Genomic DNA, 115343 nt, shown 5'->3' with positions numbered 1-115343 from the left:
TGTGATGAAAACGGCCATATTTATGGCTGTATGCATGATGGCACTTGGCGAATGGGGTGCACCTGAAGCGCAATTACACGCCAAAGAAATGCGTAACCAAGCAATACATGGCGGCGATGTATTTAACACACAAAAAGGTGTATGGGCTAAAGACGGCAGCAATTTTATTAATATTGAAGATGTTGACGAAAACGGCAGGCTCAATGGGGTACACATGTACCACTTTGACAAATCGTTAGAGCTTACCCAAATCACTAAAGCAAAAGATGCACTGAGCCGAAAAGAAGGCTGGCTACTTCGTGATGTAAATAAGGTTATTATTACGAGCGAAAAAACCACAACAGAGCAACTACCAGAAGAGTTTTACCCTTCACAATTGACTGCTGAAAAGTTAGGGGTTGTTTCGGTAAAACCAGAGTCACTTTCATTTACTGGGCTTTGGTCGTATTTAACTTATTTAGAGCAAAACGAACAAGACACCAGTACCTACGAGCTTGCTCTGTGGCGTAAGCTTATGCAGCCTGTATCTGTAGCGGTAATGCTGCTGGTGGCGCTCTCGTTTATATTTGGCCCACTGCGTACCGTTACTATGGGCGCACGTATTATTATGGGTGTTGTAACGGGGATCGTGTTTCACTTAACTAATGAAATATTTGGCCCTGTAGTTATGGTTTACCAAATACCTGCCATTATAGGGGCGGTATTACCCAGTATTATATTTATAGGCTTTGCGACATATTTGATGAATAAACGGGTATAGAGTACCTATTCAAAGCATTAAAAAGGGTGACCACTGGTCTAATGCCGATCATTTAAGAATTAGTTAATAGCACTTGAACGATCTTCTAGGTATGTAAGAATCCGAATTCTTTTGTAGAATTCGGATTTTTTTATGCAACTTTCTAATGCTCTCGATATTATTAACAACATCAAACCTAATGACGTTGAAACACTCGCAGACTTACTCCCTTTATCTCTTATCGAAGAAGCCTATGCACTGACCGAAACCGTTACACTACGAAAAAGAAAACTAACCCTAGAATCGATGGCTTGGTTGTTGATCGGGATGGTTATTTATAATGACAAATCGGTGGCCGATGTCGTTAATATGCTCGACATTGTTGACCGCGATGGTAAGCCATTTGTTGCGCCAAGTGCTTTAACTCAGCGTCGTAAAAACCTAGGTGAAGCCGCCATGAAAGCCTTATTTGAATGCACCCAAAGGCATTGGAATAATGACGCTAATCATCCTCATTGGAATGGGCTTACCTTGCTTGGTGTCGATGGTGTCGTTTGGCGTACGGATGACTCACCCCAAAACAATGAAGCCTTTACAAAACCGACTAATACACAATACCCACAGGTCAGAATGGTGTGTCAAATGGAGCTAAGCAGCCACCTAATCACGGGGAGTGCTTTTGATGATTACAAGGTCAATGAAATGGTGCTGGCTGAAAAGCTTATAGAAACCACACCCGATAACAGTCTCACTTTATTCGACAAAGGTTTCTATTCTTTAGGGCTTTTACATAAATGGCAAACAACTGGCAGTGAACGCCATTGGCTAATCCCCCTGAAAAAAAATGTGCAATATGAAGTTATTCAAACATTAGGGCGTAATGATAAATTAGTCCAACTTAGCAGCAACCCAAGAGCAAGAAAGATGTGGCCAACGCTGCCTAACACCTTAATCGCGAGGTTAGTGACTCGAAAAATAAAGGGGAAATCATATAGTGTGATGACATCTATGACAGATCCGATGCGATATCTATCAGCCGATATAGGTGATTTGTACAGTCACCGCTGGGAGATAGAGCTTGGTTATCGGGAACAAAAGCAATATATGCTGGGCAATCGATTAACATTAAGAAGTCGCTTACCAGCGCTTGTAAAGCAAGAGCTGTGGGGAGTGTTGCTTACTTATAATATGGTGCGATATCAGATGGTAAAAATGTGCCACACATTAAAAGGTGATTATTTACCGTACCAACTGAGTTTCAATGGTAGTTTAGCTCAAATAATGAGGTTGCTTGTTGGATTACCTTATTCAACACCTGGAGCCATACCACGTCAATTAAAATACTTTTATGCGATGGCAGAAAGCCTAATTCTAGAGCCTCGAAGGGATCGAGGTTTTCCTCGTGCAGTCAAGCCAAGACCACAGCGGTACGCTAGAAATAAAAAAGCCGCTCACCTTAAGTGAACGGCATTATGACCACTGGTCACCCTTTTTGCTTTTTAATTACCAGTTTTGGAAAGCTGGTATTAATCAAGCTCACTATAAATACGCCTGTTCTCTTCTTTAGTAAGTGTAATAACTTCTGTTTTAGAGATGTAATCTTGTAGTGCCTTTTTGTTTTTAAAATCGACTAACACCACCAAATTACCTAAACCGAGTAAAGCGCTAACGCTGCGGATAATTGATTGCGGCCAGCTAATTAAATTACCTTCAAGAGTTTGTACTTTTAAACGCCATGCACGCATGCCAATGGTTTGCCCGCTTTTAGTCCAAAAGTAGCCAAAAAATACTAAGCTAACAATAATTAAAAGAGCGGTACGAATACCCGAAAGAAGATTTGAATTTTGAATAAAGGCAGATACATCCTCTGCGCCATTTAAACTAATTACATCGAGAGAAATAAGCCCTTGTACTGCAAATAAATACAGCACTACAGTTAACATCGCAAACGCAATAATGGCTAACGTATCGTAGACCAACGACGCAAAACGGCGCCAAAAACCAGCACGTGGAAACTCACCCGACATAAATACACTCTCACTATTAATATGCGAGCTAGTTTAACAAAAAAGCTTACAAATACTAAGACATGTTAATGTTTAGAGAGAATTGATTTTATTGCTGTAAATTACTACCTACGGAGGGGAATGAAAAAGACCCTACTATTTACAGTAAGGCCTTTTAATTTATAGCGAGTTTAACCTAGCTTAATGGCAAGGTATTTTATGTCGTCACCACTTATTTGCGGTAAAAAATAAATATCGCCGTATTTAAAATACTGCTGCGAGTTAATTATTACGGCCTGTGCAGCCTGAGGCAGTGAGTCGTAAGTTTGGCCCAAGCTATAGTCATTCACATTACCCACTTTTACTGCCTGATTAAGGCGAGTTGATGGCTCATCAACAACCGTATAACCATCATTATCCGCAATGTAGTACACATTTTGATAAGTGTAGTAAGTCGTATTATGGTGTTTAAAATGCCTGTAATTTCTTGGTAGCGTATTTATACGCAGGCCTCTAGGTGGTTTAACAACATGGTAGCCTCTTTTAGCTTTACGGTAATAAAGGCCGTCGTTAAACGTAAACGAAATACCATTAAATCTGATTGATGCGCTATTGCGTGGTAAATGGTTTATAAATCGATTTTGTCTGTAAGCGACTGAATTGTGATGGCTTGTTAAGTCGTTATATTTTCGCTGGTTGTAGCGGTGTAGTTCACGCTTTTCCTGTTTGTACTTAGCAAGTTTACGTTTTTCTTGCTTACGGTCTTCTCGTTTTTCTTTTTTATGTTCAATACGCTGCTTTTTTTCATGGCGGCGTTCATCGCGTTTATATTCAACACGTTTTTCGTGGTCACGTTTAAAGCTTTTATCATTCTCTCGCTCGTTTTGTGCTCCAAGCGCAGAGCCTGATACTGTGCCAATGGCGAGCAGGGCAGGTAGTAAAAAAGTAAGTTTCATAGTATTGCCTCGTTTATGTTTTTACATAACTGGGTTCAATACTAGCGGCTCAAACTGAATGTTAACTGACATACAACAGCAAACGGAGTTATGCTTACAGCTTTTTACATTTTACTGACGGTTCTTGACATAATCTCTAGTTTTTGACGATTTTAGGAACGTTTTAATATATCAAAATGATTAGTCGTGTCACAAAAAATGGATATGAAATTAGTAATTAAGCCTTCCTTGGCTTTGCAGGTTAATTACTTTTGATAAAAAGGATAATCGCTATAACCTACTTCGGTGCCGCCATACATAGTGGCTGCATCGGCCTCGTTAAACGTCCAATTATTTGCTATACGCTCTGGTAAATCAGGGTTAGCTATAAATGGGCGACCAAATGCAAATAAATCACCGTAACCTTCACCTAAAATACGTACAGCTTTTTCTACTGTGTATTTACCTGCATAAATAATGCGACCTGAAAATTCAGCTCGTACTGCTTTATAAAATTCTAGTGGTAAATCGGGAGCGTTATCCCAATCAGCTTCAGCAATCGATAAGTAAGCAATACCCGCTTGCTCAAGTAATTTAACGGCTTGGATATAAGTGTGATGAGGGTTTGATTCAACAAGCCCTAAATACACTCGTGTTTCATCTGTGCTTTCAAATAAAGGAGCAAAGCGAACACCTAAACGGTTTGCGCCTACAACGTCACTTACCGCTTCAACTATTTCTTTTAAAAATCGCAGGCGATTACTAAGCGTTCCACCGTATTGATCGTCACGGTTATTAGTATGCTCAGAAATAAACTGATTAACTAAATACCCGTTAGCACAATGAAGCTCCACACCATCAAAGCCAGCTTCTAGAGCATTGCGTGCAGCTTGCGCATACATGTTTACTAGCTCGCCAACCTCAGTAGTACTTAATGCTCGGGGCTCACTTGGGTCAGCCAATACGCCTTCACCAGGTGCGGTTTCAATAAATACTTTTACGTTTTCAGCAATAATATCTGAAGGGCCAACCGGTTTACCTGAATTTGGTTGTAGCGTGGTGTGCGATACGCGCCCTACATGCCAAAGCTGAGCAAAAATAACACCGCCTTTAGCGTGTACTGCTTGTGTTACTTTTTTCCAGCCTTCAATTTGTGCTTGCGAGTGAATACCTGGGGTCCAAGCGTAACCTTGCCCACGAGGCTCTATTTGTGTGCCTTCGGTAACCATAAAACCAGCCGATGCACGCTGCGAGTAATACTCAGCCATTAATTTATTAGGAATATTGCCAGGCTGAGTGCTGCGAGAGCGAGTAAGAGGAGGCATCACAATACGGTTTTTAAGTGTAAAAGGGCCAAGCTCAATTGATGAGAATAAAGGAGCGGTATTAACTAATTCTGATTTCATTTTAAATTCTCTTATAAAGCAAACAAAGGCTTAAATAGTGGTTAAGCAACATTGGCAGCATAGAGATTTAAAGATACAATTTGAAACAATACTTTTTTGTGCAGCATACAATTATGAATGGTATCAGTCGGCTCGATATAAAACAGTTAAGAGTACTCAGTAGCTTATTAGAACTGCAAAATCTTTCACAAGTAGCCAAAAAAATGGGGTTAACGCAACAAGCTATTAGTGAGCAACTACGAAAACTACGAGACTTATTTGACGATCGCTTGTTTATTCGCCAAGGCAATAACATGGTTGCTACTCCTAAAGCGCAAGGGCTCAAGGCACCTATTAATAATATTTTAAAGCAATTAGAGTCGTTACTAGAGCCCGAGCAGTTTAGCCCGCAAACTTATAAAGGTGTGTTTACCATAAGCGCAACCGACTACGCCACGCAGGCCTTATTGCCGCAATTATTTAATATTACTCGCCGCGAAGCGCCAGGTTTAAAGCTGATTGTGCGCGACTTTGCATCAGATAACGTTAATCAACTTATAACGGCAGGCGAGCTTGATTTGCTGATAAGCTTTCCAGAATTTATACCCGACAACCTTTCTTATATCACTTTGTTTGAAGAACAGCATTTGTGTATTACCGGTATAGGTAACACTACTTACACTGAACCTTTGAGTTTGGCGCAATTTGCAAAGCATCCACAGCTAGTGGTGTCGCCATCTCGTGCAAATTTGCGCGGATCGCACGATCAGTGGTTTGAAAGCCAAGGGCTAAAACGTAATATTGTTATGTCGGTACCAAGTTTTTCTGCGGTGCCCGACATTTTACATACAACCGATATGCTCGCGTTTTACCCATCAAGATTATTACCAAACAGCAAAGTTAAACAGCTAAAAATAGAAGCTCTGCCTCCTACATTTAAAGTAATAGCCGCATGGCACCCGCGTACTAATAAAAGCCCTATTCATAAATGGTTGATAGAGCAATTACAAAACTTATAAAATCCGTAAAAATGCAACAAGATCTAAACGCTCTTGCTTGGTGAGTTTTAATGGTTTTAACAGTTTCGTCGTTTTAGGAAAGTGTGGATCGTTTAATTGGCTTTTCCTAGGCTTAGGTCTTGCTCCACCATGGTTGTACATGTTTACTATGCCTAGTAGGTCATCAAAAAGCCCATTGTGCATCCAAGGAAATGTTTCAGTTAAACCAAGTAGAGAAGGGGTTCTAAATAACCCTATATCACTTGGATTATTTGTAAAATTAAACCGGCCTTTATCTTCAAAACTACGGCCGTAGTAATGAAGGCCAGTGCCATGAAATTGGTTGTCACTTAATAGTGCGCCATTGTGGCAAGTCATACATTTTGCTTTGGTTCTAAATAAATGTAATCCGTTTAATTCATTATCGGATAAACGTCTCAGCGCTTTTTTTGGATTACTCTGAACCTCATTAATAAATGATTTAAAGCGAGTATTAGGTGCAATGAGTGTTCGCTCAAATGCAACGAGGGCTTCTGCCATTTGTGCCATAGAGAGCGTATTTGAATTAAAAGCACTTTTATTAAATGCCGTATAGCTTTTATCTTTATTGACCCGCATTAAAGCTTTTTGTGGATCTAAGTCCATTTCAATTGGGTTGCTAATGGGCATAAGTGCTTGTTGCTCAGCTGTTTTAGCGCGACCATCCCAAAAAAAACTTTGCCACTGATCTATACCAAAAATTGCAGGGGTATTGCGTGTGCCTATTTTCCCATCAATACCCACTGCGGTTGTGCGGCCATCATGAAAGCCTTTGTCGCGCTCATGGCAGGTTGCGCAGCTAACGGTATTATTACGCGAGAGCTGCACATCATGAAAGAGCTTGTCACCTAAAGCAACATGCTCAGGTTTTGGCGAGGCTACAGGCAAAAGCGACATGGGCTCAACGCTTCTGCCATCACTGGTTTGAATAGCAGGCCAGTGTGCTTGGCCTTTGCTATACAGTGAGCGTAAATCGTGGCTACTTGTTGGTGTGGCGTTTAAGCTAAATGAGCACAGAAAAAAAATGCTTAATAACCTAATCATAGTTATAGCTAACTCCTAGCCAAAACATACGCCCAGGCTCAATACCAGATGCGCCTTCGTTTACTGTGTAAGTACGTGCATTCAACAAGTTAGAAATATCTGCTCTTATTTCAACTGACTGGGTTTTTGTTAGGTTGTGGCTATAGCGCAGGCTAAGGCCTAGCATGGTTCTGGCACGAATTTCTTGTTCTTCGTATACATCAACAAGTGTTGATTCTGCAGGACAATTTGCACAGCTCTGTTCAAGGCCTATGCTTTCGCTTGCGCCGGTACTCACTGCGCTGGTGTAGCTATCACTGAAGGTTACGTTAAGCCCTGTGCTTAATGAATTGCTCCAATCAACATTCCAACCTAGCGCACCGGTAATCGGAGTGCCAAAGTTTGTACGAATTTGATCAAGTTGTCCAAGCGATACAAGCTCGCCGCTGCCACTTGCATTTTCGTAGTAAACGAGTTCGTCAAGGGGGGTATTTTCAGCAGTGGCATTGTAGTCGTCGTTAGAGACTTTGTTTTCAGCGTATGAGGCGTTAGCCCATAATGAATGGCTACCAAACTGCGCGCTCCACGAAATAGAATAGCGCTCTGAGCTACCATCACCTTCGTTGGTCATACGAATATATTTATAGCCATCGCTACCTGCTTCTTCATCGGTAACCTGAGAAAATTGCTGATGCTTTTTACGTTTGACATATTTAAGCGATACATTACCTGCTTTTTCAAATGAATGTGCAATACCTAATGCGAGTTCGTCATCGTACGGGGTGTTTACATCATCAAAGTGGTACTTAAACGCGCCAGTATAGTTAGAAGGTAGCCACCCTTGCAGGTAACCGTTTTCAATTGGGCGGTATTCTCGATATGAAAAACGCTGCTGTTCTTTGACTTTATAACCAATAATGGCAGAGTCGTAATAGCGGTTAACGCCTGCACTAATAATAGTGCGGTTGTCGTTAAATACGTCGTAACCCAGCGATATACGTGGCGCGATATTATGATTTGCTAAAAAGTCATCATATTCGTAGCGCATACCTAAGTTTAGGTTTAGCTGCCCTAATGTGATGCTATCGGTTACATAAAACGAGGCACGATTAAGTGTTACGTTAATGTATTCGGCAGGGGTGACTAAACGGCCATTAAAATACTGCGCTGTAGCGGTTACATTATTTGTATAGGCAGTAATGTGCGATTGATTATTAAAATCAATTTCGCCACCAAGTTGTGCTGCTAACTCATCAATAGAAATAGTGGTTTGAAGTGCTTGGCAATCAAGTGTGTAACCGCTGCAATTAAGTGGCGTACTCGCGCTAGACCATATAATAGGGGAGTCGTAGCTGTAGCTATTTTGTATGCGTTCGCGTTTTACTTCTTGGCGAATAAGTTCAATACCGGCTTTAATACGGTGCTCAGTGCCTGCAAACTCCAGCGTTTTAAAATCAAGGGTGTTTTTCCAGCTGGTGGTGTATTGGGTATTATCTAGGGCGCCATATCCCCCTTGGCGAGAGTAACGAGTTTGCGCATCGCCTTGGTCGGCGTATTGCCCCCAATCTTTCCCTTTGGCTTGTAGCCAGCTATAAAAGTGAGCTGGGCCTTCTCGGCTGCTGTCACTCATACTAAAATTAAGATTACTGTGCCACGATGCAAAGTCAAAATGCTCGGTTAATGCCGCAACGGCGCCAATAGCACCGCCTTCTAAATGAAAGTTACTGTCTTTGGCATCCGTTATAAAGTTATCAACTTCGTAGGGGGAATACATTAGTGTTAAATCTAGTGCATCTACCCAGCCATTTCGGTAGCCATACTTCACAATCGCATTTATGTTTGTTCTGCTTTGGGTTTTTACTTCCCCTAGCGATAAATCGCTGATGTCGCTGGTTAAGTAATTAACGCTCATCATTAATCCATGGCGCTCATTAATTTGTTTATTAGCACGCAGGTTATAGCTAATTTTTTCGTATTTAGGCTCTTCAAGAGTACTTTGGTCAACATTTTGCTGTGAACTGTCTTGATCAGCCTCAATAAAATGATAACTCCCCCAGCTACTTTGATTCCCCCGCAGGCCAAAACTAAAGCTGTTGTTTGCAAATACGCTTTTGGTTTTACTATCAACAATACCACCCGAAAAACCACCAAATTCAGCCGGTATGTTATGGTCGTAAACTGTGATTGATTCAACTATATCGGAGTTCACGTTCATACTTTGTACGCCACCCGACACATCGTCTGATGAAGAGCTTAATCGGCTGCTGCTTGCTGGGTCTATGCGGTTATTGTAATTTAACCCATCTAACGAAAACCCTGTTTGCCAAGGCTGCGCCCCTGAGATTGATATTTCTGGCGCGCTGATCTCAGCTAAGCTACCAATAGAGTACGCTTCGTTACTTAGCTGCACGCCAGGGAGCAATGCAATTAGCTCATTTATATCGCCATTGCCTTTAGGTGTGGCGTTTATAAAATCACGGTTTAAATAAGAACGCCCAATAACTTCGGGTACTTCTATGCCTATGTACTGGCCTTTTACTTCAATATGCTCAAGTGCTTCACAGCGCTCTTTTTGCTCATCTTTAAGTTCGTTACATGGCTGTGGCTTTGGTTCGGTCTGCTGTTGCTGCTCTGCGGCGTATACACCCTGAGAAAGCAAAAGCAGACACGCGAGGGTAGTCGGTGTCTGCATTTATTACGGCTCTTATTTAAATACCTAGTGGGGTAGTGTCTTCGCTATCAATGACGCCATCGTTATCGGCATCTTGGTCGGCAATTAATCCTGCTAAGGCTATGTCTTCATCGCTGGTGTTAGGTAAAAAGAAGTTAGGTAAGCCGTCGTGGTCGGTATCTACGCTTGCTATCGCTATGCCTCTAAAGTCATCGCGAGAGGCGACTAAGTTGGTCATGCCTATGTAAAGCTCAAGCTGATCGGCTTCGCCATTAACCCCGTTACTAATTAAGCTTTGTGCTTTGCTAATGTTGTTAATTAACGTAAAACTGTTAACTAAGTCTGCCATGTTGTCGGCAATAATTGTACCGGCAAAGCCCAAAATAAGAGGCTCAAGCGTATTTAAAAGCATGCTAGCTTGTGTTTTTGCATTACTATAATTTGCTGAAAAGTCGCTAATGTTCGCTGCGTTTGAACCCATACTTGAAAGCATAGAATAACGTAAAAATTCACCTGTTTGAGCTTCTTCTAAACCAATTACTTCGGCTTTAACAGCGGCTAAAATAGTTTCTAGCTGATCGCTTGTTAACTCATTTAACGCAGGTGTTATTTCTGTAATTGCATCATTTAAAGTGGTGCTTGCAAGCGATGTTTGGTTTGCATTAACTAAGTAACCTAAGGTTTCTAGGCGGGCTTCAAATCTGTCTTCGGTATCTTCATCTAGTGCAATATAGCTAAGTAGTTGATTGTGTACACCGGCTACTTGCTCCGCTAAGCCGCCTTCAATTAGCGATACTATTACTTGATTATGCGCCGTAATTGATGAGCTATTACTTAGCGTGCGTATGTCGCCATCGTTAAGCGTATTAAGTATGGTTAAACATTTATTAGCCGCACTTGCTGTATCACCACCAACTCGCGCTGTTAAGCTTACTAATGACTTACAGCCTTTAAAACCCGTTAAAAACGTGGTTGATGACTCTTTGCTAATGTATTCATCAGAGGCTAAAAAGTCGCCCGCATAGGTAAATACTTGCTGTGCTAAGTCGTTTCTGCCGGCCTCACTTAAAATTAGGCCTGTGCCTGGGACGTTATCAAGTTCGGTAAGTGCTCTAAAAAATTCGTTGTAATCGCCATTTTCAGTAAAAAAGCTGCGAGCTTGTGCTGCGGCACTTGTTATATCTTCACCGGCAAGTAGGCGGTTAGCTATATTAAAGCCATATACTTGCTCTTGCGCGTTGTTTATATCGGTTTCGCTGTCTGACAGCGTTATTGCTGGGTTTTCGTCGCTTTGGTATAAGCCTTCAATTAAGCCCGCTAAAAATTGAATAGGGTAAGTGTAGTTATCTAATGTAGCGGCGCTGTATGGCGACGCTGAGTAGGCGTAGTTACTATCAAAACCGGTAGAGTCATACATAGCAAGGACTTGGTTAGTGTAATCTTTTGCTGTTTCAAATTCGCCAGCTCTATAAAGGTATTGCGCAGCCCAAGCCCCGTGCAACGTTTTGTATTGCTCGTATGGTTGGCCTTCGTATTCGCCGCTACGTACAAGTCTGTAACCCGTTTTTACCGCAAGTTGCGCGTAGTTATTGGCAAGTAATTTGGCTTGAGTTAAATCACTTTCATCTAGGCTTTGTGTATAGCTTTGTAGGGCATCATCTATTGATAAGCGTACGCTATTTAAAAAGTAGCCATAGCTTGATGTGTATTCGTCTTCGCGTACTTGCTCAGCGTATAACGAAATTGTATTCAACAAATTACTTGCTTGCGAGACTTGATCGGCGTCTAGGTAGCTTTTTACTAAAGAGTAAAGTGCTGATGCGTCTGATGAGGCAATGTTATCGAAACCTTTATCAGCTAAGTATTGGTTGTAGGCCGCTACCGCTTGGACGCGGTAATCGTTTGCTTGCTCTGTTTGGCCTATTTCATCAAGTGCTTGCGCCACATCTTTTAGTGCCGAAGAACGCGCCGTTTGCTCGTTTATAAGTGCTAAATAGTCGTTAGCAGTATCTAAAAATCCTGCACGCGCATAGGCCGCAGCTTGGGTTGCGTATATATCGTAACGAGACAGTTCGTCAGCAATATTTGCGCTTAGTTCATCTGCTTGTTTTAGGTGAGATAGGCTTGAACTGTAGTAATAATTAAGTTTGTCTTCGTTAGTTACATAAGAAGGGCTTAACGAAATAATTGCAGTTAATGGCTCGCTAATTAGGCCATCTGTGTAACTAATTTCAAATTGCTCATCAATGCTGCTTAGAGTTTGTGCCTCATAGGTAAATTCACCCGTGGTGCTATTTATGCTCATTACGCCATTACTAGGTGGTGTAATTAAGCTAATAGTTACGGTGTCACCATCTAAATCTTGCGTAGTAATAATCCCTTGTGTGGTGGTTGAAGAGGTAACAAACACGTTAGTGGTTAGTAACTGTGGTGCATCATTAACATTTTCTACGCTAAAACGTACTACAACATTTGCTGTTAAGTTGCCATCGCTTGCGCTAATGGTCGCGGTATCTTCGCCATAATAATTACTAAAAGGCGTATACGTAAATTGACCATTTGCTTCTACTGCTATAGTGCCGTTACTTGGTGCATTAGCAAGTGTGTAGCTAAGGGTATCGTCGTCGGTGGCTGTTACTTGAGCAGTAAATGGAGCGTCTTCGTTTACAGTAAAGCTTAAATTAGGTTGTGCAAACTGCGGGGCTGTGTTGCCAGAGCCACCACCACAGCCAGTTAAAGCAAGGGCGCATAATATTGGGGTAAACTTAATTAGCTTGTTCATTATTGTTAATATAAAAAGTTAATGATGTTGCGAATGATAACTGATATCAATTAGATTTAAAAGTTTAATCTGTATTTGTATTATAAATAGTGAGTATTCAATTGAAGTTGAAAATGTCCCTAAAAAGCAAAACCCTGCGCTTAACAGGGTTTATATTGCAAATAAGAGAGTGTTACTAAATGGAGGGGAACCAATTAATTATTTAAGATCGTTAATAATAAGAAGGGGGAAGTTTTTAGCTGAGCGAGGTTGCCAATTATTATAGCTAATATTGCTAATTCCAAAATAGTTAAGCACTTTAGGTGAATACGTCCAGCCACGGGCACGTTGCTTTATAGCTGCGCTGCGTAAATTGGGTTTTAACCCTACAGTGAGTAAATCATGATTTACGTTTAATTTTTTGTATAGGGCTTTTTCGCGCAGGCTTGCTTTATTAATTACCTCATCGTAATGAGCACGTAATTCTTCCCACTTTTGGCTTTTTTGCGGCTCTTCTAAATGCTTTACCATGGCATCAATATCACTGTCTAACCATTTTGCTGAGGCTGCATCGCCATGCCAACCGATAATTGCATTAGGTTCTATTGTAGTAGGGTGCCCAGCAAGCAACACATAATTAGCACACGATGAAAAACAAAACTGCTTTATATTTACGGTTAATTTATGCGCCAAAATTAGCTCGGCTAAATCCATTCCTAAAGCTATGTTTCCGCCGCCGCTGGTAATAGTAAAGGTATTAATTGTGGGATTGTTTTTTAACAGCTCAGCTGCTGTATTGTTATTTTGTTTGTTGATTTGACCACTATAAATAAGCGTTTTATCGCTTAAAGTGACTTGAGCCTGCAATAACCTAGGGAGTATTAAAAAAAGGGTAAAAATTAATTTATGCATGTGGGTTTTGAATGAGTATTTTTGCCAAAGGCTACGTAATTTGGCTAAGCGAGGCAAATACTAATTTGTCTAAAGTAAGTTAACTCCTTTTAACCCACTCTTAACCCTTGCCCTAATAAGCTATGTGTAATAGTACGAATTAGGCATAGTTAAATGGTTTATTTTAAAAAGCACTCAACCAGTTTGTTATTTGCACTTAGTTGTACGCTTGCTGCATGTAGTAGTCAGCCAAGCTATCAAGGTAATAGTACTGAGCAGTCGCTAAAACAACATACAAACTGGCAGTACACGCAAAATAACGCACAGCAAGTAAATTACATTACCGATTTGGTGGATATTGAAGGGCTTGATTCGCTTATTGAGCAAGCTGTTACTAATAACCCATCGTTTAATCAAGTGCATGTTGCATTAAAATTAGCTTATGCGCAGCGTGATGTAACTGCTGCAAGTCAGTGGTTTAGTGTAGATGCGGGATTTGACGCGCAGCGCAGTGAAACCGAAGGCACGCAATATAGCTCATCAGTAGGTATAAGCTGGGAAGCCGATATATGGCAAAAAATTGCTGACAATGTAGCCGCGCAAGATATGACTATTGCCAGTAACCAAGCTACCTATCAAGGCGCTAAAGACACATTAGTAGCGAGTGTTATTCGTACTTATTTAAATATTATTTGCAGCAAAATTTGCTCGATATAGAGAAGCAACGTTTAGTTGTTTTACAAAATAATGAGCAAAGTATTGTAGAGCGCTACCAATATGGGTTAGGTGATTTAGAAGCGCTTGATACCGCCCGTACTAGCACGGCATCTACTCGCGCAACCATTGCCGACTATCAAGAGCAAATAGCAAAAGCAAAGCGTGCTTTAATGCTAATTGTAGGCACTGATAAACTTCAAAACCTGCCAAATACATTAACACTACCAAACGTTATTGAGCCATTAAGTACATTACCAGAGCAAGATTTAGCGCGCCGACCTGACTTACAAAGTGCCTATTACAACATTCAGGCAAAGCATTACTTGGTTGATGTATCGTACAAAGAGCTACTACCTAGTATTTCGCTTTCGGCATCACTGAGTGATTTAGCAAGCACGCCAAGCCAAGCATTATTAACCAGCCCAATGTGGAGTTTATTAGGCAGTTTAAGTGCCCCTTTATTTGAAGGTGGAGCATTGCGTGCGCAAGTTGATATTGCAAAATTAAATGCCGAGCAAGCGTTTTGGCAGTACCAAGATACGCTGCTAAGTGCGGTAAACGAAGTTGAAAATGCACTCGGGCAGGAGCAATCATTAACCGAGCAGCAACTGCAAATTAACAATGCACTTGCTAGCGCTAAACGCAGCTTTAGTAACTATCAAAGTAAGTATCAACAAGGTTTGGTTGATATTTTAGATTTGCTAACAGTGCAACAAAAAGTATACGACCTGCAAGCCCAGCTTAGCCAAATAAACTACACCCTTTTAACTAACCGCATAGATTTAGGCCTCGCTTTGGGCCTTGGAGTATCGTCATGAAAATTTCGCCAACACCGGTTGTTGTAACGCTTGTTGCTATTGTTTGTATAGGGCTTGCTATTATGTATAACGGTCAAAAAATGGCTGAACAAGCAAACAGCCCACAACCTGCCGCTATTAAAGCTATTGCCCCAAATGTATCGGTAATTAATGCAGCTCCGAGTACTTATCAGGCTTATGTTAGCGGCCACGGTGAAGCTAAAGCGCATTGGTCACTTAGCTTAAAAGCACAAGTTAAAGGCGAAGTAACCAGTATGAGCGAGCAATTTGCGACCGGTAACTTAATAACTAAAGGGCAGGTGTTTGCACAAATTGATGACACCGAATACTTACAAGCTCTAGCTAGCGCAAAAGCAACATTGGCTGATGCAAAACTAGCACTGCAAGAAGAACAAGATTTAGGTAATCAAGCAAAACGTGAATGGGATCGCTCAGGCGTTACGCAAGCGCCAAGCTCGCCGCTTGTATTTAGAACGCTGCAGTTAGAAGCCGCGCAAGCTACGCTCGATAAAGCACAATATGCACTTAAAACCGCACAGCGTGATGTAAATAACACCCAGTTAAGTGCACCATTTGACGCTGTTATTTTATCGCGCGATATAGATTTAGGTACTTATGTGAGTATTGGCGATACGCTTGCCACGCTAAACAGCACTGACAAAGTAGAAATAACGGTGCCGCTTTCATTAAGTCAGTGGCAAAACCTAGCAAATAATAAATCAGGCGATGTTATTTTAAGTGATGTAACCACTAATACTAAATGGAACGGTTATATTGCACGTTTTGAGCAACACCTTGATGACAGCTCGCGCCAACGCAGCGTAATTGTTGCCTTAGATAAACCGTTTGAGCAAACAACGCCGTTACTGCCTGGTACATTTTTAGCGGTAGAAATTGCCGGTAAGCAGTTAACTAACGTAATAAAACTGCCTGCTTCGGCGGTATCTCAAGATGGCTTAATTTGGTACGTAAATGATCAAAATAGCTTAGTAAGCACACACGCTAATAAAGTATTTGAGCGTGGGGATTACGTATATATTACGCCAGTCGATGGTGCTAAAAATCTAAAAGTGGTGGCGCGCCCACTTGTTAGTTACTTAAACGACATGAAAGTAAATCCAATAGTTGAGGAGATACAATAATGAGCCCTCATCAACCACCTCAAATACCCAGTAATAATAACCCGCTGCACGGTATTATTAATTGGTTTGCAAATAACTCTGTTGCCGCTAACTTATTGTTAGTTAGTGTGATTGTAATGGGTATTATGTCGCTTACGACTTTACGTAAAGAGGCATTTCCGAGTTTAGAGCCAGATACTATTTCGGTATCGGTGGTTTACGACAGTGGCGATGCATTGCAAGCCGAAGAAGGAATAGCGTTAAAAATTGAAGAAGCGCTCGAAACCGTATCAGGTATTAAACGTATTACCTCTACATCCGATGCTAGCGGCAGCCATGTAAGCATTGAAAAAAGTACTGATTACTCACTCGATGAGTTACTTGTTGACGTTAAAAACCAAGTTGACGCTATTAATAACTTTCCCGCAGATGCTGAGCAACCTGTTATTGATAAAGCCCGTAGGCAAGATCATGCATTAACGCTGCAACTTTTTGGGGATGCCGATCGCCATACATTACAAAACCTGGGTGAAAAACTTAAAGCCGATTTATTAGCGCAATCAGGCATTAGCGACGTAGCGCAATCGGGTGTGCTCGACCCGATGATGTCCATAGAAATCGACGAAGGTAAATTACAAGCGTATGGCTTAACTATTAGTGATGTAAGTGAGGTCATTAACAATGAGTCATCAAGCCCGCTTTCGACTAGTTTGCGCGATAGCAGTAAAATTATACGCTTAAAAGCCGCCGACCAAGCTTACTGGCAGCGCGACTTTGCCAATATTGTATTGTTGAGCACTGCATCAGGCACGCAAATTAAGTTAGGCGATGTAGCAACCGTTACCGACTCATTTGCCGAAGACAGCAACTCATTAAGCCGTTATAACCAACAAAATGCCGTAGGCGTTGAAATTTTAATGGGCGATAACAGCGATATAACTACCATTGTTGAACAAGCTAATAGCGTAATAGATAAATGGCACGAAAGCGGTTTATTACCTCAAAACGTAGAGCTTGAAAGCTGGCACGACAAAAGCACCATGATCACCGAGCGTTTATCGCTACTTACTAAAAATGCCGTGACCGGTATTATTATGGTGTTTGTAATACTTGCCATATTTTTAAACGTACGCGTAGCGCTATGGGTGGCTGGTGGCTTGCCGTTTGTATTTTTTGGCACGCTTTATTTTATGACCGATGGCTACACCGCACTGACCATAAACGAAATGACCACCTTTGGCTTTATTATGGCGCTGGGCATAGTGGTAGACGATGCCGTTGTTGTAGGCGAGAGTATTTACACCACACGTAAAAAACATGGCGATACATTAAATAATACAGTTTTAGGCACCATGAAGGTTGCTGTGCCAACAATATTTGGGGTGTTAACCACGGTGGCTGCGTTTGTAGCGCTTTCGAATGTGTCGGGCAACTTAGGTAAAATTTACTCTCAATTCGCCACTGTAGTGACCATTTGTTTACTGCTTTCAGTTGTTGAATCAAAACTTATTTTACCCTCGCATTTAGCCCACATTAGTACTAAACGCCAAGTTAAAAAAGGCTTAGCAGGTCTGTGGTCAAAAATACAACATGGTGCTGATAGCGGCTTAAGCTGGTTTAGTAAAAACATTTACTGCAAGGTTATTGAATTTTCACTGCGCTTTAGATACGCCGTAGTGGCTGCGTTTATCGCTTTTTTTATATTAGTTATTGGCATGCCGATGACAGGCACAGTTAAAGTTGGTTTTTTCCCAAGTATTGCAGGCGATACCGTAACAGCCGATTTGGTTATGCAAAACGACGCCGCTTATGGGCAAACAAACACAAACTTACTAACGCTTGAGCAAAGTGCATTACAAGCTGAGCAAAACTTAATGACCAAGTTGAGCTCTGACAAAAGCGAAATAACCAGCCTACAAGTCATTAGTAGCAGCGACACCAGCGGTGAAGTAAGCGTTGAGCTATTAAACGAAGGCGCTTTTACAGCAAGCGAATTTGCTCAAGAGTGGCAGCGCGTAGCAGGTAGCCTTGAGGGCAGTAAAAAATTACAAATATTAGCCACGCGTAAAATGGTCGATAACTTTAAAGTTGAACTTAAAGCGTGGGACGACGAAACCGTAATGGCGGCGGGCGCACTATTTAAGGAGCGCTTACAAAATACCGCAGGCGTTAACGGAATAGACGACAACTTAAACCCAGGTCAGCCACAGCTTAAATTTACCCTAAATGCACAAGGGCGCGCGCTTGGCATGGATACAGCCAGTTTATCAAAGCAAGTACTGCAAGCTTTTGGTGGTGCAGTTGTACAGCGCTACCAACGTAATAAAGACGAAGTTAAAGTACGTGTACGCTATCCAGAAGATGCTCGTAAAACACCTGCCGATATAATGCAGTCGCGTATTCGCCTGCCTGATGGCACCGTTGTCCCTTTAGTTAACGTAGCCACAGTAAGCAGTGAATATCAGCAAGATGAAATAACCCGCATTGATGGACTTCGTGCAATTTATTTAAGCGCCCAAGTAGATAAAAACGTGATTGCTCCAAACGAGTTAGTTGCTAACTTAAAGCGCGACTTAATTCCAGAGTTAACACAGCAATTTCCTAACTTAAGTGTGTATTTTGCAGGAGAGGCAGAGCAACAAAGCGAAACCACCAGCTCAATGAGCACTATGTTTGTAGCGGCTTTATTAGTTATTTACGTGTTGCTGGCTATTCCGCTTAAATCGTACATTCAACCTATGTTGATTATGGTAGCAATTCCGTTTGGCATTGTGGGCGCTATTTTAGGACATTGGTGGAACGACTTAACCATTAGTATATTGTCGTTAAATGGTATTTTGGCGCTCAGTGGGGTAGTTGTAAACGACAGCTTATTACTTGTTTCACGCTTTAACGAACTAGTAAAAGAAGAGAGCATGAGCACGCACGATGCCATAGTTGAGTCGTGTACGAGCCGATTACGTGCGGTATTACTTACCTCAATTACGACGTACGCAGGCTTAGTGCCGCTACTTAGCGAAACCTCAATGCAGGCACAGTTTTTAATCCCTGCTGCAGCATCACTTGGCTACGGTATTTTGTTTGCCACGGTTATTACCTTAATACTTATACCGGCATTATTGATGATTCAAACCGATGCTAAACGCGGTATTGATGCTGTGCTAATATCGCTAGGTGCTAAAAATAAAACGCAGGAAGCAGCCTCTTAATGATAAACGTACTACTGGTTGAAGACGACATAGATTTGGCAACCACCATTGTTGATTATCTCGAAATTGAGTCAATAGAGTGTGACCATGCAAGCAATGGCGTAATGGGTTTAAATTTAATAGAACGTAATCAATATCAAATGATTATATTAGATGTAAACATGCCCAAAATGGACGGTTTAACCATGTGTAAATCATTGCGTGAGCAAGGCATTGATATACCTGTATTAATGCTGACAGCGCGCGATAGCCTGGACAATAAGCTTGAGGGGTTTGCAGCCGGTAGTGACGACTATTTAGTAAAACCATTTGCGATGAAAGAGCTAGTAGCGCGGGTTCAAGTATTAGCAAAGCGTAAAAGTGGAGAGGTTAAGCGACTTACATTTGCTAATTTAACACTTAATTTAACCGCGCATACAGCAACAGTGGCAGAGCACAGTTTAAAGTTATCACCCATTACTTTTAAGTTATTAGAAGTGCTTGTACGAGAGCAGCAAAAACCGGTAACCCGACAGGTAATTATGCAAGCAATATGGGGAGGCGATCAGCCAGACAGCAATAGCTTAAAAGTGCATATTCATCATTTGCGTAAACAGCTAGAGCAAGCGCATTGCCAAGCCGTACTAGAAACAATACCTAGTGTAGGGTTTGCGCTAAAATTAAAAAATGAGACACAAGCATGAAAATTAGACCCAGCCTGAGGTTGTATTTTTTTGCCACCATGGTGCTTTTAAGTTCATTAATGGCAATTGGTTTTTCGTTTTTAAGTGTTAATTATTTTATTGATGGCTTAGACCGAGGGTTAAACGGAGTTATGTTTGAGCTTTCGCAAACCACTGAAGTTGAAGACGGTCAGCCAAAAAATATTGTTGGATTTAATGTGGCAAGCCGTTGGGAAGACATGCCAGAAATAATACAGCAAAAATTTGAAGTTATGCCAAATGAAGCAGGCGTACTACAAAAAATGAAAGATGACACCTCATTGTTTGCTATGCCCGCAGACTTGTTTTTTGTTGTTTACTATCAAAACCCAAATGGTGAGGCGCGTTATATATCGCGCATTATGCTTGAAAAAGATCGCCCTAAAAGAATGGGGACTGTAAAACCAATACACCGTATGACATTGATAGCCATAACAGGTTTTGCAGCCATTGCCTTATTTACCTTCTTTTTGTTTATGGTAATGAAAAAAATAGCTAAGCCAGTTGAATCGCTACGTGGTTGGGCTAAGTCGTTAAATCAAAATAATTTACAAAACACGCCGCCCGACTTTACCTATAACGAATTAAATACCTTAGCAACGTTAATACGCAGTAGCTTGCTTTCAGCTCACGACAGCCTTGAGCGAGAACAGCGCTTTTTAAGTTATGCGAGCCACGAGTTACGTACACCAATTTCGGTTATTCGCAGCAACGTTGAATTACTTAACCGCTTAAGCGAAAAAGCACCTTTAAGCGACAAACAGCAACTTACACTGCAGCGAATAGAGCGCGCCGGTTTAACCATGAGCGATTTAACCGAGACGTTATTGTGGCTTAGCAGAAATGACGACCAGCAAAGTTCCCCAGAGCCTGTAAACCTAGCTGTTAAAATAACGACCTTGGGTAACGAACTCGATTATTTACTCAATTCAAAACAAGTTGATGTACTTATAAATACCGATAACCAAAGTACAACTATTAATACCGAAACCACCGCATGCCACATTGTGCTTACTAACTTAATACGTAATGCGTATCAGCATACGCAACAAGGGCAAGTGCGTATTACTCAACAAGGTAGCCGCGTAATTATAGTAAATAGCAGCGCACAAACAGATATGCCACACACTGCTAATAACACAAACAAGCCCGCCAATATTGGCTACGGTTTAGGATTAGAGTTAAGCGAAAAAATAATAAAACGACACGGTTGGGTATACAAAGTAAACGACATGCCTGGGCGTTATGAAGTGGTGGTCGATTTTAGTTAATAGACTTTTTTATACTTAGGTTGTTACATTCAAAAATATTTAATTTAACGCTGAGAATATAAAAACTTAGTGATAGTAATGTGTTAAGTAATTTGTTAAAACTATGAATAGTAAAGAATATTAACGATAGACTTACATGGAGTGTTAATTCATATGTTCAAATTCATAATTATTTTAATCTCAATTATTTCTTTCAATTACTTCTTTCAATGCCTTGGCTGCAGAGGAGGTTAAACTTGGAGTTGTGGGGAACGTTGGCGCTGATGGTTTTTTTAGCCCGACGGTAACATCATTTGTTATTGAAAAAGTAGAGCCTAATTCACCCGCCGAAAAAGCAGGGATTATTGCAGGACAGGAAATCATTTCTATAGAAAATTGTAAAATTCCAGGCTGTCCTGCCAGTGAAGCAAAAGAATTAATGCGCAAGGAGTCTGGAGAGATTTTACAATTACTTTTAGAGAATGAAGATGGTAGCCAAGTACCTTTAAAAATACCTATGAATGCTTGGTAAGCCTAATCAATTAAATATCCCCAGCCTATAAAGCATGGTTATTCCCAAAGCGTGGGTTTGTGTAAACGAACTAGGCGCAGTAAATGTTGGCAACGTTAGCGAGCTTTTGGAGTACTACTTACTCGGTTTATATGTAGGTTACTGATTAAAGTGATTGGGATAGATTAAAAAGGTTTGATCAGTAATAACCTTATTTAATTAATGAATACATTGGTATTGCGTTAAATATGGCAATACCAATGATTATTAGACTAAAGCTTATAGATCGCTGCGCCAGCCCATACCAGATTCTTCCATTAAACGCTCGTACACGCCTTCTATGTTAAGTGGTAACCATGCATCAAACTGTTTAAGGTCACTAAATTGATCTAACTTTATATTTTTCTTTATTTCATCAAGGCTTTGCCCTGCAAGTGCGCCTGCGGTTACTTGGCTGTAAAGTTGCTCCATATAACTTAAGTAACGTGTTACGTCAGCTTTGTTGCCAATGTCGGCATGTCCGCCAACAAAAGTATCAAAATCATATTTGAGTACCGCTTGGGTTGAGTTAATCATGCCCTGAATATCGTAACTCCAGAGTTTTTGCCACGGCATTCTGCCAATAACAATCCAATCAACTACAAACAACGTTTTTTGCTTTTCGAATAATATACTAACCGAACCTCGCCCATCGTTTGGACCATGGTAATTTAGCTTTACCGTTGAACCACCTAAATTAAGAGTCAGCTCATCATCAAAGGTAAGGGTGGGCATGACCGTTTTCATTTGTGTGTTTTTAATATCTTGCGCGGTAAGTTTATGTGCTACAAAAGTGGTGTGCTGGCTTTTAAATACCTCGGCGCCGTAAATATGATCGCTGTGATTATGGCTATAAATTACGTATTTTACCGGTACGTTAAAGCGAGTTTTAATTTGCTCGTTTAACCAGGTGGCTGCTTTTTTATTAAGCGGGTCGGTAACAACTGCGCCCTCAGGAGTGATTAAAAATACTGAGCGATGTCTGTCATCTATAAAGCGGTGGAGGCCGTCGCCTAAGTCTTCAATTTCGTAACTTTGAGCCATAAAACCAATAAGTAATAGGCTGGTAGCGATTAGTGTTTGTAATAAGCGAGACATGCACATTCCTGTTTAACGTTTTTTATAGGTTAGTTAAGTAAGAAAGTGCCAATAAGTAAAAAATTTCAATTTTTATAGGAAAGATTACGGGTTAAGAATAACTTAACCCGTTAATGGTTTTAACGAACTAGCTGATCGAGTAAATGTATTACTTGCTCACTGGCTGATTCCATTAAGTGTATATGTTTAACTGCTTCTACTTTTTTACCTTGCTTAATTAGTTGTAGCGCTTGTACACCGTTTTTATGTACTTCGCTATGCGGTTTATCTATTTGTTTGAATGCATTTAACGATTTGTATTCATTAGAGTCATCAGACTTATACCACTTACCTAAGCGGCACATAGTGTGATTGGTGAAATCGTCTACCGATTTATTGCTTTTGCCATTAGCAACCGCATAAACTTCACCTTTCCATACAATATGATCTAACTTAACAGTTTGAATAAATGAGCGAATAGAAGCCTGCGATATAGTGTTCTTCATGTTTGTGCAAAAACTAATAATGGATGCGTAATCGCTATTTAGTGATTCAAAATTACTTGAAAGCTGTGCATTGTTTTTTTGTATATCGTCGGCTGAATTAACGGTTACATCTGTTTTTTCTATTATTTCTTTAACAAGATCTGCAACCTCTTGAGCTGATTTATTGGTGTTAGTTGCCAGTACTCTTACTTCATCAGCTACCACGCTAAAGCCTCTACCAGCTTCGCCTGCTCGAGCGGCCTCAATGGCTGCATTTAATGCTAATAAATTTGTTTGATCAGATATTTTTGAAATGGTCGATACAAAGGTGTTTATACTACCTGCAAGGCTTGAAAGGCCAGATATATTTTCACTCATGCTACCCATTTTATGGGTCATAAGTTCCATCTCGCTGGCTATATGCATTAATGATTCGTTTGAGTTATTTAAAAGGTCATTTATTTTATAGCTAACTTGGCTTTCTTGCTCAATGGTTGAGTAAGACTCAAGCACAGTTTGGCGAACACCTTCAATTTGGCTTATGCAATCTATAGAACTTGAAAGTAAGTTTTCGGTAAATTGTTCATCATTTTCGGTTTGAGTAAAGCTTAATTGTTGTTCTAAGTGTTTGTTTTCTTGTGCTAGGAATTCGTTATGCGCAGTTAATTCTGCAATTTTTTTTGCAAGTTCTTCGTTATCATTTTTAGCCGATAGATACTTTTTACTTAAAACAAACATTCATAGTTCCTAAAATGTTATGGGTATATTTTTATTATAGTTGCTATTAATACTTTACTTTAAATATTTGTAATTATCTTATTTTTATACAAAAAAAAGCCATTTTTAAAAATGGCTTTATGAGAGCTTGTTGGATCAACGTAGTGAAATTTGTTGGTTTATTTCTTCAAAAATACCTGCATCGTCTATGGTTGAAGGAATTTGCAGTTTGTCGCCATCAATTAGTTGGCGTAAATTTTTACGCAGTATTTTACCTGAGCGTGTTTTGGGTAATCGCTCTACGCTAATAATGGTTTTAAGGCACGCTATAGCGCCTATTTGGTTTCTTACGGTTTGTATAAGTTCTTGCTCTACATCGGTACTTGAGCCCATAAAGTCATTTTTAAGCACGATCATTGCCATTGGTAGTTGGCCTTTTAGTGTGTCGGTTATCCCAAACACGGCGCACTCAGCAACAGCAGGGTGCGCGGCTACTATTTCTTCCATTTCACCGGTAGAAAGTCTATGGCCTGCTACGTTAATTACATCATCGGTGCGTCCCATAATAAATAAGTACCCATCTTCATCTATGTAGCCGCCGTCGCCTGAAAGATAATAGCCAGGGTACTGCGTTAAATAGCCTGCTTTAAATCGCGGGGTATTTTGCCAAACGGTTGGCATGCACCCTGGCGGCAGTGGGAGTTTTATTACTACAGCACCTTGCTCGTTTGGTGCACATTGCTCGCCATGCATATTTAGTATTTGCACATCAAAGCCAGGTGTTGGGACTGTTGAGCTGCCTGGTTTTGTTACTAATTCTTCAATGCCTACGGGGTTGCAGGCGATGGCCCAGCCGGTTTCGGTTTGCCACCAGTGATCGAGTATTGGCAGGTTAGTTTTTTCTTTAAGCCACTCATAAGTGGGAGGGTCTAGCCGCTCGCCTGCTAAAAATAAACGTTTTAAACTGGAGGTATCGTATTGGGTAAAACCATCAGCATTTGGATCTTCTTTTTTTATTGCTCTAAAGGCGGTGGGGGCACTAAATAATGCATTTACTTTATATTCTTCAACCACGCGCCAAAATGCACTGGCATCGGGCGTTTTAACGGGTTTACCTTCATATAATACAGTTGCGCAGCGATACATTAGCGGCGCATAAACTATATAAGAGTGCCCAACTACCCAGCCAATGTCAGACGCTGCCCAAAATACGTCGCCGGGCTTCATACCATAAACGGTTTCCATGCTGTATTGCATTGCCACTGCGTGACCGCCATTTTCGCGCACTACGCCTTTGGGTGTGCCTGTAGTGCCTGAGGTATATAAAATATAAAGCGGATCGTCACCATTTACAGGCACCGGATCTGCGCTTGCAGCCGTTTGCATTGCCTGAGTCCAATCTATGTCTCGTTTAGGCTCAAGAGTGGCCCTGACTTGTGGACGCTGATAAATAACGCAGTGCTCTACTTTGTGCGCAGCAAGCTCTATTGCGTTATCAATAAGTGGCTTGTATTCAATAACGCTGCTTACTTCAACACCGCATGAGGCACTCAGTATAAGTTTGGGCTTGGCATCATCAATGCGTACAGCCAATTCGTGTGCAGCAAACCCACCAAATACCACAGAATGAATAGCACCAAGGCGAGCGCATGCCAACATACCAATAACAGCTTGTGGGATCATTGGCATATAAATAACAACGCAGTCGCCTTTTGTAACGCCTAACGATTGTATTACGCCTGCAAATTTAGCAACTTCTTGTTGTAGTTGTGAGTAGCTATAAGTTTGCTTTGTATTAGTGACTGGGGAATCGTAAATCAGTGCAGTTTGCTCGCCAAATCCGGCAATAACGTGCTGATCTAGCGCTAAAAAACTGGTGTTTAATTGCCCGTCGCTAAACCAATGATAAAGCCCATCGTCGTCTTGTGTGTATGCTTTTGTGGGAGTTTTATACCATGGAGCATTTTTACTTTGTTCGAGCCAAAATTGGGCTGGGTTTTGTTTAAATGCATTATATTGCTGTTGATATTCGCCTGACATATAAGGCTCCTAGGCTAGTGTGTGTGAGAGACCTTACAAAATGTAGGCTTTTTTTAGTAAGCAAGCTATTCGACCTTGGTCGGCTAAAAGTTAATCAATATACTGGTTTTAAAAATACCAAATTGACAATACAAAGCGTGTGGTTCAGCATGGCGGGCAGTAAAAATAAGAGAAAAGACGATATGAGTAATGCAGTAAGAGTAGGGGTTGCGGTTATTATAAAGCATCAAAACACAATTTTACTAGGTGAGCGCATTGGCGCGCACGGTGCTAATACATGGGCAACACCTGGTGGACATTTAGAGTTTGGTGAAAGTGTTGAGCAATGTGCAATACGTGAAGTGTTTGAAGAAACAGGTTTAAAGGTAAGTAAAATTACTAAGCTTGATTTTACCAATGATATTTTTACGGCAGAGAACAAACACTATATTACGTTGTATGTAAAAGCTGATTTTGAGGGCGGAGAGCCTGAGCTTAAAGAGCCTAATAAATGTTTAAAGTGGCGCTGGTGCGATATTAATAATCTACCAACGCCACTTTTTACATCACTAAAAAATTACTTATCTGAGGTTGTACTAGCCTAGTTATTTTGTTGGCGGTGTCGCAGGGCTCAACTCTAGTTTACTAAAGCTTACTTGAGCGTAATCGCCATTTTGTTTATCTTTAGTCCAATCGCCAGTACCTAAACAACCAGGGTACCAAATACCTTTCGCGCTTTTAGTACTACATTGGTTATAAGCGCCGGCTTTAAAGTAATGCCAATCTGCAGCGTAACCATGTGGATGGTCTTTTTCATCTACTTTGCCATAAGCATCTACGTTATTACCTAAATTAATAGAGTAGTTAACGTCTTCTTTGCCTTGTGCGCTAAATGTAAGGTGCATAACATTTTTATACACATTTACCATGTAGCTAAATTCTTCACCTAGTGCAATACCGGCGCTGCCTGGCTCGTTAGGGTTTTCCCATGTATTACCCCAAACAGGGTAAGTAATGTCTGTACGGTCAGGATTTGTTTTAGCTAAGTTACGTTCGTAGTTCCAAAAAACTGAGCCTGTTTTATGTCCTGGCCATTTTTTGTAATATATTTTAAGTGGTTCATTGCCCCAGCCATAACCAAGCTTGGTATCAATAAGTGCCTGATCTTTACCTGCGTGAATTTGCCCTACAACAACCGAGTAAGCCGCTTATTTATCAGGATCAGTCGCACGAAGTGCAACGTGATCTACTTTTAACGTTGCTTCCATTTTTCCACCAACAGAACCAAATCGGTCAGATAGCGGGTGAACAGCTAAAGCAAAGTTGTTTTTAGAGTGTTTAGTTTTAATTTTAGTATTTGATCCACGGATCATTTGTCTAAGTTCACTACGGGTATTAGTAGAATTGGCACTTGTAAGCGCTTTATTAGGGGAGGTAAATACCATGTAGCCTTTATCATCAAGATAGAAAAAATCAGGGTGTGCGTAAGTCTGAATTTCTTCTACATCTATTTCATCAATTTTACCGTCGTTGTTTAAATCAACTGGTACATTTATTTTCCAGTGAGATAAATCAAACTTTGTTGCAGGTACAGGCGCATCGCTTTGCTGATTAGTGCTTTGGGTACTTGAACAAGCGGTAAAAAGTAAAGGGGTGATAACGGCTAAAGCCGTAAGTTTAAATGTGGATGTATTTTTTATCATTATTGTCTCTGTGTGATGAAGTAAAAATTGTGCGGTACAGGCATCGTTTAATCTCAATCTAGCATACCAATTTGACAATTAAAACTTACCAATTAGTAAAATTAAATATTTTTTAAATGATTTTTTGTTATACCAATTTGGTTGAGGTGTTTTTTAACGGCTTTTATGGAGGTGTTTGCGGTATGTATTTTTTATGTGCTTGGCTATTCTCTTAGTGATGTTTAACGTGGCCTTTGGCGCTAAAGTGTAGTTTTTTGGGGGGTATTAATTTTGTAGTTCGCTTTGCAGCGTTTAGCAAATAACTAAATAACCACTGCCAATAACTGATGTCGGGCTTTAACCATGGTTAGTGCTGCAAGTTAGTCGTGTTTGGTAATAAAAGTTGCCACTTGTTTAAAATGGCACGGTATTTACCATTTTCTTTAATATTATTTAATGCGTCAGAGAGTGCTTTAGCTGTTTTAGGATTAAGTTGCTTACTTGCTGCAAAATTAAGTGAAGAGGGCAGATCGCTTAAATGAATTCGTTTTGTTATTAGGCTAGGATCGAGTTCTAGGCTTTTTAACTCGTTATCAAGTGTAAGTGTATTAGTTACTACAAAGTCGATTCGGTTTTTATAAAGCATTTGCCAAAGTTGGTTATAGTAGCTGACCAGTATCAAGTTTTTGTTTTCGGTAAAGCCTTTTTGCTTTAAGTAGGCCTCACTCAGGTAGCCTCGAATGGTTGCTACTTTATACTCTTTAGCAAAATTTAAGTGAACGACTTCATCTACATGGTTTTTTAAACTAATTAAATAGGCATCTGCGAAGTACACTTCGCCTAACCACGTATATTTATTAATCCGCTCTGGGGTTTTTAACAAAGACAACATTATGGCGTTGGTACTTGTTTGATGCTCCTTAAAAACGCGGGCCATAGGCATTATTTCAAAATTAGCGGTTAAGTTTGTTTGCTTCACAACTGCTTTGGCAATGTCGACTAAAGCGCCGCTTACTTCACCTTGCTGATTTTTAAAGTGATAAGGAGGAAGGTCTTCAGCTATAAATGTGACGGGGTCTGCGTTACATATGGCGCTATAAAACATAAATACACAGGCACTAAATACAACACGCACTAACATAAACAAATCTTTTTAAATAATATTATCGCTAGTGTAAAGAGTGCTGCTTAAAAGGTATACATTTTATGTTTATTTAATGTAAATAAACAGCATTAGCACCTTACTTTGATTTAGCGTTTTTTGTAAATTTTAATGGCGAGCACTTATGCCAGCGTAAAAATGCGCGATTAAAAGAGCTTTGATCTTTAAATCCTAAAATATTAGATAAATCAGCAAGTGGCATGCTGGCTATTAATGTATCTGTACGTTTTTTACGTTCTTTTTCAAGTAACTGAGCAAAGGTTAAGTTTTGTTCTTTTAAGCGTCGTTGTAGCGTTCGGGGTGTTAAATTGAGTGCATCAGCTATGCCTATTAGGTTGCAGTTTTGCAAGGTGGTTTTAGCTGTAAGTAACTGATTTACTTTATCGTCAATACGCTGCTGGCTTTTAAAATTAGAGAGTTGCTGCTCTGACAATTGCTTAAAAGTAGAATTAATAATGGCGTTATCGGTTTTAAAGGGCAGCGTTAAATAATGGCTCGGAAAGTTAATTTGATTATATTCAGCACTGCTTTTTACAGGGCATTTAAACCATGATTCAAGAGCGCGTCTTTGCAATGGCAACCAATTATAAGTGAAACTAATACTACTTGGCGAAAGCGTTAAGTTTATTAACTGGCGAATTACACTTACCCACGCGGTCATGTTTCGTAAAACTACATGCTCATTACAACTTTGATGAGCAATCCAACGAATAGTTGCTGTATCAGTATTTAGTTCAAACTTGGCCTTACCAATATCAGCCACCAAGCTGTCGTAGCTTAACAATGCTTTAATGGCACTGCTTAAGTTATCGCTTGATTCAATTAAGTAACCTAAAACGCCGTAGTCAGCAGTGCGAATTTGCTGACCTAAGGTAAAACCAAAAAGAGGGTCGTTAAGTGTTTTCTTGCCATAAACTAATAAAGCATTGTAACTATTTAAACTAATACGCGGCGCTAATTGATGGGTATGCTGATTACTAAATTCGTCAAAGCTAATAGCGTGCAAAGCCGTTTTAGTATTAATGCCTTGCGCTTGTAAGTAATCAAGAATACTTGAAAAGTAATGATCAGCTAATGTGTGCATTTGTCATCTAAAGCTAAAAAATAGTCGTGTATTAGCAAGTTTGCCACGTTAAATTTTTATATGCTAGTTGAATGCCTAATAACCTCTTGCTGTAAAAATGATACTTATAACAATAAATCAAACGCTTAATGCGCAGCCAAAGCAAATAATAAGCACACTATTGGATCATCAACAGTTGCATCGATTTTTTAATGCCAAATTTAAGCTGCTACAAGCACAAAACGAAGGGCAAATAGAAGGCGGGAAAGGATCTGTTAGGCAAGTAAAAATAGGTAAAATAACGTTTTCAGAGCAAATAATCAGTGCCGATCAAAATCATATCAGTTACCAAATAGTAGGCGATAAACCAGTAGCTAATCATCGAGGCGATATATACCTCATTGCAAATAAAGACATCAATACTTTAGTTACCGAACTTAACTATTGCATAAGCTGCTCAGCTCCGTGGTGGATGCCAAATGTATTACTTAAATATGTTATTACAAAAGATATAACCCAAGCGTTAAACAATTTAAATAATTATTTTTTGGTGGGTAAAGCATGAACTCAGAAATTATTTTACTCGCTCTGAGTCCATTATTTTTGATATTTGTTTGCTCTGAGTTTATTAAGTTTAAGCGCTATTACGACATAAAAGATAGCCTAGCAAATACAGTGTTAGCGCTATTGCACCAAGGCGCCGATGCTATTGCGTTACTGCTATTAATGCCTTTATTTAATTGGTTGTATGACTATAGATTGTTTGATATTGAAGTGAGTATATTAAGTATTGCATTTGCATTTTTACTGCAAGATTTTTTGTATTATTGGTTTCATAAAGCATCGCATCATATTCATTGGTTGTGGGCTGCACATGTGGTGCACCATAGCTCAACTAAAATGAATTTCACCACCGCATTTAGGCAAAGCTTAATGTACCCCGTAGCCGGTATGTGGATGTTTTGGCTACCTATGATTTTAATTGGATTTGAACCGCTAACAGTATTTAGCGTGGTTGCATTAAATTTGGCGTATCAATTTTTTGTACATACTCAAATCGTGGGTAAGCTAGGCTGGTTTGAAAAAGTATTTAATACGCCTTCGCATCATCGAGTTCATCACGCAATAAATGCAGGTTACCTTGATAAAAATTTTGCAGGTGTACTTATTATTTGGGATAAGTTATTTGGCACCTTTGTAGAAGAAGATAAATCAAAGCCTTGTAAATACGGCATTATAGGGCAGCTTAATAGCAATAACCCAGTCGTTATTACGTTTCATCAGTGGGAGCACTTACTTAAAGGTGTTTATAAGGCATCAGGAATAAAAGCTAAATGTAGAGTGCTATTTGGCTACCCTACAAGTAGCATTAAACATAAATAATGTTGAATAAGTTAAAAGTAAAACTGCATAGCTAAACTCATTGATGAATTATGGCTATGCCATTGAGCATGCTGTAATTTGCTGCGCAGCGATACATTGCGAGAAACAGCGTAATTCCATGTTATAGCTATTTCGCTGTGCTTACTTGCTGCGTTATCAGTTAGCCATAATATATTGCCAGTTAAAGCGAGTTTATGGTTATTGTTTATTTGCCAAATTACACCGGCTTCGCTGCCTATTCCTGTACTAAGTCGGTCGGTTATATCGCCTGTATTTAGCTCAAATTGACCAAGAATATAGCCGTGTACATTATTAGGATCGCCATAAGATTTACCATAACCTCCTTTTGTAAAAAAGCGGCCTAAACGTTTACTGTTACTTGGTTGTCGGTCAAAGCCCATTTTAAAGTTCCACGACCAGCTATCAAATACGCGGTTATCGGGTGCAAGCGACATAGCATCTAATAAGTAAAAATGTTCAATATCTGCATTTCCTTCGTCAGTAATAGCGGCTTCCAAATCAAAAAAACTAATTTGTGCACCCGCTATAAAACCTTCAGGCCTATCTAGTAAGTCATGATACGCAAGCCTATAACCAAAATTTGTAAGGTTTGCTTGGTTATTATTTTGTACCCTACCTAGCGATACTTTAGAAGAACCATGACCTTGCTCTGGAGAAGCAATAGGGCGGCTTGGCTTAGTAAATGGCGAGGCTACTTTATATTTGCTGCGCATTAGGAGTAGCTTAGTTAGTCGCGGGGCAATTTCTTCACGATTTAATGCTTTATCGTAAAATTCAAAATTTAGCCATTCATACGCCATTTCTAATATAGCGACTAATTGCGACTGTGAGTAATTACGAGTATTGAGAGAGCCACCTTGCATTAACTCTCTTGCATCATCAAGTTGTTCGTCAGTCATCTGAGTAGAGTAATGGTTTAGCTTAGTACCAAAAGCAGGGCGGTAATTAGGTGTTTGTAATAAGTTGTTATTTCTTAGTACTGCAACGGTATCTGATGGAATAGCTTGCATATTAAATGACGATGTTAAATCAAGGTCCTCTTGCGCAAGTTGTAATAATGCAAGTAATTGGTAAGAGCAGTTTTCATCAATAAAAAAGTAATCGAATGTAGCTAATTGTAGTTCCCACAAGTGCAATAAAATGAGCTCTACCTGTGGCTCTGATAAATTAAGTTTATATTCCCAAATATCACGAGATTCTAAGTCATTATATTCGCGTACTTTTTTATAGTACGGCATAAGTGAAAACTTACCTGGGTAGCTGCCAATCAAGCCTTTTAGTGCATACATAGCTGCGTTATCTGAGCCGTCTGGTTCTGCTGCAAAATTAACTGCGAATGCGAGCAACTCTTTATGGCGAGTCTGATCTTTTGCGTCAATACGAAGTAAAGTGTGGCCAAACATTGATGATGGGCTATTCATAAATGCAGTTGGAAAAACTAACGTAACCCCTTTAGGGTTTATTATTTTTTGCCACGCCTGTAGCTCTGGGCAATTAAGTTCGGGCCAGTTATTTTTAATTTTTGTTTTTAGCCATTTATAACGTGCAGGAAACTGACAACGATATTGTGTTGTTTTTGGGTCAGTATTTTTACCACTAAATGTGGCTATAGTTGCTTTAAGTTCGTCATATGGACTTGTTTTACCTGTAGGAGATAAAAAAAACTCAGCACTGTCTACTTCACTTTTCCAATCACCTAATGTGGCCCCGCGGTAGTGACCTAATTTAAGCCAGTAAGGGTGTGTTGCTAATGTATTTGTTTCAATACTTTGAGCGTTTGAGTAAGTACTAAAAAGTGCGAGCAGTAAACCAAATAATATTTTTTTCATAATCACTAAATTACAAAAGCCGCTAGAGAAATACTCCAGCGGCTTTATTTATACGTATAAAACCGGCTAATTTAGCTGATTAAGAAAGAGTATAAGAAGCAAGTTGTCCGTTACTTGCAAGAACAGTGTTTAGGTTTTCTAAAACTGTTTGTGAAGTCACGTTTTCAGAAGTAAATACTGAAGAAAACTGTGCTTGAGCAAGCTTATTGAACGCTGCTTTATCTTGATCTGCAACACCCCAAGCTTCAGCTAGAGTAGCTAAAGTTTCGCCTTCACCTTTTGACATATCACGAGCAAGTTGCTCCATGTTACCGTCAATGAATAAAGCGATTTTTTCTGAAGAAGTTACTGTACCAGTACCATCACAACCAAGAGTACCAAAAGTGATACCAAAAGTTTGGTTACCAGATGTACCGTTTGTTGTAGCGCCTAAAATTTTAACGCCTTTACCTTGCTGACCAGCAAATAACATAGAACCAAGACCACAACCAATATCTTGGTCAGCCATTGCGTTTGAAAAAGGAAGTAAAGATAGTGCAGCTACTGCGATTAGTTTTTTCATTTTCATAAATCCATATATGATTGTCTTTATTTAGGGTAAATAAAGTTCGCGAAAGATTCTAACAGACTTGCAGAGAAAAAGAACAGCTTAAAACATGAATATTTTACACTCTAATTTCTCTACTATATTAAAGCGAATGCTGGGAGAAACTAGACCAGCTCAATAATTTTTTATTGAACTGGTGGCGGCTTTTTACTTCTTGGGGCACCTAACAAAATACAAGTATGGCAAATACATACAGATAAAAATGCACTAATGCCCAATGCACCACCGTAACCGTCAAGTTTTGGTACAAGGAACTCAAATAATATTGAAAACAAAATAGATGAGCTTGCTACGGTATAAATACCAAATCGATGTGGGGCGCTCATACCTATGAATGTGCCGCCAAAAAATACAATTGCGTATAAATCGGGGTTTAAATTTAAAGCGCTAAAAATTAAATAAGCAATAATAGAAAGTGAAGACGACGCTCTAACCCCATCAAAGCGGCTATGTTTAGCCAAGTAAAATGTTAAAAAGGCACCAAGCAGTACAAGTAACGGGTATTCAATACTCATAATACAATTCCTTTAGCTAATACAAAAAGTGCCACGCTTGCAAAAGCTACACTGCCAAGCTTGCCACCAAAACCCGTAAACATATTCATAGTAAGCACATACAAACTTGAGCCAATAAGCGAAATAATAGCAATTTCCCAGTAACTGGTAATTAAATGGGTTGAACACATACCGGCAAAGCTACCAGCATAAATTGCAGCATAAGGATGATTTTTATAACGCGCAGGAAAGGGAATAAACGAGCCAATAAGCCCCGTTAGCGCAGCAGAAATTACTAAAGGCAGTGCAAAAGTAGTGTGCATAGCAAAGCAAGCTACAAAGCCTAAAAAGAAAGTAATGAATTTTAAAAGTAAGAATTTAATCATAGCGGCGCATTTTAAACTAATCCTTTTGCGCTTTCTAATACTCTCTAACAAATAAATGTTATAAGTAATTACACATTTAAAAAGCATGTTTTTTAAACGACTTTTAGGTATTAAATATGCTTAATAGCGTTGCTGTTAATGTTCTATAAATCACAAATTATGTATAATGGCGATAATTTAATGTATTAAAGTGTTAACCAAGGGTTATTTATGTCTAACTGTTTGCATCTGGCTATTCCGGCTGGCGATTTAAAAGTGGCTAAAGCGTTTTATTGTGACGTACTAGGCTGTAAAACCGGTAACAGTGAAGAAGGTCGCTGGGTAGATATAGACTTTTGGGGTAATGAACTTACCTTGCACCAAAGTGTTGAGCGCTTACCAACAGTTCGCCATGATGTTGATATGGGAGCTGTAGCAGTACCTCACTTTGGGATTCACTTATCTGAAGATGAATTTAATGGATTAAAAAAACGTATTGAAGATGCGGGTATTGAATACCTAGATAAACCATACCGCCGTTTTATTGGTGATGAGTTTGAGCAAGAAACGTTTTTTATTGAAGATCCAAATGGCAATGTGCTTGAAATGAAAACCATGGTAAACCCAGAGGTTTTATTTAAAAAAGTATAAATGCTGTTGTTTAAGTTAAGCTAAAAAACCACTTTAATAAGTGGTTTTCTTATAACTATTAATCAGTGTTTTGATAAATTACTTAATATTTACAGGTGAAAAAAATTACACTACATGCATGATTTTTATTCACTCTACAATGTAGGTATAGACACGTAGACTTAATTTCAACTCTCATACTTTATTGTTATTTATGCTGCTTAAACTCATAATTGCACCTTTGCTTATTTTACTAATAACATTCGCCCAAAAACGCTTTGGTAGTTTTGTTAGCGGCATAATTCCTGGCTTGCCTATTACCTCTGGGCCTATTTCTTATTTTATAGCATTAGAGCAAGGTAAATTATTTGCAGCTAACTCTGCGGTGGCTTCTCTTTATGGTATGAGCGGTATAGGCTTGTTTTGTTTTAGTTACTTGGTTGTATCACGAAGGTTTGGAATGCTTAAATCGCTTTTTACAGCGTTAAGTATTTGGTGTGTATTTAGCGTTATTACTTTATTTTTACCAGTGAATATTATTGTGGCGAGTGTGGTTTCGCTTTGTATTTTACTCGGTTTAACTATTATCTCTACAAAGCTAAATATACCAGCTGATGCAAAACCATTAAATGCCCGCTGGGAGCTTCCGGTAAAAATGATATTAGTGACGAGCTTTATCGTGCTTGTTACGTTTATATCACAGCATATAGGGTCTGCGTGGAGCGGGTTAATCTCTACCTTTCCGGTTATTTTGGCGGTAATGGGCAGTGTTGCCCACTTTAGTGACAAACAAGCCTCAACGTTTAAAATTCTTAATGGCGGTATTATTGGTTCATTAGGTGGGTGTGTATTTTTTGCGGTGATTGCGTTTATGTTAAAACATAATTTTATGATTTGGCAGGTGTACGCAACAGCTGCCATTTGCTCAACGTTATTTACTATTATTTTTAGCCAACTTATTAATCGCCAATTTACTAAGCAAGCTTTGCTAAACACCAAAAAAGTAGTGCTTAAGATTAACTCGCTCGGTTAATTTACATCTCTAAGACCATTATCTTTAGCTATGTAGTTGAGTTAACATTTCACTAGGTGTTTTATTAAAGTGGCGTTTAAATTCGCGGCTAAATTGCGATGGGCTCGTATAGCCAACCTTTAATGCAGCTTCGTTGGCTTTACTTCCACTAGTGGTTATAAGCTCTTTAGCCTTAGCTAAGCGTACTTTTTTTAAATACTGCAAAGGTGACTCAAACGTTACTTGCCTAAAAGCACGATGGAACGACGATACGCTCATGTTTACATCTTCAGCTAATCCTTCAACTGTAATTTGATTGGCATAACTACTGTGCATAGTTGAGAGCGTACGGGCGATACGCGCATAATGCCCATCATGCATAGCAAGCCCTATTAAAGTATGTCCTTGTGGACCACAAAGTACGCGATATACCAATTCTTTTACTATATCTTCGCCAAAAACGTCAGCCTCAATGGGGTTATTAAGTACGCTAAGTAAACGGTGGGTTACTTGCTCCATTGCACCATCTATTTTAGCCGATTGAACGCCACTCATTTGCCCAGTGGTGAATGGCTTATGTGTACCAATTTGGTTTACTAATTTATGTAACATTACCGGGTTTATATCTATAACAATACCCATAACAGGTAGGTTGTTATCGGTAAAAGCTTCGCATTCAAGTGGCACAGGCACACCTAAAACAAGGTAGTCGCCTTCACCATACTTTATTTGATGATCAGGAAAATGAATTATCTTATGTCCTTGCCCAACAATAATAATACCTGAGTTATATATAAGTGGCTGGCGCGGCGAGCTTTTACTTGCACGATGAAAATACACACCTGGAATAATGGTTTCCATGTTGCCTTCAAAGTTAAGTAAATTATTGTGCTCTGCAAATTTTTGCATCATGTTGGCTATTGAGGACATTAAAGCATCTACTATCGTACGAATTTTGCTTAAAATATCAATACTGACAGTTTTAGGCAAGCTTTTGCGAGTTATTGGGCTTTTTTTATGTTTGTTTTGCCACTAATATGCACTCATTGAAGTTTAGCTTAGTGAGTAACTAAGCATTATATTTAGTATTTAACCGTCACCTAGGAGCAAAATAATGAAATTTAGCTACGTAAACCCAACACTTATCCAGTTCGGCCAAGAACAAATTGCCTCACTAACTGATTTGATCGCAAAGGATCAAAAAGTACTTGTAGTGTACGGCGGCGGTTCAATTAAAAAGAACGGCGTGTACGACCAAGTTGCAGCAGCACTTGAAGGCTTTGACTGGGTTGAATTTTCGGGTGTAGGCGCTAACCCAACAATTGAAGTGTTAGATCAAGCAGTAAAAATTTGTAAAGAACAAGGCATCGACTTTGTACTAGGTGTAGGCGGCGGTTCAGTAATCGACGGCGTTAAATACATTGCAGCATCTGCAGTTTATGATGGAGAAGGTTGGGATATTCCTACTGGTAAGCACACTATTACTAGTGCATTACCAATTGGCGCAATATTAACATTGCCAGCAACGGGTTCAGAGTCTAACCAAAACTCAGTTGTGAGCAAAGAAGCAACGAAGCAAAAACTACCGTTTGCATCACCAGAAGTACTTCCTAAATTTGCGATTATGGACCCTGATGTAATGAAAACATTACCACAGCGCCAACTTGTGAATGGATTAGTAGATGCATGGGTTCATACCTGTGAGCAGTACCTAACATTCCCTGAAACAGCATTGGTTCAAGAAGGTTACGCAGAGGCACTATTAAGAACGCTTAAAACACTGGGCGATAACTTTGAAAACCAAGACGATGCATGGCGTGCAAACCTTATGTGGGCAGCTAACCAAGCACTTAATGGTTTAATTGGTTCTGGTGTATCGCAAGATTGGGCAACACACATGATTGGCCACGAACTTACAGCTGCTTACGGTGTTGATCATGCTCGTTCACTTGCTATTGTTCAGCCTTCTTTACTACGCAACCAATTTGCAGTTAAAAAAGCAAAGCTTGAGCAAATGGGTAAAAACGTATTTGGTCTTGAGCAATCTGACGACTTAGCTGAGAAAACAATTGAAGCAATTGAAGCGTTTTACCACAGCCTTGACGTAGCAACTGTTCTTACTGAACATGGCGATTACAAAGCCGCTGCTATTGACAATATTATTGGTAAACTTGAAACTCACGGCATGGTTGCTCTTGGCGAAAACCAAGCTATTACGCTAAAAGAAAGCCGCGAAATTTTAGAGCAAGCGGTTGCTTAAATATACTAAGTAATACGTTAATAAAAAACCGTCAACCTTTGGGTTGGCGGTTTTTTTATGGATTATTATAAATACTGCGTTGCTAATTAACCAATAAATTTCGTATTAATGTTTTTAATGATGATAGTAAACTGTGCTCAACGGTTAGGAAAAACCTAACGATTAAATAAATTTAAACAGGACTAAAACTCATGAAATTACTAAACACATTACTTAGCTCAAAAGCAGGCGTAGCAGCATTAATTTTACGAGTACCAGTTGGCCTTATTTTAGCGGCGCATGGTGCACAAAAATTATTTGCTTGGTTTGGCGGTTATGGCCTTGAAGGTACAGGTCAATGGATGGCGAGTATTGGTTTAGAGCCAGGTTACTGGTTAGCAATGATGGCCGGTAGTGCAGAGTTTTTTGGTGGTATTGCCTTGGTTATTGGTTTATTAACACGCCCAGCAGCGGTTGTTGCTGGCTTTACTATGCTAATTGCTATTTTTAGCGTGCATATTAGTAATGGTTTGTTTATGGCAAACAATGGCTACGAATATGCGTTAACGTTACTTGTTGTAATGGCTGCACTTGCCATTCAAGGAGCGGGAAGTTTTTCGCTTGATAACGTATTAGCTAAAAAACTAGCTAATAAATAACGTTTATAAATTTAAAAAACAGCGGCCAATTTGGCCGCTATTTTTGTTTAAATTATTTAGCAGATAATGTTAAAGAATAGCTGTACTGTTTTTGTTCGAGTAAATATTCTTTATGTGTACTTGGGCTCCATGAATCATCGCCACCAACCCCCATATGTTGATGATCAATATGTACATGTACGCAATCATCAGCAATTAGTTCGTTAGTGTGTTTCGCCTGAGTTAACATGCTTTGAGAATACTCGCTAGCTGCAAACAAAAACGCGCCAGTCACGGTTAAGTTATTAATACTCAGTAATTGGCAATCGCTACGCAGACCATTATCAGTTGGGAATATATACGGTGTATGTAGCTCATTTAAGCTCAAGCTGTAATAACCTAAACGTGCTGCGGCTTTGCGATCTGGGTAGTTTTCGAAAGGCCCTAAACCTAGCCAGTTTATTTTTGTATCGCTTTGCTTATTAAGCGTTGTACTTAGCCCTATACGCGGCATTGGCGGCAGGATATCGTTTAAGTGCACGTTAATATTTAGGCTAATATTACCGGTATTATTTAGTGTATATAGCCACTGTGTTTGAGCCTGTAGCACGCCGTTAAACTCGTAATTAAATACACAAGTAATACGTACATCAACACTTGATTGCACTGCGTGAATTGAGCTACATGTGCGCTGCCATTGCCCTATACCTGCACGCAACCAACGAGCCTCCCACGCATTAGGATCTAGGTTATCTACTTCGCTTACACCAATGTCGTTATCAAGTGGCGCACGATAAAAGTTATCAACCAGTGGGCTACTAATAACCTGAGTATCGTTTTGTAACCACTGCTCTATAAGCCCTGATTGCTTGCTAAAAACAAGTTTAAACTTATCGTTTTCAATACTTAGGTGAGAATCGGTTTCGCTAATATTTATAGCGCTTTGCTTAGAGGCTGGTGTAAATGATTTATCGTTTAAATTATTACTGTTCATTAGCTTAAACTGCTCGGTATCCATAATATGTTGAGCGTTTGCAAAGTGTGAGTCGTTAATTAGCGCTACATCTAAATTAAGGTAATATTGCGCACCTTGCTCAAACGCTGTTTTAGTTTTAATCGTTAACGTGTGCGTACTTTGCGGCGCTATATTAAGTACTTGCTCGCCTTGCTCAACACACACGCCATTTTGCATTAATTGCCAAACGAGCTTTTCGTTATCGGTGTGCCTAAATACGTAATCGCTAAATACCTCAATGGTGTATTGGTTTTGATTTTGCTCACGCAATGTAAATTGTAAATGCTGTTGGCTGTATTTAGCTTCAAACAGGCTAGGGTGTGGTGTTCGGTCTGGGAACAATAACCCGTTTATACAAAACTGTCGGTCATTTAGTTCATCACCAAAGTCGCCACCGTAAGCCCAGTAATGCTCACCGTTTTCGTCAGTTTTAGATAAACCTTGGTCTACCCAATCCCAAATAAAGCCGCCTTGCAAACGCGGGTATTCTCTAAATACTTGCCAGTAATCGTCAAAGCTACCTAGGCTGTTACCCATTGCATGGGCGTATTCGCATAAAATAAGCGGGCGAGTTTCACCTGGTAGGCTTAACCATTTTTTAATTGAAAACTTAGGTACCGCATCGTCTTTAATATCGGTATCTACACGGGCGTACATAGGGCAAATAATATCGGTAGCCGTTGTATTTGCGCCGCCACCTTCGTATTGCACTGGGCGAGAAGGGTCAAAGCTTTTTGACCAGCCATACATAGCATCGTGATTTGCACCGTGTCCGCATTCGTTTCCTAGTGACCAAATAATAATTGAGGCGTGGTTTTTGTCGCGCTCAACCATTTGCGTATAGCGCGACATAAATGCACCGGCCCACTGCGGATCGCTCGCTAAACGCCCCATAGGAAACATGCCGTGGGTTTCTATATTGGCTTCGTCCACTACGTATAAACCTAGTTCGTCACATAACTCGTAAAAGCGTGGATGGTTAGGGTAGTGAGCAGTACGCACGGCGTTAAAGTTATTTTGCTTCATCAGCTTAATATCTTCAATCATATCGGCGGTAGTAACTGCATGACCGTTTTCTGGGTGGTGCTCGTGGCGGTTAACGCCGCGAATAAGTAGCGGCTTGCCGTTTAGACAAAGCTGCCCGTTAAGCATTTCTACTTTTCTAAAGCCAATGTTGTAGGCTTCTACATCTACAGTGTTGCCTTGCTCATCTAACAGGCTTACAACACAGCTGTATAAGTAAGGGGTTTCGGCGGTCCATTTGTTAGGGCTTTGTATATCAATTGTTTGAAATACAACATCGCTCCAGCCACCTTTTTCATCAACACGTTTATTGTTAGTGCTTTGAATCTGTGGCTCACATAGCGCCTGTTCCCCATCAAAAACTTGCACTGCTACTTGATAGTTATTTGGCGCATTAATCGCGGTTTTTATATGTAGCGTTGCATCACGGTAGCAAGCGTCTAAATCGGGGGTTATAAACACATCACGTATTTGGTTTTGCGGTTTTGTAAGTAAGTTAACATCGCGAAAAATACCGCTTAGCCACCACATGTCCTGATCTTCTAAGTAACTGCCATCGCTCCAGCGAATAACCATAATGGCAATACGGTTGGTGCCTGCAATTAACAGTTCGCTTAAATCAAACTCGCTTGGCAAGCGGCTATCTTGTGAATAACCCACCCATTGCCCATTACACCAAAGGTGAAACGCCGAGTTAACGCCTTCAAAAATAATATGATTACGCTGAGCTAATTGATCCGCCGTAATCGTAAATTCAGTGCGGTAACAGCCTGTAGGGTTATCGCTTGGTACAAAAGGCGGGTTAACTGCAAACGGGTATTTAACATTACAGTAAATAGGTTTATCAAAACCGTGTAATTGCCAGTTAGAAGGCACAGTAATGCTTTGCCAGTCGCTGTTTAGTGTTTTACTTAGCAACGACTCATCGACCGCTTCGGGTTTATCAAATAATTTAAAATCCCAGTGACCGTTTAAACTTTGCTTTTGCGATTGTGTGTTAGTACGGGCATGTTCAACGCTTTTAAAACCATTGAGTGGGCTGTGCGCTTTTACTTGATTAACTTGTACTGAAATTGGGTTTTCCCAATCGCGGCGATTAATTATGTGCTGTAAAGAGGTCATGTTTATCCTATTGCATAAGCGGGCAATTATAATGCGCTAAATATAGCTAAAAATAATCGCAGGGGTTATGCTTAAAGCTCTCCTTTGCTTATCCAAAACTATCATTGTAATTATGCGCTATAACATTAAAGACATACTCGATATTGGTCCGCGTTGTATAGAACGCTTTATTGATTCACAAACGCTCGCGCAAATGCCAAACCTTGAAATAGCACTTGCGGGTTGCTCAAACCTATCGGGTCGTTATTGCGTAGCACGTACAGCGCCATTAGAACATACACTTTTTTATACGCTCGCGGGGCAGGGTAAATTAACCACACAAAATGAGCAGTACACGCTCAATGCCAATACACTTATTGTGCTACCCGCTAAGCAAAGCTTTGAAGTTAAAATTGATGCTGAACATTGGGATATTATTTGGTTAAACCTTGCAAACACTAAACGTTGGCAACATTTAAACTTAGCGCAAGCATTGGTGTTAACCGATCAAAAGCTTGAGCCGTTACACCTGGCTATGGAGCTTTTATATAGCGAGCCTAATGCTAATTTACGCGAAAGCGTCATGCCTATTTTAAGTCATTACTTAAATGCTACGCTGCAAAATAACTCACAGGGTGCGGCGCATAACCGTTTAATTAGTTTGTTTGAAGAGGTAGACAAGCGCTTGCAGTTCAATTGGACAATAGAGGTAATGTGCGAACATGTGCATTACTCATCGCCGCATTTGCATCGTTTATGCCAAGCGCAATTTGGTAAAAGCCCAATACAACAACTTATTTATTTACGCATTGAACGGGCTAAAAACTTATTGTTAAACACGGCTTGGCCAATTTCTCATGTGGCAAGTTATGTGGGGTATTCTAATATTTTTATTTTTTCCAAACGTTTTAAGAAGTCGGTGGGTATGTCGCCATCAATGTATAGAAAGTAGCTCGTTACTTTTTGAAGTGTTTAATGTATTGTGCGTGCGTTGTTAATTGTATTTTTGGATTTTATAGGTCGCAATGCGCTCAAACTACTTTTTAGTCGTGATACTCCTAGTGCTTGTACACAGCTTTATTAGCTGTGACGCGGCCGTGTATCATTTACAAGAAGAAGTCGATCACGTTACCCATATTCATTCTCAAACAAGTTTAGAAGATGAAGACGCTCAATCACCTACTGAAATTCATGCCCATCAACATTGCCACTGTGGTTACTACAGTACGCTAAATCATCCAATAAGTCCTGAGCAAAGCCAAGCAACGCAGCCTGCTTGTTACAAAGGCTTAAATTATCCGCCAGATGTTCCGCCACCTAATTCACTTAGCTAGTTTAATTATTTTTTAGATAATTTCAGTGCATTTTATTGCCTGCGCTTATATGCGTTAAAGGTACTATTTTGCCTATTTAGGGTGCTTACGATTTGTAAAACACCCACTGTTTGTTAAAAACGGACACGCTATATGAATAAAAAACCAATAATGCTGGTGGCACTAATGTGCGTATTGCCTGTATTTAGCGCATTTGCTAACAGCGAAAATCAAAAAGTATTAACCCTTAAGCAAGCGCTTACAAATACTGAGCAGCAAAATTTACAGCTTAAACGCTACCCTTATCATCAAAAAATATTGAGTGCGCTTAAAACCCAGGCTGCGCTTGCACCTAATCCAGAGATGAGTTTTGAAGCTGAAAATTTTTTAGGGACCCACGGCTCCCATGCATTTTCGGGGGCGCAGTACACACTTGCACTGAGTCAATTAATAGAGCTTGGCGATAAGCGTCAAAATCGCGTTAATTACGCGACTACAAACATAAAAGCGCAAACAATTGAGTATAAAAATACGCGCTTAGCGCTTTTTGCTACTACTACTGAGCGTTATTACCAAGTACTTAAGTTTCAGGCGTTAATAGCTTTAAATAGTGAGCGTAAAAGTACTGTTAAGCAGGCGCTTAAGGCAATAGAAAAACGCGCTGAAGCGGGCGCAGTTTCACAAGCTGATGTAACACGTATGCGCTACGCATTAAGCCAAGTAGATCTAAACACCGTAATGCTACAAAGTGAATTTGAGCGCTCGCGCTTAGCACTAAATGAGCTTTGGCAAGAGCAATTACTCAGTGATTATTATGCTGGGGATTTATCTACAGTTACAGAGCTTAAAAGTGAGCAAGCATTACTTGATGCGGTAAATACAGCACCAGACTTTGCTTTGTTACAGCAGCAATATATGCAGCAAACGGCTAACTTATCGCTACAAAAATCAAACGGGGAAAGTGATTTAACACTTAGCGGCGGCGTACGTTATAACCAACAAACAGATGCTAGCTCGTTTGTATTTTCGTTTTCTATGCCACTGCAACTGAGTAATTCTAACAGTGGTAATATTGAAGCGGCTCAAAGCCAGCTTGCACTGCTGAATGAGCAGCAAGGGCAGTTACGTATTCAACTTCGCCTACAAGTACGTACGCTTTATGCTTATTACAAAGGCAAAATTGCACAAGCACAGCTGTTAACACAGCAGGTAATTCCACAGGCGCAAACGCTTATAAAGCAAAGCTTAAAAAGTTATCAGCAAGGGCAAATTTCGGTATTGCAATTACTCGACGCTCAACAAGCTTTATTTGATTCTAAACGCGCACTTATCATCACTCATAGCGAGCTTTATCAAGTGCTACTTACCCTAGAGCGTTTAACTGGCCAATCTTTAATTGAGACTGAACAATTATGAACAAAACACTTATTGCATTATTAATTACGCAGCTGTTTGCATTCCCGCTATTTAGTAGCACGGCTATAGCATCTGACGACAATCACAAAGAAGGTCATGAAGAAGGTCATAAAGATGAACACGCAGAAAAAGGTCCTCACGGCGGATTTTTACTAACCAATAACAAACTTGATTTAGAGCTTAAATTAACGCAATTTGCAGGCAATACCGAGCTGCGAATATATGGTTTTGATAACAATAAAGCCGTTGATATAAACCAGTTAAGCGTAACTATTAATGTGCAGCGTTTAAGTGAAAAACCAGAGCTTGTTCGCTTTAAAGCTGAAGAGAGCTATTTAGTAAGCACAGTGAGCGTAAACGAACCGCATTCTTTTAAGCTTGATGTTATGGCTAAGTATAAAGGGGCTAAAATAAATTATCATTATGAGCAAGAAGAAGGGCGCACCACATTAAGCGAGCAAGCAATTGAGCGCGCAGGTATTAAAACCCAACTTGCTCAGTCAGGCACAGTTGAGCTCACCGATACTTTATTTGGTGTAATAGCGCCAACAGCGCACGGCACTGTTGAAGTAATGGCGCCTTACACCGGTTTAGTTAACGATATATTTGTCAGCATTGGTCAAAACGTTAAAAAAGGCGACAAGCTTGCAAGCGTAACTAACCGTGAAACCCTACAAAATTACATCATAAAAAGCCCCATAACCGGTGTTATTACCGATCAATATTTAAAGCGCGGCGAACTTGCCAGTAGTGCGCTAATGCAAATAGTGAATCTAAAAACGGTATGGGTAGAATTATCTGCATTTCCTGAAAACATTGAAAAGCTAGCCATAGGGCAAAACGCAAAAGTGTACGACTTACACCATCATTTAAACGCACAAGGCGAGGTGTTTTTTATCGCGCCCATGATGAGCGGCGGGCATATTGCGCGCGCTCGGGTTGAGCTTAAAAATCCAGACGGACATTGGCGACCGGGCATGCACGTTAATAGTGACATTAGCACTGCAAATATAAATGCGGCCGTGCGTGTAAAAGCCACTGCTGTTCAAGAGTTTAATGGTAAGCCCAGTGTGTTTATTAAAAGCGGTAATGTTTTTGAAGTACGCCCTGTAAAGCTCGGTGCTAAAAATAGTGAATGGGTTGAAGTGTTAGAAGGACTTTCTGTTAATAGTGAGTACGTAACTGAGAATAGTTATGTAATAAAAGCAGATATTTTAAAAAGCGGCGCAAGCCACTCACACTAGGAGGCAGCATGATTAACTGGATAGTTTCTTTTGCGGTTAAACGCCGCATGATGGTGCTTGCGCTCACGCTTTTATTTGCAGGGTTTGGCGTATACAACACGCAAAACTTAGCGGTTGATGCCGTACCCGATATTACTAACGTGCAAGTGCAAATAAATACCAAAGCGCCTGGTTTTACTCCGCTTGAGAGCGAGCAGCGCATTACCTATTTAATCGAAACTGCGATGGCGGGCATACCAAAGCTTGATTATACTCGTTCGATTTCGCGTTATGGGCTCTCGCAAGTAACCGTTATTTTTAACGAAGGCACCGATATTTATTGGGCGCGCCAGCAAATTAGTGAGCGTATTCAAAGTATTCGCTCAGACTTACCTGCCAATATTGAGCCAAACTTAGGGCCAATTGCCAGTGGTCTAGGGGAGATTTTTACTTACTCGGTGCATGCAAATAAAGGCGCATTAAAAGACGATGGAACCCTATTTAGCGCTGAAGACTTACGTACTTTGCAAGATTGGGTTATTCGCCCGCAGCTTTTAAAAGTGAAAGGCGTTACCGAAATAAACAGCCAAGGTGGCTTTGAGCGCCAGTACCAAGTAGCGCCAATGCCCGAAAAACTACTCGCTTACAAGCTCACGCTAAGCGATGTTATTACTGCTCTTAAATTAAATAACAGCAATCAAGGTGCGGGGTTTATAGAGCGCTTTGATGGGCAATATTTAGTGCGCTCACCAGGGCAATTAAAAAGCATTGATGATATAGCCAACACGGTTGTTGCTAAGCGAGATGATGCACCCGTTCGCATAAAGGATGTGGCTAACGTGCGTTTAGGAAAAGAGCTCAGAACAGGCGCAGCCACTTATAACGGTGAAGAAACCGTACTCGGTACTGCCATGATGCTAATTGGCGAAAACAGCCGCGTAGTTGCAAAAGCCATGGCAGATAAACTCAAAGACGTACAGCTAAGCTTGCCTGAAGGTGTTGTGGTTGAGGCTGTTTATGACCGTACAACCCTTGTTGATAAAACCATAGAAACTGTAAAAACTAATCTGTTCGAAGGTGCTGTATTAGTGGTTGTTATTTTACTGCTACTACTGGGTAACGTAACTGGCGCATTGATTACGGCAATGGTTATTCCGCTTAGTATGTTATTTGCCATTACAGGCATGGTGGGTAATCGGGTATCGGGTAATTTAATGAGTCTAGGCGCAATCGACTTTGGTTTAATTGTTGATGGCGCTGTTATTGTGGTTGAAAACTGCCTGCGTCAACTCGGTATGGCTCAGCATAAACATGGCAGGTTGCTTACATTAAACGAGCGTTTAAATGTGGTAACCGCCGCCACTAAAGAAGTGTTCAGCCCTGCAGTATTTGGCATTTTAATTATTATGCTGGTGTATTTACCGTTATTTGCACTGAGCGGGGTTGAGGGCAAAATGTTTCAGCCAATGGCATTTACCGTTGTTGCAGCACTAGTTGGCGCACTTATTTTTGCCGTTACCTTTGTACCTGCCGCTATTGCGGTATTCGTACGTGGCAAGGTGAGTGAAAGCGAAAATGCAGTTATGCGTGGTATTAAAAAAGGCTATAAACCGCTACTTGGTCTATCGCTTAAGTTACCGTGGGTGATGGTATGTATTGCGGGTATTTTAGTGATTGCACTTGGCTTTAAAGTTAAAAATATGGGCGCTGAGTTTTTACCGCAGCTAGATGAAGGCGATATAGCCATGCATGCACTGCGTATTACCGGTACCGGTATTGAGCAATCGGTAAAAATGCAAAAAGAGCTAGAGCAAGCCATTTTAGCCATACCTGAAGTTGAAAAAGTATTTTCAAAAATTGGTACGCCCGATGTAGCAAACGATCCGATGCCACCTAACGTTGCCGACACTTTTTTAATGTTAAAACCGCGCGATCAATGGCCAAATCCTACTTTATCTAAAGAAGAGCTCGTTAAGCAAATTCGCCATTTAGTAAATGAAGTGCCAGGTAATAACTATGAATTTACGCAGCCGATAGAAATGCGCTTTAACGAGTTAATAGCCGGTGTACGCGCCGATGTTGCAGTGCGTATTTATGGCGATGACTTATCAACATTAAAACAGTACGGCGAAAAAGCCACAGCCTTGGTGCAAAACATAACCGGTGCAACCGATGTACGCCTTGAACAAATGGAAGGTTTGCCAACGCTTTCTGTAACGCCGCTTCGCGATCATATGGCGCTACTAGGTTTAACCGTAACCGATATACAGCAAAGTGTGAGCGCTGCGGTAGGCGGTGTGCAAACAGGGCTTATTTTTGAGGGCGATAAACGCTTTTCGTTATTAGTGCGTTTGGATGAACGTTGGTCGAGCGATATAACACAGCTTGCGCGTTTGCCGGTGGCAGTGCCAAAAAGTGCTAACCCAGATCTTGCATTTGTACCGCTTGGCGAAGTGGCGACAATCAGCATTGAAAAAGGGCCTAATCAAATAAACCGTGAAAGCGGCAAACGTAACGTAGTGGTAACTGCAAATGTAGAGGGGCGCGATTTAGCAAGCTTTGTAAGTGATGCGCAGGCGGCTTTAAATTCAGATCTTAATTTACCAAGTGGTTATTGGATTGAATATGGCGGCACGTTTGAACAGTTAGAATCAGCAAGTAAGCGGCTATCGCTGGTGGTGCCAGTTACTTTATTGCTTATATTTGGACTGCTTTACAGCGCGTTTAATTCACTTCGTGATTCGTTAATTATATTTAGCGGCGTACCACTTGCGCTTACCGGTGGCGTGCTTGCGTTATTGCTACGCGATATGCCGTTATCAATATCGGCAGGCGTTGGCTTTATCGCGCTAAGTGGTGTTGCCGTATTAAACGGTGTGGTTATGCTGTCGTTTATTAAACAATTAAGAGCCGATGGACTTAGTTTAATTGATGCGATACAAACTGGTGCACTTTCGCGCTTGCGTCCAGTATTAATGACCGCTTTAGTGGCAAGCTTAGGGTTTATTCCTATGGCGCTAAATACTGGTACAGGCGCTGAGCTACAAAGACCACTGGCTACGGTTGTAGTTGGCGGTATTATTTCATCAACTCTACTTACGCTATTAATATTGCCTGCACTTTATAAATTAGTGCATTCTAAATTTACTAAAAAAGCAGAAGCTGAATTAGCTTAAGTATTAGCTATTAATAATGTAATCAAAAAAGCAGCTGTACTTACAGCTGCTTTTTATTTGGGTAATTATTTAGCAAAAATACTACATTAATTATATTGAAACAGGTTATCCCAACGTTCATCTAAAATAGCTTTTGCATGGTCTAAACTTAGCGCGCTATACACTTCATTACCTTCTATTTCGTTACTACACGTTACTAAACGCATGCGAACGAGCTTTTCAAGTGCGTCGCTAATTTCAAAATCAAGATCGCACTGGTATTTGCTTTTAAACCAATGCTCTATTTGTTCATCAAGCGTTTGTGCGGTTAAGCCGCTTTCTGATTTTAATAAAAAGGTATACGCAAGCAGGGCTTCTTTTATGTCTTCTTCCTCGGCAGCATCAATAAGCGTGTGAAAAACACCCGCGTTGTTATCGAGGTTTTTAAAGTAGAGATTATCGCTAAGCGCTTTCATAAATTTAATTTTACGGTTTTTAAACTTACTCCATTCTTTAAAAATAAAGCTGCCAAATACTCCCATGCCAATAGCAAAGGTAATAAAATGTTGTTGGGTCATTTCTACAGCTTCACTTCTAAAGCCACCCCAAAAAGCAAACAGAGCAAGCAATAATACAATTGATGCACCAAGTTTGGTAATAAGTACCACTGCACCGCCAACTAAAGCCGATGAGCCAATAATTGCTTTATCGATAGGGCGCATGCGTACTTCACTATTAGGAAATAGCATTTCGAGATCGGCCTTTGGTACATTTTGAAACAGCTTTACTATGGTTGAACTTGGCTCAAATCCCATTGGCGTTTTATTTTTAGCTTTAAAATAAGCGCTATCTTTAAAGCGAATAAACACAGCAACACGGTCGTAATTAGTAAAGTGCAGCGGCTTTTTACGAAGGCCCCAAAAGCTGGTAATCGTTTCAGTAAGTTGCGACTCGCCACGGCGATAAAATACGACTTCTTCAAAGTCGTCAAATTCAACTTCAAGGCGCACCTTAAATAGCGACTCTTCATTTAATGCATCTTGTAAGTCTTCATTGGTGATCACTTCAAAATTAGCGGCATTAAGCACCTTGGCAAAATCTTTAGCAAACTCACGTTGGCACTGCGCTTTTTGATCAGCCGATACTGGCGCTAACGATCGCGTGTCACTGTTGGGATCAAAAGGGGCGTAGTTGTTTTTAAGTGATTCAAGTGTTGCGTGGTAATCGTAATGAATAAGGCTTGCTAGTAAATCGCAAAATTGTTTAAACGATGTTTGTTGTGTGTTGTTATTGAGCTCTTGGCTACACATATCAACAATATCTTGCTTTCTAAAGGGAATAAAACGCGCACTTTGCATAAATTAATAACTACTGTGATAGGGAATCTAACTACATGCGCACATAATAAAATATTATTATAGATATTACTAATTTGTTAATGCAATAGAACCTGATAAATTTAGTACACTGTTTTCAGCGTGTATTAACCTAAATATGTAATTATTAGCTCATTGAATACTCTTGTTCTTATTTATAAGTGAAAAGGATTTACTATGGCCATTCAAAAAAAGCTAAAAGAAAAAACACGTAATTTTATTGATTCTAAGCATATGCTTAGCGGTATTACAGTGGCGTCGTTTTTAGAGTCAACCATAGTTCCTATTCCACTTGAGGCTGTATTAGTACCGCTAATGCAAGCTCGTAGAGAGAAGCTATGGCTTATCGCGTTAATGGCGACTTTAGGTTGCATAGTGGGTGCATTGTTTGGTTATGCGTTGGGTTATTATTTATTTGATGCGGTTGGTGATTGGATTATTAATACGTTTTCGAGCCCTGAGCAATTTGAAAACGTTAAGCAGCAAATGCAAGACCAAGGTTTTTGGTTTGTTATAACGCTTGGCATTGTGCCAATTCCGTTTCAAATAGCGATGCTTGCAGCAGGCGCGACTAAGTACTCTATTTGGCTATTTTTATTGGCTTCGGGTATCGCGCGTTCTATTCGTTACTTTGGCTTGGCCATTATTGTTTATTATGCAGGTAATGAAGCAGAGCGAATCATTAGCAAACATAAAACTAAGGCTATGATTGGCATTACTATTTTAGTGTTGGGATTGTGGGGACTTAGTACCGTAGTTTAAGTATAAATTTGGGGGTTATTGTGGGTTTTATCTTCGCGAGGGTTTTTATTATTGTGCTATAGTTTTTAAATGAAGTACTGAAAAACCTAGCAATTAATATGATTGAAACTGTAAAACTTACCGTTAAACTTTCTAATTTTTATAAAATGCCTTTGATCAATAAAGTTTTAAGTTTAGCTTTATTGATCTATATTGCTATTTTTTCAGCCTACTCCCTAACTAACTTCCCTCCCTTGCAAGTTCAAAATAATGTTTACGGTTTTACCACCGATTTTATTAATTTAATTGTACTTGTATTTTTATTTTGGATGGTCCAATGCTCTGAACTATCTAAGCAGGCATATATTTTTTCTAGTTTAGGTTTATTACTTTGGAGTATTGGAGCTACTGCTGATGTACTAGATGAGTTAGTTGTGCAGCCTTACTGGGTAAGTATTTATTTTGAAGACTTATGCAGAACCAGCGGCATGCTTTTAACTTCCTATGGTTTATTTAAAACGATGCGCTTTGTACAAAGTATCAATAACCGATTAGCGCGTGAGCTAATCATTGACGATTTAACTAAGGTGCATAACAGACGTTATTTTTATCAGCATGCTAAAGATGCTCAGCTCTCACCTTTCGTTATTTTAATTATCGATATAGACCACTTTAAAGCAATTAATGATGAATTTGGTCATGATGTAGGTGATGTAGTGCTTAAAGAACTAGCAACTAAATACGACAATGCTTTTACGTATAAAAACAAATTTGCTCGCCTCGGCGGTGAAGAGTTTGGCGGCTACTTGCCTACAAATAATATGATGCAAGCGTGTGATTTTTCAAAACAATTAATTACCATTGCGCACACCATAAATGTTCAAAATTCTCGCCACTTAACAGTAAGCATAGGTGTTGCAATGCAAACGCCTAATGAGCCTTTAGATAAAGTAATGAAACGCGCTGACCAAGCTTTATATTTAGCTAAAAAGAATGGTCGAGATCGTTTTGAAGTTGCCCCGTAAGCGTTTTTAATTATATAAAAACACGTCCTTATTGTTTGCACATTTACTACACTTTTTAACGTTTTCGTAAGGAAATGTCAGTGAGGGTAATGCTTTGTAAATCATGAAATTAAAATAGAATGTTTGGGTCATAATGGAGATATTAATAATAAGGAATAACCTTAATGACCAACTCCCTTTTAAAAGCTGCATTACCCTTAAGTCTAATTACTATTTTGTCGGGCTGTGGCTCTGATGATAGCTCAAGCTCTACAGGTTACATCCAATTGTATAACGGCTCTTACAATAGCCCATACACGCGTTTGTTTGTTGAAGAAACAGAGCGTTCAGGCGCTGATTTTGCCGATGTAACTACTCGCCATAACTACAGTACAGGTACTTATGATGTGAGTTTTGAATACCTAGATGCTAACGACAGCTATATAACAATTAGCGACCAAGAAATTTCTATTAAAGGTGACAAAACACAGTTAGTAGTAATGAGCGGCAACTTCGATGAACCTACATTTACAGAGCTTAGCGTACCTATCACAAGCGATACGGGTGAGTTTAACTTAGGGTTTTATAATATTGCAGGGGAAGACACTAACTACGATATTTACTTAGCAACTGATGATGGCGTATTTGAAAGCGCGACACTTTTTTCATCGGCTCAATATTTAAGTGAGTTAGACCTGCAAAGCATTGATGAAGGTTATTACACTATTTATATAACTCAAGCGGGCAGCAGTGATGTTGTGTACGAGTCGTCATCTGTCTATTTATACGACGAAGCAAGCTATGTAGCAATGATCCGCCCAAGTTATGCAACAGAAGAAGGCGGTATTACGCTTGATGTAGTAACCGATAATAATTACGTTACTGAGCTTAAGCACCAATCTGCGTTGGGACAATTACGTTTTATAAATACGATTGATGACTACTCGCCAGTTAGCTTTTCGGCTACACGTGGCACAACTGTAAATACAACAAATACAGTCGCTAGTGATTCGTATACAGACTATGTTGAACTTTCGCCTAATAGTTACAGCGTAGCGATGTACGACGAAGAAGGCACAAAGCTTGCCGATAACTTTTTAATGACGCTAGAGCGTGAGCAAAGTGCGGTGGGTATTTTTTATAACGACGTTGATAACGGTCTACGTATGATGAGCGTTGAAGAAAACCTAACGCCAAGTAGTTACAGCCATACGGTATCGGTTGTAAACCTAATTGAAAGCTATGCAGGACAATCGGTTTCAGATGTTGATGTGTACTTTACACTTAACGGCGAAACGGTAGATGACACCAGTAACGTAGTTGATGGTTTAGATAGATACGATCAAGAAGAGCAGGTTGTAGATAACGAAGTTTACACTGTTTATGCTGTATATGAAGACAACGGTCAGCAAATTGTGCTTATTCAACAAAGCGATATGGACTTTACACAAGAGGGTAATTACATATTGATTTTAGAGCATGATGAAACAACAAGCTCAGGTTATAAAATGACCCTAGAGCGCACTATCACCGATAGTGTTGAATAACCCTAAATATATTAAGTAGCGTAAAGCCTAAGTACTTTAAGTGCTTAGGCTTTTTTATCGAACAAAATTTACCTACTTATTAATAATTAGGTACACTCAGGGCATAATAATTAATAAGAGTGTGCCATGGATGATTTAGTTGGGTTAGCCGTTATAGTAATACTGGTTGTAGTTGCCGGTGCTATTTGCGGCTTAATAGCGCTAGTGCAGTTAAATGGATTAAAACAAGAAGTTGCTGTTTTAAGGGCCAAAGTAACACACTTACAAACACATAAACCGATATCGCAAAGTGAACCTCAAAGCGAAGCATCTACTGCTCAGGCAGCGCTTTCAAGATCAGAGCCAATTGCTCATAAAGCACAGCCAAACTTAACGTCCCAAAACGCGTCGCCACCTGTAATAAATCAGCCATCAGCGCCTCCTAAAAAAGCCAAACCAGTTGAAGCATCAGCCATAGAATTACTATTTAATAAATTACGCGCAGGGTTTGAAGAGAACTGGATGACCTGGATAGGCGCAATAGCGCTTGCGTTTGGGGGCATATTTTTAGCTAAATACAGCCTAGAAGCGGGATTACTATCACCTGTAATGAGGCTGAGTTTAGGTGGATTATTTGGGCTTAGCTTAATTGCAGCCGCAGCTTATTTACACCATAAACGCATTGTATTTGAAGGCTTTAATAATTACATACCCGCAGCGCTTGCAAGTGGCGGGTTTATTACTTGTTTTGCTTTAACGCTTTTAGCTTACAGCAGTTACGACATGCTGAGCCCTACCGTGGCATTTTTTGCGTTAGCTATTATAGCAATTAGTGCAAGCGCGATGGCGCTTAGGTTAGGCCCGCTATTGGCCGTGCTTGGTATTATTGGCGCTTACAGCGTACCAATATGGGTTAATACAGGCAGCGGTAACTTGTTTACGTTATTTATGTATGTTGGTTTTGTAAGTTTGTCGGCTGCGTTAGTTGCACATAAAGTGCAGCGAGCTTGGTTGTGGTATTTATTATGGGCAGGGCACATTGGCTGGTATTTAGTTGGTTTTACGCTACTTAAAGTTAATACCGTTTGGTTAATGGGGGCATTTGCTTTACTTAGTATTGTAGGGTTAATTGCTATACCGCGCTTAGGTCTAAAACTGAATGTTATTGAACATCGCCCGCACAGTTTAAAACGCTTAATTAAAGTGCTTCCAGATCATGCATTATTACTCGCTTTTATAGCGCCCTTAATATTTACTATGTTGATCAGTCACTTTGATATGCAGTGGCAAGCAATCGGCGTGTTAAGTATTGTATTGGTGTTGTTTTTAGTCCTTAAAAATAGCCGTTGGGATATTTGGCAGGGTGTAGCGTTAGTTATTTCAACGCTATTGGTGATAGGCGCTGAACGCACGCATCTTTCGCCAAACCTATTTGATGACGCACTCTTTATATTCAAAAATGAGTATGGTTTGGGTTTATTACTCGGATTGTTACTTACCGCTTTTGGGCTTTATTACGGTAAAAAACAGATTAAGCGTTTAGCGTTTCATATTACGGGGGCATTTAGTGTATATGTAATGATAGCGACTTTATATACGCTTATTCCTAATTTTGCGTTAAGTACTGCATATCCACTTTGGGCCGTTGTATTGTTTGTAGTCGCCGCTATTTTAATAAAGCTCGCGCAGCATAATACAACGCTATTTCAGCGTTTTACTTATTGGGTAGGCGCTAATGCCAATATTACGTTAGCAATTACCATGCTACTAAGTGACAGCGGCCTAACCATTGCACTTGCTGTACAAGTATTACTTATAAGCGTACTTATTAAACGCTATAGCGTGCCTATGCCACATTGGCCTATAAAAGCCTTGGTTGCTGCGTTATTACTGCGCCTTACGCTTTCACCTTGGACGCCAAGTTACGATGGACTCACGGTATTTGGTTTGCATTGGAGCATAGTGGTTTACCCGTTATGTATTGCGTTATTTTTTGCCGCAGCTAAGTGCTTTGACTCATCAAAACTGAAAATATGGCTCGAAGGTGCAGCGCTTCATTGTTTAGCACTTTTTATTACCACCGAAACAAGTTATCAGTTAGTAGGGCATTATCCGCAATTTGATTCACTTAACTTTTACGAACAAATACTCCTTACCTGTAACTGGCTGGCATTAGGGTGTGTGTATTTACACAGAGCAAAACTTGCCGGTACTTTAGCTAAGTTATACCAAGTGGCGGGCTTTGCACTTGTAGGGTTAGCAGAGCTTTTTGCTATTAAAACACTGCTTGACGACAACCCATTATTTGAATCACTTTACATAGGTGAGCTGCCAATATTTAACTGGTTATTACTATTGTGGTTAGTACCTGCAGGATTAACGCTTTGGCTGGCCAAGCTTGTAAAACCAATAAACGCTAAAGCTACGCCATTTATATTGGCCGTTGCGGGTGGGTTTATATTATTGGCAATAAACAGCTTTATTCGCCAATACTGGCAAGGGCCTTATATTTACTTATCAAAAGGCGCAAGTAATGCAGAGCTTTATAGTTACTCTGTTATTTGGTTAGTATTGGGGGCGGGTACTGTTATTTTTGGGCATTTAAAAAATCAATTATTAATACAAAAAGTAGGCCTGGGCATACTCGCTGCCGTTATTGTTAAAGTGTTTTTAATTGATATGGCTAACTTGGAGGGCTTACTTAAAGCGCTTTCGTTTATTGGATTAGGGCTTTCATTGGTGGGGTTAAGTTGGTTGTTCCAAAAGCTTAGAAGCCAAGTAAATCCAGTTTAATTTTATGAACACTTTATAAAGCAAAGCCCAGTGAAGATACTGGGCTTTTTGTTTTACGCTATTACTTGATAGCTTTTAACTAGAATACTTTTAACTAGAATACTTTTAACTAGATCACTTTTTACTCGCTTATTATGTACTGTGATTAAGCAGTGCCTTTAGTTTGCCCGGTTTAATTGGTTTACTTAAATAATGAATATTAGCGGCTTTGGTTTCTTGTTTAAGCTCGGTGTCGCGCACTGCGGTAATTAAAATAGCGGGCACTTGGCTTTGCCAAATTTCGCGCAGGGTTTTAATTAGCGTTATGCCATCGCAGTCATTGCCTAATTGGTAGTCCATTAAAATAACATCGGGTGCACCGTTTTCTTTAGCGTGCGCCAGTACATTATTTACATTATCAAATAGCGTGTAATTAGCTTGCCACTTTTTAAGTAAGCTTGCCATTGCTGCTAAATTTTCAGGGTCGTCGTCTACGGCAACAATATTAATTGCGGCACGGTTTTCTATTAAGCTGTTTGTAGTACTTTTTTGTTGTACAAACTGCTCGTCACCATAAGGTACCTCAATGCTAAAACGGCTACCTTTATTTGGCTCAGAATGCACATCAAGCGGCAAACTTAATAAGTCAGCCATACGTTTTACAACACCTAAGCCTAAGCCTACGCCTTTGTTATCGCCCGACTCAACACGGTAAAAGTCGTTAAATATTTTAGCTTGCTCTACTTCGCTAATACCAGGGCCTGTATCCCATACTTCTATTCGTAAATTGTGCTTTCGGTTCCTACAGGCAATTAATACACGGCCATTATCGGTGTATTTAACTGCATTAGAGACCAAGTTTTGAATAATCCGGCGAAGATAGGTTATATCGCTGTGCACAATTTGCTGGTTTGAACGCACACTAAGCTTAAGGCCTTTATCACTTGATAAAATAGCGTATTCACTTTGTAGTGGGGCTAAAATATCTTCAATATAAAAGTGGCGAGGGGTAGGGGTCATAGCGCCTTGCTCAAGCTTAGCTATTTCAAGCAATGCCGACATTAAATGCACGGTTGAATCGAGACTATCGCCTAGTTTTTCAAAGCTGTTTTGGTTAGTGCTGTCGAGCTGTTTTTCGTCAATGGCGGCAAGGTATAAACGTGCTGCATTTAACGGCTGTAAAATGTCGTGGCTCGCCAGTGCTAAAAAGCGCGTTTTACTGTCGTTGGCTTGCTCTGCTTCTCGTTTAGCTAAAGTAAGTGCCTGCTCAGTTTGTACACGGCTATCTATTTGAGCTTGTAAGTCTTTATTAATAGTTTGCACTTCTTGAGTACGTGCTTCTATGCGGTTTTCAAGATCCATGTTTACTTCTTCAAGCGCATTTTGCGTACTTATGTGGTTTGTAATATCTGAAAAGCTGGTAACAAATCCGCCATCGGGCAGCGGATTACCAATCATTTCGTATACTTGGCCATTACGACGGTGGCGAATAAAATGATGCGAGCTGCCATATTTTAAATGCTGTACACGTTTTTCTACTTGGCGTTCTATTTCACCAGGGCCACATTCACCACGGTTAGCGTTGTATCTAATAATGTCTTCTATGGGTTGGCCTACTTCTAAAAAGCCTTCAGGGTAGCCAAACATTTCATTGTAGCGTTTGTTCCATGCAACGAGTTTTAAATCTTTATCAACAACTGAAATACCGTGGCTTAAATTTTCGAGTGAGGTAAATAACAGATTTTGATTAAATTGCAACGCTTGTGTGGTTTCGTCAAAAAAGTTTACTACTTCCTCAAACGCCATACGTTTACCCGACGATACCGTATGTATTAACGCTTGTGCCGACGATGCACCAAGCACGCCCGTTAATGCGCGTTCGCAGTAAGCTATAAATTCAGGCTCTGGGTGTGCGTTGTTATCACTTAAATGATGGGCGAGCGCGTAATGGGCCAGTACTTGTTGGCTGCGCTGAATACCTAGAAATGTTTGCAGTAGTATTTTAAAGTCGTAAACGGTGGCTTTTACGTCTTTATTTAAGCGCCTTGATAAAATAGCCTGATCTTTAGGGTTAACAAAAGCAGCGGCCTGAATTTTATCAATTAAGCGCTCCTCAGCCCCAAGTGAAAAACTAATATAACAACCAATATTGGCAAACAAAGCTATCAAGGTTCCACGCGTTATAAGCGTTTGTTGCAGCTCGCTATCAAGGGTTGTGCCGGCATCGAGTATTGGCAGCATTAAAAATAGTATCCAGCAAATAAAGCCTGCTACCAAACCCGCATACACCCCATAAGCATGACCTTTTCGCCAATATAAACCACCCACAATAGAGGGTAGCAATTGGGTAACAAGTGAAAATGCGACCAAGCCCATACTGGCCAGTGCGCTACTATGGCCAAACCATTGCTGATAGAAATAGGCCAAAATTAATATGCCTGCAATAGCAAAGCGCCTTACAAGTAATATACGAGACTTATAACTGCTGGTAATTAAGTTACGTTTAAACTTTCTACGCAGCATTAACGGCAATACCACATCGTTTGAAATCATCGTGCTTAATGTAAGCGTTGCTACCACTATCATTGCGGTGGCGGCAGATAGTCCACCTATAAATACAAAAGTGGTTAAGAATGCATTGTCGTTAATTAGCGGTAGGGCAAGTACAAAGCTGTCGGGTGAATAACCGCTGCCAATTTCAGGATGAATGGCCGCAGTCGCAATAGGTAAAATCATTGCGGCTGTTAGTAGTAAATACAGCGGAAAAGCCCAGCGAGCGGTAAGTAAGTGGCGTTTGTTTTGGTTGTCGACCACGGTTACATGAAACTGGCGAGGCAAACATATAATAGCCGCTGCAGCCATTAAAGACTGGCCAATAAAGTTAAAGCTAAAAAAGTTAAAATCGCTCCAGTGACCCCAAATAGACTCAGTTACTTTGTTCGTGGTGGCTTCGGGTAAATTAAAAAGTGTAAATACTGCAAGCCCCGCAACGGCAATAAGAGCAATAAGTTTGATCATAGATTCAAATGCAACAGCGAGCATTAAGCCAGAGCGATATTCAGTTACATCAACTTTGCGAGTACCAAAAAATATAGCAAATAAAGCCATAATTAGTGTGGCAGAAAGCGCGAGCATATCGCCGGATATTTTATTACTGTTTTGCAAAAGTAAAAAGCTTGTACTAAGCGCTTTTAATTGCAGTGCAATGTAGGGAATGGTTGCCAGTAATGCGATTACAGTAACCATTATTGCTGTAGTTTGACGTTTGCCGTAACGAGCTGAAATAAAGTCAGCAATAGTCGTTATATTTTGTTTTTTACTTACCAGTACCAGCTTACGTAAAAATCCTTGGCCGAATAAAAACAGCAACGCAGGGCCTAATAATATTGGCAAGTAACTCCAACTGCTGGTGGCGGCTGTTCCTACCGAACCGTAATAAGTCCAAGAGGTACAGTAAATCCCGAGTGAGAGTGAATACACAAATGGGTGATGGCTAATACGCTTTGCTAAAGGGGTTGTTTTATCGCCCCAATTGGCAAGCCAAAACAGCACACCTATATAACTTAAAGCAACAATAATGAGTACGGCAGTCATGTTGTTATTAAACCTTATTATTTTAAATAATCCCTCATCCCTATGAGGGATTAACACAATACCAGAACTGAGGTTAAGTGTGAGGGTTGAATTTAAAATAAAACTTTTATTTTATTTATATCTTACTGAATATTAACAGTAAAAATAAAACACCCTTGAGCATTAGACTAATGTCGCATTAATGACCAACTTATCAATTTAATCATAAAGCCAGCTTGCAAAAACAGCCTAAGCAATTGAAATAATATAAAAATATATAAAACACGCTTGAATGATAAATGCAGCTTACGTAAACGTTAACAAGCTGTTACGACTATGGTCTCAATTCAATATGTAACCAGCGTTGCTAAATTGGTAAGCGAAGATAAAAAACCACTCATCGCGATATTGCGGTGCTTAAAGGGGAAAACAAAAATGGCTTTTAAAGATGAAGAACAAGCAAAAGCTTATTGGGCAGAAAACATTTCGCTGTTATTTAAACTGTTAGCAGTGTGGTTTGTCGTGTCTTTTGGCTTTGGCATATTACTGGTTGATGTACTTAATGAAGTACGTTTTTTTGGGTTTAAACTTGGCTTCTGGTTCGCCCAGCAAGGCGCGATTTATACCTTTGTTGCTTTGATTTTTGTGTACGTTTTCAAAATGAATACGTTAGATAAAAAATACGGCGTAGACGAATAGGAGCTAAGCAATGGATGTTCAAACACTCACGTTTTTAATTGTTGGTTTAAGCTTTGCGCTTTATATCGGCATAGCAATATGGGCCCGAGCGGGTTCAACCAAAGAGTTTTATGTAGCGGGCGGCGGCGTACCTCCTCTTGCTAATGGTATGGCAACAGCTGCCGATTGGATGAGCGCCGCGTCGTTTATTTCAATGGCGGGTATTATTTCGTTTGCAGGTTACGATGGCAGTGTTTACTTAATGGGGTGGACAGGTGGTTATGTACTATTAGCCATGTGTTTAGCGCCTTACTTACGTAAATTCGGCAAGTTTACTGTGCCAGACTTTATTGGCGACCGTTACTATTCACGTACCGCGCGTTTAGTTGCTATTTTTTGTGCCATATTCATTTGTTTCACTTATATAGCAGGGCAAATGCGTGGCGTAGGCGTGGTATTTTCACGCTTTTTAGAAGTAGAAATTGAAACCGGTGTTTACATTGGTATGGTGATTGTATTCTTTTATGCGGTACTTGGCGGCATGAAAGGCATTACCTACACACAAGTAGCGCAGTATTGTGTACTTGTATTTGCCTACCTTGTACCAGCCATTTTTATCTCGATGATGATGACGGGTCACTTCTTCCCACAAACCGGTTTTGGTGCCACATTAATTGGCAGCGACGGCGTATACGTACTTGATAAACTAGATGGCTTAAGCGCTGAACTTGGTTTTGCGCAATATACCGAAGGCTCTAAGAGCATGATTGACGTATTTGCTATTACTGGTGCGTTAATGGTAGGTACTGCTGGTTTACCACATGTAATTGTACGCTTTTTCACTGTACCTCGCGTAAAAGACACACGTATTTCTGCTGCATGGACTCTTGTGTTCATCGCGATTGTTTATACTACAGCACCTGCGGTTGCAGCCTTTGCTCGCGTAAACATGGTTGATACTATTAATGGTAAAGACGGTAGCGGTACAGCTTACGCAGAAGCACCAGGATGGATTAAAAACTGGGAACGCACAGGTTTAATTACATTTGATGATAAAAACGGCGATGGCAAAATGTTCTACACGGCGGGTAAAATCACCGATCCGAACAGTGCTAACGAAGTAAATGTAGACCGCGACATTATGGTATTAGCAAATCCAGAAATTGCTAATTTACCAGCATGGGTAATCGCACTTGTAGCTGCCGGTGGTATTGCCGCTGCATTGTCTACAACAGCAGGTTTACTACTGGTTATTTCGACCTCCGTTTCGCACGATTTACTCAAGCGAACCCTCAAGCCCGATATTACCGACAAGCAAGAGTTACTTGCAGCGAGGTTGGCAGCCATGGTCGCTATTGTTATCTCCGCATACTTTGGTATTAACCCGCCTGGATTTGTGGCATCGGTAGTGGCATTTGCATTCGGCTTGGCGGCAGCGAGTTTCTTCCCAGCAATTATTATGGGTATATTCTCTAAAACAATGAACCGAGAGGGCGCAATTGCAGGCATGGTAACGGGTATTGGCTTTACCGCTGCGTATATCATCTTCTTCAAGTTTGTAAGCCCTGAGCTTAATAATCCTGAACATTGGTTTTTAGGTATTTCGCCTGAAGGTATTGGCTTAATTGGTATGATTATTAACTTTGTAGTAGCTGCAGTTGTTCTTAAATTTACTCAAGCTACACCTATTGAAATTCAAGAAATGGTAGAAGGTATTCGTAACCCTAAAGGGTCAGCTGAAGCGCACGATCACTAGGCAACATTTATAGATATAGTAAAAAAATATAAAGCACCCAAAGCCCGACTTTAGTCGGGCTTTTTATTTGTTTAATAAATAAGTACATTAGATTGGTACATCACCATTTAAAGAGCGAATACAATGAGTGTAGAACAACAAGAAATAGCCCAATACGTTTGTTTGCAAGCGCCTTTTACTATGCTTGATAGCAGCGCATGCGAATACTTTGTAAATCATCTTGATATTATTTACCTTACCCGCGAAAACCAAACTCAGTGGTTACAAAGTGAAAACCCTAAACTATTTTTAATTCGCTCTGGTTTGTACGACCTCGTTGATGGCAAGGGCGATGTTGTTACGCGCTTAGCGCAAGGTGACTATTTTGGTTTTCCGTCGCTATTAACCGGTGAGGCAATTCAAAATAGGTTAGAAGTACAAAAAGAGGGGATAGTGTATATGCTCTCTCAAACGCACTTTGATTTTTTACGCAGAGAATATAAATCGTTTGAGCAATACTTTGTACGCGCTCATGCTAACCGGTTGTTGTCATCGCATTATAAAAGTAAGAACGATAGCTGGTCGGAACGTAAAATATCAGAGCTGATGACGCGCACAGCAATTACGCTTACGCCCGATGCAAGTATTAGGCAAAGCGCTAAAAAAATGAAAGAGCATGGCGTATCGTCAATAATGATAACGCAGCACGCGCACTTAGTAGGGGTTGTGACCGACCGCGATTTACGCAACCGAGTACTTGCCGACGAGGTAGATCCACAAGACGCAGTAAGCAGTATTATGACCGCAAAACCTAAGTTTATATTTGAAAATAACCGGGTGTTTTCGGCGCTGCACTTAATGCTTAAATACAATATTCACCATTTGCCCGTGCTTGACGAAAACCATAACCCGATAGGGATGATAACCAGCACCGATTTACTGCGCCAACAAAAAAGTGACCCCGTACAGCTTATTGGGCGCATATATAAAGCGCACACTGTTACTGATTTAAAACGCTACGCTAAAGAAATTCCCGAACTTTTGCGTAGTTTTTCGTACAACATTGACGACATATCGCTAATTGGTAAATTACTCAGTGGTTTAACCGATGCGCTTACATCGCGCCTGATTCACTTATTTCAAGAAGAGCATGGCGCAGCGCCAACCAGCTTTAGTTTTATTTGCTTTGGCTCGCAAGCACGCGAAGAACAAACCCTGCATTCAGATCAAGATAACGGCTTATTACTCCCTAACGACTTAACCACCGAGCAACACGCTTACTTTAAAAGTATGGGCGAGTTTGTATGCGAGAATTTAGTTGAGTGCGGCATTAGGCGTTGCCCAGGTAATATTATGGCAAGCAGTGATGAGTGCCGTATGAGCGTCAACGACTGGAGCGAGCGCTTTTTTAAATGGATAAAAAGCCCCACACCCAATGCAATGCTTAACTGTAAGATATTTTTTGACCTGCGATTTATTGAAGGTTCAAATGCTTTATACACGGCTTTTTGCGAGCAACTAATTCGTATATCGCGTAACGACTTATTCTATGCCGCAATGGCAACCGACATAAGCAGCAACAGCGTGCCAATTGGTTTATTTAATAAATTTAAAACCGAAAAAACAGATCAAAATAATAAATACATAGATTTAAAAAAACGCGGTGTTGTAATTATAAATGACATAGTGCGGTTATACGCTTTAAAAGCGGGTATTAGGCGCGCCAACACGCAAGAGCGGTTGGACGCACTACTAAAACATAAACTGATCAGCAAAGAAGATATATACAACCTAAAAGACTGCTGGCGGTTCTTAACGCAGCAGCGCTTGAGTACACAAATAAACGAAGAGGGCTTACCGAGTAATTGCATTAACCCTAATAAATTAAACTCACTAGAGCGCCATCAACTAAAAGAAGCGTTTTACCTTGTTAAACAAGCGCAGCAAGCCGCCGCGTTTAAGTTTGCTCGCGGCAGTTTATAATGATGGATTACTAACATGGTAAAAAAGCTGCTCACTCGGTATTTAAAGCGCCGTAAATTACTAGGCAAAAATGCCTTACAACAACGTTATTTGGTGATTGATTTAGAGCTAACTGGCCTTGATGCAAAACAGCACGAAATTGTATCGGTAGCGTGGGTGATAATAGATAACCAATGTATAAAAATGAGCGAGTCGCAGCACCTTATAAATAAAAACGTAAAAAGCCTTGAGCAAAGCCCTGTTTTTCATGGAATTAGCGATGATGCTATAGCAAAGGGGCTAAGCCTAAACAGTATATTAACGCAACTAAGCAGCCACTTTAGCGACTGTATTTTAGTGTTTCATAATGCCATGCTCGATTGGGGTTTTTTAAAAATAGCGCTTAAAAATGCCAATATAACTATACGTCCTAAACTCATAATCGACACACTGCATATTGAGCAAAAGCGCTTACTCCATCATTCAACTGAAATAAAACAAGATGATTTAACCCTTAATGCTTGCCGCACACGTTATGAGTTACCAAGCTATCATTGCCATCACGCATTGACCGATGCACAAGCCACTGCCGAGTTACTGCTAGCCCAGTGTCATCAAATAAGCCGTGGCAAAGAGTTAAAAGTAGGCGAGTTGATGTAGGTTGGCTGAAGGCGGGGCTTTATGCCGCGCGAGATAAACTCCCGCCTACAATAAAGAGCAGTTTACTTTTATTGTTATCCGTATAACTTATAGGTACAGTTACGTAATCATTATCTAACTAATCACTTCAAGGACGATCATGAAACTCATCACTGCCATTTTCTTAACCTTATTCCCACTCATCACTTTTGCTAATTCAGGCTTACCTACAAGCCGTCAAATTTCGGTTCAAGGGACTGCAGAGGTGCTTGCCGTTCCTGATATAGCTAAAATACTATTTCAAATTATAAGTATTAAAAACGAACCTTTAGCAGCTAAGAACGATCTTGATAATAAAGTTAATTTACTAATTGACGGACTAAGTCAATTTGAAATAACTGCCGATGATGTAGTCGCCTCAAGTGTTAAAGTTGAAAAAACGGGTATGGATTACATTGAAACAGGGCATCAGGCTCCCGCTGAATACGCAGCTATAAGGATTTTTGAAGTAACACTAAAAAATATTGAAAGAGTGAATGATTTAAGTGATTTTTTATTGAATTTAAAAGTAAATGCGATTCAAAGTACTGAGTTTTTATCTTCAAAAGCTGAGCTGTTACAAGCACAAGCTACACAACAAGCACTTAATAACGCAAAAGAAAAAGCAAATATGCTTGCTAACTCCTTTGATACAAAAGTGGGTGAAGTACGCACTATTAGCTCAACTCAAAAAAGTGTTTACAGTGGTTTTGGTGCAGCGGTTAAAAAAATAGATAGAGTAAATCCAATAAGCGATTCTTTTCCTAAAGCTCGCAAAAATTATCTACAACAAACGGTAAGCTTTAAATCATCAATAAACGTGGTGTTTGATTTAGAAGTAAATGATTAAGTTAAAATTTTCATTTCAAATACATTTTCATAATGTAAGCTGGCTTTACGTTTTTGATTAATTTGAAGGTAGCGATACTATGAGCGATGAAAGCAACACATTAAAAGTACAAACCGAGGCAAAAATAGCAGAAGGGCGAAAAGGTAATCCTGATTTTATGAAAGGTGTTGATGAAACGATTGCACAAGCAAAAGCGTTTCAACAAGGTGCTAATGCACTTGATTTAAACCAAATCGCACCAAGTTTTGAGTTACCAAATCAGCATGGTCAATCGGTGCAGTTAACTGAGTTACTTGCTAAAGGGCCTGTAGTTGTTACTTTTTATCGTGGAAGTTGGTGTCCGTACTGCAATTTACAGCTCAAAGCGCTTCAAGAACGTTTACCTGAAATTCACGCATTAGGCGCACAATTGGTGGCTATTAGCCCGCAAGTACCCGATGGCTCAATGAGCGAAAGCGATATAAGTAAAATGGATTTTTTAGTTATGAGTGATCAAAATGCAGATGTAGCAGCAAGCTACGGAGTAGCATGGCAAGTACCCACATTTTTACTCGAGCATATGCGAGTAGACCGAGGCCTAGATTTAGAGTCGGTGAACAATGGCAATAGTAGTGTTTTACCGATCCCTGCCACCTTTGTTTTAGATAAACAAGGTAAAGTGACTTGGCGGTATGTTGATGTTGATTATCGTACTCGTTCTGAGCCAGAAGATATAATTAACGCTTTGAAAAATTTAGTATAAAAAACTTAATTTAAAAAGTCAGACCCCTTGAAGAGCTTGCAATGCCTAAGCTCTTTAACCTTAATTTAAAGTTTCTAATGCTTCCCTCTTATAATCAGATGCAAGGTCGATTACAATACAGACATCTAAAAGGCGTATTGCCTTTATCTGCACGCTAAAAGAGTGGATTTTATATTTCATGGCAATCAAACTTGCAATTAATGGTTTTGGTCGTATTGGTCGAAATATTGTCCGCGCGTTATACGAGTCTAGTTTGAGCGACGATATAAAAATTGTTGCGATTAACGAACTTGCTGATCCTGAAGCTATTGCTCATTTATTAAAATACGACACATCCCACGGTCGTTTTTCTTTTCCTGTAAAACTTGGTGAAGACACCATTAGTGTTGCAGGCGATACCATTGCACTTTTTTGTGAAGAAAACCCAATTGAATTACCTTGGCAAACGCTCGATGTAGACGTTGTACTTGAATGTACGGGTGTTTATCACTCGCGTGAACATGCGCAGTTACATATTACCGCAGGCGCTAAAAAGGTGTTGTTTTCGCATCCGGCCGATAACGATGTTGATGCTACGATTGTGTATGGCATTAACGACGATGAGCTTAAAAGCGAGCACACAATTGTTTCTAACGGATCGTGTACAACTAACTGTGTTGTGCCGGTTATTAAAGTATTAGATGATGCATTTGGTATTGAGTCGGGCGCTATTACAACGATTCATGCGTCGATGAACGATCAACAAGTGATTGATGGTTATCATCATGATTTACGCCGTACTCGCGCTGCAAGCCAATCAATTATTCCAGTTGATACAAAGCTCGCCCGTGGTATAGACCGTATTTTACCTAAATTTAAAGGCCGTTTTGAAGCCATCGCCGTACGCGTACCTACTATAAATGTAACGGCAATGGATTTAAGTGTAACGGTTAATACCGATGTAGATTTAAATGCAGTAAATAATGCACTTAAAGCGCAAGCAAAAGACCGCTTAGAAGGTATTTTAAGTTATACCGAAGAGCCGCTTGTATCGGTTGATTTTAATCACGACCCACATTCTTGTATTATTGATGGCACACAAACACGTGTTAGTCACAAACGACTGATAAAGTTATTAGTATGGTGTGATAACGAATGGGGTTTTGCTAATCGTATGCTCGACACAGCGTGTGCTATGATGGCAGTGAATAAGTAATTTATTAATATAATAATTTTAAACGTATTTTTCAGGTTCAGTATCGTTAACTAAGGAGATGTTCATGTCGGTCATAAAAATGGCAGATTTAGATTTAAACGGCAAACGCGTATTAATTCGTGAAGATTTAAATGTACCAGTTAAAGCAGGTAAAGTGACGTCAGATGCGCGTATTCGTGCAGCACTACCTACTATTAAATTAGCGCTTGAGATGGGTGCTAAAGTAATGGTTATGTCACACCTTGGCCGTCCTACGGAAGGGGAATATGATGAAGCGTTTTCGCTAGCACCTGTCGCTGATTACTTAAACGATGCCCTTGAGCAAACTGTACGTTTAGAAAAAGATTACTTAAACGGTGTTGATATTGCTGATAACGAAGTGGTTGTTTTTGAAAATGTGCGCTTTAACAAAGGCGAGAAGAAAAACGACGAAGCGTTATCTAAGCAACTAGCTGCACTGTGTGATGTATATGTAATGGATGCATTTGGTACGGCTCACCGTGCACAAGCATCTACCCATGGCGTTGGTTTATTTGCCGATGTGGCATGCGCAGGTCCGCTGTTATCGGCTGAGCTTGAAGCGTTAGGCAAAGCACTTGATAATCCAGCACGCCCATTAGTTGCGATTGTTGGTGGTTCTAAAGTATCTACTAAGCTTACCGTTTTAGATTCACTTTCTAAAATTGTTGACCAATTAGTTACCGGCGGCGGTATTGCAAATACCTTTATTGCAGCATCAGGTAGCCCAGTTGGTAAGTCGCTTTACGAACCTGATTTAATGGATGAAGCTAACCGTTTATGTGCAGCAGCGATTGCTAATAATGGTGAAATTCCGGTACCGACTGACGTAGTGGTTGGTAATGAGTTTTCTGAATCTGCTGTAGCTACGCTTAAAGATGTAAGCGAAGTAACAAGCAATGATATGATTTTTGATATTGGCCCTGATACAGCGAGCAAGCTTGCAAAAATTATTGCAAATGCAGGCACTGTTGTATGGAATGGCCCAGTTGGCGTGTTCGAGTTTGACCAGTTTGGTAATGGCACACGTGCTATTGCACAAGCAATTGCTAACTCAAATGCGTTTTCAATCGCCGGTGGTGGTGATACCTTAGCCGCAATCGATAAATACGGCATTGCCGATAAAGTATCTTATATTTCTACTGGTGGTGGTGCGTTCTTAGAGTTTTTAGAAGGCAAAAAACTTCCAGCAGTTGAAATGCTAGAGTCGCGCGCTAAGTAATTTTAGTGGCGTAAGGTGAGGGGGTAATAGCCCTCACCGACAATTAATTACTAAATACCTCTCACCCTAATTTAGTCGTTAATTTAGACGGAATATTACTGCAAAGCAGTGGTTTTTCGTGGCGTTGTTATAACGCCAAACTAACACATCCGTTCAAACTAGATGGTAGGGAACTACTGTCGATAAATTGGAGAATACCCAATGGCTTTAATCAGTATGCGACAACTTTTAGATCATGCAGCAGAGCATGGTTACGGCGTACCTGCTTTTAATGTTAACAATCAAGAGCAAATGCGCGCAATAATGGAAGCGGCTGACAAAACAAACAGCCCAGTAATCGTTCAGGGATCAGCTGGCGCACGTGCTTATGCTGGTGCTCCATTTATTCGTCATATGATTTTAGCAGCCGTTGAAGAATGGCCACATATCCCAGTTGTAATGCATCAAGATCACGGCACATCGCCAGGTGTGTGTCAGCGTTCAATTCAGCTTGGTTTTTCATCAGTAATGATGGATGGCTCGTTAATGAGCGACGGAAAAACCCCTTCAAGCTACGAATACAATGTAGAAGTAACGCGCGAAACTGTTGCGATGGCGCATGCCTGTGGCGTATCGGTTGAAGGCGAGCTAGGTGTACTTGGTTCACTTGAAACAGGTGAAGCTGGCGAAGAAGATGGCGTTGGCGCAGAAGGGTTATTAACAACGGATCAAATGCTAACAGACCCTGAAGAAGCGGCTGATTTTGTAAATAAAACACACGTTGATGCACTTGCAATTGCTTGTGGTACTTCACACGGTGCTTATAAATTTACTCGCCCACCAACAGATGACATTTTAGCGATTGATCGCATTAAAGCGATTCATGCCCGTATTCCTAACACGCACTTAGTGATGCATGGCTCATCTTCAGTTCCTCAAGAATGGTTAGAAATTATTAATCAGTACGGTGGCGAAATTCCAGAAACTTATGGTGTGCCAGTTGAGCAGATTGTTGAAGGCATTAAGTTTGGTGTTCGCAAGGTAAATATTGATACCGATTTACGTTTAGCATCTACCGGTGCAATTCGCCGTCATATGGCGCTTAACCCATCTAACTTTGATCCACGTAAATACCTAGCTGAAGCGACTAAAGCAATGACAGAGATTTGCGTTGCACGCTATAACTCGTTTGGTACTTCTGGTCAGGCTAGTAAAATTAAGCCAATTTCACTTGATGAAATGCACCTTAAATACTTAAGCGGCGAACTAGACCCTAAAATTAGATAATAGATCAATTTATAATTGATCATTATTAGGGCCTGTTTATTTTTCGAGGTTGAATTTGCAGCAGTATGTTTGGTATTTAGGCAAGGCAGAGCCTATGCAGTGTGGTTATTCCCCATAAATAGGCGATAACGTGGAATAAATGCCAAACATGCGCTGCCCGAAGGGCTCTGCCTAGGGGCAATTTACTCTTTGTTGCCTACATGGATGTCATAGGTAGGTACTTAAGAAAAACATTAAGTACAGCCTTAAAAATTTGGCTCTACCCCATACTGAAATACTCCTGTTTTTCGATCGCGTTTGGGGTGTGCCCTAGCTGCATTTTTCCTCAGAAAGTCAAATGCTCCATTAACTGCATTTAACAATCCTTTCCTATGCTTCCTAATAATCGCTGTTAATATGGCAATCCACCAAACACCCGTTGTTTTTGCTACTGTCATTGTAGACATTTCAGTTTTAAATATCTTTTCAATACAGCCAGTTAAAAATCTTTTAAGCGTGGTTACTATTAAACTTACATAAATTAGCGCCTCTTGTAAGGTTGCGTTTGATGTTTGAAAGCCGCGTAAATTATTATAAGACTTACACTCCTTAAAAAGTAATTCAACCTGCCAGCGTAACCTATATAATTTGCCTATTTCAGTCGCTGTAAATTCATCAATAGATAAATTAGTGACTAAAAATGTATATTGTTTTTCTTTTTTTGACCAATACCCAACGACTCTTGTTAGCTTGTTTTTTATGCTAACATTCATATCAATAAGATCATTTTTAGGTAATTCGGGAAGCAATTCACATAACTTTGGGGAATGACTTCCTGTTAATTCCTGTCCATTTTGCTTAAAAGCATTATGTACTCTGACTGCTTTTAATCCCTTCGCTCTTAATACGTAAAATCCTCCTGCTTTATCTAATTCATGAATATAACTACCTGAATAATATCCTCTATCAGCAAGTAACAACTGTCCTTTCAACTCTTTAAATGTTGGAAGTTCTTCACGTTCAGAGTAACTGTCTGGTGTTATACCTGCTTTTTCAAAGCAACCTTGCGTTAAATTTAAAGTAGCATGCAATTCAATGGCTGCTGGACACGTATTTGAAAATCGCCCAGGAAAAACATCTTTTAAAGAACGATGAAGCATAATAGAACTACCGTCCTGAATTAAAATATTCTCAAACTTGAACAAATCTTTTTTAGTGTACTTAAGCGCATCATTTATCCAACAATTAAAAACTCTATTTGTTACCTCTCGCATTAGTTCAGCTAGTTCAGGTTTAACTAACTGGTTATGAAAAGGCTTATACTTAATAGACTGCCCTGTTAGCTGGTTATAAACTCTTAATATTTCGGATAAATAGATCGTTTTTTTATCCCCAAGCGCAGCAACAAGACTAACAACCATATGAAATGCGGTAATATTTCTTTCTCTTTTAGTAAATGCTACTTGTTTACCAAGTCGGTTCAGTTTTTTTTCACTTAGGATACTTTTTAACTTATTAATAAAAATGTTAGCATTCATTTGAAGCTCTTTTCTTGATTCTGTGGTTTGTGTGGTAACAACCATTTGATCATGAATTGAGCTTCAACTCAATTTCTTAAGATCTTACCTATGACATGGATGTAGGTAAGGGGCGTGAGCAGGACGCGGAGGCTTTGCTCGGTTTTTACTTAGCCCGCTAGATTACAAACCTCAAGCCGCGATTAAATCGCCCCTAGATTGAACAAATTTTAATCCTGAAAGGTCAACAGGCCCTAAGCCAGTAACTTTGTTGCTGGCTTTTTTAATGTCAGCCCTTTTTATATTACAGATTACGGTTTTTTGATCAGATCACTGCATTACCAACGCGGAATTTTGGGATCACGCATTTACTAACACAGCCTTTTTCGGATCATTACTTTACTAAGCCAAATACACTTTAATGCTATATATGGGTTCTGAGATAATTTGATCGTTATTTATTTGTATAAACAATCAACAACTTATGGCTTTGACTAGGTACAACTCTGATCTGAGGGTTGATCGGCTTGGTAAAAATCTGATCCTTTATTTGGAGCTTAGTAAAATTTAGATCTATTTTTGAGCGTATTGTTTGTTACACAGGCGGGTTTGTTGATTTTAAAAGGGCTTTAAAGCTACTTTTAAACGATCGATCTGTAAAAATGTCTTGGTTAGTAAAACAATGATCCCAGCTAGTTTAATATTGTTTAGTGGTTTAAATAGCGATATAAAAAAGATAATTTCAAAAAGTTAGCCATTACATAAATTTATCGTAAATCTCTTTTTATTACGTTAAATATTAAAAAGGTTTTAAAAATATGACGTTAATGAGGTTTTTTGTCACTAATTTGTGTTTTTTTTACCACCATTTTAATTTACACGTTACACTTTCATAAAAATGTCATACTTAGTCATAATAATGAAAACTAATTCGATAGCGTAAGAGATAAATTGGAATGTCACGTAAAGTACTAGTCGTAGATGACGAAGCTCCTATCAGGGAGATGTTGGTTTTTGTTTTAGAGCAAAATGGATTTCAAGCAATTGAAGCAGAAGATTACGACTCTGCTATTGCAGCTATGGTTGAACCTTACCCAGATATGGTTTTACTTGATTGGATGTTACCAGGTGGAAGCGGTATTCAAATTGCTAAAAAGTTTAAGCAAAACGAACACACCCGCCAAATCCCAATTATTATGCTTACAGCTCGCGGCGAAGAAGAAGACAAAGTACGCGGCCTTGAAGTAGGTGCAGATGATTACGTCACTAAGCCGTTTTCTCCTAAAGAGCTTATGGCACGTATTAAAGCGGTTATTCGCCGTGTATCGCCAACCTCATTAGAAGAAGCTATTGAAGTACATGGCCTGCGTTTAGACCCTATTTCTCATCGTGTTACCTCAGAAGGTAACGAGCTTGATATGGGGCCAACCGAATTTAGATTACTGCACTTTTTTATGACTCACCCAGAGCGTGTTTATAGCCGTGAACAACTGCTTGATCATGTGTGGGGAACTAACGTTTACGTAGAAGATCGCACGGTTGATGTGCACATTCGTCGCCTGCGTAAAGCAATTGGCCCACTTGGACATGACCGTTTGGTGCAAACAGTACGTGGCGCTGGGTATCGTTTTTCAAGTAAGCTGTGATCAGCTTAAAGCTTAGCTAATGTGTAAAATACGCATGTATTACTACTCTAAGGTAAAGTGAGTGTATGTATCGAGTTGTTAATAAACAGGCGTTAGTTAAACGCCTGTTTATCTATTTTTTACCCTTACTATTAATTGGTGTGCTGGTTGGCGCGCCATTTTTGCTTTTATTTTTAGGATCTTTTTCGCTCCTTATTTGGCACTACCATCAACTTTATCGTTTGAGCGATTGGCTACTTAATCAACGCAGCTTTAATCCACCAGAGGGTGAGGGTGCTTGGGAGCAAGTGTTCGAGGGTATTTATCATCTCCAGCACCGTAATCGTAAAAAACGTAATGAGCTTGCAGATTTAATTCGTCGCTTTCGCGATGGGGCTGAAGCGGTACCTGATGCGGTTGTGGTATTACAAAACGATTTAAGTATTGTGTGGTGTAATCAATTAGCCCTTAAAGTGCTTGGTTTGCAGTGGCCTACCGATCATGGTCAGCGCCTTGATAATTTAATTCGCGAACCTAAGTTTGCTAAATACATGCACAAAGGCGAATTTGACGACGCGCTTGAGCTGGATAACGGTCATAGTATTGAGCAGGTGCTTGAGTTTAGGGTAATGCCATATGCAAGTACGCAACTTATGGTTGTGGTACGTGATGTAACGCGCTTAAAACAGCTTGAACAGATGCGTAAAGACTTTGTAGCCAATGTGTCGCATGAACTACGTACACCGCTTACAGTGGTTACAGGGTATCTTGAGATGATGGATGGCGACATGATGCCGCCGCCAGCAATGTGGAACAAAGCGCAAAATACTATGCTTGAACAATGCAAGCGCATGGATAGCTTAGTCAGCCAATTACTATCGCTTTCGCGTATTGAAGGTGCTCGTCGCCAAGACAATGATAAAGCTATAAATGTGCCGCAATTACTTGGTTATATTCACACTGAAGCAAACTCAATTAATCAAGACAAAGGCCACGAACTTATTTTTGATATTGATAAAACCCTTGATATTAAAGGCTCTGAGGATGAACTGCGTAGTGCGTTTTCTAATTTAGTATTCAACGCGATTCATTACACAAAACCAGGCGGTAAAGTAGAAGTATGCTGGCAGCGCAAAAACAATAAAGCGTGTTTTAGTGTTACCGATAATGGTGATGGTATTGCGCCTGAGCATATTAACCGATTAACTGAGCGTTTTTATCGTGTAGATAAAGCTCGGAGCAGAACAACAGGTGGCTCAGGCTTAGGGCTCGCTATAACAAAACATGTGTTAACTCGCCATGATAGTAAATTAAATATTCGTAGTGAAGTTAACAAAGGATCGTGTTTTTCTTTTGAATTTTCAATAGATAAGATAGTTTCGCTGACTAAATAATTAAGCTAATAGGTCAAGTCATAAAAGTGTCATTTAAGAGTAATGTAACTGTCATGTACTCACTTTAGAGTGGGCAGCAGTTAGAAAATGGGACGAACAAACCGGAGAACCCTACATGAAATTTAAAAACTTAGTTGCCGCAATGGGTGTGGCTGTTACAACTTTCGTATCTGCACAAGCAGTTGCTTTAGACCAAGATATTCCTGAGTACCAAAAAATTAGTGGTGTTTCAGGTAACTTCTCATCAGTAGGTTCTGACACTTTAGCCAACATGATGACGTTCTGGGCTGAAGAGTACAAACGTATTTACCCAAATGTAAATATTCAAATTCAAGCGGCAGGTTCTTCTACTGCGCCACCGGCACTTACCGAAGGTACAGCTAACCTAGGTCCAATGAGCCGTAAAATGAAATCTAAAGAAATCGAAGCGTTCGAAAAACGTTACGGTTACAAACCAACAGAAGTACGTGTAGCTATTGATGCACTTGCAGTATTTGTACATAAAGATAATCCAATTGAAGGTCTTCGTATTGACCAAGTAGATGCGATTTTTTCATCTACTCGTAAATGTGGCGCATCAGAGCAAGTTAACCGTTGGAGCGATGTTGGTTTAACAGGTGACTGGGCAGCTAAAGACGTTCAACTTTACGGACGTAACTCAGTATCAGGTACTTACGGTTACTTTAAAAAGAAAGCACTGTGTAAAGGTGATTTCCGTAATAACGTAAATGAGCAACCAGGCTCTGCATCGGTAGTACAGTCAATTTCATCTTCATTAAATGCAATTGGTTACTCTGGTATCGGTTATAAAACATCGGGCGTACGTACAGTACCGCTTGCTAAAAAAGGCGATAACTTTGTTGATGCAACACTTGATAACGTTGCGCAAGGTAAATATCCGCTATCGCGCTTTTTATATGTTTATGTGAATAAACACCCGAATAAGCCGCTATCACCTATGGAAGAACAATTTTTAAGAATGGTACTTTCAAAAGATGGTCAGCAAATTGTAGAAAAAGATGGTTATGTACCTCTTTCTGCAAAGCTAGTAAAAACAGAACTTAAAAAGCTTGGTTTAAATTAATAAACTATAAGCAATAAAAAACCGCTCATTGAGCGGTTTTTTTGTTTGCCCAGCGAAGCTGGCAAACCCGATAGGCTGAAAGATGCCTTATCACCCTGACTAAGGGGAAGATAATCTGAATGGCAAGGGCGTCACTGGCCAACGGTGGGGTCTGAAGGAAGCCATAAGAAGTTAGAGGTACACAACTAACCGTAACCTGTTTCGGCAGTATTGGTGGGTCAGCGTGCAAAATAGCGCAACGCCCTATACTTAGTCAGACCAATACTGTGCTTGAGGGTGGGATTTCTAACAGGGAGCCAGTGCAGTAACTGGGGAAGCCTGGCATCTAAACTTAATGAGAGTAAGTGGCCTAAATACAAGGTGAAAGCCAAGATTTAGTGTCGGTGTGAGGTGGCAGATGAACCCGTAGTAGTGAGTAAGGCTAGGCCGATGAAAGCCAGTAATGGTGTGGAGGGGAAAACCAAGCCGACTATCAACAGAATGTTTGATAGGGTCAATTTTAATCAAAAGTTTTAATTGATTGCGAAGGGGGGAAGTATTCTTTAAGTGTATGAAAATCAGGAGTATCGACGTATAGGCTCACATGTATTTCGACGGAAATAGGCAAGAGATGACGGCTAAGCAGGAATGTGGACGCTGAGAACTGAAGGCCGAGCATGGGAGTAATGAGCGACCACTTAGGCAGATTGCCATTCGGCTAGCACACCTAATGTCCTCATGAAGAACACCACTATACATCAATGTGAAACGACAGACATACCGTAAGCAAAGGCAATTGATGACAGTTTACTACAGCTTGTATGGGCAATTATTAGATATTAATAACCTGTACAAGGGATTCAAAAAAGTGAAAGCAGCGAAAGGAGCGGCCGGAATAGATAGGCAGTCCATAGCCGCGTTCGCCTTGAATTTAGAAGAAAACTTGAAACAACTGCAAGGTGAACTGCAAAGCAAGCAGTATCGCGCACAGCCAGTCAAACGGATAGAAATACCGAAAGATGATGGTGGTGTGAGACTGCTGGGAATTCCAACAGTTCGCGACCGCATAGTACAACAAACACTATTGAACATTCTCCAACCGCTCTTCGACATCGACTTTCACCCATCAAGTTATGGGTACAGGCCGAAACGAAGTTGTCATGACGCCATCAGCAAAGCCACGGTATTTATTCGTAAATATCACCGTGAGTGGGTGGTTGATATGGATCTGTCGAAGTGTTTTGACCTACTCGATCACGACTTGATCATAAGCAGCGTCAAACGCAAAGTGACAGACGGTAGCATCTTAAAACTGCTCAAACAGTTTTTAAAAAGCGGAGTAATGATAGGCAATAATTGGGAAGCGAGTGAGCTAGGAAGTCCACAAGGTGGTGTTATCAGTCCATTGTTGGCGAATATCTACCTAGATGCATTTGATCAAGAAATGAAAAAGCGAAATCACAGAATAGTGAGGTACGCCGACGACATATTGATCTTATGCTGCACAGAAAAAGCAGCCAAGAATGCACTCACAGTAGCGACTCAGATACTCGAAAAAGGCTTAAAGTTAACAGTCAACCAAAAGAAAACGCACATAGCGCATAGTAGTGAAGGCGTAAAATTTTTGGGAGTGGAGATAGGCAGTAATTGGACGCGTATCCAAGCCACAAAACTCAAAGGCTTTAAACAAAGAGTAAAACGATTAACAAAGCGAAATAGTGGCATGAACTTAATTGAAGTAATAAAAAGACTCAATCCAGTGGTGCGCGGCTTTGTAAATTATTTCAGTATAGCCAATTGTAAACGAGTGCTAAATTTGTTGGCAAGGTGGGTGAGACGACGATTAAGGGCAATTCAGTTAAGGTTGTGGAAAAACCCAGCGAGGTTGCATAAGCGACTAAAACAATTAGGGAAAAAGCCGCCATTTAAGTTCATCAAAATGAACTCATGGCGAAACTCTCTAAGTCCATTATCGAATGTAGCGATGCCAAACCAATGGTTTGAGGAGCAAGGTTTATATTCAATGGAAAACGTAAGTACAGGATGGCTTGCTCAATCGGCGTTTAGAAAATAAGCCGAAGGGATAGAAGAATACAGGAGCCGTATACGAGGCCCGTACGTACGGTTCTGTGAGAGGGATGAGGCAAAAGCCTCACCCTACTCGATGTGTCTAAAACTAAAAACTTTAAGGAATTAAATATTACCTAATTTTTCGGCTTGCACTTTACACTGATTGTAGCTCTCAACACATTTACCAGAGCATACTTGTTGCTTTAAGCTATCAGCTGTTGTTTGCTGTTCACATGTACTTTCACATTGGTAATTTTGTTGAGCACACTGATTCATTTCAGGGTTTTCAACTTGGTTTTGGCAACCTACTAATAGTGCAAAAGTAAGGGCGACTACGCTTGTTTTTATTAAAGTGTGCATGCTTCTTATCCTTAAAATGGAGTCGCAATAATATTAAATTTCGACTTGAATATTGTCGATCAATCTAACACCACCAAAATAGGCTGCGGCTAAAATAACAAATTGAGTATCTTCGATTGTAGCAGTTTTTAATGTATCTCGTTGAGCAATCTCAAAATAGTCTGGCTTTAGGCCTGCTTGCTCTAAACTTTGTTTAGCTAAGCTTTCAAGTTTTACGAAGTCTTTTTCGCCACTTTTAAGTTGCTCAGCGCATGTATTAAGTGCTTTGAATAATACGGTTGCTGTCGCTTTTTGCTCGTTCGATAAGTAACCATTACGGGAGCTCATAGCAAGGCCAGAAACTTCTCGCATTGTAGGCACACCAATAACTTCAACCGGAATTGATAAGTCGCGTGCCATGGTTTTAATTACTTGCAGTTGCTGAAAATCTTTTTCACCAAAGCAGGCGTAGTCTGGTTGTACAAGGTTAAATAACTTAGTCACTATTGTGGCAACGCCTCTGAAGTGACCAGGACGTGAGCCACCGCAATAGCCTAATGAAATATCAGGCACATCTACAAAGCTTTGTGCACCAAGTCCATTTGGATAGATTGTATCTACACTTGGGGTAAATACAATATCAGTGCCTAGTTCAGCAAGGCCTTGCTTGTCTTCGTTTAGCGTACGAGGATAGTTATCTAAATCTTCGTTAGCACCAAATTGCATTGGGTTAACAAAAATACTCACAACGACTTTATCGGCTAAGTTTTTTGCTTTTTCTACTAGCGAAAAATGCCCACGGTGCAAGTTGCCCATTGTTGGCACAAGTGCCACGCTAAGGCCAGCTTGGCGCCATGCTTTAATTTGACTACGTAACGATCTAATTTCAGTAATTGACTGCATTATTTAAACTCGTGTTCAGCGCTTGGAAATGCGCCATTTTTAACGTCTGTACAATACTTTTGAACGGCTGCAGGCATATTGCCTGTTTCGAGCAAAAAGTTTTTAGAAAATTTAGGAATGTAACCTGCGGAAATACCAACAAGGTCATGCATTACCAGTATTTGGCCATCAGTTAGGCTACCAGCACCAATACCAATAGTTGGGATACTTAGAGCGTCTGTAATGCGTTTTGCCAATGCACTTGGAATACACTCGAGTACTAATAATTGTGCGCCAGCAGCTTCTAGTGCTTTTGCGTCATCAATCATTTTTTGTGCTTTGTCTTCTTCGCGACCTTGTATTTTAAAGCCACCAAATACATGTACTGACTGTGGTGTAAGGCCTAAATGCCCACAAACTGGAATACCTTGTTGAGTAAGCGTTTTAATGCTCTCGTAAAGCCATTCTCCGCCTTCAAGCTTAATCATGTTCGCGCCAGCGCGCATAAGCTCAGCTGCATTTTTACAAGTATCACTTACGCTTGAGTAGGTCATAAACGGTAAGTCAGCAATTACAAATAATTCGCGGCTACCAGCGCGTACACAGCGGGTATGATATGCAATATCTTGATTGGTTACGCCAAGAGTGTCATCGCCGCCTTGTAGTACCATGCCCAAAGAGTCGCCCACTAAAATAACTTCAACGCCGTTATCATGAAATAACTTTGCAAAACTAGCGTCATAGGCTGTTAATGCAGTAATTTTGTTATTTTCTGCTTTCATTTTATTTAAAGTAGAAACGGTTATTTTAGACATAATATCCTCGCAGGCAAAAGCCTAGGTTAATTACAGAGGTAATTGTTGTAAGTCGTTGAGCGGTAAGTTATTTGCAATGGTTTTTAATGCAATGCCGCTTGGTAAAATAAGTTCAGGTGCAAGCTCTAATAGTGGATAAACCACAAACTCGCGATTATTCAAACCATAATGAGGCACAGTTAAGCGCACCGTATTTATAATTTGATCATCAAATAATAGAGTATCTATATCAAGAGTGCGTGGACCCCAACGCTCAGCCTTTCTTACTCGCCCATGCTCAAGTTCAATACGTTGCGTTAAATCAAGTAATTGCTCTGGCTCAAGGGTCGTTTTAATGCACGCTACTGCATTGATATAGTCTGGTTGATCTTGTGGGCCCATAGGCTTACTTGCATAGTAATGCGATACGTTTATAAATTCACAATTGGGCAGCTTTTTAAGCGCGATTACCGCGTTATCAAGCTGCTCTTTTGGTGAGTTTAGGTTGGCACCTAAACCCAAATAAACACAGTACATGTTATTACTCAGCTGGCTTTTTAGTAGGTCGACGGCGTCTTCGCGGCTTAGGACCACCTTGATGACCTAAGTTTTTAACCATCTCTTTTTGGCCGTTTATATCTTGGCCTAAGTATTGTGTCCACCACTGGGCAAGCTCAGTATGCTGTGTTTCGCCTGCGTCTACGCGTAAGAGTAAAAAGTCGTAGGCGGCTTTGAAGCGAGGTTGCTGCGTTAGTCTGTAAGCACGTTGGCCTGCGCGTTTATCTAAGCGGTGCTGAATATGCCAAATATCGCGGGCGCCTAGAGTAAAGCGTTTAGGAACCGCAATGTGTTGTGAGTTATCGCTGAGTACTTTATTCATTGCTTGTGCGAAAGCGTCGTATTCTGCAAGTTGCTCTTGGCTTTGAATCTTTTTAGTACGTTCAAGCAGCGGAAACCAAAGTAGTGCGGCAAAAATAAACGCGGGTGTTACTTTTTTATCAGCATTAATGCGCTTGTCAGTATTTTGAAACATTTGCTGAATAAGCGTGTGTTCTAAGCCACTTGGGTTTTTATCTAAGATTTTATCAAGCTCAGGAAACAGTGAGCGGAATAAGCCGTATTTACGCAGCATTAAAAAGTTAGCTTCGGCCTTGCCGTTTAAAAACAGCTTAAGAATTTCTTCAAATAAACGTGCTGGCGGAATGTTATCAAGCAAACTTGCAAGCTCGCTAATTGGCTTTTCACTTTTAGGCGCAATGCTCATATCAAGTTTAGTAGCAAAGCGAACTGCACGTAACATACGAACAGGGTCTTCGCGGTAACGCGTTTCAGGGTCGCCGATTAGCTCAATTTGTTTAGCTTTAATTGCCGCTAAGCCGTTGGCGTAATCGAGAATACTAAAATCTTTGATTGAGTAATAAAGTGCATTGATTGAAAAGTCGCGGCGCTCTGCATCTTCTTCAATACTGCCAAATACGTTGTCACGTAGTAATTGGCCTTCATCGCTTGATTGGCTTATTTGATTTTTGTCTTCTTGCGCTTCGTGATGGCCACGCATAGTCGCCACTTCAATAATTTCACGGCCAAATACAATATGTGCTAAGCGAAAGCGACGGCCAATAAGGCGACAGTTTCTAAATAGTTTTTTTACTTGATCTGGCGTTGCGTTAGTAACTACGTCAAAATCTTTTGGCTGTTGGCCTAACAATATATCGCGAATACAACCACCAACAAGGTAGGCATCGTAGCCACCGTCTTTTAAGCGGTATAATACTTTGATTGCATTTGGGCTAAATTGTTTGCGAGAAATACCATGCTCACCACGAGTGACAACAATAGGTTCACTGCTTACAGAAGCGCTTTCGGCACTGGTATTCGGGCCGATTATTTGTCGGCAAAATTGAAAAAGCTTGGAAATAATAGTCTGTCTCCTAGAAGGTGTGATTGACTCTGCATCGCAATCAAAAGTTACAGCAAATAAGGCGGTTATAGCCCAGTACTAGCTGTTTGACGTAATTAGCATATATTTAGGCGGCTATCATATACCAGCAGGGTTTAAAAATTAAGTTGATGTGTTGAAATTAAGCCGTTTTTAGCTATTTTATTTACTTAAATGTGTAAATTGGACTTTCTGACTACGTGGATGCTGAGAAATTTGTATTTCGGATACTTGTGGTACCTGTTTTAAGCTAAAGTTTTTAATTCCCCAAGCGATTAATTGTTCAATATTTAAATCGATTAAATCAGCTATAACAGGCAACCCTAAAAACTCAAATGCACTAATTAAAGCAGGCTTTGGATTTTGTTTGCTAATGGCGGGAGCATAGTTTTGTTTAGATAATTTGAAACCAGGCTTGGCAACCGCTAAAGGTAAATGAGCAAATTCAGGCACAGGGCTATTTAGTTGTTTAAACAAACTAATTTGCCTTGCGGTTGGCTCAATTAAATCAGCGCCTCTTACAATTCGATTAATCCCTTGATCAATATCATCGACGACCACAACAAGTTGATATGCAAATAAGTCATCGCTGCGTTTAATTAAGTAATCTTCATGGGAAAGGGCGCTATTTACTGTTATATCACCTTGAATTAAATCATTAAATTGAGTAGTTGGATGTTGCTGAACTAAGCGAAGCGCACCGGACTCCGTATTATGGCTAAGTGCTTGGCAATGCCCTTGATAAATACCGCCAATGGCTTTTATTTGTTTGCGAGTACAAGTGCAACCATAAACAAGCTTTTGTTTTAAAAGTGAGTGGGTAATATCTTGGTATAAAGGCTGACGCTGCGTTTGATATACAACAGGTTCGTCCCAGTGAAGGGCGTAGGCATGTAAGGTATTCAGAATATCGGAGTCGGCGTTTTTAACCACGCGCGTAGTGTCAATGTCTTCTATACGAACTAACCAATCTCCTTGGTTAGCTTTTGCATCTAGATAACTACCCACAGCCGCTACAAGTGAGCCAAAATGTAATGGCCCAGAAGGAGACGGTGCAAAACGACCGCGATATTTACGCATAGGCGCAGTAACGGCTGTAGGAGACATAACTAATTAATAAGTATTAATTAGCCGCGTCCAGATTGCTTTTCTTTGATTTCTGCAAGTGTTTTGCAGTCTACGCATAAATCGGCAGTAGGACGTGCTTCTAAGCGACGTATGCCAATTTCGATGCCACAAGACTCACAAAAGCCAAAATCATCTTCTTTAATCAAATTAATTGTTTTTTCAATTTTTTTGATTAATTTACGTTCGCGGTCACGAGTACGAAGTTCTAAAGAGAACTCTTCTTCTTGTGCAGCGCGGTCAACTGGGTCAGGAAAGTTAGCAGCTTCGTCTTGCATGTGCGATTTAGTACGATCAACTTCGTTACGTAAATCATTACGCCAAGTTTCTAAAATCGCTCTAAAATGAGCACGTTGTGCATCATTCATGTACTCTTCGCCTGGTTTTTCTTGGTATGGTTCTAAACCGGCTTGAGCCAATAAACCATGTTTCTTTTGGTCTGGCATAACTCTCTCCTAAATCCTTAATTTAATGCCTCAGCATTAGCCGGCGGTATAAATAACAGAATCTTATACCCTAGGCAAATTTATTTTTAATTAATCGAATTAGCTTCAACCATGCTTACTGAGTAAAAAGTGTATTAATAGTTTATTTACACTTTTAATTAATTCACATATTCGCTTTCTAAAACTTGCCTTGTTATGTGGGCAAAAGCTTTAAAAACAAGTTAATTTTTATAATTCACTTTGTATAACTTTTTTTAATTTGATTACTTTGCTTATTTTGCAAATTACGCTTAGTTCAATCCCTTGGTTTAATACACTATTGTGCAAATACTATTTTTTTATGAAGTAAAACTTCATTAGCAGAAATAGTGGCCTTGTATGCTAATACTTCAACGCCGGCTATTATTGCTTGGCTTAATAGCGTGGCGTATTTCTTATCAATATGCGCAGCTGCACTTACGGTATTTATTCCTTCATGCAAAACAGCGAACAGTAATACTGCTCGGTGGCCTTGTTCGATCATTTCTATTAGTTCGCGGATATGTTTTTGTCCGCGCAGTGTTTGCGCATCAGGAAAGTAGCCTTGCCCGCTTTTTGGTGCATCTTCGCTTAATAATGTGACTGATTTAACTTCTACATAGCAATCAGGCTTATTTTTGTCTTTGAGTAAAAAGTCGATTCTGCTGTTTTCGCTGCCGTACTTTACTTCGCTTTGCAATTGACTGTAGTCGAGTAGCTCGCTTATCACATTATTGTTTATTGCTTCTTCTACTACTTTATTAGCCACCGCTGTATTTACACAAATAAGCTGCGATAAGTTATTTTGCGTAAGCTCTAATGAATGCGGGTATTTTCGTTTTGCGTTATCACTTGTTGAATAAAAAGCAGCAAAACCCGGCTCAGCGCATCCCGTCATTTTACCTGTATTAGCACAGTGGGCGGTAAATTCGCTGCCATCACTTAGTTGTAAATCAGCTAAAAAGCGTTTGTAGCGCTTTAGTAAGGTGGCTGGTTGCAGCGTTGGCGTGTACTTCATAATAACTTCCAAAGTGTAAATACTGCACAGCAGTGTGATTTATGTTATTTATCTCAAGCTGTTGGGAACTTAAGCGCTCTATAGTAAACTCGGTGGCACATTTAAGTGCAAGGGTATTCTAACATGAGTGAAAAATTTGTTGTTCAACTAAGCGAACAAGCAGCAGCGAGTCATTGGGGCGATAATGCGTCATTGTCTTTTAATGAGCGCGGTGCAACTGTTCATTTGTCTGAGCAAGAAACATTGAAAAATGTTCAAAAAGCAGGCCGTACTATTGCAATCCAAGGTATTAAAAACGTTGAATTAGCAGGCGATGCTTGGTGTACAGAAAGCCAGTGGGCTTTTTATCAAGGCTTTGTAACACCAAAATCGTTAAACGGTGTTGAGTTTGTTGATAACGCACAATCAGATATTAAAGAACTTGCTCACTTAAAAACGTCAGCAATTTGGGCACGTGAAATGGTTAACGGGACTGCCGATGACATTTACCCAGAAAGCCTTGCTGAAAAAGCGGCTGAGTTTATTCAATCATTAGCACCTGAGCATGTAAGTTACCAAATTATTAAAGGTGATGCGTTACTAGAACAACAGTGGATTGGTATTCATGCTGTTGGTCGCGGTAGTGTTCGCCCACCAGTATTGCTTGAGCTTGATTACAACCCAACAGGCGACGAAAATGCACCAGTAAGTGCAGCGCTTGTAGGTAAAGGTATTACGTTTGACTCAGGTGGTTACTCAATTAAATCAAGCGAAGGTATGCTTGGTATGAAGTGCGACATGGGCGGCGCTGCAACAGTAACTGCAGGTTTAGCATTGGCTATTAACCGTGGTATTGAAAAACGTATTAAACTGTTTTTATGTTGTGCTGAGAACTTAATTTCGGGTCATGCATACAAATTAGGTGATATTCTTACTTATAAAAATGGCACAACAGTTGAAATTGTAAACACGGATGCTGAAGGTCGCTTAGTACTTGCTGATGGCTTAATGGCAGCAGGAGAGACTGGCGCTCCACTTATCATTGATGCAGCAACACTAACTGGAGCAGCGCTTGTTGCTGTTGGCCAAGAGTACAATGCATTATTTGCACTTGATAAAGAACTTGCACGTGAAGTTGAAAGTTTTGCATCTCAAGAAATGGAAGCAGCTTGGCCACTTCCTCTTGAAAAATGGCATCAACAAAACTGCCCATCTCCTTATGCTGATACGGCAAATAGCCGTGCACAAAAGGGTGGCGGTTACGGCGGTGCATCGAATGCTGCAGGCTTTTTATCACGCTTTGTGCAAAACGATGGCAAAGGCTGGGTGCACATAGATTTAGCTGCTGCTTTTAACATGGGCAGTACAAGCCAATGGGCAGCGGGCGCAACAACTCAAGGTATGCGTACGGTTGCTCGTACCCTACAAGAAAAAGCATAATATTTACTAAATTATGCTTTTTACACTAAAAATAGGCACCTTTGGGTGTAATGCCGATCATTTAAGAATTAGTTAATAGCACTTGAACGATCTTCTAGGTATGTAAGAATCCGAATTCTTTTGTAGAATTCGGATTTTTTTATGCAACTTTCTAATGCTCTCGATATTATTAACAACATCAAACCTAATGACGTTGAAACACTCGCAGACTTACTCCCTTTATCTCTTATCGAAGAAGCCTATGCACTGACCGAAACCGTTACACTACGAAAAAGAAAACTAACCCTAGAATCGATGGCTTGGTTGTTGATCGGGATGGTTATTTATAATGACAAATCGATGGCCGATGTCGTTAATATGCTCGACATTGTTGACCGCGATGGTAAGCCATTTGTTGCGCCAAGTGCTTTAACTCAGCGTCGTAAAAACCTAGGTGAAGCCGCCATGAAAGCCTTATTTGAATGCACCCAAAGGCATTGGAATAATGACGCTAATCATCCTCATTGGAATGGGCTTACCTTGCTTGGTGTCGATGGTGTCGTTTGGCGTACGGATGACTCACCCCAAAACAATGAAGCCTTTACAAAACCGACTAATACACAATACCCACAGGTCAGAATGGTGTGTCAAATGGAGCTAAGCAGCCACCTAATCACGGGGAGTGCTTTTGATGATTACAAGGTCAATGAAATGGTGCTGGCTGAAAAGCTTATAGAAACCACACCCGATAACAGTCTCACTTTATTCGACAAAGGTTTCTATTCTTTAGGGCTTTTACATAAATGGCAAACAACTGGCAGTGAACGCCATTGGCTAATCCCCCTGAAAAAAAATGTGCAATATGAAGTTATTCAAACATTAGGGCGTAATGATAAATTAGTCCAACTTAGCAGCAACCCAAGAGCAAGAAAGATGTGGCCAACGCTGCCTAACACCTTAATCGCGAGGTTAGTGACTCGAAAAATAAAGGGGAAATCATATAGTGTGATGACATCTATGACAGATCCGATGCGATATCTATCAGCCGATATAGGTGATTTGTACAGTCACCGCTGGGAGATAGAGCTTGGTTATCGGGAACAAAAGCAATATATGCTGGGCAATCGATTAACATTAAGAAGTCGCTTACCAGCGCTTGTAAAGCAAGAGCTGTGGGGAGTGTTGCTTACTTATAATATGGTGCGATATCAGATGGTAAAAATGTGCCACACATTAAAAGGTGATTATTTACCGTACCAACTGAGTTTCAATGGTAGTTTAGCTCAAATAATGAGGTTGCTTGTTGGATTACCTTATTCAACACCTGGAGCCATACCACGTCAATTAAAATACTTTTATGCGATGGCAGAAAGCCTAATTCTAGAGCCTCGAAGGGATCGAGGTTTTCCTCGTGCAGTCAAGCCAAGACCACAGCGGTACGCTAGAAATAAAAAAGCCGCTCACCTTAAGTGAACGGCATTACACCTTTGGGTGCCTATTTTTTAATTTACAGGCAAGCAATTTTATTTCATTTGCGGTAAAATCCGTCGCCAATACCTGTTTGAGTTTAATTTTTGCTTAACTCTAAGCTGCGCTCAAATCTTATATCCACCACTGGGGTTTCTAATTATGTCAGATAAGTGCTACATCACAGCTCAACAGCTGCTTGAAGATTCGTTCCGCGTAGCGGCACAAGTATACCAAGATGGCTTTCGTCCTGATTTTATTATTGGTATTTGGCGAGGTGGTGCACCGATCGGTATTGCTGTTCAAGAATATTACGATTATAAAGGCATTGAGACTGACCACATTGCAGTACGTACATCGTCTTATTACGGTATTGGTAAACAATCTAAAGAAATTAAAGTCCACGGTTTGCATTACATTGTTGAGAACGCAAATGCAGGCGACTCATTATTAATTGTTGATGATGTATTTGACTCTGGTCGTAGTATTGTTGCATTAAAAGAAAAGCTTTCAGAGCTTATGCGCTTAAACTTGCCACGTGATATTCGTATTGCATGTCCGTACTACAAGCCAAAAAACTCAAAAGTAGACACTGTTCCAGATTATTATATTCATGAGTCTGAAGAGTGGTTAGTGTTCCCGCATGAACTATCGGGTTTAACACCGGATGAAATTATTGCAGGTAAATCTGATCTTGTGAAAATTCATGACATTTTGCTAGAGAAGTAATCAGTAATTTGTATAAATAAAAAAAGGCCGTTAAGGTAATGCCGATCAGTTAAGAAAATGACCGGTTGACCGATCCAAACGATCATGCAAAATCCGTAGTTAGGAAACTAACTACGGATTTTTTTGTGAATATAGAACAAGCACTGCAAGCAACACTTGAAGAAAGCAGCCGATACCATACCTTTGAAAAATTATCAGAAATTCTTGACCCTGAAATCATTGAACAAGGTTTTCAACAAGCAGGGATTGCAACCGTTCGTAAGCGAAGATTACCGCTTGAAGCCGTTTTGTGGTCAGTTATTGGCATGGCATTGTTTCGAAAAGAATCAGTTTGGAATATCGCTAATAAGCTAGATATCATGTTACCTGGCAAGAACCCACTCGTTGCTCCAAGTGCGATGGTACAGGCGAGACAAAGGTTAGGTGATGATTCCGTTAAACACGTTTTCAATAAATCTGCTCAATCAATGTATAAGCAACAGTCATTCGAAACATGGAATGGTTTGAACCTATTAGCTGTTGACGGTGTTGTGTGGCGAACAGCCGACACGCCTGATAATCGTAAAGCCTTCTCTTCAGGTAGCAACCAATACGGTGATACAGCCTTTCCTCAAATACGCAGGGTCTGTCATATGGAATTGACCAGCCATCAACTGCTCAGTAGCGAGTTTGATAACTATAAAACCAACGAGATGAAATTAGCTGAGCGTTTAATTGAACGTACACCAGATAATTCACTGACTATGTTTGATAAAGGATATTATTCTTTAGGCCTGTTAAACCGTTGGCACCAAACTGGGGAGATGAGGCACTGGTTGATACCAGCAAGGCCCGACTTACAGTATGAAATCATCTCCAGCGCGGGTAAAAATGACCATATCATTGAATTGAAAACTACAAAGCATGCACAAAAAAACTTTCCCGATGTTCCTGAAACGATTAAAGCGAGATTAATCAGCAAAACAATAAAGGGCAAAAGCTACCGTATATTAACCTCGATGACGGATAGATTGCGTTATCCAGGTAATGAAATTGTTGAATTATATTGCCATCGTTGGGAGATAGAACTTGGGTTTAGAGAAATCAAACAAACCATGCTTGATAGCGCATACCATTTAAGAAGTAAGCGTCCAGACATGGTGCGTCAGGAGCTATGGGCCGTGTTACTCGCCTATAATTTAATACGAAGAATAATGACGATGGCGGCGACAGTCACAGGGATATGGCCTAACCAGCTTAGTTTCTCTAGCAGTTCGATGGCTGTCATTCAGTATTTCTCGTCAGTATCTATAATGAGTCCAGGGAACATTCCAATACACTGGCAGCACTTACTCGATACACTGGTCTTATTTAAGCTTCCAGCTAGACGAGAGGATAGAAGATATCCCCGATGGGTTAAGCCAAAACCATCTAAGTATCCCCATAAAAAGAAAGATGCCAGTCAGCTTAACTGACTGGCATTAGGGCCTTGGCCCTTTTTTTATGGGTAAATTTTAAATAACTTAAAGTTGAGCAAAGCTATCTACGTATTCACTTAGCTTTGGTATATCGACTGCTTGTAAGCCATCGTTACTTCTAAGTACCAAGCCTTTTTCGACAAGTTCTGTAACAACACGTCTGTAAGCTCGCTCAGTGGTAGCAAAGCGTTCGGCTTCAGCATTTACAGTTGGATAGGCTCTAAGTAGCGTAGGGTTGTTGTTCTCGGCTCTTAGTAAGCAATCTTTGGCTATGTTGTAGCTCAATGGTAGTAGTAGCTTATCTAAATTGATTTTTTGGTTTTCCTGAAATTTAGCCGCAATAGTTTGTGCGGTGTATAAACTCAGTTCTGGTTTTTCCAGCAGCAGAGCACGCCAATGTCTTAATTCAATAAGATTATAAGTTACATCGCTAAAGCACGTTACCGTATAAATACACGGATTATTATTTAGCGCTTCTATTTCACCAATAAGGGTGTTGTTACAATCCAATTGTCCTAACAGCAGGCGTCGTCCATTACCTACGTCGTAACTAAACGACACAGTGCCACTGCGTACAAGCACAAGCTTGCTTAAAGGCTGATCTTGATGGATCAGAACTTCTTTTTTTGATTGTTGATAGCTACTACCGGCAAAGGTTAAAAGCTGATCAACAAGGTAACTAGAAAAATGGTATTGAAACATCAATGTGCTCTTCGGACATTTGTCCTATTTATTACATCTTAATGACGTTAGCATCAAGACACCAAGAATTTACGCTAACTTGCTACTAATATTATTAGCTTTGCTAATAGCATTATTTTACCTTCATTTCCCGTGTAATGATTTAAGAATTTGCTGGTATTTTCCGGCAAACTTTTTCAGGTTTTTAAGCAAGTTAGCTTTTTTATTTTGTTGTAACTTTGCAATACTTATAAATGCCATAAGTTAGCAGTACATGTAATGCTAACCTAAAGGCTAGGAGAGAACAATTGAGTTGGGAATATTTAGGCTATATTGCATCAGCTTTATTGGTTGTATCGTTAACAATGACAGATGTAGTAAAACTGCGTTGGTACAACATGTTTGGTTGTATTGTATTTACTGCATACGGTGTTGCCATTGGCGCAGTACCTGTTATTTTTACCAACGGCTTATTGTCGCTTGTAAATTTATACCACATTATAAAAATATATCGCCAACCTAAAGTTGAAGACGCTAAAAGCTAAAATAAGTTATCTGCACAAATAAGTTAATTATTTCAATTAAAATCAAAGCTTCAGTTTTTGTGCTGTCCAGCTTGAAGTGAATACATATAATCTCATATCACTCTACATAACTTTCCTTTGAACCTTGCTGTAAGCTCTTACTTGAAAGATGATTTCATTAGGTTTTAATACGCCGAACGTTAGCTAAATTCTGTTCGCGGATAACAAATATATAAATAAGCGCTTCTAAAAATTCCATTAAAAAATCCGATAGCAGTAAACTGCTATCGGATTTTTTATCTGTTATACCAACCTGCTTATATATGAATCTATTTAATGCTTCAAAGCGCTTAAATATTTATGTAGGTTGTGGTATTTACGCTTTTTCTAAATCTTCAACGTCACCTAAGCCAGCAGTTAGTTCTTCAAGTAATTGCTTTATTTCCTCAGAAGCTAAAATAAAGTCAGCATCAAGTTTTAAAGCCATATCTTCTTTAGGAATATCTGCGTTCTCTTCTTTTAGAGTTTCAGAGTAGCTTAAACGCTTGATAGAGCCATCGTTTTGCAGCATAAACTTAAGGCGTTCTTGCCAATCAAGTGCCAGTTTAGTTACGCGTTTACCACTTTCTAAGTGCGATTTAACCTCATCACATGCCAGATCATGGCCTTTTAGTTTTACTTGTGCACCGCTGTCGTCAGCTTCTTCAAGCTCAGCGTCAGAGCCAATAGCAAAGCCTTCTGGTGTACTAAAGTTAGTTAACCAATCAGTTAAGAATACATCTAGGTCGTAGTTAGCAAACGCAGGTACAACTGGGAGCGTTCCTAACGATTTACGAAGTAGTGCCAGTAGCTCTTCAGCTTTATTAAAGCTGCCACTATTTACAACCACCCAGCCATTTTCTTGGTCAATAAAGGCAAATTGTAAGCTCGACTTTTTAAATGCCTGGGGTAGAAGAGTATGAAGAATGTTTTCTTTTAATTCGTCTTTTTCTTTCTTTTTAACAGGGCGGTTTTCTTCGGCTTCTATCTGATCAATCTTCTCAGTAACTAGTTCGTTAATAACAGAAGCTGGGAGTACTTTTTCTTCACGTTTTGCGCAAACTAAAATACTTTTTTGAGAAAAATGCGATAGTGTTTCGCCATGCTTTCCAAACGCTTTCGTCCAACCAAATGTTGCAAGCTCTTGACCAGTACATGGGCGAAATAAATCTTGCTCTAATGCTTTATCAAAATCTTCTTGGGTGTATGAAGCGTCTTGCTTAAAGCGGTAACAAATAAGGTTACTAAACCACATAGGGGAATTGATCCATTTGAAAAATTTGTCCAATCATAGCAATAAAAACAGCATCTCGAAATGACTGATTTGTTACTAGGGCGTGTTGAACTTTATGGATTGAAATTTGTTCAATCCAAGGAAGATTAAATCGCGGCGCTAGGTTTGTAACCTAGTGGGCTAAGTAAAAACCAAATATGTTGCTGAAAATTCAACCACCAAAGATCAACACGCCCTAATAATTTAATGCATGTACTTTTTTATTCATATTTTTCAAAAATAGGCATTGGCTTAGCCATGTTCTTTGGAAATTGAATATAGTAACGCAGACCTTTGCCAGGTTCACTCGTTGCATCAATAGATCCGCTAAGAGTTTGTTTAACTAAATTAAACATTATATGGGTACCTAATCCGCTTCCGCCCTCATCGCGTTTAGTCGTAAAGAATGGGTCAAACAATTTTTTCAATTGCTCACTGGTAACTCCGTTACCGTCATCTTTGTAATCAATCGTTAAGTTAGTGTCATCTGCGCTTATTTTGATATCCATCACACCGTTGCTTTTACCTTCAAAGCCATGAATGAGTGAATTCATAATTAAGTTAGTAAAAATTTGGCTGATGGCACCTGCAGGTAAATTTAAAACTAAGTCATCAGGGCATTCTAATTTTATTGTATGGGATGTCTTTTTTAGTTTTGGATGCAGTGAGCGTATTACTTCGTTAGTGTAATCTTTAAAGTTAATAGTTCTTACTGCTTCACTGGCCTGATCGACCGCTATTTGCTTAAAGCTAGCAATAAGCTCTGAGGCTCTATCTAAGTTAGTGGTTAACAAACTTGTACTTTGTTTTGCTTCGTTAATAAATTCTTCTAGTGCTTTTGGTGAAAGTGTTTTTTCACTATAAGCACTTTCGAGTTTATTTAAGCGTTCTTGCAAAAACGATATTGCCGTTACACCTATCCCAATAGGGGTGTTAATATCATGCGTAATACCCGCCACAAGTCCGCCTAGTGCTGCCATCTTCTCTGTGCCTAATAAACGTTCCTGTGCAAGGCTTAATTCTTCTATATAACGTTGGGATTCAGTTTGTTTTGAAATTAGCTCTTGCTCTGTGCTGCGGCGCAAGTCTATTTCTTCAGTGAGCACAATTTTTTGCTTTTCAAGTTCGTATTTTTGCTGTTGTAATTCCATCATTGCTTGGCTTAAGTTTGATGTTTTACGGGCTACGTCTTGCTCAAGTTGTATGTTGTGATGATCGAGCTTTTCGTTACTAATAATGAGTTCTTTTTGGGTGTGCTCAAGCTCTTTTCTGTACTGAACCACTTTATCTATTAGTTTGTTAAACGACTGCTCCATTACTTTTAGTTCGTTATGCTCCTCTGTTTCTATTTCGATGTGTTGTCCTTCTAGCTCATCTAATTCTAGGTTTTCTAGTTGCTCAGTAAGCTCAGCTAAGGGATCTGTAAGAAGCTTTCTAAATGCCATTAAAAATAAAATGATTAAAAAGGTAGTTTTAATCATCGCATTACCAATCAAAAAGTAGATTGATACCATAATTCGGCTTAAAACAACTTCTCGGCTAGAAAATAAGGTAACGTCACCCACTTGGGTAGCACGGCCAGAAAATTCAAAAATAAGTGGAAAGGTGTAACCAAACAGACCGGATTTCGCGTCTTCTAAAATTGCTTCTTCTTGTACTAACTGTTGGTTATATAGCTTATGTATGTCGAGCGAGCGCCCTAATTGTGAAATAATTTCGCCGCTGTCGTCTCGAACAATAATCCCTTCAATCATGGGAATGGCGAGTAAACCTTCTGCTGTTGTAATTGTTTGCTTGGTATTAAGCTCCCAAATTGCACGTGTTAAGCTACGACTAAAGGTTTTTTGTAATGTACTTAATTCATCACGTATATAGTCTTTAGTATTGAGATATTCAGCAAGCACCTGTCCGCAAGTCACTACGAAGGTAAGCAAAAAATAAACGGATAAAACGCTTGTTAGTAGCTTCTTAGAAAGGCTTTTTTGTAACATGAGTGACTTGTTCATCCTTTGTTATTTTTGTAACGTTACTATTGTAATTTAAAAGTTAGTCAATAAACCTCTAAAAATAAATAAAAAAGTTAAAATTTAATAAGATAAATCTAATTAAATAGGTATGTAGTATTAATGTAATTAAATTCAGCTATGAATTAGTAAATTTGTTAGACGTTAAGTTTTGTAAGTTTGATTAGAATTTAGTTTCGTTAATCATATTTAAATGAATTAATTCTATATTTATCATTGCATTGAATTATTAATGCGCTAAGTATTTAGATGCGTGTTAAAGTGTCTTGAGTGCAAAGGAAGATGGTCTTTTAATAACTTTGATGGTTGTGTAGTAGTAAACATGATGAAATTTTCGATATTAGTCTGTGATGATTCTGCTGTTGCTCGTAAACAAGTCGTGCGGTGTTTAAATGAGTGTATAGATGCAGATATACAACAAGCTATAAATGGAGCAAACGCCCTCGATCTTTTAAGAGCACAAAACTTTGATTTACTGTGCCTAGACCTCACCATGCCAGAGGTTGATGGTATACAAGTACTTGAAACTATAAAAATAGAAAAAATAGAGTGCTTTGTGTTGGTTATTTCTGCTGATATACAGGAGAAAATGAAGCAACGAGTCGCCCAACTTGGCGCAATTGATTTTATTGATAAACCTATTAATAAATCAAGCTTAAATAAAATATTGCATAAATTTGGCATTCATTAGGTTTTTTCATGTTAAAAAAGGCTGTTTTATCTTTTAATTTAGGGTTGACAGCATAGCCTTTGTTAAGGCAGTCTTAACATATGAAAACAATTAATCGCGTACTGACCATTATTATTACAACCATCATTCTTACTGGATAGTGGCATAGGTCGGTGCAACAAATTTAAAGGCCTGTGTTCACTTAGAACACAGGCCTTTTTTCGTTTTATGGGATGAGGAACATAAACAATGCGAGTTTTAAAATTTGGTGGGTCTTCACTTGCCGATTATGCATGCTTACAACAGGTAGCTCAGTTAGTTAAAGCACAGTTAAAAGATGAAATGTTATTGGTGCTTTCTGCTCCAGGTGGAATGACCGATTCGCTAGTTGCACTCGCAAGTGCCGCAGAGCAAGGCTTAGATTTTTCGCAGCAATGGCAAGCATTAGCGAGTCGCTGTGAAGGCCTAAAAGCTGACGTTGAAAAAAGTGGCGTAGTAGTTACAATCTGGCCAGATCTAAGGGAACTTAAAAATAAACTAGATGGCGTGTCGCTTATACAGTGTTGCCCTGATCAAGTTCGCGCATTTGTAATTAGCTTTGGAGAGCGCGTTAGCGTTTCTTTAATGCAGGCTTTATTGAACTCGCACGATGCAAGATACTTAGAAGCAACAAGCTGTATCGCCTCAACTGGTGGTTATATCGACGCCGAGGCTGATTTAGTAACAAGTAAAGCGCGCTTTCAAGCTGTGCTTAAAGAAAATCCTGCAACTATTTATATCATGCCTGGTTTTACTGCGAGTAATGACAAGGGCGAGCTTACAACGCTTGGTCGTAATGGCTCAGACTACTCAGCAGCAATTGCAGCAGCATGTTTAGAAGCTGAGATTTGTCAAATTTGGACAGACGTTGATGGCGTATACAGTGCTGATCCTCGTTATATTAAAAAAGCCACTAAAGTAGATTTTTTATCTTATAAAGAAGCGATGGAGCTTTCTTACTTTGGTGCAAAAGTACTTCACCCAAAAACAATTTTACCGTGTGCTAAAGCAGGCGTGCCATGTGAAATTAAAAATACGCATAACCCAGACGCACAAGGCTCATTAATTGGTAACGATTATTCATCTGATGAGCCCGTAAAAGCGCTTTCTAGCTTGCAAGACCTTGCAATGTTAACTGTTTCAGGCCCAGGCATGAAAGGTAAAGTAGGCATGGCGTCTAAGGTATTTAACGCGCTTGCTCATGATAACGTATCAATTGTATTGATCACGCAATCATCATGTGAATTTAGCATTAGTTTTTGTGTGCACGAAACAGACCTAGCACTTGCACTCGATGCGCTACAAACTGCATTTGAGCTTGAATTACAAGCAGGGCTTATTGAGCCTGTACAAGTACAGCGTAATTTAGCCATTGTTACTTTAGTGGGCGACAACATGCGCGCACACCGTGGCTTAGCGGCTAAGTTTTTTGCATCGCTTGCACAAGCGCAAGTAAATATTGTGGCAATTGCACAGGATTCTACAGAAAGTGCTATTTCTGCGGTAATTGATGGTGAGTTATGTAATGACGCTGTAAAAATATGCCATGAAAACTTTTTCACGCATGTGCCGTCAATTGATGTGTTTTTACTAGGTTGTGGCTTAGTAGGGCAAGAGCTTATTAATCAGCTTGAACGTCAGCAAGCTTGGCTTGAAAAGCGTAATATTAAACTTAACTTGTATGGTGTTGCTAACTCTCGTCAATTACACCTTGATAACGAAGGCATCGCTTTTAGTGATTGGCAGCAAAAATTGGCCTTATCTGAGCAAGCATTTGATTTAAAATTAGTAGAGCAATTTGTTAAGCAAAACCACTTAGTGAATCCGGTATTAGTAGATTGTACATCTTCAGATGCACTTGCTGCGCAGTATGTAGACTTTTTAAATGCAGGCTTTCATGTGGTTGCAGCTAATAAAAAAGCGACAACAAGCTCATACACGTATTACCAAGATTTAATAGCTGCTACGCAAAAGAATAATCGTAAATTTTTATACGAAACTAACGTTGGTGCAGGCTTACCAGTAATCGATAACTTGCAGTCATTATTTGGTGCCGGTGATGAGTTACTAGAGTTTAGCGGTATTTTATCAGGCTCACTTTCGTATATGTTTGGCGCACTTCAAGATGGTTTATCACTTTCTGAGGCAACTATTAAAGCCAAAGAAAGCGGTTTTACTGAGCCAGATCCTCGTGATGATTTATCGGGTACCGATGTAGCACGTAAGTTACTGATCATTGCTCGCGAAGCCGGTATGAAATTGGAGCTAAGCGATATTGAAGTTGAGTCAGTATTACCACAAGGTTTTGCACAAGGTGATAGCGTTGATGAGTTTATGGCAAAACTACCAAGCCTAGATGCTGATTTTAATGACCGCATTCAAAGTGCTGCGAGCGAAAGTAAGGTACTTCGTTATGTAGGTACAATTAAAGGAGGTCACTGTAAAGTAGGTATTGAGCCTGTTGATGAAAAACATGCGCTTAATGTAATTCGCGATGGCGAAAACGCGCTTGCTATTTTAAGCCAATACTACCAGCCACGTCCGTTTGTTATTCGTGGTTATGGTGCAGGCTCTGAAGTAACAGCAGCGGGTGTATTTGCTGATATTTTAAAAACACTATCGCGCTAGGAGCTCGTTATGATTGAAGTATATGCTCCGGCGTCTATTGGTAATTTTGCAGTAGGTTTTGATGCACTTGGCGCAGCGCTTGCGCCAATTGATGGTAGTTTATTAGGCGATGTAGCCGTTGTAAGTGCAGCACCAAGTGACGAATTTATTTGTACTGGCGACTACGCTCACAAGTTACCAAGTGATGCGAATGAAAACTTAGCGTACCAGTGTTTAGTACATTTTAGAGCGCATGTTGCGCCTGATATGCCAAGCGTAAAGCTCGAGCTTAAAAAGAATTTACCAATTGGATCTGGACTTGGTTCTAGTGCATGCTCGGTCGTGGCTACCTTTGCTGCCCTTGATAAGTTTGCACAAACTAACTTAAGTCAGGTTGAGCTTATTGAGCTTATGGCTGACTTTGAAGCTGTAGTGAGCGGTGGTCGTCATTACGACAACATCACGCCATGCTATTTAGGTGGTTTGCAATTAACAGGTGATTTAATCCCTGATAAATCGATTGCACTGCCTGTTGATGAAAATTGGTACTACGTTGCTGCGTTCCCTGGTTTTTCACTCAACACTGCAAAAGCGCGCTCGGTTTTACCAAAAGAGTTGAGCATGCATGCAAGTGTTGAGTTTGCACAGCGTTTATCGACATTTAGTAGCTTACTGTTGACTAATCGTTTTGACGATGCACTTAGCATAATGAAAGATGAAATAGCAGAACCTTACCGCGCACCGCTTATTAAAGGTTTTAGTGAAGCCAAAGCAAGCTTACCAGCGTTGGGCGCTGAAATAGTGAGTATTTCGGGCGCAGGACCTACCTTGTTTAGTGTATGTAAAACACTTGAAGCTGCAAAGCAATGCGCGCAGTGGTTAGAGGCAAATTACATTAACGAGCAAGGCTTTTGCCACATTTGTAAATTAGATAACGACGGCACGCGTCAATTAACAGTTTTATAGGATAGGTAGTCATGCAATTACATAATTTAAAAGATAGCTCACAAAAAGTGTCGTTCGTTGAAGCCGTAAAAACAGGTTTGGGTCGTAATCAAGGTGTGTTTTTCCCTGAATCCCTTGCCCCACTGTCCGATGTTGATGCATTGCTTGATATGGACTTTGTTACACGCAGTGGCAAAATATTATCTCACCTAATTGGTGATGAGCTGCCAAGCGACACTGTGGCACAAATGGTTAAAAATGCATTTAACTTTCCAGTTAAGCTGGTAGAAGTTGAAGAGAATACATACTGCTTAGAGTTGTTTCATGGTCCTACGCTTGCGTTTAAAGACTTTGGTGGTCGCTTTATGGCTGAGTGTTTAGCGCAATTTAATAAAGATGAAAAAGTAACTATTTTAACCGCAACATCGGGCGATACTGGTGCAGCCGTTGCACATGCTTTTTATAACAAGCCGAATATCGATGTTGTCATCTTATATCCTAAAGGCAAAATTTCACTTGCTCAGCAAAAGCTATTTACTACGTTAGGTAACAATATTCATTGTTACGCAGTTGATGGCAGTTTTGATGATTGCCAAGAGTTGGTTAAAAATGCCTTTTTAGATGAAGAAGTTAAATCAACACTTGGGCTTAATTCTGCTAATTCAATTAATATTAGCCGTTTAGTTGCTCAGGTTTGTTATTACTTTGAGGCCATTGCACAACTACCAAAAGAAAAACGCGCAACAGCGCATATATCAGTGCCAAGTGGCAACTTTGGTAATGTATGTGCTGCAATGATTGGTGCGGTTATTGGCTTACCTGTAGGTAAATTAAGTGCAACAACCAACCAAAATGATACTGTGCCGCGCTTTATGTTTGATAAAACCTGGACGCCAAACGCAACACTTGAGTCGCTTTCAAATGCAATGGATGTAAGTAAGCCAAACAACTGGCCGCGTGTGCAAACAATGTTAGATAATAACTGGTTTAGCTACGATAACTTTTATTCAACTAGCGTAAACGAGGAAGACACGCAATTGGTGATGAAAAAAATTCAACAAACGGGTTATGTTGCAGAGCCCCACACTGCTATTGCGTACCAAGGTCTTGTTGAAAATCGAGCGCCTGGTGCTGCGGGTATCTTTTTAGCAACCGCTCATCCTGCTAAGTTTAAAGAAAGCGTAGAGGGTATTTTAAATATTGAATTAGGTATGCCAAAACCACTTAGCGACGCACTAGCAAAACCATGCCTAGCAAGCGATATAAAGGCCGATTACGACGCATTACGTACAGAAATACTTGCTAAACTTGGCTAAGTTAATTAATTCAAAAAGGCGGTTAAGCCGCCTTTTTTTATAACTTTAGGCTATTAAATCTAGTGAGTTGCATTTACTAATTAAATGTAGGAAATAGCATTCATTTAAAATCGTTATGGTTTTATAAGAAAATATCATCTTAAAAAGTCTGTGAAATAGTTTCAATCCCTGTTTAAATATCCTCAACTTAAGAGCGTAGGCAAAGAGTCGTTTAAAGCGTACAATAAAGCCTCTAAAAAAACACCATACACGTTGCCCTAGGAGACCCCAATGTTAGAACGTAGCATGAATATTTCGGATTTTGATCCAGAGTTATTTGACGCGATAAACAAAGAAACTGCTCGCCAAGAAGAGCACATTGAACTAATCGCTTCAGAAAACTACTGTAGCCCACGCGTACTAGAAGCGCAGGGTTCACAGCTTACAAATAAATACGCAGAAGGTTACCCTGGTAAACGTTATTATGGCGGTTGTGAGCACGTTGATGTTGTTGAGCAATTAGCAATTGACCGTGCTAACGAGTTATTTGGTTCTGACTACGCAAACGTACAACCACATGCTGGTTCGCAAGCTAATGCTGCTGTTTTTCTAGCGCTATTAGAAGCAGGCGACACTGTACTTGGTATGAGCTTAGCTCATGGTGGTCACTTAACTCACGGATCACACGTAAGCTTTTCTGGTAAGCTTTACAATGCAATTCAATACGGACTAGATGAAACAACGGGCGAAATTGATTACGCACAGGTTGAAGCACTAGCACTTGAGCATAAACCAAAAATGATTATTGGTGGTTTCTCAGCGTACTCAGGTATTGTTGATTGGGCTAAATTCCGTGAAATTGCTGACAAAGTAGGTGCTTACCTGTTTGTTGATATGGCTCACGTTGCAGGTTTAATTGCGGCAGGCGTTTACCCAAGCCCAGTTCCTCATGCACATGTTGTAACTACAACTACGCATAAAACACTTGCTGGTCCTCGTGGTGGTTTAATTATCTCTGCATGTGGCGACGAAGCAATCTATAAAAAGCTTAACAGCGCAGTTTTTCCTGGTGGTCAAGGCGGTCCTTTATGTCATGTTATTGCAGCAAAAGCAGTGGCATTTAAAGAAGCGCTTCAACCAGAGTTTAAAACATACCAAACACAAGTTGTTAAAAATGCAAAAGCAATGGTTGCTGTAATGCAAGAGCGCGGCTACAAAATCGTATCTGACAAAACTGAAAACCACTTATTCCTACTCGATTTAATCGATAAAGATATTACTGGTAAAGATGCAGATGCAGCTCTTGGTAACGCTAACATCACAGTTAATAAAAACTCAGTGCCAAACGATCCACGTTCTCCGTTTGTAACATCTGGTTTGCGTATTGGTTCTCCTGCTATCACTCGTCGTGGTTTCAAAGAAGAAGAATCAAAAGAGCTTGCTGGCTGGATTTGTGACGTACTAGATAACATCACTGATGAATCTGTACAGGCGCAAGTTAAAGAAAAAGTTAAAGCAATTTGTGCAAAATTACCTGTTTACGCTTAATTTTATAAGCAACAGTAATTAACAGCACCACAGTTAGGGAGCTGTTTATCTTTTGAGATTAAATTTGCGCTGTTTTTGAAGTGGCTCTAAAAGTAGTTTTTGCTTTGTGGCTGAGTTTTGACTCAGTTTATTAGGTTATAAATCGCACAGTGCAATTAAATTGGCTCTAGATAAAACAAATTTAAATCCTGAAAGAGCAACAGACCTTAATTTTTGCTAAGATAAAAGACCGCTATTTAGCGGTCTTTTTTGTTTTAAAACGGAAGTACCGAGCTATGCATTGCCCATTTTGTACCGCAAAAGATACTAAAGTTATTGATTCTCGCCTAGTCGGCGGAGGCCACCAAGTTCGCAGGCGCCGTGAGTGCAACGACTGCCACGAGCGCTTTACTACATTTGAAGGCGCTGAACTGGTTATGCCTCGTGTTATTAAACAAGACGGCAGCCGCGAACCATTTAACGAAGATAAATTATTAAATGGCTTAAATCGCGCACTCGAAAAACGCCCAGTGAGCACAGAGCAAGTAGACGAAGTAGTGAATATAATAAAATCGCAGTTGCGTGCTACAGGCGAGCGAGAAATTTCAAGCCATTTGGTGGGTGAGTGCATTATGGAAGCCCTCAAAAAGCTCGATAAAGTAGCGTACGTAAGATTTGCCTCTGTTTATCGATCGTTTGAAGATATACGCGAATTTGGCGAAGAAATTGCCCGTTTAGGGGAGTAATACCAATTTTATTAAAAATATGATCATTCTATCGCATTAAATAGCGCACTCACTGCGTTAAAAATTATTCATATAGAACAACTATATGTCATAATTTTCGCCTTGTTATTGCGCTATTTTCTTAGCGCTATAATGGACCACTTATTTAACGCAATTGGTATAATAAATGCTTAACCAAATTACTTTTACTGAACATGATGAAATGTATATGGCACGCGCCATAGAACTTGCCAAAAAAGGTCGGTTTACTACCACACCTAACCCTAATGTTGGCTGTGTATTAGTTAAAAATAATCAAATAATTGGTGAGGGTTTTCATCAATTAGCAGGTCAAGGCCATGCTGAAGTAAATGCACTGGCTGTCGCTGGAAAAAATGCACAAGGTGCAACGGCTTATGTAACGCTTGAACCGTGTAGTCATTATGGCCGTACGCCACCGTGCGCCGAAGGCTTAAAAGCTGCCGGTGTGGTAAAAGTAATTGCTGCTATGGTTGATACAAATCCACAAGTTGCTGGCAAAGGCCTTAAAATACTGAGCGACGCGGGTATTGACGTTGCTTACGGGTTACTCGGATCACAAGCTCGCGCACTTAACGTTGGCTTTTTTAAGCGTATGGAGCAAGGCCTACCTTATGTGATTTGCAAAATGGCAGCGAGTATTGATGGTAAAACAGCGCTTAAAAATGGGCAAAGTAAGTGGATCACAAGCCCTGCTGCTCGACAAGACGTACAATTATACCGAGCGAAAAGCTGCGCTATTTTAACCGGTGCCGATACAGTGTTAGTCGATGATGCTAAACTTAATGTGCGACTAAGTGAGCTGCCTTGCACACTGCCTACTGATTTGCCGCTTCGCCAGCCCGTGCGTGTTATAATTGACTCTCAAAACCGTTTAACACCTGACCTTGCTTTATTTGAAATCCAAAGTGATGTAATAATATTTACGACTAAGGTTGATAAATCATTGCAATGGCCGCATTTTGTAAAGCATATTGAAGTCAGTGAAAGTAACGGTAAAGTTGATTTACAAGCCGTTTTAGAAAAACTTGGGCAACTGCAGTTTAATAATGTTTGGCTTGAAGCTGGCGCAACACTTGCTGGTAAAATGACAGAGCTTAATTTAGTTGACGAGTTTGTTTTTTATTTAGCGCCTAAACTAATGGGCCATGATGCAAAAAGTTTAGTTAATTTTCCTGAATTGACGAGTATGCAAAACACCGTTGATTTAACATTTAATGAATGTGCGCGCATTGGTGACGATTTACGTATCACCGCGTCAAAACTCATTAAAATCACTTAATAAAAAGAGTAGTGCTATGTTTACTGGGATAATAGAAGCCACAGGCAAAATTGCTTTATTACAAAAAAAACAAGGCGACTTAGCCATTCGTATCCAAAGTGCTGATCTTGATATGACAGACGTAAAGTTAGGTGACAGCATTGCAACTAATGGTGTTTGCTTAACTGTAGTTGATAAACATATTGATGGTTTTAGTGCGGATTTATCTAATGAGACGATTAGTTTGACCGGTTTTGCTCACTATGCTTTAGGACAAACGGTAAATCTTGAAAAAGCCATGCAACCTGTTTCTCGTTTAGGCGGTCATTTAGTATCTGGCCATGTTGATGGTATCGCAACGATTACAAGTATTACAGCAAACGCCAGAGCAACAGAATATTGGCTTACAACTGACGAAAATTTAATGAAATACATTCCGTACAAAGGTTCGGTATGTATTGATGGTATAAGCCTGACAGTAAACGCTGTAGAGGGTAATAAATTCAAATTAACAATTGTCCCACACACGAGTGAGCAAACCACAATTGCTCATTTTAAAGTAGGTACTCAAGTTAATTTAGAAGTCGATCAAATTGCACGTTATTTAGAGCGCCTTATAAAGGGTGCAGAGCAACCAACGGGCTCTGATATTTCGATGAGCTTACTCGCTAAAGCGGGTTTTATTAAATAACGAAACTGACAACTTACACGAGCAAATTTATGAATTTACACAGCGCGCAAGAAATCATCGACGATATTAAAGCCGGTAAAATGGTTATTTTAATGGATGATGAAGATAGAGAAAATGAAGGCGATTTAATAATAGCAGCTGAGCATATTAGCGCAGAAGCGATTAATTTCATGGCTACCCATGGCCGTGGTTTAATTTGTTTAACCATGACGCAAGAGCGTTGCGAGCAACTTGATTTACCGTTAATGGTTAAAAACAATGGTGCAGCATTTTCGACTAACTTTACAATGTCGATAGAAGCATCAAAAGGTGTTACAACCGGTATTTCAGCAGCAGACAGAGCACGTACAGTGCAAGCGGCTATAGCTAAAGGCGCAGTCCCAAGTGATATTGTTCAGCCTGGACATATTTTTCCTATTATGGCGCAACCTGGTGGCGTATTAACTCGCGCAGGACACACTGAAGCTGGCTGTGATTTAGCGCGTTTAGCTGGACTTGAAGCATCATCTGTTATTGTTGAAATACTTAATGCTGACGGCACTATGGCACGTCGCCCTGATTTAGAAGTTTTTGCGAAAGAGCACGATATTAAAATTGGCACCATTGCTGATTTAATCGAATACCGCAACTTAAACGAAACAACAATTGAGCAAGTGGCAAAATGTATGTTACCAACTGTTCATGGTGAATTTGATTTAGTTACTTACAAAGACACAATTGACGGTCAATTACATTACGTATTGCTCAAAGGCGATATAAAAGATCAAGAGCCGACAAATGTACGTGTACATTTGCAAAGTACCTTTAACGATATTCTACTTTCAGACAGAAGTGCTGACCGTAGCTGGGGCCTTTCAGAAGCAATGGCTTATATCGCTAAAAATGAAGGTGCTTTAGTTATTTTAGGTAAGCAAGAAAGCACTGAAGAGCTAGAGGCAACTGTGAAAGCATTTGCAGCAGCTGATGCTGGCGAAAGCGTTACGCCACGTAAATTCAAAGGTACATCTCGTACTGTTGGCGTAGGTTCGCAAATACTTGCCGATCTTGGAATTAAACAAATGCGATTAATGAGTCGCCCTAAAAAGTACCATGCACTTTCGGGCTTTCATTTAGAAGTAGTTGATTACGTTGAGCCACAATAAGCATCACGCTTAAACTAGGCTATTATTTTATTTTTATGGTATGATGCGCAGCAATTTTTGCGCAATCGCAACCGCTTGAACTTATTTTTAGGGTTATCAAATGAAAATTATTGAAGGTAATAAGTACGCTCCAGGCAAAAAATTTGCCATTGTCATTTCTCGTTTTAATGACTTTATTGGTAGCAGCCTCCTTGCAGGTGCTGTTGATGAGCTAAAACGCACAGGTGGCGTATCAGATGACGACATTACCGTTATTTATGTGCCAGGCGCGGTAGAATTACCTTTAGCGGCTAAACGCGTTGCGGCAAAAAAAGAGTATGATGCAATCATCGCATTAGGCGTAGTGATCAGAGGTGGTACACCACACTTTGACCTAGTTGCTGGCGAATCAAACAAAGGTCTTGCGCAAGTATCACTTGAGTATGATATCCCGGTTGCATTTGGCGTATTAACCACAGAAAGCATTGAACAAGCAATTGAGCGTGCTGGCACCAAAATGGGCAATAAAGGCGGCGAAGCTGCTTTAGGCGCGCTTGAAATGGTTAATGTGTTAGATAAAATTTAAGTTTAAGGAATTTTTGTGAAACCAGCAGCAAGACGTAAAGCACGTATCTTAGCACTCCAAGCCGTTTATTCTTGGCAAATAAGTGGCAATTTAATTGCCGATATCGAACAACAAATGTTGATCGAAACAGACGTTACTAAAATTGATGTTGAATACTTTAAAGATCTAGCGACGGGTGTTGCTGTAAATTACAAGCAACTAGACGAAGCTGTATCACCACATTTAACACGTCCGTTTGATGACTTAGATATGGTTGAGCGTGCAATTTTACGTTTAAGCAGCTATGAGCTTAAGTTCCGTGAAGACGTACCTTATAAAGTTGCTATTAACGAAGGTATTGAACTGGCCAAAATTTTTGGCGCTGAAGACAGCCATAAATTTGTAAACGGTGTACTTGATAAAGCTGTTAAGCATTTACGCAAGTAAGTAAACCGTTAAAGAGGGGAGCCGGCATAGGCCGGCTTTTTTGTGTATGAAGGAATTTGAATTAATTAACCGCTACTTTAAAGGTCGCGGTATCACCCGTCGTGATGTAAACCTAGGTATAGGGGATGATTGCGCTTTAGTAACCGTTCCACAAAACTGCCAACTTGCCGTTACAACAGACACTCTTGTTGCTGGCGTACACTTTTTTGATGATATTTCCCCTCGTGTATTAGGTCACAGAGCGCTTGCTGTTAATTTAAGTGATTTAGCGGCCATGGGCGCTGAGCCAACTTGGGTTTCAGTTGCGTTAACTTTGCCAAGTATTGACCCACAGTGGATTGAAGAGTTTACTGATGGCATGCATGAAATTGCTGAATATTTTAATGTGCAGATTATAGGTGGCGATACAACTCAGGGTCCATTAACCATCACTATTTGTGCGAAAGGGACTGTACCCGAAGGTACTGCACTTCGTCGTAGTGGCGCAAAAGTGGGTGATTGGATTTATGTTACGGGTCCGCTAGGTGACGCTGGACTTGCAATTGAGTCTCGCAAGCAAGGTATAAATATTGAGCCAGAGCATTTAAAGTACGTAAATAAACGCTTTGACTTTCCAACCCCACGTGTTGCTGCAGGGCAGGTATTACGAGGCCTAGCATCATCGGCTATTGATGTGTCGGACGGCTTAATCGCTGATTTAAGTCATATACTCGATATGTCACAAGTAAATGCAGTGGTGAATATTGAAAGTATTCCAACTTCAGATGCGATGCAAGCAAGCCTTGATTTTAATCAGCAGCTGCCATTTATTCTCAGTTACGGTGATGATTACGAATTAATTTTTACGGTCCCTGATAGCAATAAAAGTATGTTAGAAATAAAGCTACGCCAGTATGGTGTAGATGCAACATGCATTGGCCAAGTTAAAAGTGGCGATGGCCAAATTGAGCTTTTACACAACGGTGAAAAGTTTGATTTTGAACCGCAGGGTTTTGAGCACTTTGCAAAGGAGCTGGTTTGAACAATAACCGCAAGTTTAATTTAAAGCGTCCACATCAGTTTTTTGGTCTGGGCTTTGGGACAGGGCTTGCCCCTAAAGCGCCCGGTACATTTGGTACGTTTGCTGCCTTGCCATTCATTTTTATGACCATGTATTATCCGTTATGGCTGCAAATTGTATTTGCCGTTGTGATCAGTATATTTGGTATATGGGCGTGCGGTAAAACGGCTGATGATTTAGGCGTACACGATCATCCTGCTATTGTATGGGATGAAGTGGCGGGTTATTACATCACTATGATTGGCGCAGCACTTAGCTGGCAAACATTACTCGTAGGTTTTTTGTTATTTCGCTTTTTTGATATAGCAAAACCCGGCCCAATCCGTATGCTAGACAAACGAGTACATGGCGGTTTAGGTATAATGGCCGATGATATACTTGCGGGTATTTTTTCGCTTATATGTTTACAAGCGTTAATAAAAGTGGGTTTACTGTCCTTTTAATTTTTATATTTGATTTGTTTAACTAGGTGGCAGCAATATGATGCGATTTTTACTGGTTTGTGTACTTATGTTGTGCGCGACGCCAAGTTGGGCTTCAATTACTGATTACGTAGTTAAGCAATGGAATATAAAAGATGGCCTACCGTCGCAATCACTTAAAAGTGTTGTGCAAGATCAGCAAGGCTATATGTGGCTTGGTACGCAATTTGGTTTAAGCCGTTTTGATGGTACAACATTTACAAATTACAACACGCAAAATAGTCCATTCTTGCCTAGTAACGGCGTTAATAAGCTTTTAGTCGATTCTAGTGGTTTGTTATGGGTAGGCACTAAAAGTGGCTTGGTAGTTATTAACCCAGCCACATTTGCAGCACAAGAATTTAATATTAAAGGTCCAGTGAGGGATATTCTTGAGGACTCTAAAGGTAGCATATGGATTGCGGCCAACGGCTTATACTATGTAGATAGAGGGCAAGTTGATTTACGCACTGAAGTAAATGGTCCTCTACCTATTGTTAATGCTACTGTGATCACACAAATAGTTGGCTCTGTTAGCCAAATGGCACTCTCTCCTGAAGGCATTTGGCTGGTTAATGATCGTCATTTATTACGCCTTACAAAAAACTCATCAGATTTTTCTAAACTACGTTTAGAGCTTACCGCAAAAATATCTTTACCAGAGCGCTTAGCGCAAACTATCGTGCACGATTTATCATTTTTAAATGGTAATTTGTATATAGCTTCTGAGCTAGGTGCATACTTTTTAGATTTAGATGACGAGCTAAGACCTTTTCCTTTACCTAATGCAAATAACTCAGCCGTTTATAAGTTTATGAGTGATACCGATGGTGGCTTGTGGGTATCGACCTATGGACGCTTATTATTCAGAGATAAAACCGGTGAGTGGCAATGGGTAGAGCCTAGCCAACTTGATCAAAGTATATGGTTTGCTGATATTTTTAGAGATGATAAAAATAACGTTTGGTTAGCAAGCTTTAGTGAAGGCTTGTGGCTTGCTCATGAAGGGCGAGTAGAGAGGCATTCAGCAGTTTCAAACATGACCGAATCTGTTATGGCTATTAGCCAAGCACCCGATGGTAAACTGTGGGTTGCGAATAAAAGCGGTATTGGTTATTTCGATTTAGATAAAAGTTTTATTAATTTAGTCCCAAGTAGTAAATATGGATACGCATCAGTACACGATCTACAATTTGATGGTGAGCGATTATATATAGCCACAGGGCGCGGCTTATTTGTTTTTGAAAACAAGACACTTTACACCGTCCCTGGTCGAGCACTTCGCGATAATCCGGTATTTGCAATAAGTCGCTCTAGTAAAGGCGGCTTTTGGATTGGTACCGGACGCGGTTTATATCGATTAAATTATGCTGGTTTAACGCCTTTTGCTTATAACGCTTTTTTAGGTAGTAAGTTTATTACCTACGTATTAGATAAAACAAACTTTGGTGTGATTGGTACTAGTAAAGGCGCATATTACTTTACAGACCGTGGCATTGAAAAAATTGGCGACCAAACAACACTTGAAAGCGCATACGTAACTAGCGTGCTACATATAGATGGCGTGGGTATTTTAATCGGCTCTCTTAACGATGGGCTTTTTTACAGAAGTACGCAAGGGCAATGGCGTCAGCTCGATGCAGCTAATGGTTTACCGTATGGTTCTATATTTAGCCTAGAATATGATGAAAAGTTAAAGCATGTTTGGGTAAGCACCATGAAAGGTGTTTACAGAATGCCTGTAGAGCAATTTAAAACAGAAATAAAAAGCCTAAAAGTTGAAGAAGTAATTTCATCTTTTGACCGTCAACTTGATGGTAAAGCGAATCAATGTTGTAGTGGACTCGGGCATGATGCGGTAGCAGACACCGGAAATTCTATTTGGTACCCAAGCTTACAAGGTGTTGTTGAAATACCTAAAAATGTAGAGCTATTTGGCGTGCTTGCATTAAAGCCAACAATAGAGACAATAACAACGCCACTTCGTCATTTAACTACCGCTGCGCTTGGTAAAAAACCATCATTAGAAACAGACGAGCGTGATATAACGCTAACTTACACAGCTATTGATTACTATGCACCAAACAGCATTGAATTTAGATATAAACTAAGTGGCTTAGATAGTGACTGGCGCTATGCAAATACGCGACGTGAAGCTATTTATACTAACTTGCCTCCTGGCTCGTTTTTGTTTCAATTAGAAGCTAAGCGCCAAGGTGAAGACTGGGCTAAAGCGCAAGATGTAGAATACGGTTTTGTAGTGCCTGAGCGCTTTGACGAAACAATTTACTTTAGGCTTTTAATTACCAGTGGTTTTATTTTGCTTTTTTATCTCATTTTTTGGGTGTTTAGAGCACAAGAACGCAGAAAACAAGAAGCATTAGAGGGCTTAATCACTGAGCGTACCTTAGAGCTTCGCCAAGCTAATGATAAATTAGGCCAAGTGAATTCACAGCTTAAATTAGTGAGTCACTCAGATGAGCTAACAGGGCTACGTAGTCGCCGCTTTTTGTTTGATCAACTCCCTAAAGATATTGAGCACTTTCAACGTAATTCACAGTCGCTGCAGGCACAAGGTAAGTCACTGGTGCTGGTAATTATTAACTTTGATAACTTCAGCCGTATTAACGATGCGTATGGCCCAATTGCAGGTGATAGCTGCTTACAGCAAATGGCTGCATTGTTAAATTCGCGTACGCAGGGTTCTGACTATGTGGCACGTTGGAGTGGAGATGAGTTTTTATTATTATTACGCGATTTTAAATGCAATAAAATAGATAGCTATGCTTCAGAACTTTGTAAAGTAATAGCGGCTAATTCGTTCCAATTACCAAATGGAAAAACAACTAATATCACGGCATCAATTGGTTGGTCATTTTATCCATTACCTTTATTAGGCGGACAGGTAATTAGCTGGGAAACCTCTATTAACTTGGCCGATATAGCACTGCATCAAGTTAAAAAGCGCGGTGGTGATGGTGTGGCTAATATTACGTTTGATTATCAGCTCGATGCATTTGAGTTTGAACAAAACTCTAATGTTGATCAGCAGTTAGGTATTTTGCAAAGCAATGGCTTAGCTGATATTAAAGTGTGGATGCGCTGATCAGCAATATTGATATTAAAAAAGGAGCCTAGGCTAATGCCGATCAGTTAAGAAAATGACCGGTTGACCGATCCAAACGATCATGCAAAATCCGTAGTTAGGAAACTAACTACGGATTTTTTTGTGAATATAGAACAAGCACTGCAAGCAACACTTGAAGAAAGCAGCCGATACCATACCTTTGAAAAATTATCAGAAATTCTTGACCCTGAAATCATTGAACAAGGTTTTCAACAAGCAGGGATTGCAACCGTTCGTAAGCGAAGATTACCGCTTGAAGCCGTTTTGTGGTCAGTTATTGGCATGGCATTGTTTCGAAAAGAATCAGTTTGGAATATCGCTAATAAGCTAGATATCATGTTACCTGGCAAGAACCCACTCGTTGCTCCAAGTGCGATGGTACAGGCGAGACAAAGGTTAGGTGATGATTCCGTTAAACACGTTTTCAATAAATCTGCTCAATCAATGTATAAGCAACAGTCATTCGAAACATGGAATGGTTTGAACCTATTAGCTGTTGACGGTGTTGTGTGGCGAACAGCCGACACGCCTGATAATCGTAAAGCCTTCTCTTCAGGTAGCAACCAATACGGTGATACAGCCTTTCCTCAAATACGCAGGGTCTGTCATATGGAATTGACCAGCCATCAACTTCTCAGTAGCGAGTTTGATAACTATAAAACCAACGAGATGAAATTAGCTGAGCGTTTAATTGAACGTACACCAGATAATTCACTGACTATGTTTGATAAAGGATATTATTCTTTAGGCCTGTTAAACCGTTGGCATCAAACTGGGGAGATGAGGCACTGGCTGATACCAGCAAGGCCCGACTTACAGTATGAAATCATCTCCAGCGCGGGTAAAAATGATCATATCATTGAATTGAAAACTACAAAGCATGCACAAAAAAACTTTCCCGATGTTCCTGAAACGATTAAAGCGAGATTAATCAGCAAAACAATAAAGGGCAAAAGCTACCGTATATTAACCTCGATGACGGATAGATTGCGTTATCCAGGTAATGAAATTGTTGAATTATATTGTCATCGTTGGGAGATAGAACTTGGGTTTAGAGAAATCAAACAAACCATGCTTGATAGCGCATACCATTTAAGAAGTAAGCGTCCAGACATGGTGCGTCAGGAGCTATGGGCCGTGTTACTCGCCTATAATTTAATACGAAGAATAATGACGATGGCGGCGACAGTCACAGGGATATGGCCTAACCAGCTTAGTTTCTCTAGCAGTTCGATGGCTGTCATTCAGTATTTCTCGTCAGTATCTATAATGAGCCCAGGGAACATTCCAATACACTGGCAGCACTTACTCGATACACTGGTCTTATTTAAGCTTCCAGCTAGACGAGAGGATAGAAGATATCCCCGATGGGTTAAGCCAAAACCATCTAAGTATCCCCATAAAAAGAAAAATGCCAGTCAGCTTAACTGACTGGCATTAGAGCCTAGGCTCCTTTTTTAATGTGCTCTACTTTAGATGTATAGGAAATTAATTAATAAACGCTTTAATAGCGGTTAATATTCCTTGCTCACCTAATCCCATTTCATCGTGCATTTCATCTTGTGTGCCGTGTTTAATAAACTCATCAGGAATACCTAAGTTAAGAATATTAATATTAGCCTTTAGTGTTGCTAAGTATTCGTTAACTGCAGAGCCAGCACCGCCAGCAATCGCATTATCTTCAAGGGTTACAATTACATCGTGGCTAGTTACAAGCTCATTTAAAAGTGCAGTATCAAGAGGTTTAATAAAACGCATATTAACAAGCGTTGCATCTAATTCATTTGCAGCAAGCTGTGCGTTTTCAAGTAATGTACCGAACGATAAAATGGCAATTTTACTGCCTTTCTTAATTGTATCTGCCCTACCTATTTCAAGCAGTTGCATAGTGCTTTCAATGTCTGCAGTACCTGCACTACCCCGAGGGTAACGCACTGCAACAGGGCAGTTTGCTTTATAACCGGTGTATAGCATTTGGCGGCATTCGTTGGTGTCGCTTGGTGCCATAATTACCATATTTGGAATACAGCGCATAAAGCTTAAATCGTACGCACCTTGGTGAGTTTCACCATCGGCTCCAACAATACCAGCGCGGTCAATGGCAAATAATACAGGTAAGTTTTGCAGTGCAACATCATGTATTAATTGGTCATACGCACGTTGTAAAAAGCTCGAGTAAATAGCAACAACAGGTTTTAAACCTTCACAAGCAAAACCAGCCGCTAAAGTAACAGCATGCTGCTCTGCAATGGCCACATCAAAGTATTGATCTGGAAACTCTTTAGAAAAACGTACCATGCCAGAGCCTTCGCGCATTGCTGGCGTAATAGCCATTAACTTACTGTCTTGCTTTGCCATGTCGCATAACCAATCGCCAAAAACTTTTGAAAAAGTAGCTGCGCTAGGTTTAGATTTAGGCAGGCTAGTTGTGCTTGGATCGAATTTTGGTACACCATGGTAGCCAATAGGATCGGCTTCAGCCGGTTTATAGCCCTTACCTTTTTGCGTTTTTATATGTAAAAGCTGTGGGCCTTTTAAATTACGCATATTACGTAATGTATCTACAAGCATGTTTACATCGTGACCATCAATTGGGCCTATGTAATTTAGGCCTAATTCTTCAAAGAAGGTTCCCGGGATCATCATGCCCTTAATGTGCTCTTCCATTTTACTGGCAAGTTGTTTTACCGGAGGCACACCTGAGAGTAACTTTTTACTGCCTTCACGAATGTTAGTATAAAAGCTACCTGATAGAATTCGGGCAAAGTGATTTGTTAATGCGCCAACATTTTCAGAAATCGACATTTCGTTATCATTTAAAATAATAAGCATGTCTGATTTAACATCACCTAAATGATTCATCGCTTCAAATGCCATGCCTGCGGTTATAGCCCCGTCGCCAATAATGGCAACAGACTTTCGACCTTTACCTTCTTTTTGTGCGGCAATAGACATGCCTAAAGCAGCTGAAATAGATGTGCTTGAATGGCCTACGCTAAACGTATCGTATTGACTTTCATCGCGAAATGGAAAAGGGTGTAAACCGTCTTTTTGACGAATAGTGTGCATTTGGTCGCGACGACCTGTAAGGATTTTGTGTGGATAAGCTTGATGACCCACATCCCAAACTAGACGATCGTCTGGAGTGTTATAAACATAATGCAGCGCAACGGTTAGTTCAACCGTCCCTAAACCAGACGCTAGATGACCGCTACTTTGCGATACTGAGTTGAGTAAATAATCGCGCAGCTCATTGCTAAATGCAGGGAGTTTGTCTTGCGCTAAATCACGCAATTGGGCTGGCTCGTCAACCAAATTAAGTAATGGATACTTGCTACTATCAAGTGTCATGGTTTTATATATATCCTTCGCTAACATTAATTAATCCAAAGCTTTTACGAATAATTAATGTTGAGTAATAATGTCAGTGCTAATTGCAATACGTATGAGCAAAAATTAGTGGTCACGCTCAATTAGGTAATTTGCTAGCGACGCAAGAAGTGTTGTGTCAGCATCTATATTAGCCAACGCTTCATGGGCTTGTTGTATTAAATTTTGCGCCTTTTCTTTAGCGCCTAGCATACCTAATAACGCCGGATATGTCGCTTTATTCGCGGCAATATCGGAGCCTTGTGGTTTACCTAAAGTAACCGTATCGCCTTCAACATCTAAAATGTCGTCGTGTACTTGAAACGCCAGCCCTATAGCATACCCAAAAACGCTTAAATTTTCTAAGGTTTGTTGATCAGCCTTTTCACTGCACAGTGCACCAAGTGTAATTGCGCAATTAATTAGAGCCCCGGTTTTTAGTTTATGTATTCGCTCCAGCTCTTGTACGGTAATTACTTTATCAGTTGCTGCTATATCAAGGCCTTGGCCACCAACCATTCCCTGAAGGCCTGATGCGTGGGCAAGTGTAGCAATCATTTTTACTTGTACTTGCGATGAGCATTCAAATTTATGATTTGCAATAAGTTCAAAGGCAAGCGTTTGTAGAGCATCTCCCGCTAAAACTGCATTTGCCTCGCCAAATTCTATGTGGCAAGTAGGGCGCCCACGGCGTAAGTCGTCATCGTCCATAGCTGGTAAGTCATCATGAACTAACGAATAGCTATGAATGCACTCAATTGCAGCAGCAAGT

At 40.0% G+C, this 115343-nt stretch carries 92 protein-coding genes and 2 pseudogenes (2 of these 94 cut by a window edge); 59 read left to right on the top strand and 35 right to left on the bottom strand.

Features of this window, described 5'->3' with window-relative positions; translation table 11 throughout:
• On the top strand, positions 1 to 760 hold the 3' portion of the coding sequence (gene lptG / locus RB214_RS13600) for an LPS export ABC transporter permease LptG (protein WP_024603537.1). 308 nt of this gene lie to the left of the window's left edge; only the last 760 of its 1068 coding nucleotides appear in the window; its start codon lies off the left edge, out of view; it ends in the stop codon at positions 758 to 760.
• Between the two features lie 132 nt (positions 761 to 892).
• Positions 893 to 2203 carry an IS4 family transposase gene (locus RB214_RS13595; RefSeq protein ID WP_309167522.1) on the top strand — a complete coding sequence of 437 codons (1311 nt, stop codon included), beginning with the start codon at positions 893 to 895 and terminating at the stop codon, positions 2201 to 2203.
• A gap of 62 nt (positions 2204 to 2265) precedes the next feature.
• Here RB214_RS13595 and RB214_RS13590 read toward each other — a convergent pair whose 3' ends face one another.
• The 3 genes from RB214_RS13590 to RB214_RS13580 form a co-directional block, all read right to left on the bottom strand.
• Positions 2266 to 2766 carry an RDD family protein gene (locus tag RB214_RS13590; protein WP_165743304.1) on the bottom strand — a complete coding sequence of 167 codons (501 nt, stop codon included), beginning with the start codon at positions 2764 to 2766 and terminating at the stop codon, positions 2266 to 2268.
• 170 nt (positions 2767 to 2936) lie between these two features.
• A complete protein-coding gene (locus tag RB214_RS13585) occupies positions 2937 to 3701 on the bottom strand; it encodes a DUF6515 family protein (protein ID WP_309167519.1) in 765 nt (254 codons plus the stop codon).
• 245 nt (positions 3702 to 3946) lie between these two features.
• Positions 3947 to 5086 carry an alkene reductase gene (locus tag RB214_RS13580; RefSeq protein WP_165743301.1) on the bottom strand — a complete coding sequence of 380 codons (1140 nt, stop codon included), beginning with the start codon at positions 5084 to 5086 and terminating at the stop codon, positions 3947 to 3949.
• A gap of 80 nt (positions 5087 to 5166) precedes the next feature.
• On the opposite strand from RB214_RS13580, the gene RB214_RS13575 reads away from it, so the two are divergent.
• Positions 5167 to 6084 carry a LysR family transcriptional regulator gene (locus RB214_RS13575; RefSeq protein WP_309167515.1) on the top strand — a complete coding sequence of 306 codons (918 nt, stop codon included), beginning with the start codon at positions 5167 to 5169 and terminating at the stop codon, positions 6082 to 6084.
• Here RB214_RS13575 and RB214_RS13570 read toward each other — a convergent pair.
• The 4 genes from RB214_RS13570 to RB214_RS13555 all read right to left on the bottom strand — a co-directional run bounded on the left by RB214_RS13570 (position 6079) and on the right by RB214_RS13555 (position 13469).
• Positions 6079 to 7146, bottom strand: a complete 1068-nt coding sequence (locus tag RB214_RS13570; RefSeq protein WP_024605820.1) for a cytochrome-c peroxidase — start codon at positions 7144 to 7146, stop codon at positions 6079 to 6081. The genes RB214_RS13575 and RB214_RS13570 overlap by 6 nt on opposite strands.
• Positions 7139 to 9817 carry a TonB-dependent receptor plug domain-containing protein gene (locus RB214_RS13565; RefSeq protein WP_309167512.1) on the bottom strand — a complete coding sequence of 893 codons (2679 nt, stop codon included), beginning with the start codon at positions 9815 to 9817 and terminating at the stop codon, positions 7139 to 7141. Before RB214_RS13565 ends, RB214_RS13570 begins: the two co-directional genes overlap by 8 nt.
• A gap of 16 nt (positions 9818 to 9833) precedes the next feature.
• Positions 9834 to 12578: a cadherin-like domain-containing protein gene (locus RB214_RS13560; RefSeq protein WP_309167511.1), complete on the bottom strand. Its 2745-nt coding sequence runs from the start codon at positions 12576 to 12578 to the stop codon at positions 9834 to 9836.
• 198 nt (positions 12579 to 12776) lie between these two features.
• The gene (locus tag RB214_RS13555) at positions 12777 to 13469 is read right to left on the bottom strand and encodes a hypothetical protein (protein WP_240917453.1); all 693 of its coding nucleotides are present in this window, start codon (positions 13467 to 13469) and stop codon (positions 12777 to 12779) included.
• 153 nt (positions 13470 to 13622) lie between these two features.
• On the opposite strand from RB214_RS13555, the pseudogene RB214_RS13550 reads away from it, so the two are divergent.
• From RB214_RS13550 to RB214_RS13520, 7 genes and pseudogenes are all read left to right on the top strand, one after another.
• A pseudogene (locus tag RB214_RS13550) lies at positions 13623 to 14290 on the top strand (TolC family protein); the annotation flags it as partial.
• Positions 14291 to 14335: 45 nt separating this feature from the next.
• The gene (locus tag RB214_RS13545) at positions 14336 to 14983 is read left to right on the top strand and encodes a TolC family protein (RefSeq protein ID WP_375144347.1); all 648 of its coding nucleotides are present in this window, start codon (positions 14336 to 14338) and stop codon (positions 14981 to 14983) included.
• Positions 14980 to 16125 carry an efflux RND transporter periplasmic adaptor subunit gene (locus RB214_RS13540; protein ID WP_309167506.1) on the top strand — a complete coding sequence of 382 codons (1146 nt, stop codon included), beginning with the start codon at positions 14980 to 14982 and terminating at the stop codon, positions 16123 to 16125. The genes RB214_RS13545 and RB214_RS13540 overlap by 4 nt, the downstream gene beginning before the upstream one ends.
• Positions 16125 to 19313, top strand: coding sequence for an efflux RND transporter permease subunit (locus RB214_RS13535; protein ID WP_309167504.1), 3189 nt, complete (start codon positions 16125 to 16127; stop codon positions 19311 to 19313). The genes RB214_RS13540 and RB214_RS13535 overlap by 1 nt, the downstream gene beginning before the upstream one ends.
• Positions 19313 to 19996 carry a response regulator transcription factor gene (locus RB214_RS13530; RefSeq protein ID WP_024605814.1) on the top strand — a complete coding sequence of 228 codons (684 nt, stop codon included), beginning with the start codon at positions 19313 to 19315 and terminating at the stop codon, positions 19994 to 19996. Before RB214_RS13535 ends, RB214_RS13530 begins: the two co-directional genes overlap by 1 nt.
• The gene (locus RB214_RS13525; protein ID WP_309167502.1) at positions 19993 to 21285 is read left to right on the top strand and encodes a HAMP domain-containing sensor histidine kinase; all 1293 of its coding nucleotides are present in this window, start codon (positions 19993 to 19995) and stop codon (positions 21283 to 21285) included. Before RB214_RS13530 ends, RB214_RS13525 begins: the two co-directional genes overlap by 4 nt.
• 244 nt (positions 21286 to 21529) lie before the next feature.
• Positions 21530 to 21796, top strand: coding sequence for a PDZ domain-containing protein (locus RB214_RS13520; RefSeq protein ID WP_309167501.1), 267 nt, complete (start codon positions 21530 to 21532; stop codon positions 21794 to 21796).
• Between the two features lie 258 nt (positions 21797 to 22054).
• Here RB214_RS13520 and RB214_RS13515 read toward each other — a convergent pair whose 3' ends face one another.
• From RB214_RS13515 to RB214_RS13505, 3 genes are all read right to left on the bottom strand, one after another.
• Positions 22055 to 22912, bottom strand: coding sequence for an MBL fold metallo-hydrolase (locus RB214_RS13515; RefSeq protein ID WP_309167500.1), 858 nt, complete (start codon positions 22910 to 22912; stop codon positions 22055 to 22057).
• A gap of 119 nt (positions 22913 to 23031) precedes the next feature.
• Positions 23032 to 24114, bottom strand: a complete 1083-nt coding sequence (locus RB214_RS13510) for a methyl-accepting chemotaxis protein (protein WP_076925288.1) — start codon at positions 24112 to 24114, stop codon at positions 23032 to 23034.
• Between the two features lie 135 nt (positions 24115 to 24249).
• Positions 24250 to 26133, bottom strand: a complete 1884-nt coding sequence (locus RB214_RS13505) for a propionyl-CoA synthetase (protein WP_309167498.1) — start codon at positions 26131 to 26133, stop codon at positions 24250 to 24252.
• Positions 26134 to 26315: 182 nt separating this feature from the next.
• Here RB214_RS13505 and RB214_RS13500 point away from each other — a divergent pair, with 182 nt between their 5' ends.
• Positions 26316 to 26717: an NUDIX hydrolase gene (locus RB214_RS13500; RefSeq protein ID WP_309169021.1), complete on the top strand. Its 402-nt coding sequence runs from the start codon at positions 26316 to 26318 to the stop codon at positions 26715 to 26717.
• Here RB214_RS13500 and RB214_RS13495 read toward each other — a convergent pair.
• From RB214_RS13495 to RB214_RS13485, 3 genes and pseudogenes are all read right to left on the bottom strand, one after another.
• Positions 26718 to 27815: pseudogene (locus RB214_RS13495) on the bottom strand (polysaccharide lyase family 7 protein).
• 346 nt (positions 27816 to 28161) lie between these two features.
• On the bottom strand, positions 28162 to 28935 hold the full coding sequence (locus RB214_RS13490; protein WP_309167497.1) for a transporter substrate-binding domain-containing protein: 774 nt from the start codon (positions 28933 to 28935) through the stop codon (positions 28162 to 28164).
• A gap of 100 nt (positions 28936 to 29035) precedes the next feature.
• Complete coding sequence (locus tag RB214_RS13485; protein ID WP_309167495.1) at positions 29036 to 30040, bottom strand: AraC family transcriptional regulator ligand-binding domain-containing protein; 1005 nt, start codon at positions 30038 to 30040, stop codon at positions 29036 to 29038.
• A gap of 97 nt (positions 30041 to 30137) precedes the next feature.
• Here RB214_RS13485 and RB214_RS13480 point away from each other — a divergent pair, with 97 nt between their 5' ends.
• Positions 30138 to 30584, top strand: a complete 447-nt coding sequence (locus tag RB214_RS13480; protein ID WP_309167494.1) for an SRPBCC family protein — start codon at positions 30138 to 30140, stop codon at positions 30582 to 30584.
• Positions 30581 to 31402: a sterol desaturase family protein gene (locus RB214_RS13475; protein WP_309167493.1), complete on the top strand. Its 822-nt coding sequence runs from the start codon at positions 30581 to 30583 to the stop codon at positions 31400 to 31402. The genes RB214_RS13480 and RB214_RS13475 overlap by 4 nt, the downstream gene beginning before the upstream one ends.
• An 11-nt stretch (positions 31403 to 31413) precedes the next feature.
• Here RB214_RS13475 and RB214_RS13470 read toward each other — a convergent pair whose 3' ends face one another.
• The 4 genes from RB214_RS13470 to RB214_RS13455 all read right to left on the bottom strand — a co-directional run bounded on the left by RB214_RS13470 (position 31414) and on the right by RB214_RS13455 (position 34676).
• A complete protein-coding gene (locus RB214_RS13470; RefSeq protein WP_309167492.1) occupies positions 31414 to 33252 on the bottom strand; it encodes a DUF4105 domain-containing protein in 1839 nt (612 codons plus the stop codon).
• Between the two features lie 79 nt (positions 33253 to 33331).
• On the bottom strand, positions 33332 to 33814 hold the full coding sequence (locus tag RB214_RS13465) for a DUF3015 domain-containing protein (RefSeq protein WP_309167490.1): 483 nt from the start codon (positions 33812 to 33814) through the stop codon (positions 33332 to 33334).
• 170 nt (positions 33815 to 33984) lie between these two features.
• The gene (locus RB214_RS13460; protein WP_007587227.1) at positions 33985 to 34374 is read right to left on the bottom strand and encodes a hypothetical protein; all 390 of its coding nucleotides are present in this window, start codon (positions 34372 to 34374) and stop codon (positions 33985 to 33987) included.
• On the bottom strand, positions 34371 to 34676 hold the full coding sequence (locus RB214_RS13455) for a hypothetical protein (RefSeq protein WP_002962854.1): 306 nt from the start codon (positions 34674 to 34676) through the stop codon (positions 34371 to 34373). Before RB214_RS13455 ends, RB214_RS13460 begins: the two co-directional genes overlap by 4 nt.
• 273 nt (positions 34677 to 34949) lie before the next feature.
• Here RB214_RS13455 and RB214_RS13450 point away from each other — a divergent pair, with 273 nt between their 5' ends.
• Positions 34950 to 35369, top strand: coding sequence for a VOC family protein (locus tag RB214_RS13450; protein WP_002962853.1), 420 nt, complete (start codon positions 34950 to 34952; stop codon positions 35367 to 35369).
• A gap of 193 nt (positions 35370 to 35562) precedes the next feature.
• Positions 35563 to 36381, top strand: coding sequence for a hypothetical protein (locus RB214_RS13445; protein WP_309167485.1), 819 nt, complete (start codon positions 35563 to 35565; stop codon positions 36379 to 36381).
• Between the two features lie 24 nt (positions 36382 to 36405).
• On the opposite strand, the gene RB214_RS13440 is transcribed toward RB214_RS13445, so the two are convergent.
• Positions 36406 to 37290: an AraC family transcriptional regulator gene (locus tag RB214_RS13440; RefSeq protein WP_076925329.1), complete on the bottom strand. Its 885-nt coding sequence runs from the start codon at positions 37288 to 37290 to the stop codon at positions 36406 to 36408.
• Between the two features lie 184 nt (positions 37291 to 37474).
• On the opposite strand from RB214_RS13440, the gene RB214_RS13435 reads away from it, so the two are divergent.
• Positions 37475 to 38620, top strand: coding sequence for an iron-containing alcohol dehydrogenase (locus tag RB214_RS13435; RefSeq protein WP_309167481.1), 1146 nt, complete (start codon positions 37475 to 37477; stop codon positions 38618 to 38620).
• Between the two features lie 191 nt (positions 38621 to 38811).
• Positions 38812 to 39258: a DoxX family protein gene (locus tag RB214_RS13430; RefSeq protein ID WP_309167479.1), complete on the top strand. Its 447-nt coding sequence runs from the start codon at positions 38812 to 38814 to the stop codon at positions 39256 to 39258.
• A 52-nt stretch (positions 39259 to 39310) separates the two neighbouring features.
• Here the strand turns inward: RB214_RS13430 and RB214_RS13425 are convergent, their stop codons facing one another.
• Complete coding sequence (locus tag RB214_RS13425; protein WP_309167477.1) at positions 39311 to 42397, bottom strand: beta-galactosidase; 3087 nt, start codon at positions 42395 to 42397, stop codon at positions 39311 to 39313.
• 112 nt (positions 42398 to 42509) lie between these two features.
• On the opposite strand from RB214_RS13425, the gene RB214_RS13420 reads away from it, so the two are divergent.
• From RB214_RS13420 to RB214_RS13400, 5 genes are all read left to right on the top strand, one after another.
• Positions 42510 to 43328, top strand: a complete 819-nt coding sequence (locus tag RB214_RS13420; protein ID WP_197186104.1) for a helix-turn-helix domain-containing protein — start codon at positions 42510 to 42512, stop codon at positions 43326 to 43328.
• Between the two features lie 73 nt (positions 43329 to 43401).
• Positions 43402 to 43710 (top strand): hypothetical protein, encoded by a 309-nt coding sequence (locus tag RB214_RS13415; RefSeq protein WP_024600694.1) that lies wholly within the window; start codon positions 43402 to 43404, stop codon positions 43708 to 43710.
• A 132-nt stretch (positions 43711 to 43842) separates the two neighbouring features.
• Entirely contained in the window at positions 43843 to 45105 is a 1263-nt protein-coding gene (locus RB214_RS13410) for a TolC family protein (protein ID WP_309167474.1), read from the top strand.
• Positions 45102 to 46349 carry an efflux RND transporter periplasmic adaptor subunit gene (locus tag RB214_RS13405; protein WP_309167472.1) on the top strand — a complete coding sequence of 416 codons (1248 nt, stop codon included), beginning with the start codon at positions 45102 to 45104 and terminating at the stop codon, positions 46347 to 46349. Before RB214_RS13410 ends, RB214_RS13405 begins: the two co-directional genes overlap by 4 nt.
• Before the next feature lie 8 nt (positions 46350 to 46357).
• On the top strand, positions 46358 to 49504 hold the full coding sequence (locus RB214_RS13400; protein WP_309167470.1) for a CusA/CzcA family heavy metal efflux RND transporter: 3147 nt from the start codon (positions 46358 to 46360) through the stop codon (positions 49502 to 49504).
• 86 nt (positions 49505 to 49590) lie between these two features.
• On the opposite strand, the gene RB214_RS13395 is transcribed toward RB214_RS13400, so the two are convergent.
• Positions 49591 to 50841, bottom strand: a complete 1251-nt coding sequence (locus tag RB214_RS13395) for a TMEM143 family protein (RefSeq protein WP_309167469.1) — start codon at positions 50839 to 50841, stop codon at positions 49591 to 49593.
• Positions 50842 to 51036: 195 nt separating this feature from the next.
• Here RB214_RS13395 and RB214_RS13390 point away from each other — a divergent pair, with 195 nt between their 5' ends.
• From RB214_RS13390 to RB214_RS13375, 4 genes are all read left to right on the top strand, one after another.
• Entirely contained in the window at positions 51037 to 51621 is a 585-nt protein-coding gene (locus tag RB214_RS13390; protein ID WP_024600650.1) for a YqaA family protein, read from the top strand.
• Positions 51622 to 51719: 98 nt separating this feature from the next.
• Positions 51720 to 52625 (top strand): GGDEF domain-containing protein, encoded by a 906-nt coding sequence (locus tag RB214_RS13385; RefSeq protein WP_024605788.1) that lies wholly within the window; start codon positions 51720 to 51722, stop codon positions 52623 to 52625.
• Between the two features lie 164 nt (positions 52626 to 52789).
• Positions 52790 to 54151: a hypothetical protein gene (locus RB214_RS13380; RefSeq protein WP_076925304.1), complete on the top strand. Its 1362-nt coding sequence runs from the start codon at positions 52790 to 52792 to the stop codon at positions 54149 to 54151.
• A 126-nt stretch (positions 54152 to 54277) separates the two neighbouring features.
• Positions 54278 to 56923 (top strand): DUF2339 domain-containing protein, encoded by a 2646-nt coding sequence (locus RB214_RS13375; protein WP_309167462.1) that lies wholly within the window; start codon positions 54278 to 54280, stop codon positions 56921 to 56923.
• A 132-nt stretch (positions 56924 to 57055) separates the two neighbouring features.
• Here the strand turns inward: RB214_RS13375 and RB214_RS13370 are convergent, their stop codons facing one another.
• The gene (locus RB214_RS13370; RefSeq protein WP_309167459.1) at positions 57056 to 60496 is read right to left on the bottom strand and encodes a PAS-domain containing protein; all 3441 of its coding nucleotides are present in this window, start codon (positions 60494 to 60496) and stop codon (positions 57056 to 57058) included.
• A gap of 414 nt (positions 60497 to 60910) precedes the next feature.
• Between RB214_RS13370 and RB214_RS13365 the strand changes: the two genes are divergently transcribed.
• The 9 genes from RB214_RS13365 (at position 60911) to fba (ending at position 70821) form a co-directional block, all read left to right on the top strand.
• Positions 60911 to 61174: a DUF4212 domain-containing protein gene (locus RB214_RS13365; protein ID WP_002961535.1), complete on the top strand. Its 264-nt coding sequence runs from the start codon at positions 60911 to 60913 to the stop codon at positions 61172 to 61174.
• 10 nt (positions 61175 to 61184) lie between these two features.
• Positions 61185 to 62909 (top strand): sodium:solute symporter family protein, encoded by a 1725-nt coding sequence (locus RB214_RS13360; RefSeq protein WP_002961534.1) that lies wholly within the window; start codon positions 61185 to 61187, stop codon positions 62907 to 62909.
• Between the two features lie 123 nt (positions 62910 to 63032).
• Entirely contained in the window at positions 63033 to 64871 is a 1839-nt protein-coding gene (locus RB214_RS13355) for a DUF294 nucleotidyltransferase-like domain-containing protein (protein WP_309167456.1), read from the top strand.
• Between the two features lie 15 nt (positions 64872 to 64886).
• Entirely contained in the window at positions 64887 to 65510 is a 624-nt protein-coding gene (locus RB214_RS13350) for a 3'-5' exonuclease (protein ID WP_309167454.1), read from the top strand.
• 139 nt (positions 65511 to 65649) lie between these two features.
• A complete protein-coding gene (locus RB214_RS13345) occupies positions 65650 to 66378 on the top strand; it encodes an SIMPL domain-containing protein (protein ID WP_182748897.1) in 729 nt (242 codons plus the stop codon).
• 79 nt (positions 66379 to 66457) lie between these two features.
• Positions 66458 to 67120, top strand: coding sequence for a peroxiredoxin-like family protein (locus RB214_RS13340; protein WP_309167451.1), 663 nt, complete (start codon positions 66458 to 66460; stop codon positions 67118 to 67120).
• 178 nt (positions 67121 to 67298) lie between these two features.
• Positions 67299 to 68315 (top strand): erythrose-4-phosphate dehydrogenase, encoded by a 1017-nt coding sequence (gene epd, locus RB214_RS13335; protein WP_309167449.1) that lies wholly within the window; start codon positions 67299 to 67301, stop codon positions 68313 to 68315.
• Positions 68316 to 68379: 64 nt separating this feature from the next.
• A complete protein-coding gene (locus RB214_RS13330; RefSeq protein WP_165736258.1) occupies positions 68380 to 69555 on the top strand; it encodes a phosphoglycerate kinase in 1176 nt (391 codons plus the stop codon).
• Between the two features lie 201 nt (positions 69556 to 69756).
• Complete coding sequence (gene fba / locus RB214_RS13325) at positions 69757 to 70821, top strand: class II fructose-bisphosphate aldolase (protein WP_002961523.1); 1065 nt, start codon at positions 69757 to 69759, stop codon at positions 70819 to 70821.
• Between the two features lie 245 nt (positions 70822 to 71066).
• Here the strand turns inward: fba and RB214_RS13320 are convergent, their stop codons facing one another.
• A complete protein-coding gene (locus RB214_RS13320) occupies positions 71067 to 72338 on the bottom strand; it encodes an IS4 family transposase (RefSeq protein ID WP_309167444.1) in 1272 nt (423 codons plus the stop codon).
• Between the two features lie 935 nt (positions 72339 to 73273).
• Here RB214_RS13320 and phoB point away from each other — a divergent pair.
• The 4 genes from phoB to ltrA all read left to right on the top strand — a co-directional run bounded on the left by phoB (position 73274) and on the right by ltrA (position 78473).
• Positions 73274 to 73963, top strand: coding sequence for a phosphate regulon transcriptional regulator PhoB (gene phoB / locus RB214_RS13315; protein WP_006791869.1), 690 nt, complete (start codon positions 73274 to 73276; stop codon positions 73961 to 73963).
• Positions 73964 to 74028: 65 nt separating this feature from the next.
• Positions 74029 to 75336, top strand: a complete 1308-nt coding sequence (phoR, locus tag RB214_RS13310; protein ID WP_002962688.1) for a phosphate regulon sensor histidine kinase PhoR — start codon at positions 74029 to 74031, stop codon at positions 75334 to 75336.
• A 115-nt stretch (positions 75337 to 75451) separates the two neighbouring features.
• Positions 75452 to 76420, top strand: coding sequence for a PstS family phosphate ABC transporter substrate-binding protein (locus RB214_RS13305; RefSeq protein WP_024598975.1), 969 nt, complete (start codon positions 75452 to 75454; stop codon positions 76418 to 76420).
• Positions 76421 to 77198: 778 nt separating this feature from the next.
• On the top strand, positions 77199 to 78473 hold the full coding sequence (gene ltrA, locus RB214_RS13300; protein WP_294118655.1) for a group II intron reverse transcriptase/maturase: 1275 nt from the start codon (positions 77199 to 77201) through the stop codon (positions 78471 to 78473).
• A gap of 119 nt (positions 78474 to 78592) precedes the next feature.
• On the opposite strand, the gene RB214_RS13295 is transcribed toward ltrA, so the two are convergent.
• From RB214_RS13295 to sfsA, 8 genes are all read right to left on the bottom strand, one after another.
• Entirely contained in the window at positions 78593 to 78829 is a 237-nt protein-coding gene (locus tag RB214_RS13295) for a hypothetical protein (protein ID WP_024598974.1), read from the bottom strand.
• A gap of 33 nt (positions 78830 to 78862) precedes the next feature.
• Positions 78863 to 79711 carry a pantoate--beta-alanine ligase gene (gene panC, locus RB214_RS13290; protein ID WP_024603833.1) on the bottom strand — a complete coding sequence of 283 codons (849 nt, stop codon included), beginning with the start codon at positions 79709 to 79711 and terminating at the stop codon, positions 78863 to 78865.
• Positions 79711 to 80505: a 3-methyl-2-oxobutanoate hydroxymethyltransferase gene (panB, locus tag RB214_RS13285; RefSeq protein WP_007587166.1), complete on the bottom strand. Its 795-nt coding sequence runs from the start codon at positions 80503 to 80505 to the stop codon at positions 79711 to 79713. Before panB ends, panC begins: the two co-directional genes overlap by 1 nt.
• 30 nt (positions 80506 to 80535) lie before the next feature.
• A complete protein-coding gene (gene folK / locus RB214_RS13280; protein ID WP_024593696.1) occupies positions 80536 to 81021 on the bottom strand; it encodes a 2-amino-4-hydroxy-6-hydroxymethyldihydropteridine diphosphokinase in 486 nt (161 codons plus the stop codon).
• Between the two features lie 4 nt (positions 81022 to 81025).
• Positions 81026 to 82369, bottom strand: a complete 1344-nt coding sequence (pcnB, locus tag RB214_RS13275) for a polynucleotide adenylyltransferase PcnB (RefSeq protein ID WP_309169018.1) — start codon at positions 82367 to 82369, stop codon at positions 81026 to 81028.
• 216 nt (positions 82370 to 82585) lie between these two features.
• On the bottom strand, positions 82586 to 83530 hold the full coding sequence (gene gluQRS, locus RB214_RS13270) for a tRNA glutamyl-Q(34) synthetase GluQRS (protein WP_309167433.1): 945 nt from the start codon (positions 83528 to 83530) through the stop codon (positions 82586 to 82588).
• A 20-nt stretch (positions 83531 to 83550) separates the two neighbouring features.
• Entirely contained in the window at positions 83551 to 83994 is a 444-nt protein-coding gene (gene dksA / locus RB214_RS13265) for an RNA polymerase-binding protein DksA (RefSeq protein ID WP_002962671.1), read from the bottom strand.
• Between the two features lie 316 nt (positions 83995 to 84310).
• A complete protein-coding gene (gene sfsA / locus RB214_RS13260) occupies positions 84311 to 85030 on the bottom strand; it encodes a DNA/RNA nuclease SfsA (RefSeq protein ID WP_170072694.1) in 720 nt (239 codons plus the stop codon).
• Between the two features lie 123 nt (positions 85031 to 85153).
• Here sfsA and pepB point away from each other — a divergent pair, with 123 nt between their 5' ends.
• The 4 genes from pepB to RB214_RS13240 all read left to right on the top strand — a co-directional run bounded on the left by pepB (position 85154) and on the right by RB214_RS13240 (position 90078).
• Positions 85154 to 86449: an aminopeptidase PepB gene (gene pepB, locus RB214_RS13255; protein WP_309167428.1), complete on the top strand. Its 1296-nt coding sequence runs from the start codon at positions 85154 to 85156 to the stop codon at positions 86447 to 86449.
• Between the two features lie 141 nt (positions 86450 to 86590).
• Positions 86591 to 87901, top strand: a complete 1311-nt coding sequence (locus tag RB214_RS13250) for an IS4 family transposase (protein WP_309167426.1) — start codon at positions 86591 to 86593, stop codon at positions 87899 to 87901.
• A gap of 156 nt (positions 87902 to 88057) precedes the next feature.
• Positions 88058 to 88624, top strand: coding sequence for a phosphoribosyltransferase (locus tag RB214_RS13245; RefSeq protein WP_002962666.1), 567 nt, complete (start codon positions 88058 to 88060; stop codon positions 88622 to 88624).
• Between the two features lie 125 nt (positions 88625 to 88749).
• Positions 88750 to 90078: an IS4 family transposase gene (locus RB214_RS13240; RefSeq protein WP_375144325.1), complete on the top strand. Its 1329-nt coding sequence runs from the start codon at positions 88750 to 88752 to the stop codon at positions 90076 to 90078.
• A gap of 48 nt (positions 90079 to 90126) precedes the next feature.
• On the opposite strand, the gene RB214_RS13235 is transcribed toward RB214_RS13240, so the two are convergent.
• Positions 90127 to 90783 (bottom strand): Crp/Fnr family transcriptional regulator, encoded by a 657-nt coding sequence (locus RB214_RS13235; protein ID WP_002962665.1) that lies wholly within the window; start codon positions 90781 to 90783, stop codon positions 90127 to 90129.
• Between the two features lie 287 nt (positions 90784 to 91070).
• Between RB214_RS13235 and RB214_RS13230 the strand changes: the two genes are divergently transcribed.
• Entirely contained in the window at positions 91071 to 91307 is a 237-nt protein-coding gene (locus tag RB214_RS13230) for a uroporphyrinogen decarboxylase (protein WP_309167421.1), read from the top strand.
• Positions 91308 to 91662: 355 nt separating this feature from the next.
• Here RB214_RS13230 and rdgC read toward each other — a convergent pair whose 3' ends face one another.
• Together rdgC and RB214_RS13220 are read right to left on the bottom strand one after the other, a co-directional pair.
• The gene (gene rdgC / locus RB214_RS13225; RefSeq protein ID WP_309167419.1) at positions 91663 to 92580 is read right to left on the bottom strand and encodes a recombination-associated protein RdgC; all 918 of its coding nucleotides are present in this window, start codon (positions 92578 to 92580) and stop codon (positions 91663 to 91665) included.
• A 239-nt stretch (positions 92581 to 92819) separates the two neighbouring features.
• Entirely contained in the window at positions 92820 to 94589 is a 1770-nt protein-coding gene (locus tag RB214_RS13220) for a sensor histidine kinase (RefSeq protein WP_165744070.1), read from the bottom strand.
• Positions 94590 to 94944: 355 nt separating this feature from the next.
• Here RB214_RS13220 and RB214_RS13215 point away from each other — a divergent pair, with 355 nt between their 5' ends.
• The 15 genes from RB214_RS13215 to RB214_RS13145 all read left to right on the top strand — a co-directional run bounded on the left by RB214_RS13215 (position 94945) and on the right by RB214_RS13145 (position 112633).
• Positions 94945 to 95313 carry a response regulator gene (locus RB214_RS13215; RefSeq protein WP_165744069.1) on the top strand — a complete coding sequence of 123 codons (369 nt, stop codon included), beginning with the start codon at positions 94945 to 94947 and terminating at the stop codon, positions 95311 to 95313.
• Positions 95314 to 95541: 228 nt separating this feature from the next.
• On the top strand, positions 95542 to 97959 hold the full coding sequence (gene thrA / locus RB214_RS13210) for a bifunctional aspartate kinase/homoserine dehydrogenase I (protein WP_309167416.1): 2418 nt from the start codon (positions 95542 to 95544) through the stop codon (positions 97957 to 97959).
• Positions 97960 to 97968: 9 nt separating this feature from the next.
• Positions 97969 to 98904, top strand: a complete 936-nt coding sequence (gene thrB, locus RB214_RS13205) for a homoserine kinase (protein ID WP_309167415.1) — start codon at positions 97969 to 97971, stop codon at positions 98902 to 98904.
• 11 nt (positions 98905 to 98915) lie between these two features.
• On the top strand, positions 98916 to 100199 hold the full coding sequence (gene thrC / locus RB214_RS13200; protein ID WP_309167413.1) for a threonine synthase: 1284 nt from the start codon (positions 98916 to 98918) through the stop codon (positions 100197 to 100199).
• 270 nt (positions 100200 to 100469) lie between these two features.
• Positions 100470 to 101726: a serine hydroxymethyltransferase gene (gene glyA / locus RB214_RS13195; protein WP_188162206.1), complete on the top strand. Its 1257-nt coding sequence runs from the start codon at positions 100470 to 100472 to the stop codon at positions 101724 to 101726.
• Between the two features lie 275 nt (positions 101727 to 102001).
• Complete coding sequence (gene nrdR / locus RB214_RS13190) at positions 102002 to 102451, top strand: transcriptional regulator NrdR (RefSeq protein ID WP_002961761.1); 450 nt, start codon at positions 102002 to 102004, stop codon at positions 102449 to 102451.
• Positions 102452 to 102617: 166 nt separating this feature from the next.
• On the top strand, positions 102618 to 103751 hold the full coding sequence (gene ribD, locus RB214_RS13185; RefSeq protein WP_309167411.1) for a bifunctional diaminohydroxyphosphoribosylaminopyrimidine deaminase/5-amino-6-(5-phosphoribosylamino)uracil reductase RibD: 1134 nt from the start codon (positions 102618 to 102620) through the stop codon (positions 103749 to 103751).
• 16 nt (positions 103752 to 103767) lie between these two features.
• Positions 103768 to 104421 (top strand): riboflavin synthase, encoded by a 654-nt coding sequence (locus RB214_RS13180; protein WP_002961757.1) that lies wholly within the window; start codon positions 103768 to 103770, stop codon positions 104419 to 104421.
• Between the two features lie 29 nt (positions 104422 to 104450).
• Complete coding sequence (gene ribBA, locus RB214_RS13175; protein ID WP_309167409.1) at positions 104451 to 105563, top strand: bifunctional 3,4-dihydroxy-2-butanone-4-phosphate synthase/GTP cyclohydrolase II; 1113 nt, start codon at positions 104451 to 104453, stop codon at positions 105561 to 105563.
• A gap of 100 nt (positions 105564 to 105663) precedes the next feature.
• Entirely contained in the window at positions 105664 to 106128 is a 465-nt protein-coding gene (ribE, locus tag RB214_RS13170; RefSeq protein WP_002961753.1) for a 6,7-dimethyl-8-ribityllumazine synthase, read from the top strand.
• A 15-nt stretch (positions 106129 to 106143) separates the two neighbouring features.
• Positions 106144 to 106554, top strand: a complete 411-nt coding sequence (nusB, locus tag RB214_RS13165) for a transcription antitermination factor NusB (RefSeq protein WP_002961751.1) — start codon at positions 106144 to 106146, stop codon at positions 106552 to 106554.
• Between the two features lie 46 nt (positions 106555 to 106600).
• Positions 106601 to 107575 (top strand): thiamine-phosphate kinase, encoded by a 975-nt coding sequence (gene thiL / locus RB214_RS13160; protein WP_309167406.1) that lies wholly within the window; start codon positions 106601 to 106603, stop codon positions 107573 to 107575.
• Positions 107572 to 108057: a phosphatidylglycerophosphatase A gene (locus RB214_RS13155; protein WP_024603848.1), complete on the top strand. Its 486-nt coding sequence runs from the start codon at positions 107572 to 107574 to the stop codon at positions 108055 to 108057. Before thiL ends, RB214_RS13155 begins: the two co-directional genes overlap by 4 nt.
• Positions 108058 to 108094: 37 nt before the next feature.
• Positions 108095 to 111181, top strand: coding sequence for a diguanylate cyclase domain-containing protein (locus RB214_RS13150; protein ID WP_309167404.1), 3087 nt, complete (start codon positions 108095 to 108097; stop codon positions 111179 to 111181).
• Positions 111182 to 111304: 123 nt separating this feature from the next.
• Complete coding sequence (locus RB214_RS13145; RefSeq protein WP_375144324.1) at positions 111305 to 112633, top strand: IS4 family transposase; 1329 nt, start codon at positions 111305 to 111307, stop codon at positions 112631 to 112633.
• Between the two features lie 57 nt (positions 112634 to 112690).
• Here RB214_RS13145 and dxs read toward each other — a convergent pair whose 3' ends face one another.
• Together dxs and ispA are read right to left on the bottom strand one after the other, a co-directional pair.
• Positions 112691 to 114553 carry a 1-deoxy-D-xylulose-5-phosphate synthase gene (dxs, locus tag RB214_RS13140; RefSeq protein ID WP_309167402.1) on the bottom strand — a complete coding sequence of 621 codons (1863 nt, stop codon included), beginning with the start codon at positions 114551 to 114553 and terminating at the stop codon, positions 112691 to 112693.
• 105 nt (positions 114554 to 114658) lie between these two features.
• Positions 114659 to 115343, bottom strand: the 3' portion of a protein-coding gene (gene ispA, locus RB214_RS13135; RefSeq protein ID WP_309167400.1) for a (2E,6E)-farnesyl diphosphate synthase. Its footprint extends 203 nt past the window's final position; the window shows 685 of its 888 coding nt (coding positions 204–888); its start codon lies beyond the right edge, outside the window — the gene reads right to left on this strand; its stop codon occupies positions 114659 to 114661.

The sequence above is a fragment of the Pseudoalteromonas sp. HL-AS1 genome (assembly GCF_031198785.1).
GTDB lineage: Bacteria > Pseudomonadota > Gammaproteobacteria > Enterobacterales > Alteromonadaceae > Pseudoalteromonas > Pseudoalteromonas distincta.
This window is presented reverse-complemented; position numbering and strand designations above follow the sequence as displayed.

Bases quoted from the DNA above. Each gene is read 5' to 3' on its own strand.
- RB214_RS13480 (WP_309167494.1), top strand. From the start codon at position 30,138: ATGATACTTATAACAATAAATCAAACGCTTAATGCGCAGCCAAAGCAA.
- phoB (WP_006791869.1), top strand. From the start codon at position 73,274: ATGTCACGTAAAGTACTAGTCGTAGATGACGAAGCTCCTATCAGGGAG.
- RB214_RS13400 (WP_309167470.1), top strand. From the start codon at position 46,358: ATGATTAACTGGATAGTTTCTTTTGCGGTTAAACGCCGCATGATGGTG.
- RB214_RS13380 (WP_076925304.1), top strand. From the start codon at position 52,790: ATGACCAACTCCCTTTTAAAAGCTGCATTACCCTTAAGTCTAATTACT.
- thrC (WP_309167413.1), top strand. From the start codon at position 98,916: ATGCAATTACATAATTTAAAAGATAGCTCACAAAAAGTGTCGTTCGTT.
- RB214_RS13245 (WP_002962666.1), top strand. From the start codon at position 88,058: ATGTCAGATAAGTGCTACATCACAGCTCAACAGCTGCTTGAAGATTCG.
- ribBA (WP_309167409.1), top strand. From the start codon at position 104,451: ATGAATTTACACAGCGCGCAAGAAATCATCGACGATATTAAAGCCGGT.
- panB (WP_007587166.1), bottom strand. From the start codon at position 80,505: ATGTCTAAAATAACCGTTTCTACTTTAAATAAAATGAAAGCAGAAAAT.
- glyA (WP_188162206.1), top strand. From the start codon at position 100,470: ATGTTAGAACGTAGCATGAATATTTCGGATTTTGATCCAGAGTTATTT.
- RB214_RS13515 (WP_309167500.1), bottom strand. From the start codon at position 22,912: ATGTCTCGCTTATTACAAACACTAATCGCTACCAGCCTATTACTTATT.
- RB214_RS13445 (WP_309167485.1), top strand. From the start codon at position 35,563: ATGCTGCTTAAACTCATAATTGCACCTTTGCTTATTTTACTAATAACA.
- RB214_RS13590 (WP_165743304.1), bottom strand. From the start codon at position 2,766: ATGTCGGGTGAGTTTCCACGTGCTGGTTTTTGGCGCCGTTTTGCGTCG.
- RB214_RS13460 (WP_007587227.1), bottom strand. From the start codon at position 34,374: ATGAGTATTGAATACCCGTTACTTGTACTGCTTGGTGCCTTTTTAACA.
- RB214_RS13235 (WP_002962665.1), bottom strand. From the start codon at position 90,783: ATGTTTCAATACCATTTTTCTAGTTACCTTGTTGATCAGCTTTTAACC.
- RB214_RS13345 (WP_182748897.1), top strand. From the start codon at position 65,650: ATGAAACTCATCACTGCCATTTTCTTAACCTTATTCCCACTCATCACT.
- RB214_RS13420 (WP_197186104.1), top strand. From the start codon at position 42,510: ATGCGCTATAACATTAAAGACATACTCGATATTGGTCCGCGTTGTATA.
- ribD (WP_309167411.1), top strand. From the start codon at position 102,618: ATGCTTAACCAAATTACTTTTACTGAACATGATGAAATGTATATGGCA.
- RB214_RS13215 (WP_165744069.1), top strand. From the start codon at position 94,945: ATGATGAAATTTTCGATATTAGTCTGTGATGATTCTGCTGTTGCTCGT.
- RB214_RS13390 (WP_024600650.1), top strand. From the start codon at position 51,037: ATGGCCATTCAAAAAAAGCTAAAAGAAAAAACACGTAATTTTATTGAT.
- RB214_RS13150 (WP_309167404.1), top strand. From the start codon at position 108,095: ATGATGCGATTTTTACTGGTTTGTGTACTTATGTTGTGCGCGACGCCA.
- nrdR (WP_002961761.1), top strand. From the start codon at position 102,002: ATGCATTGCCCATTTTGTACCGCAAAAGATACTAAAGTTATTGATTCT.
- RB214_RS13455 (WP_002962854.1), bottom strand. From the start codon at position 34,676: ATGCACACTACTTTTGCACTGCCTTTAGTAATTTCTGCTGCGCTAACG.
- RB214_RS13415 (WP_024600694.1), top strand. From the start codon at position 43,402: ATGCGCTCAAACTACTTTTTAGTCGTGATACTCCTAGTGCTTGTACAC.
- RB214_RS13320 (WP_309167444.1), bottom strand. From the start codon at position 72,338: ATGAATGCTAACATTTTTATTAATAAGTTAAAAAGTATCCTAAGTGAA.
- RB214_RS13340 (WP_309167451.1), top strand. From the start codon at position 66,458: ATGAGCGATGAAAGCAACACATTAAAAGTACAAACCGAGGCAAAAATA.
- ribE (WP_002961753.1), top strand. From the start codon at position 105,664: ATGAAAATTATTGAAGGTAATAAGTACGCTCCAGGCAAAAAATTTGCC.
- panC (WP_024603833.1), bottom strand. From the start codon at position 79,711: ATGCAGTCAATTACTGAAATTAGATCGTTACGTAGTCAAATTAAAGCA.
- RB214_RS13250 (WP_309167426.1), top strand. From the start codon at position 86,591: ATGCAACTTTCTAATGCTCTCGATATTATTAACAACATCAAACCTAAT.
- RB214_RS13180 (WP_002961757.1), top strand. From the start codon at position 103,768: ATGTTTACTGGGATAATAGAAGCCACAGGCAAAATTGCTTTATTACAA.
- folK (WP_024593696.1), bottom strand. From the start codon at position 81,021: ATGTACTGTGTTTATTTGGGTTTAGGTGCCAACCTAAACTCACCAAAA.
- RB214_RS13435 (WP_309167481.1), top strand. From the start codon at position 37,475: ATGAAATTTAGCTACGTAAACCCAACACTTATCCAGTTCGGCCAAGAA.
- RB214_RS13355 (WP_309167456.1), top strand. From the start codon at position 63,033: ATGAGTGTAGAACAACAAGAAATAGCCCAATACGTTTGTTTGCAAGCG.
- epd (WP_309167449.1), top strand. From the start codon at position 67,299: ATGGCAATCAAACTTGCAATTAATGGTTTTGGTCGTATTGGTCGAAAT.
- RB214_RS13560 (WP_309167511.1), bottom strand. From the start codon at position 12,578: ATGAACAAGCTAATTAAGTTTACCCCAATATTATGCGCCCTTGCTTTA.
- RB214_RS13360 (WP_002961534.1), top strand. From the start codon at position 61,185: ATGGATGTTCAAACACTCACGTTTTTAATTGTTGGTTTAAGCTTTGCG.
- dxs (WP_309167402.1), bottom strand. From the start codon at position 114,553: ATGACACTTGATAGTAGCAAGTATCCATTACTTAATTTGGTTGACGAG.
- RB214_RS13330 (WP_165736258.1), top strand. From the start codon at position 68,380: ATGTCGGTCATAAAAATGGCAGATTTAGATTTAAACGGCAAACGCGTA.
- RB214_RS13365 (WP_002961535.1), top strand. From the start codon at position 60,911: ATGGCTTTTAAAGATGAAGAACAAGCAAAAGCTTATTGGGCAGAAAAC.
- RB214_RS13510 (WP_076925288.1), bottom strand. From the start codon at position 24,114: ATGTTTGTTTTAAGTAAAAAGTATCTATCGGCTAAAAATGATAACGAA.
- RB214_RS13545 (WP_375144347.1), top strand. From the start codon at position 14,336: ATGCTAATTGTAGGCACTGATAAACTTCAAAACCTGCCAAATACATTA.
- RB214_RS13305 (WP_024598975.1), top strand. From the start codon at position 75,452: ATGAAATTTAAAAACTTAGTTGCCGCAATGGGTGTGGCTGTTACAACT.
- RB214_RS13530 (WP_024605814.1), top strand. From the start codon at position 19,313: ATGATAAACGTACTACTGGTTGAAGACGACATAGATTTGGCAACCACC.
- RB214_RS13405 (WP_309167472.1), top strand. From the start codon at position 45,102: ATGAACAAAACACTTATTGCATTATTAATTACGCAGCTGTTTGCATTC.
- RB214_RS13395 (WP_309167469.1), bottom strand. From the start codon at position 50,841: ATGCAAAGTGCGCGTTTTATTCCCTTTAGAAAGCAAGATATTGTTGAT.
- RB214_RS13540 (WP_309167506.1), top strand. From the start codon at position 14,980: ATGAAAATTTCGCCAACACCGGTTGTTGTAACGCTTGTTGCTATTGTT.
- RB214_RS13580 (WP_165743301.1), bottom strand. From the start codon at position 5,086: ATGAAATCAGAATTAGTTAATACCGCTCCTTTATTCTCATCAATTGAG.
- RB214_RS13570 (WP_024605820.1), bottom strand. From the start codon at position 7,146: ATGATTAGGTTATTAAGCATTTTTTTTCTGTGCTCATTTAGCTTAAAC.
- RB214_RS13350 (WP_309167454.1), top strand. From the start codon at position 64,887: ATGGTAAAAAAGCTGCTCACTCGGTATTTAAAGCGCCGTAAATTACTA.
- RB214_RS13595 (WP_309167522.1), top strand. From the start codon at position 893: ATGCAACTTTCTAATGCTCTCGATATTATTAACAACATCAAACCTAAT.
- RB214_RS13490 (WP_309167497.1), bottom strand. From the start codon at position 28,935: ATGTTAGTGCGTGTTGTATTTAGTGCCTGTGTATTTATGTTTTATAGC.
- RB214_RS13475 (WP_309167493.1), top strand. From the start codon at position 30,581: ATGAACTCAGAAATTATTTTACTCGCTCTGAGTCCATTATTTTTGATA.
- RB214_RS13565 (WP_309167512.1), bottom strand. From the start codon at position 9,817: ATGCAGACACCGACTACCCTCGCGTGTCTGCTTTTGCTTTCTCAGGGT.
- sfsA (WP_170072694.1), bottom strand. From the start codon at position 85,030: ATGAAGTACACGCCAACGCTGCAACCAGCCACCTTACTAAAGCGCTAC.
- RB214_RS13470 (WP_309167492.1), bottom strand. From the start codon at position 33,252: ATGAAAAAAATATTATTTGGTTTACTGCTCGCACTTTTTAGTACTTAC.
- RB214_RS13500 (WP_309169021.1), top strand. From the start codon at position 26,316: ATGAGTAATGCAGTAAGAGTAGGGGTTGCGGTTATTATAAAGCATCAA.
- rdgC (WP_309167419.1), bottom strand. From the start codon at position 92,580: ATGTGGTTTAGTAACCTTATTTGTTACCGCTTTAAGCAAGACGCTTCA.
- RB214_RS13220 (WP_165744070.1), bottom strand. From the start codon at position 94,589: ATGTTACAAAAAAGCCTTTCTAAGAAGCTACTAACAAGCGTTTTATCC.
- RB214_RS13535 (WP_309167504.1), top strand. From the start codon at position 16,125: ATGAGCCCTCATCAACCACCTCAAATACCCAGTAATAATAACCCGCTG.
- thrA (WP_309167416.1), top strand. From the start codon at position 95,542: ATGCGAGTTTTAAAATTTGGTGGGTCTTCACTTGCCGATTATGCATGC.
- RB214_RS13525 (WP_309167502.1), top strand. From the start codon at position 19,993: ATGAAAATTAGACCCAGCCTGAGGTTGTATTTTTTTGCCACCATGGTG.
- thrB (WP_309167415.1), top strand. From the start codon at position 97,969: ATGATTGAAGTATATGCTCCGGCGTCTATTGGTAATTTTGCAGTAGGT.
- ltrA (WP_294118655.1), top strand. From the start codon at position 77,199: ATGACAGTTTACTACAGCTTGTATGGGCAATTATTAGATATTAATAAC.
- RB214_RS13450 (WP_002962853.1), top strand. From the start codon at position 34,950: ATGTCTAACTGTTTGCATCTGGCTATTCCGGCTGGCGATTTAAAAGTG.
- RB214_RS13440 (WP_076925329.1), bottom strand. From the start codon at position 37,290: ATGTCCTCAATAGCCAACATGATGCAAAAATTTGCAGAGCACAATAAT.
- RB214_RS13585 (WP_309167519.1), bottom strand. From the start codon at position 3,701: ATGAAACTTACTTTTTTACTACCTGCCCTGCTCGCCATTGGCACAGTA.
- RB214_RS13555 (WP_240917453.1), bottom strand. From the start codon at position 13,469: ATGCATAAATTAATTTTTACCCTTTTTTTAATACTCCCTAGGTTATTG.
- dksA (WP_002962671.1), bottom strand. From the start codon at position 83,994: ATGCCAGACCAAAAGAAACATGGTTTATTGGCTCAAGCCGGTTTAGAA.
- RB214_RS13425 (WP_309167477.1), bottom strand. From the start codon at position 42,397: ATGACCTCTTTACAGCACATAATTAATCGCCGCGATTGGGAAAACCCA.
- RB214_RS13430 (WP_309167479.1), top strand. From the start codon at position 38,812: ATGAAATTACTAAACACATTACTTAGCTCAAAAGCAGGCGTAGCAGCA.
- RB214_RS13295 (WP_024598974.1), bottom strand. From the start codon at position 78,829: ATGCACACTTTAATAAAAACAAGCGTAGTCGCCCTTACTTTTGCACTA.
- pepB (WP_309167428.1), top strand. From the start codon at position 85,154: ATGAGTGAAAAATTTGTTGTTCAACTAAGCGAACAAGCAGCAGCGAGT.
- RB214_RS13375 (WP_309167462.1), top strand. From the start codon at position 54,278: ATGGATGATTTAGTTGGGTTAGCCGTTATAGTAATACTGGTTGTAGTT.
- RB214_RS13410 (WP_309167474.1), top strand. From the start codon at position 43,843: ATGAATAAAAAACCAATAATGCTGGTGGCACTAATGTGCGTATTGCCT.
- RB214_RS13385 (WP_024605788.1), top strand. From the start codon at position 51,720: ATGATTGAAACTGTAAAACTTACCGTTAAACTTTCTAATTTTTATAAA.
- fba (WP_002961523.1), top strand. From the start codon at position 69,757: ATGGCTTTAATCAGTATGCGACAACTTTTAGATCATGCAGCAGAGCAT.
- RB214_RS13485 (WP_309167495.1), bottom strand. From the start codon at position 30,040: ATGCACACATTAGCTGATCATTACTTTTCAAGTATTCTTGATTACTTA.
- thiL (WP_309167406.1), top strand. From the start codon at position 106,601: ATGAAGGAATTTGAATTAATTAACCGCTACTTTAAAGGTCGCGGTATC.
- phoR (WP_002962688.1), top strand. From the start codon at position 74,029: ATGTATCGAGTTGTTAATAAACAGGCGTTAGTTAAACGCCTGTTTATC.
- gluQRS (WP_309167433.1), bottom strand. From the start codon at position 83,530: ATGTCTCCTACAGCCGTTACTGCGCCTATGCGTAAATATCGCGGTCGT.
- RB214_RS13465 (WP_309167490.1), bottom strand. From the start codon at position 33,814: ATGAAAAAACTAATCGCAGTAGCTGCACTATCTTTACTTCCTTTTTCA.
- RB214_RS13370 (WP_309167459.1), bottom strand. From the start codon at position 60,496: ATGACTGCCGTACTCATTATTGTTGCTTTAAGTTATATAGGTGTGCTG.
- RB214_RS13505 (WP_309167498.1), bottom strand. From the start codon at position 26,133: ATGTCAGGCGAATATCAACAGCAATATAATGCATTTAAACAAAACCCA.